110 protein-coding genes and 1 pseudogene (2 of these 111 running past the window's edge) are annotated in these 109,913 nt (G+C 71.9%); 55 read left to right on the plus strand and 56 right to left on the minus strand.

Features of this window, described 5'->3' with window-relative positions; translation table 11 throughout:
• From ACY34K_RS02680 to ACY34K_RS02695, 4 genes are all read right to left on the minus strand, one after another.
• A protein-coding gene (locus ACY34K_RS02680) for a glycosyltransferase (RefSeq protein ID WP_462742930.1) crosses the window boundary here: on the minus strand, window positions 1–342 show its 5' portion. The gene continues 831 nt to the left of window position 1, outside the view; the window shows 342 of its 1,173 coding nt (coding positions 1–342); it begins with the start codon at window positions 340–342; the stop codon falls past the left edge of the window.
• Entirely contained in the window at window positions 339–1,967 is a 1,629-nt protein-coding gene (locus ACY34K_RS02685) for an ArnT family glycosyltransferase (RefSeq protein ID WP_462742933.1), read from the minus strand. The genes ACY34K_RS02680 and ACY34K_RS02685 overlap by 4 nt, the downstream gene beginning before the upstream one ends.
• The gene (locus tag ACY34K_RS02690) at window positions 1,964–3,172 is read right to left on the minus strand and encodes a glycosyltransferase (RefSeq protein WP_462743998.1); all 1,209 of its coding nucleotides are present in this window, start codon (window positions 3,170–3,172) and stop codon (window positions 1,964–1,966) included. The genes ACY34K_RS02685 and ACY34K_RS02690 overlap by 4 nt, the downstream gene beginning before the upstream one ends.
• 305 nt (window positions 3,173–3,477) lie before the next feature.
• On the minus strand, window positions 3,478–5,505 hold the full coding sequence (locus ACY34K_RS02695; protein WP_462742936.1) for a thioredoxin domain-containing protein: 2,028 nt from the start codon (window positions 5,503–5,505) through the stop codon (window positions 3,478–3,480).
• 147 nt (window positions 5,506–5,652) lie between these two features.
• Here ACY34K_RS02695 and ACY34K_RS02700 point away from each other — a divergent pair, with 147 nt between their 5' ends.
• Window positions 5,653–8,862 carry a tetratricopeptide repeat protein gene (locus tag ACY34K_RS02700; RefSeq protein WP_462742939.1) on the plus strand — a complete coding sequence of 1,070 codons (3,210 nt, stop codon included), beginning with the start codon at window positions 5,653–5,655 and terminating at the stop codon, window positions 8,860–8,862.
• Window positions 8,863–8,959: 97 nt separating this feature from the next.
• On the opposite strand, the gene ACY34K_RS02705 is transcribed toward ACY34K_RS02700, so the two are convergent.
• Both ACY34K_RS02705 and mca read right to left on the minus strand, forming a co-directional pair.
• Window positions 8,960–9,208, minus strand: coding sequence for a hypothetical protein (locus ACY34K_RS02705; RefSeq protein ID WP_462742942.1), 249 nt, complete (start codon window positions 9,206–9,208; stop codon window positions 8,960–8,962).
• Complete coding sequence (gene mca / locus ACY34K_RS02710; protein WP_462742945.1) at window positions 9,201–10,082, minus strand: mycothiol conjugate amidase Mca; 882 nt, start codon at window positions 10,080–10,082, stop codon at window positions 9,201–9,203. Before mca ends, ACY34K_RS02705 begins: the two co-directional genes overlap by 8 nt.
• Window positions 10,083–10,191: 109 nt before the next feature.
• Here mca and ACY34K_RS02715 point away from each other — a divergent pair, with 109 nt between their 5' ends.
• Together ACY34K_RS02715 and greA are read left to right on the plus strand one after the other, a co-directional pair.
• Window positions 10,192–10,593 (plus strand): DUF4307 domain-containing protein, encoded by a 402-nt coding sequence (locus ACY34K_RS02715; protein ID WP_462742948.1) that lies wholly within the window; start codon window positions 10,192–10,194, stop codon window positions 10,591–10,593.
• 224 nt (window positions 10,594–10,817) lie between these two features.
• Window positions 10,818–11,315, plus strand: coding sequence for a transcription elongation factor GreA (gene greA / locus ACY34K_RS02720; RefSeq protein WP_462742951.1), 498 nt, complete (start codon window positions 10,818–10,820; stop codon window positions 11,313–11,315).
• Between the two features lie 333 nt (window positions 11,316–11,648).
• On the opposite strand, the gene ACY34K_RS02725 is transcribed toward greA, so the two are convergent.
• From ACY34K_RS02725 to ilvA, 3 genes are all read right to left on the minus strand, one after another.
• Complete coding sequence (locus tag ACY34K_RS02725; RefSeq protein ID WP_462742954.1) at window positions 11,649–12,500, minus strand: ABC transporter permease; 852 nt, start codon at window positions 12,498–12,500, stop codon at window positions 11,649–11,651.
• The gene (locus ACY34K_RS02730; RefSeq protein WP_462742956.1) at window positions 12,497–13,519 is read right to left on the minus strand and encodes an ATP-binding cassette domain-containing protein; all 1,023 of its coding nucleotides are present in this window, start codon (window positions 13,517–13,519) and stop codon (window positions 12,497–12,499) included. The genes ACY34K_RS02725 and ACY34K_RS02730 overlap by 4 nt, the downstream gene beginning before the upstream one ends.
• Window positions 13,520–13,689: 170 nt before the next feature.
• On the minus strand, window positions 13,690–14,919 hold the full coding sequence (gene ilvA, locus ACY34K_RS02735; RefSeq protein ID WP_462742959.1) for a threonine ammonia-lyase: 1,230 nt from the start codon (window positions 14,917–14,919) through the stop codon (window positions 13,690–13,692).
• Between the two features lie 124 nt (window positions 14,920–15,043).
• Between ilvA and ACY34K_RS02740 the strand changes: the two genes are divergently transcribed.
• The 3 genes from ACY34K_RS02740 to ACY34K_RS02750 all read left to right on the plus strand — a co-directional run bounded on the left by ACY34K_RS02740 (window position 15,044) and on the right by ACY34K_RS02750 (window position 16,394).
• Window positions 15,044–15,556, plus strand: a complete 513-nt coding sequence (locus ACY34K_RS02740; protein WP_462742961.1) for a MarR family winged helix-turn-helix transcriptional regulator — start codon at window positions 15,044–15,046, stop codon at window positions 15,554–15,556.
• Window positions 15,557–15,690: 134 nt separating this feature from the next.
• Window positions 15,691–16,146 carry a sigma factor-like helix-turn-helix DNA-binding protein gene (locus ACY34K_RS02745; protein ID WP_462742963.1) on the plus strand — a complete coding sequence of 152 codons (456 nt, stop codon included), beginning with the start codon at window positions 15,691–15,693 and terminating at the stop codon, window positions 16,144–16,146.
• On the plus strand, window positions 16,143–16,394 hold the full coding sequence (locus tag ACY34K_RS02750) for a hypothetical protein (protein WP_462742966.1): 252 nt from the start codon (window positions 16,143–16,145) through the stop codon (window positions 16,392–16,394). The genes ACY34K_RS02745 and ACY34K_RS02750 overlap by 4 nt, the downstream gene beginning before the upstream one ends.
• Before the next feature lie 34 nt (window positions 16,395–16,428).
• Here ACY34K_RS02750 and ACY34K_RS02755 read toward each other — a convergent pair whose 3' ends face one another.
• The gene (locus ACY34K_RS02755; protein ID WP_462742968.1) at window positions 16,429–17,583 is read right to left on the minus strand and encodes a cystathionine gamma-synthase; all 1,155 of its coding nucleotides are present in this window, start codon (window positions 17,581–17,583) and stop codon (window positions 16,429–16,431) included.
• A 56-nt stretch (window positions 17,584–17,639) separates the two neighbouring features.
• On the opposite strand from ACY34K_RS02755, the gene ACY34K_RS02760 reads away from it, so the two are divergent.
• Both ACY34K_RS02760 and msrA read left to right on the plus strand, forming a co-directional pair.
• Window positions 17,640–18,743 (plus strand): hypothetical protein, encoded by a 1,104-nt coding sequence (locus ACY34K_RS02760; protein WP_462742971.1) that lies wholly within the window; start codon window positions 17,640–17,642, stop codon window positions 18,741–18,743.
• 97 nt (window positions 18,744–18,840) lie between these two features.
• Window positions 18,841–19,500, plus strand: a complete 660-nt coding sequence (msrA, locus tag ACY34K_RS02765; RefSeq protein WP_462742974.1) for a peptide-methionine (S)-S-oxide reductase MsrA — start codon at window positions 18,841–18,843, stop codon at window positions 19,498–19,500.
• Window positions 19,501–19,510: 10 nt separating this feature from the next.
• On the opposite strand, the gene ACY34K_RS02770 is transcribed toward msrA, so the two are convergent.
• Window positions 19,511–20,155 carry a response regulator gene (locus ACY34K_RS02770; protein ID WP_462742976.1) on the minus strand — a complete coding sequence of 215 codons (645 nt, stop codon included), beginning with the start codon at window positions 20,153–20,155 and terminating at the stop codon, window positions 19,511–19,513.
• Window positions 20,152–21,309, minus strand: a complete 1,158-nt coding sequence (locus tag ACY34K_RS02775) for a sensor histidine kinase (RefSeq protein ID WP_462742979.1) — start codon at window positions 21,307–21,309, stop codon at window positions 20,152–20,154. The genes ACY34K_RS02770 and ACY34K_RS02775 overlap by 4 nt, the downstream gene beginning before the upstream one ends.
• An 89-nt stretch (window positions 21,310–21,398) precedes the next feature.
• On the opposite strand from ACY34K_RS02775, the gene ACY34K_RS02780 reads away from it, so the two are divergent.
• On the plus strand, window positions 21,399–21,977 hold the full coding sequence (locus ACY34K_RS02780; RefSeq protein WP_462742982.1) for a hypothetical protein: 579 nt from the start codon (window positions 21,399–21,401) through the stop codon (window positions 21,975–21,977).
• Here the strand turns inward: ACY34K_RS02780 and ACY34K_RS02785 are convergent.
• Entirely contained in the window at window positions 21,890–22,276 is a 387-nt protein-coding gene (locus ACY34K_RS02785) for a DUF1330 domain-containing protein (protein ID WP_462742984.1), read from the minus strand. The genes ACY34K_RS02780 and ACY34K_RS02785 overlap by 88 nt on opposite strands.
• A 162-nt stretch (window positions 22,277–22,438) precedes the next feature.
• On the opposite strand from ACY34K_RS02785, the gene ACY34K_RS02790 reads away from it, so the two are divergent.
• Complete coding sequence (locus tag ACY34K_RS02790) at window positions 22,439–23,179, plus strand: RDD family protein (protein ID WP_462742987.1); 741 nt, start codon at window positions 22,439–22,441, stop codon at window positions 23,177–23,179.
• A gap of 108 nt (window positions 23,180–23,287) precedes the next feature.
• Here ACY34K_RS02790 and ACY34K_RS02795 read toward each other — a convergent pair whose 3' ends face one another.
• Entirely contained in the window at window positions 23,288–24,547 is a 1,260-nt protein-coding gene (locus tag ACY34K_RS02795; protein WP_462742989.1) for a L,D-transpeptidase, read from the minus strand.
• Between the two features lie 234 nt (window positions 24,548–24,781).
• Window positions 24,782–25,132, minus strand: coding sequence for a hypothetical protein (locus tag ACY34K_RS02800; protein WP_462742992.1), 351 nt, complete (start codon window positions 25,130–25,132; stop codon window positions 24,782–24,784).
• A gap of 106 nt (window positions 25,133–25,238) precedes the next feature.
• Between ACY34K_RS02800 and ACY34K_RS02805 the strand changes: the two genes are divergently transcribed.
• Window positions 25,239–25,532: a hypothetical protein gene (locus ACY34K_RS02805; RefSeq protein ID WP_462742995.1), complete on the plus strand. Its 294-nt coding sequence runs from the start codon at window positions 25,239–25,241 to the stop codon at window positions 25,530–25,532.
• A 210-nt stretch (window positions 25,533–25,742) separates the two neighbouring features.
• Here ACY34K_RS02805 and hutH read toward each other — a convergent pair whose 3' ends face one another.
• From hutH to ACY34K_RS02830, 5 genes are all read right to left on the minus strand, one after another.
• Window positions 25,743–27,284 (minus strand): histidine ammonia-lyase, encoded by a 1,542-nt coding sequence (gene hutH / locus ACY34K_RS02810; protein WP_462744000.1) that lies wholly within the window; start codon window positions 27,282–27,284, stop codon window positions 25,743–25,745.
• Between the two features lie 88 nt (window positions 27,285–27,372).
• Window positions 27,373–28,545, minus strand: coding sequence for a GGDEF domain-containing protein (locus ACY34K_RS02815; protein ID WP_462742998.1), 1,173 nt, complete (start codon window positions 28,543–28,545; stop codon window positions 27,373–27,375).
• 48 nt (window positions 28,546–28,593) lie between these two features.
• Window positions 28,594–29,382, minus strand: a complete 789-nt coding sequence (locus ACY34K_RS02820) for an enoyl-CoA hydratase/isomerase family protein (RefSeq protein ID WP_462744002.1) — start codon at window positions 29,380–29,382, stop codon at window positions 28,594–28,596.
• Between the two features lie 39 nt (window positions 29,383–29,421).
• Window positions 29,422–30,600 (minus strand): adenylate/guanylate cyclase domain-containing protein, encoded by a 1,179-nt coding sequence (locus ACY34K_RS02825; protein ID WP_462743002.1) that lies wholly within the window; start codon window positions 30,598–30,600, stop codon window positions 29,422–29,424.
• 101 nt (window positions 30,601–30,701) lie between these two features.
• A complete protein-coding gene (locus ACY34K_RS02830) occupies window positions 30,702–31,571 on the minus strand; it encodes a biotin--[acetyl-CoA-carboxylase] ligase (RefSeq protein WP_462743005.1) in 870 nt (289 codons plus the stop codon).
• Between the two features lie 109 nt (window positions 31,572–31,680).
• Between ACY34K_RS02830 and ACY34K_RS02835 the strand changes: the two genes are divergently transcribed.
• The 8 genes from ACY34K_RS02835 to ACY34K_RS02870 all read left to right on the plus strand — a co-directional run bounded on the left by ACY34K_RS02835 (window position 31,681) and on the right by ACY34K_RS02870 (window position 37,270).
• Entirely contained in the window at window positions 31,681–33,279 is a 1,599-nt protein-coding gene (locus ACY34K_RS02835) for an acyl-CoA carboxylase subunit beta (protein WP_462743008.1), read from the plus strand.
• An 11-nt stretch (window positions 33,280–33,290) separates the two neighbouring features.
• Complete coding sequence (locus tag ACY34K_RS02840; RefSeq protein WP_462743011.1) at window positions 33,291–33,500, plus strand: acyl-CoA carboxylase subunit epsilon; 210 nt, start codon at window positions 33,291–33,293, stop codon at window positions 33,498–33,500.
• A 158-nt stretch (window positions 33,501–33,658) separates the two neighbouring features.
• Entirely contained in the window at window positions 33,659–34,285 is a 627-nt protein-coding gene (locus ACY34K_RS02845; protein ID WP_462743014.1) for a histidine phosphatase family protein, read from the plus strand.
• A gap of 106 nt (window positions 34,286–34,391) precedes the next feature.
• Window positions 34,392–34,520, plus strand: a complete 129-nt coding sequence (gene mmpB / locus ACY34K_RS02850) for a morphogenic membrane protein MmpB (RefSeq protein ID WP_462744004.1) — start codon at window positions 34,392–34,394, stop codon at window positions 34,518–34,520.
• Between the two features lie 41 nt (window positions 34,521–34,561).
• Window positions 34,562–35,167: a Maf family protein gene (locus ACY34K_RS02855; RefSeq protein WP_462743017.1), complete on the plus strand. Its 606-nt coding sequence runs from the start codon at window positions 34,562–34,564 to the stop codon at window positions 35,165–35,167.
• Window positions 35,168–35,343: 176 nt separating this feature from the next.
• Complete coding sequence (locus tag ACY34K_RS02860) at window positions 35,344–35,976, plus strand: hypothetical protein (RefSeq protein WP_462743020.1); 633 nt, start codon at window positions 35,344–35,346, stop codon at window positions 35,974–35,976.
• A gap of 2 nt (window positions 35,977–35,978) precedes the next feature.
• Window positions 35,979–36,401 carry a hypothetical protein gene (locus ACY34K_RS02865; protein ID WP_462743023.1) on the plus strand — a complete coding sequence of 141 codons (423 nt, stop codon included), beginning with the start codon at window positions 35,979–35,981 and terminating at the stop codon, window positions 36,399–36,401.
• A 320-nt stretch (window positions 36,402–36,721) separates the two neighbouring features.
• Window positions 36,722–37,270 carry a hypothetical protein gene (locus ACY34K_RS02870; protein ID WP_462743026.1) on the plus strand — a complete coding sequence of 183 codons (549 nt, stop codon included), beginning with the start codon at window positions 36,722–36,724 and terminating at the stop codon, window positions 37,268–37,270.
• A 67-nt stretch (window positions 37,271–37,337) separates the two neighbouring features.
• Here the strand turns inward: ACY34K_RS02870 and ACY34K_RS02875 are convergent, their stop codons facing one another.
• Entirely contained in the window at window positions 37,338–37,733 is a 396-nt protein-coding gene (locus tag ACY34K_RS02875) for a hypothetical protein (RefSeq protein WP_462743029.1), read from the minus strand.
• 383 nt (window positions 37,734–38,116) lie between these two features.
• Here ACY34K_RS02875 and ACY34K_RS02880 point away from each other — a divergent pair, with 383 nt between their 5' ends.
• Together ACY34K_RS02880 and ACY34K_RS02885 are read left to right on the plus strand one after the other, a co-directional pair.
• Window positions 38,117–39,871, plus strand: a complete 1,755-nt coding sequence (locus ACY34K_RS02880) for an acetyl/propionyl/methylcrotonyl-CoA carboxylase subunit alpha (RefSeq protein ID WP_462743032.1) — start codon at window positions 38,117–38,119, stop codon at window positions 39,869–39,871.
• A 108-nt stretch (window positions 39,872–39,979) separates the two neighbouring features.
• Window positions 39,980–40,561 (plus strand): TetR/AcrR family transcriptional regulator, encoded by a 582-nt coding sequence (locus ACY34K_RS02885; protein ID WP_462743035.1) that lies wholly within the window; start codon window positions 39,980–39,982, stop codon window positions 40,559–40,561.
• 33 nt (window positions 40,562–40,594) lie between these two features.
• Here the strand turns inward: ACY34K_RS02885 and ACY34K_RS02890 are convergent, their stop codons facing one another.
• Both ACY34K_RS02890 and ACY34K_RS02895 read right to left on the minus strand, forming a co-directional pair.
• Window positions 40,595–41,542: a DeoR/GlpR family DNA-binding transcription regulator gene (locus tag ACY34K_RS02890; RefSeq protein WP_462743038.1), complete on the minus strand. Its 948-nt coding sequence runs from the start codon at window positions 41,540–41,542 to the stop codon at window positions 40,595–40,597.
• Window positions 41,543–41,719: 177 nt separating this feature from the next.
• Entirely contained in the window at window positions 41,720–43,255 is a 1,536-nt protein-coding gene (locus ACY34K_RS02895; RefSeq protein ID WP_462743041.1) for an NAD(P)H-quinone dehydrogenase, read from the minus strand.
• Window positions 43,256–43,353: 98 nt separating this feature from the next.
• On the opposite strand from ACY34K_RS02895, the gene ACY34K_RS02900 reads away from it, so the two are divergent.
• From ACY34K_RS02900 to ACY34K_RS02915, 4 genes are all read left to right on the plus strand, one after another.
• Complete coding sequence (locus ACY34K_RS02900; protein ID WP_365337899.1) at window positions 43,354–43,791, plus strand: gamma-glutamylcyclotransferase; 438 nt, start codon at window positions 43,354–43,356, stop codon at window positions 43,789–43,791.
• A gap of 202 nt (window positions 43,792–43,993) precedes the next feature.
• Complete coding sequence (locus tag ACY34K_RS02905; RefSeq protein ID WP_462743045.1) at window positions 43,994–44,827, plus strand: purine-nucleoside phosphorylase; 834 nt, start codon at window positions 43,994–43,996, stop codon at window positions 44,825–44,827.
• A 500-nt stretch (window positions 44,828–45,327) separates the two neighbouring features.
• The gene (locus ACY34K_RS02910; protein WP_462743048.1) at window positions 45,328–46,974 is read left to right on the plus strand and encodes a phospho-sugar mutase; all 1,647 of its coding nucleotides are present in this window, start codon (window positions 45,328–45,330) and stop codon (window positions 46,972–46,974) included.
• A gap of 194 nt (window positions 46,975–47,168) precedes the next feature.
• Entirely contained in the window at window positions 47,169–48,359 is a 1,191-nt protein-coding gene (locus ACY34K_RS02915) for a hypothetical protein (RefSeq protein ID WP_462743050.1), read from the plus strand.
• A 52-nt stretch (window positions 48,360–48,411) separates the two neighbouring features.
• Here the strand turns inward: ACY34K_RS02915 and ACY34K_RS02920 are convergent, their stop codons facing one another.
• From ACY34K_RS02920 to ACY34K_RS02930, 3 genes are all read right to left on the minus strand, one after another.
• Window positions 48,412–49,053: a PH domain-containing protein gene (locus ACY34K_RS02920; protein WP_462743053.1), complete on the minus strand. Its 642-nt coding sequence runs from the start codon at window positions 49,051–49,053 to the stop codon at window positions 48,412–48,414.
• Between the two features lie 15 nt (window positions 49,054–49,068).
• Window positions 49,069–49,677 carry a class F sortase gene (locus ACY34K_RS02925; protein WP_462743056.1) on the minus strand — a complete coding sequence of 203 codons (609 nt, stop codon included), beginning with the start codon at window positions 49,675–49,677 and terminating at the stop codon, window positions 49,069–49,071.
• 148 nt (window positions 49,678–49,825) lie between these two features.
• Window positions 49,826–50,965, minus strand: coding sequence for a hypothetical protein (locus tag ACY34K_RS02930; protein ID WP_462743059.1), 1,140 nt, complete (start codon window positions 50,963–50,965; stop codon window positions 49,826–49,828).
• Window positions 50,966–51,257: 292 nt separating this feature from the next.
• Between ACY34K_RS02930 and deoC the strand changes: the two genes are divergently transcribed.
• Genes deoC through ACY34K_RS02945 form a run of 3 tightly spaced genes read left to right on the plus strand, consistent with a single transcriptional unit; the run spans window position 51,258 to window position 54,557 of the window.
• Window positions 51,258–52,205: a deoxyribose-phosphate aldolase gene (gene deoC / locus ACY34K_RS02935; protein ID WP_462744006.1), complete on the plus strand. Its 948-nt coding sequence runs from the start codon at window positions 51,258–51,260 to the stop codon at window positions 52,203–52,205.
• A 5-nt stretch (window positions 52,206–52,210) separates the two neighbouring features.
• Complete coding sequence (locus tag ACY34K_RS02940; RefSeq protein ID WP_462743062.1) at window positions 52,211–53,644, plus strand: aldehyde dehydrogenase family protein; 1,434 nt, start codon at window positions 52,211–52,213, stop codon at window positions 53,642–53,644.
• Window positions 53,637–54,557, plus strand: a complete 921-nt coding sequence (locus ACY34K_RS02945; RefSeq protein WP_462743065.1) for an aldehyde dehydrogenase family protein — start codon at window positions 53,637–53,639, stop codon at window positions 54,555–54,557. The genes ACY34K_RS02940 and ACY34K_RS02945 overlap by 8 nt, the downstream gene beginning before the upstream one ends.
• A 75-nt stretch (window positions 54,558–54,632) precedes the next feature.
• On the opposite strand, the gene ACY34K_RS02950 is transcribed toward ACY34K_RS02945, so the two are convergent.
• Window positions 54,633–54,974 carry a hypothetical protein gene (locus tag ACY34K_RS02950; RefSeq protein ID WP_462743068.1) on the minus strand — a complete coding sequence of 114 codons (342 nt, stop codon included), beginning with the start codon at window positions 54,972–54,974 and terminating at the stop codon, window positions 54,633–54,635.
• A gap of 56 nt (window positions 54,975–55,030) precedes the next feature.
• Between ACY34K_RS02950 and ACY34K_RS02955 the strand changes: the two genes are divergently transcribed.
• Complete coding sequence (locus tag ACY34K_RS02955) at window positions 55,031–55,735, plus strand: uridine kinase (protein ID WP_462743071.1); 705 nt, start codon at window positions 55,031–55,033, stop codon at window positions 55,733–55,735.
• A gap of 154 nt (window positions 55,736–55,889) precedes the next feature.
• On the opposite strand, the gene ACY34K_RS02960 is transcribed toward ACY34K_RS02955, so the two are convergent.
• Window positions 55,890–56,612: a SigE family RNA polymerase sigma factor gene (locus ACY34K_RS02960; protein ID WP_462743075.1), complete on the minus strand. Its 723-nt coding sequence runs from the start codon at window positions 56,610–56,612 to the stop codon at window positions 55,890–55,892.
• 159 nt (window positions 56,613–56,771) lie between these two features.
• On the opposite strand from ACY34K_RS02960, the gene afsQ1 reads away from it, so the two are divergent.
• From afsQ1 to ACY34K_RS02985, 5 genes are all read left to right on the plus strand, one after another.
• The gene (gene afsQ1, locus ACY34K_RS02965; protein ID WP_355105474.1) at window positions 56,772–57,449 is read left to right on the plus strand and encodes a two-component system response regulator AfsQ1; all 678 of its coding nucleotides are present in this window, start codon (window positions 56,772–56,774) and stop codon (window positions 57,447–57,449) included.
• Window positions 57,446–59,020 carry an ATP-binding protein gene (locus tag ACY34K_RS02970; protein WP_462743079.1) on the plus strand — a complete coding sequence of 525 codons (1,575 nt, stop codon included), beginning with the start codon at window positions 57,446–57,448 and terminating at the stop codon, window positions 59,018–59,020. Before afsQ1 ends, ACY34K_RS02970 begins: the two co-directional genes overlap by 4 nt.
• Entirely contained in the window at window positions 59,007–59,621 is a 615-nt protein-coding gene (locus ACY34K_RS02975) for a hypothetical protein (protein ID WP_462743082.1), read from the plus strand. Before ACY34K_RS02970 ends, ACY34K_RS02975 begins: the two co-directional genes overlap by 14 nt.
• A gap of 127 nt (window positions 59,622–59,748) precedes the next feature.
• Window positions 59,749–60,264, plus strand: a complete 516-nt coding sequence (locus ACY34K_RS02980) for a VanZ family protein (RefSeq protein WP_462744008.1) — start codon at window positions 59,749–59,751, stop codon at window positions 60,262–60,264.
• A 92-nt stretch (window positions 60,265–60,356) separates the two neighbouring features.
• Window positions 60,357–60,557, plus strand: coding sequence for a PspC domain-containing protein (locus tag ACY34K_RS02985; RefSeq protein ID WP_462743085.1), 201 nt, complete (start codon window positions 60,357–60,359; stop codon window positions 60,555–60,557).
• Window positions 60,558–60,639: 82 nt separating this feature from the next.
• Here the strand turns inward: ACY34K_RS02985 and ACY34K_RS02990 are convergent, their stop codons facing one another.
• Together ACY34K_RS02990 and ACY34K_RS02995 are read right to left on the minus strand one after the other, a co-directional pair.
• Window positions 60,640–60,981: an ATP-binding protein gene (locus ACY34K_RS02990; protein ID WP_462743088.1), complete on the minus strand. Its 342-nt coding sequence runs from the start codon at window positions 60,979–60,981 to the stop codon at window positions 60,640–60,642.
• A 127-nt stretch (window positions 60,982–61,108) separates the two neighbouring features.
• Window positions 61,109–62,263: an adenosine deaminase gene (locus ACY34K_RS02995; RefSeq protein WP_462743091.1), complete on the minus strand. Its 1,155-nt coding sequence runs from the start codon at window positions 62,261–62,263 to the stop codon at window positions 61,109–61,111.
• Window positions 62,264–62,402: 139 nt separating this feature from the next.
• Between ACY34K_RS02995 and ACY34K_RS03000 the strand changes: the two genes are divergently transcribed.
• A complete protein-coding gene (locus ACY34K_RS03000; RefSeq protein ID WP_462743094.1) occupies window positions 62,403–63,173 on the plus strand; it encodes an alpha/beta hydrolase in 771 nt (256 codons plus the stop codon).
• A gap of 15 nt (window positions 63,174–63,188) precedes the next feature.
• Here ACY34K_RS03000 and ACY34K_RS03005 read toward each other — a convergent pair whose 3' ends face one another.
• Complete coding sequence (locus tag ACY34K_RS03005; protein ID WP_462743097.1) at window positions 63,189–64,148, minus strand: LysR family transcriptional regulator; 960 nt, start codon at window positions 64,146–64,148, stop codon at window positions 63,189–63,191.
• A 63-nt stretch (window positions 64,149–64,211) separates the two neighbouring features.
• Between ACY34K_RS03005 and ACY34K_RS03010 the strand changes: the two genes are divergently transcribed.
• The 3 genes from ACY34K_RS03010 (at window position 64,212) to ACY34K_RS03020 (ending at window position 67,322) form a co-directional block, all read left to right on the plus strand.
• A complete protein-coding gene (locus ACY34K_RS03010; RefSeq protein WP_462743100.1) occupies window positions 64,212–65,477 on the plus strand; it encodes an MFS transporter in 1,266 nt (421 codons plus the stop codon).
• Between the two features lie 101 nt (window positions 65,478–65,578).
• The gene (locus tag ACY34K_RS03015) at window positions 65,579–66,274 is read left to right on the plus strand and encodes a L,D-transpeptidase family protein (protein WP_462743103.1); all 696 of its coding nucleotides are present in this window, start codon (window positions 65,579–65,581) and stop codon (window positions 66,272–66,274) included.
• A gap of 67 nt (window positions 66,275–66,341) precedes the next feature.
• Window positions 66,342–67,322 carry a sigma-70 family RNA polymerase sigma factor gene (locus ACY34K_RS03020; RefSeq protein ID WP_462743107.1) on the plus strand — a complete coding sequence of 327 codons (981 nt, stop codon included), beginning with the start codon at window positions 66,342–66,344 and terminating at the stop codon, window positions 67,320–67,322.
• Here ACY34K_RS03020 and ACY34K_RS03025 read toward each other — a convergent pair.
• The 12 genes from ACY34K_RS03025 to ACY34K_RS03080 form a co-directional block, all read right to left on the minus strand.
• Complete coding sequence (locus tag ACY34K_RS03025; RefSeq protein ID WP_462743110.1) at window positions 67,246–67,638, minus strand: STAS domain-containing protein; 393 nt, start codon at window positions 67,636–67,638, stop codon at window positions 67,246–67,248. The two genes, ACY34K_RS03020 and ACY34K_RS03025, sit on opposite strands and share 77 nt — an antisense overlap.
• A 147-nt stretch (window positions 67,639–67,785) precedes the next feature.
• Window positions 67,786–69,063: a thymidine phosphorylase gene (locus ACY34K_RS03030; RefSeq protein WP_462743113.1), complete on the minus strand. Its 1,278-nt coding sequence runs from the start codon at window positions 69,061–69,063 to the stop codon at window positions 67,786–67,788.
• 121 nt (window positions 69,064–69,184) lie between these two features.
• Window positions 69,185–69,598 (minus strand): cytidine deaminase, encoded by a 414-nt coding sequence (locus tag ACY34K_RS03035; RefSeq protein ID WP_462743116.1) that lies wholly within the window; start codon window positions 69,596–69,598, stop codon window positions 69,185–69,187.
• Complete coding sequence (locus ACY34K_RS03040) at window positions 69,595–70,884, minus strand: ABC transporter permease (protein ID WP_462743119.1); 1,290 nt, start codon at window positions 70,882–70,884, stop codon at window positions 69,595–69,597. The genes ACY34K_RS03035 and ACY34K_RS03040 overlap by 4 nt, the downstream gene beginning before the upstream one ends.
• Window positions 70,881–71,993, minus strand: coding sequence for an ABC transporter permease (locus ACY34K_RS03045; RefSeq protein ID WP_462743122.1), 1,113 nt, complete (start codon window positions 71,991–71,993; stop codon window positions 70,881–70,883). The genes ACY34K_RS03040 and ACY34K_RS03045 overlap by 4 nt, the downstream gene beginning before the upstream one ends.
• Window positions 71,990–73,600, minus strand: a complete 1,611-nt coding sequence (locus tag ACY34K_RS03050) for an ABC transporter ATP-binding protein (protein ID WP_462744010.1) — start codon at window positions 73,598–73,600, stop codon at window positions 71,990–71,992. The genes ACY34K_RS03045 and ACY34K_RS03050 overlap by 4 nt, the downstream gene beginning before the upstream one ends.
• Window positions 73,601–73,781: 181 nt before the next feature.
• Window positions 73,782–74,819 carry a BMP family lipoprotein gene (locus ACY34K_RS03055; RefSeq protein ID WP_462743125.1) on the minus strand — a complete coding sequence of 346 codons (1,038 nt, stop codon included), beginning with the start codon at window positions 74,817–74,819 and terminating at the stop codon, window positions 73,782–73,784.
• 247 nt (window positions 74,820–75,066) lie between these two features.
• A complete protein-coding gene (locus ACY34K_RS03060; RefSeq protein WP_462744012.1) occupies window positions 75,067–76,293 on the minus strand; it encodes an amidohydrolase in 1,227 nt (408 codons plus the stop codon).
• A 226-nt stretch (window positions 76,294–76,519) separates the two neighbouring features.
• Window positions 76,520–77,599, minus strand: coding sequence for a hypothetical protein (locus ACY34K_RS03065; RefSeq protein WP_462743128.1), 1,080 nt, complete (start codon window positions 77,597–77,599; stop codon window positions 76,520–76,522).
• Entirely contained in the window at window positions 77,596–78,483 is an 888-nt protein-coding gene (locus tag ACY34K_RS03070) for an N-acetylneuraminate synthase family protein (RefSeq protein WP_462743131.1), read from the minus strand. Before ACY34K_RS03070 ends, ACY34K_RS03065 begins: the two co-directional genes overlap by 4 nt.
• Before the next feature lie 10 nt (window positions 78,484–78,493).
• Window positions 78,494–79,672 carry a cytidylyltransferase domain-containing protein gene (locus tag ACY34K_RS03075; protein WP_462743134.1) on the minus strand — a complete coding sequence of 393 codons (1,179 nt, stop codon included), beginning with the start codon at window positions 79,670–79,672 and terminating at the stop codon, window positions 78,494–78,496.
• Entirely contained in the window at window positions 79,669–81,003 is a 1,335-nt protein-coding gene (locus tag ACY34K_RS03080; protein ID WP_462743137.1) for a DUF6716 putative glycosyltransferase, read from the minus strand. The genes ACY34K_RS03075 and ACY34K_RS03080 overlap by 4 nt, the downstream gene beginning before the upstream one ends.
• A 166-nt stretch (window positions 81,004–81,169) precedes the next feature.
• Between ACY34K_RS03080 and ACY34K_RS03085 the strand changes: the two genes are divergently transcribed.
• Window positions 81,170–82,159, plus strand: a complete 990-nt coding sequence (locus ACY34K_RS03085; protein WP_462743140.1) for a glycosyltransferase family 2 protein — start codon at window positions 81,170–81,172, stop codon at window positions 82,157–82,159.
• Window positions 82,156–83,559, plus strand: a complete 1,404-nt coding sequence (locus ACY34K_RS03090; RefSeq protein ID WP_462743143.1) for a polysialyltransferase family glycosyltransferase — start codon at window positions 82,156–82,158, stop codon at window positions 83,557–83,559. Before ACY34K_RS03085 ends, ACY34K_RS03090 begins: the two co-directional genes overlap by 4 nt.
• 81 nt (window positions 83,560–83,640) lie before the next feature.
• Here ACY34K_RS03090 and leuE read toward each other — a convergent pair whose 3' ends face one another.
• Window positions 83,641–84,291 carry a leucine efflux protein LeuE gene (leuE, locus tag ACY34K_RS03095; RefSeq protein ID WP_462743146.1) on the minus strand — a complete coding sequence of 217 codons (651 nt, stop codon included), beginning with the start codon at window positions 84,289–84,291 and terminating at the stop codon, window positions 83,641–83,643.
• A gap of 81 nt (window positions 84,292–84,372) precedes the next feature.
• Window positions 84,373–85,953: an acyl-CoA mutase large subunit family protein gene (locus ACY34K_RS03100; protein WP_462743149.1), complete on the minus strand. Its 1,581-nt coding sequence runs from the start codon at window positions 85,951–85,953 to the stop codon at window positions 84,373–84,375.
• A gap of 183 nt (window positions 85,954–86,136) precedes the next feature.
• Here ACY34K_RS03100 and ACY34K_RS03105 point away from each other — a divergent pair, with 183 nt between their 5' ends.
• Window positions 86,137–86,991: a L,D-transpeptidase family protein gene (locus tag ACY34K_RS03105; protein ID WP_462743152.1), complete on the plus strand. Its 855-nt coding sequence runs from the start codon at window positions 86,137–86,139 to the stop codon at window positions 86,989–86,991.
• A 211-nt stretch (window positions 86,992–87,202) separates the two neighbouring features.
• On the opposite strand, the gene ACY34K_RS03110 is transcribed toward ACY34K_RS03105, so the two are convergent.
• The 5 genes from ACY34K_RS03110 to ACY34K_RS03130 all read right to left on the minus strand — a co-directional run bounded on the left by ACY34K_RS03110 (window position 87,203) and on the right by ACY34K_RS03130 (window position 90,874).
• Window positions 87,203–88,183, minus strand: a complete 981-nt coding sequence (locus ACY34K_RS03110; protein ID WP_462743155.1) for a hypothetical protein — start codon at window positions 88,181–88,183, stop codon at window positions 87,203–87,205.
• Window positions 88,183–88,842 (minus strand): RNA polymerase sigma factor, encoded by a 660-nt coding sequence (locus ACY34K_RS03115; protein ID WP_462744014.1) that lies wholly within the window; start codon window positions 88,840–88,842, stop codon window positions 88,183–88,185. Before ACY34K_RS03115 ends, ACY34K_RS03110 begins: the two co-directional genes overlap by 1 nt.
• 271 nt (window positions 88,843–89,113) lie before the next feature.
• Window positions 89,114–89,827: a hypothetical protein gene (locus ACY34K_RS03120; protein ID WP_462743158.1), complete on the minus strand. Its 714-nt coding sequence runs from the start codon at window positions 89,825–89,827 to the stop codon at window positions 89,114–89,116.
• Entirely contained in the window at window positions 89,824–90,381 is a 558-nt protein-coding gene (locus ACY34K_RS03125) for an RNA polymerase sigma factor (RefSeq protein ID WP_462743161.1), read from the minus strand. The genes ACY34K_RS03120 and ACY34K_RS03125 overlap by 4 nt, the downstream gene beginning before the upstream one ends.
• 61 nt (window positions 90,382–90,442) lie before the next feature.
• A complete protein-coding gene (locus ACY34K_RS03130; protein ID WP_462743164.1) occupies window positions 90,443–90,874 on the minus strand; it encodes a hypothetical protein in 432 nt (143 codons plus the stop codon).
• A gap of 386 nt (window positions 90,875–91,260) precedes the next feature.
• On the opposite strand from ACY34K_RS03130, the gene ACY34K_RS03135 reads away from it, so the two are divergent.
• A complete protein-coding gene (locus tag ACY34K_RS03135; protein WP_462743167.1) occupies window positions 91,261–93,972 on the plus strand; it encodes an FG-GAP-like repeat-containing protein in 2,712 nt (903 codons plus the stop codon).
• Between the two features lie 109 nt (window positions 93,973–94,081).
• On the opposite strand, the gene ACY34K_RS03140 is transcribed toward ACY34K_RS03135, so the two are convergent.
• Together ACY34K_RS03140 and ACY34K_RS03145 are read right to left on the minus strand one after the other, a co-directional pair.
• Window positions 94,082–94,612: a hypothetical protein gene (locus ACY34K_RS03140; RefSeq protein WP_462743170.1), complete on the minus strand. Its 531-nt coding sequence runs from the start codon at window positions 94,610–94,612 to the stop codon at window positions 94,082–94,084.
• 80 nt (window positions 94,613–94,692) lie between these two features.
• The gene (locus ACY34K_RS03145; RefSeq protein ID WP_462743173.1) at window positions 94,693–96,339 is read right to left on the minus strand and encodes a beta-N-acetylhexosaminidase; all 1,647 of its coding nucleotides are present in this window, start codon (window positions 96,337–96,339) and stop codon (window positions 94,693–94,695) included.
• 182 nt (window positions 96,340–96,521) lie between these two features.
• Here ACY34K_RS03145 and ACY34K_RS03150 point away from each other — a divergent pair, with 182 nt between their 5' ends.
• The 8 genes from ACY34K_RS03150 to ACY34K_RS03185 all read left to right on the plus strand — a co-directional run bounded on the left by ACY34K_RS03150 (window position 96,522) and on the right by ACY34K_RS03185 (window position 102,828).
• Window positions 96,522–97,115, plus strand: coding sequence for a 2-oxo-4-hydroxy-4-carboxy-5-ureidoimidazoline decarboxylase (locus ACY34K_RS03150; RefSeq protein WP_462744016.1), 594 nt, complete (start codon window positions 96,522–96,524; stop codon window positions 97,113–97,115).
• Window positions 97,116–97,261: 146 nt separating this feature from the next.
• The gene (sdhC, locus tag ACY34K_RS03155) at window positions 97,262–97,642 is read left to right on the plus strand and encodes a succinate dehydrogenase, cytochrome b556 subunit (protein WP_462743176.1); all 381 of its coding nucleotides are present in this window, start codon (window positions 97,262–97,264) and stop codon (window positions 97,640–97,642) included.
• Between the two features lie 8 nt (window positions 97,643–97,650).
• Entirely contained in the window at window positions 97,651–98,130 is a 480-nt protein-coding gene (locus tag ACY34K_RS03160) for a succinate dehydrogenase hydrophobic membrane anchor subunit (RefSeq protein ID WP_462743179.1), read from the plus strand.
• A gap of 24 nt (window positions 98,131–98,154) precedes the next feature.
• The gene (gene sdhA, locus ACY34K_RS03165; protein WP_462743182.1) at window positions 98,155–99,909 is read left to right on the plus strand and encodes a succinate dehydrogenase flavoprotein subunit; all 1,755 of its coding nucleotides are present in this window, start codon (window positions 98,155–98,157) and stop codon (window positions 99,907–99,909) included.
• On the plus strand, window positions 99,909–100,670 hold the full coding sequence (locus ACY34K_RS03170; protein ID WP_462743185.1) for a succinate dehydrogenase iron-sulfur subunit: 762 nt from the start codon (window positions 99,909–99,911) through the stop codon (window positions 100,668–100,670). The genes sdhA and ACY34K_RS03170 overlap by 1 nt, the downstream gene beginning before the upstream one ends.
• Before the next feature lie 97 nt (window positions 100,671–100,767).
• Window positions 100,768–101,280, plus strand: a complete 513-nt coding sequence (locus tag ACY34K_RS03175; protein WP_462743188.1) for a hypothetical protein — start codon at window positions 100,768–100,770, stop codon at window positions 101,278–101,280.
• A 155-nt stretch (window positions 101,281–101,435) separates the two neighbouring features.
• The gene (locus ACY34K_RS03180; RefSeq protein WP_462743191.1) at window positions 101,436–102,626 is read left to right on the plus strand and encodes a cytochrome P450; all 1,191 of its coding nucleotides are present in this window, start codon (window positions 101,436–101,438) and stop codon (window positions 102,624–102,626) included.
• Between the two features lie 10 nt (window positions 102,627–102,636).
• Window positions 102,637–102,828, plus strand: coding sequence for a ferredoxin (locus ACY34K_RS03185; RefSeq protein WP_462743194.1), 192 nt, complete (start codon window positions 102,637–102,639; stop codon window positions 102,826–102,828).
• 36 nt (window positions 102,829–102,864) lie between these two features.
• Here the strand turns inward: ACY34K_RS03185 and ACY34K_RS03190 are convergent, their stop codons facing one another.
• Complete coding sequence (locus tag ACY34K_RS03190; protein WP_462743197.1) at window positions 102,865–103,398, minus strand: MarR family winged helix-turn-helix transcriptional regulator; 534 nt, start codon at window positions 103,396–103,398, stop codon at window positions 102,865–102,867.
• An 84-nt stretch (window positions 103,399–103,482) separates the two neighbouring features.
• On the opposite strand from ACY34K_RS03190, the gene ACY34K_RS03195 reads away from it, so the two are divergent.
• Entirely contained in the window at window positions 103,483–104,733 is a 1,251-nt protein-coding gene (locus ACY34K_RS03195) for an MFS transporter (protein WP_462743200.1), read from the plus strand.
• On the opposite strand, the pseudogene ACY34K_RS03200 reads toward ACY34K_RS03195, so the two are convergent.
• Window positions 104,682–105,116, minus strand: a pseudogene (locus tag ACY34K_RS03200) (Lrp/AsnC family transcriptional regulator); the annotation flags it as partial. The gene ACY34K_RS03195 and the pseudogene ACY34K_RS03200 overlap by 52 nt on opposite strands.
• Before the next feature lie 85 nt (window positions 105,117–105,201).
• Between ACY34K_RS03200 and ACY34K_RS03205 the strand changes: the two are divergent.
• Window positions 105,202–106,113 carry an SMP-30/gluconolactonase/LRE family protein gene (locus ACY34K_RS03205; RefSeq protein ID WP_462743203.1) on the plus strand — a complete coding sequence of 304 codons (912 nt, stop codon included), beginning with the start codon at window positions 105,202–105,204 and terminating at the stop codon, window positions 106,111–106,113.
• Between the two features lie 10 nt (window positions 106,114–106,123).
• Here ACY34K_RS03205 and ACY34K_RS03210 read toward each other — a convergent pair whose 3' ends face one another.
• Complete coding sequence (locus ACY34K_RS03210; RefSeq protein ID WP_462743206.1) at window positions 106,124–106,867, minus strand: alpha/beta fold hydrolase; 744 nt, start codon at window positions 106,865–106,867, stop codon at window positions 106,124–106,126.
• A gap of 121 nt (window positions 106,868–106,988) precedes the next feature.
• On the opposite strand from ACY34K_RS03210, the gene ACY34K_RS03215 reads away from it, so the two are divergent.
• From ACY34K_RS03215 to ACY34K_RS03225, 3 genes are read left to right on the plus strand one after another with little or no spacing between them, the layout of a single operon-like run.
• Window positions 106,989–107,423, plus strand: coding sequence for a hypothetical protein (locus ACY34K_RS03215; protein WP_462743209.1), 435 nt, complete (start codon window positions 106,989–106,991; stop codon window positions 107,421–107,423).
• Window positions 107,424–107,430: 7 nt separating this feature from the next.
• Window positions 107,431–107,865: a thiol-disulfide oxidoreductase DCC family protein gene (locus tag ACY34K_RS03220; RefSeq protein WP_462743212.1), complete on the plus strand. Its 435-nt coding sequence runs from the start codon at window positions 107,431–107,433 to the stop codon at window positions 107,863–107,865.
• 11 nt (window positions 107,866–107,876) lie between these two features.
• Entirely contained in the window at window positions 107,877–108,599 is a 723-nt protein-coding gene (locus ACY34K_RS03225) for a TetR family transcriptional regulator (protein ID WP_462743215.1), read from the plus strand.
• On the opposite strand, the gene ACY34K_RS03230 is transcribed toward ACY34K_RS03225, so the two are convergent.
• A protein-coding gene (locus tag ACY34K_RS03230) for an ABC transporter substrate-binding protein (RefSeq protein ID WP_462743218.1) crosses the window boundary here: on the minus strand, window positions 108,596–109,913 show its 3' portion. It continues 236 nt past the right edge of the window; 1,318 of the gene's 1,554 nt are visible here — the last part of the coding sequence; its start codon lies off the right edge, out of view; the stop codon is at window positions 108,596–108,598. The genes ACY34K_RS03225 and ACY34K_RS03230 overlap by 4 nt on opposite strands.

Genomic DNA, 109,913 nt, shown 5'->3' on the forward strand with positions numbered 1-109,913 from the left:
GGCGTCCATGACGACGATCCAGTCGGAGGCCGCGGCCCGCAGGCCGGCGACGACGGCGCCACCGAGTCCGCCGTCGGGTGTCTCGCGGTGGATGACGGAGACCGGGAAGGGGCAGTCGCGGGCGGCGTCGGCGATCACCTCGGGGGTGTCGTCGGTGGAGTCGTCGACGAAGACGACCTCGCAGGGCAGGCGGGTGGGGACGGATTCCGCGATGCGCCGCAGCAGTTCGCGGACGTTCGCCGACTCGTTGAAGGTGGGGATGACGACGGTGACGGCACCGGGCTCGGCCAGGTCCTCGGTGGCCGGCAGGGCGTGTTCGGCGCCGGCGGGCTGGATGGTCAATGTGCCTCCGCTCCCGTGATCTTCCGGATCTCGATCCGCTCCTCGCCCTCGCCGAAGGTGGCGACCGGGGCCGAATGCTCCAGCGCCGCCCTGACGTTGGGCAGGTCGCGTGCGTCGCGCCGTACCGTCGGGGAGGCGACCACGTAGTCGAGGTCCCGCCAGCCGCGCGGCATCGTCTTCGTCACCGCCGGGTCGAGGTCGGCCTTGTAGAACCAGATGACGCCGAGTCCCGGCTCGTACCCGGCGTGGACCAGGTCGAGCCAGAGCGCGTCGTCGACCAGCACGCGGGCACCGGCCGGGTCGGGGACCTCGCTGTCGAGCCACGAGACCGCCGCGCGGTAGGGCGCGTTGGCGTCGGCGGTCATGGCCGTGCGGTCACCGTCGTACCAGCGCGGGAGGACGTACCCGGCCGCGGCGACGGCCAGCAGCACGGCGGCCGCGCGGCGGGCCGGGACGAGTGCGGGGATCGCGCGGCCCTTGCGCAGTACCGCGTGGGTGACGCTCGCCGCGCCGCCGGCCAGCACCAGGGCCAGGAAGGGCAGTGCCTGGATGACGTACATGGCGGGCAGGTAGCCCGAGGGCCGCATGGCGACGACCGCGAGGATCGCCACGGCGAGCGACGGCCCCGCCAGGGCCCGCGCGGTGACCGACCAGCGGACCGTGAGGAGGAGCAGGGCGGCGCCCGCGAGTCCGCCGAGCGGCAGGACCCGGTCGTAGTAGAGCCAGGACTCCAGGACGCCGTGGGAGCCGGTGCCCTCGGTGAGGAGGAAGCCGGAGCCCGGACGGCTCATCTGGTAGGTGATGCCCTCCCACAGCGACACATGGCCCTCGCCGGGCAGCAGCTCGCCCTTGAGGAGGGCGAAGAGCGGGTACGAGAAGCCGATCAGCGCACAGGCGGTGACGGCCCCGGTGACGGCGAACTTGCGGGTGTCGCGGTGGCTGTGGCGCCACATCGTCACCAGCAGTGCCGGCAGGACGACCAGCATGGTCTCCTTGGTGAGGACGCCCACGGCGGCCGCCAGGCCGGCCCCGAAGTGGTGCCACAGGTGGCGGCTGGGGGACGCGGCCAGGCAGAAGGCCAGCAGGATCCACATCACCGCCAGGTTGTCGAGGAAGATCTCCCGCTGCAGGACGACGGAGAGCGGCGACAGCCCGAACAGCGCCATGGCGAGTCCCGCGGCCCAGCGCGGGAGCCAGAGCCGGCGCGCCAGGACGTAGAGCATCACCGCGGACGCGGCGCTGACGAGCAGCATCGCCAGGCGCATCGAGGCGACGGTCATGGACTCGGGCGCGAACAGGGACGGGATCCAGGTGAGCGCGGCGAGCTGGATCCAGCCGAGCGGCGGGTGGTCGTACCAGTACGTGTAGTGGGCCAGGCCCTCGCCCTGCTGGACGGCCCAGGCCTGCGCGAGGTACGTGCCCTCGTCGTCGCTGAGGGTGGGGTAGTTCTGGATGTTCCAGCCCTGGACCAGCATGATCGCGACGAGCAGCACACCGCAGAGGGCGAGGTCGGGGCGTGAGCTCCGGAATCGGACGACGGGTCTGGTGACGAGCCGTCTCTTGTCGGGGCGCCGTGGGGCGGTGGGTGTCCGCGGTGACGCGGCGGCGGGGAGGGTGGCGGTCATCGGGTGGCCTCCTCACCGGCGAGGTGGGCGCCGACATGGCTGGTCAGCTCCCACTCGTTGCGTCCGCGCTGCTCGCGCCAGACGGCGCGGACGGCGGCGCCGGCCAGCAGCATCTGGTAGAACGGCCCGCCCGCGATGAGCTTGAGGTAGTGGGAGAACCGCACGCGCAGCCCGTACTGCCTGCCGAAGTCGTGGAGTCCGACGATCTCGAAGACGAAGGTCACCAGGGCGGTGATCAGCGGCAGGAAGGTGATGAAGGCGATGCCGACGGGCACGTCGAGGAAGAGCGCGGCGGCGGCGTTGAGCGGGATGATGACGCCGGTGAAGGCCTGCATGAACGGGGTCATGAGGGTGTAGCGGGCGAGCATGCGCTGGCCCAGGGCGGGCAGCTGCTTCCAGTCCTTCTTGCGGTAGACCTGCAGGAAGCCCTGGTTCCAGCGGGTGCGCTGCTTGAGCAGGCTGATGAGGCTGCCGGGGGTCTCCTCGCGGGTGACCATGTCGGCGTCGTAGGCGACGACGACCTTCTTGCCCTTGCTGGACAGCCGGACGCCCAGGTCGCAGTCCTCGGCCAGGCAGTTCTGGTCCCAGCCGCCCGCCTCGCGCAGCACACCGGTGCGGACGAAGACGGTGTTGCCGCCGAGCGGGATGAATCCCTTGGCGGCGTGGAGGTGGAGCCGGCTGCGGAACCAGAAGAAGTACTCCAGGCAGTTGCGCAGGGAGTACCAGCTGGAGTGGAAATTGATCAGCTGGACACCGCCCTGGACGACGTCGGCGCCGGTGGCGGTGAAGGCGTGGTCGACGTGGGCGAGCAGCTCGGGGTGGACCTGGTCCTCGGCGTCGAAGACGCCGACGACGTCGCCCCGGCAGTGGGGCAGGGCGGTGTTGAGCGCCTTGGGTTTGTTCTTGGCCTCGTGGGTGTCGACGACGACCCGGACGCGGCCGGGGTCGCGGGCCGCGGCCCGCTCGGCGACCTCGGCGGTCTCGGGATCGTCGTGCCCGACGATCACGATGATCTCGAAGTCGCGGTGGCTGGACTCCCGCAGCCGCTCGATGGTGTGTTCCAGGACGAGCTGTTCGTGCCGGGCCGGCAGGAGCAGGGAGAACGACAGCCGGTCGGCGCCGTCCGGGCGTGCGAAACGGGTGGAGGCGAGCGTCTCCGGCGTGCGCCAGGCGTGCATCTGCCACCAGAGCGTGAACGCCGCCATCCAGAAGAGCGCCAGTGAAATGGCAGCAATGATCAGCGATACGAGCACGAAAGGTCCCCCCTCGGACCTGGCCACGACGGTGGCAGGTGCGCTTCGTGATGGCGCACCGCCGAGGCGCGGTCGTTACCCAAAGACATGTCAGGGGCGAATCGCGGCAGGACCCCCCTGGCCGTCGACGCCCTCGTTCAACATCCGCACACGGCCTCCCCAGAACGCGCGCGGTGTCTCCACTCCCTCTTCCGCACGAGAATAGAGGGAGTGAGCGACAGTGAAACGCTTATCCGATAAAAACTGTGTTTCCTGCGTCAGTTGGCGAGCTTCCGGGCAAGGTCGGATGCATCCGTGGTAGGGGCGTCACAGGTGAAGTGGCGGCAGACGTAGGCCGCTGGCCGGCCACCGACCAGCGGACGGTCCCGGAGCAGCGGGAACTCCTCGCTGTCCGGCTCCCCGAAGGCCACGACGGCCCCCGGTGCCGTGCCGAGCAGCGCGGTGCGGTGCAGCTCCCGGGCGGCCGGATCGGCCGGGCCGCCCGCGACGGCGATCTCACGAGGCCCGTCGAGGAGCGCCTCGGCCACGGCCAGGCCCCAGCCGATGAAGCGGGGCGCCCGCGGGCCGAGCGCCCTGACGACGCCGAGCGCGCCCTCGGCGGCGGCGCGGTGGCCGTCGGAGCCGGTGTGCGCGGCGTAGGACAGCAGCGCGCCCGCGGCGGCGGACCAGCCCGACGGGGCGGCGTTGTCGGTGGGGTCCTGCGGCCGCCGGATCAGCGGCTCGGCGTCGTGGGCCGTGTCGTACAGCGCACCGCCCTCGCCGGTGAACCGGTCCAGGACGATGTCGAGCAGGAGCCCGGAGAACTCCAGCCACACGCCCTCGCCGGTCACCCCGGCGAGCGCGAGGAAGCCCTCGGCGACATCGGCGTAGTCCTCCAGCACCCCCGCGTTGGCGCCCGCCCGGCCGTCCTTGGAGGTCCGGGTGAGCCGGGCCCCGTCGCCCAGGTGCAGCCGGACCAGCAGATCGGCCGCCTCGGTGGCACGTTCGACCAGGTCGGGACGGTCGAAGTAGGCGCCGGTCTCGGCGAGCGCCGCGATCGCGAGCCCGTTCCAGGCGGCGACGATCTTGTCGTCGCGGCCGGGCCGCGGGCGTTCCTCCCGGGCTTCGAACAGACGCCGGCGGATGCTCTCGACGCGCTTCGCGTCGGCGACGCCGGCGCCCTGCGGGAGCTGCAGGACGGAGGCGCCCTCCTCGAAGGTGCCCTCCTCGGTGACGCGGAAGTACTGGGCGGCGTACGCCGCGTCGTCGTCGCCGAGCACGGTGCGCAGCTGCTCGGGCGTCCACACGTAGAAGGCGCCCTCGACGTGCCTGCCGCTGCCGTCGTCGGAGTCGGCGTCCAGCGCGGAGGCGAAACCGCCCTCGGCGGTGCGCAGTTCGCGCACCATGAAGTCGGCGGTCTCCAGGGCCACCCGGCGGGCCAGGTCGCTTCCGGTGGCGCGCCAGAGGTGCGCGTAGACCCGGCACAGCAGCGCGTTGTCGTAGAGCATCTTCTCGAAGTGCGGCACGACCCACTCGCGGTCGACCGAATAGCGGGCGAACCCGCCGCCGAGCTGGTCGTAGATGCCGCCGCGGGCCATGGCCTCGCAGGTGTCGGCCGCCATCTGCAGCGCGCCCTCGGACCCGGTGCGGGCGTGGTGGCGCAGCAGGAACTCGACCGCCATGGACGGCGGGAACTTGGGCGCCCCGCCGAAGCCGCCGTGCCGGTCGTCGTACTCCCTGGTCAGCCCGAGCAACGCCTGCGCCAGTTCCTCCTGGCCGGGCGCCCCCGACCCGCCGTAGGCGAGGGTACGGCCCGACAGCTCCCGCACGATGTTGCCCGCGACCTCGCCGACCTCGTCGCGCCGGTCGGTCCAGGCGGCCGAGATCCCCTCGAGGACCTGGTGGAAGGACGGCATGCCGTGGCGGGGCGCGGGCGGGAAGTACGTGCCGAAGTAGAACGGCTCCGCGTCGGGGGTGAGGAAGACCGTCATCGGCCAGCCGCCCTGCCCGGTGGCCGCCTGGACGGCCTCCATGTACACCGCGTCGACGTCGGGCCGCTCCTCGCGGTCCACCTTGACGTTGACGAAGTGCTCGTTCATGTAGGTGGCGGTGTCGTCGTCCTCGAAGGATTCGTGCGCCATGACGTGGCACCAGTGACAGGAGCTGTACCCGACGCTGAGCAGGACCGGCACACCACGGCGCCGCGCCTCCTCGAAGGCGTCACCCGACCACGGCCACCAGTCGACCGGGTTGTCGGCGTGCTGGAGGAGGTACGGGGACGTCTCATGAGCCAGTCGGTTCGGCATGGGCCCATCCTGCCGGACCGGCCCGCCGTTGCCGGAAGCGGCACACCACCCTGAGCCCGGGGTTGTCCACAGCCCCTCGCGTCGATCAGCCATACGCACGACACTTGTCGGCGGAAGCGAAGCTCGCGGAAGCGGAGGGGGACGCACATGCGGGACAGCCACCGCGCCGAGGCCGAACGGCTTCTGGCGCGCGCTGTGGAGGAGGAGGTGCGGCGCTCCGGCGGGCGGTCCGAGCCGGGTGTGCTGCTGGCGCGCGGCAGGGGCGCCCTGGAGACGATGGCGGCGGCCGCCGCCGAGGAGTACGCCGCGTATCTGCGGGCCGTCGAAGAGGCGGAGGCCGGGCAGCTGTCGCTGTCCGAGCGGTTCAGCCGACAGGCCGTGGGGACGCCCGCGCTGGTCACGGCGGTGGCCGCGGTGGCCGCCATCGGCGCCGACCTCGCGCTCGGGACCGCCGGGGGCACCGCGCTGGGCGCCGGGGCCGTGGTCGCGGTCGCGGGGGCCGCGGCGACCGTCCTGAAGGTGACCGCGTCGCACTGGCCGGCCGCGCACCGCAGGGCCGGGGCGCTGGGCCAACCGGGCGGGCCCGAGCAGCTGCGGCTGCAGTGGCTGACGGCGCTGGAGGTGCGGGGCATACGCCCGTTCCTGGACCAGCAGCGGATCCTGACCGCGGCCGCCCCGAAGAAGACGGTCCCCGCGCAGACGCCGTCCCTGCGCGGGGCGGACCGCAGCGCGATGGCCCGCCGGCGCAATGTTCTGGAGCAGTCGTTCGGCCATCTGCCGGAGGCGGCCGAGCCGTTCGCGGGCCGGCGCGAGGAGCTGGCGCGGATCGCCCAGTGGGTGCGGGCGGCCCGCGCGGCCGGCGAGACGAAGCCCACGGTCGTGGTGCTGCACGGCGAGCCGGGCTCCGGGCGTACCGCCCTCGCCGTGCGGGCGGCGCACCAGCTGCGCGACCTCTTCCGCGGGGCGTGCCTGGTCGACCTGCGGGGCGCCGGGCGGGACGAGAAGCCGCTGCCGACACGCGAGGCGCTGCTGCACCTGCTGAACCGGCTGGGCGCGCCGCGCGAACAGCTGCTGTTCCGCGACCGCTCCCCCGCCGGCCAACAGGTGCGCAGGCTCGCCGAGTTGTACCACCAGCACCTGACGGGGCTGCCGGTCACGGTGGTGCTGGACGACGCGCACGACGCCGGGCAGGTGCGCACCCTGCTCCCGGAGCGCTCCGACAGCCTGGTGCTGGTCACCTCGCGGGACCCGCTGGAGCTGGGGGACGACGTGCCGGCGTGGGTGCACCGGCTGCCGGTGGAACCCCTGGACGAGGCGGGCGCCGAGGAGCTGCTGCGGGAGGTGGCCGAGAAGCCCGAGCAGGGTCCGTACGACGCGGAGGCGAGCGAGCGGCTGCGGGAGCTGTGCGGCGGGCTTCCGCTGGCGCTGCGGGTGGCCGGTGCCGCGATCGGCAGGCACACGGCACCGGCCGTCGTCGCCGAGCTGGAGCGCCGGGAACCGGGCCTCACGGCGGTCGAACGGGCCGTGGCCGCCCGGTACTTCACGGATCTGGACGAGGACCAGCGGCGTCTGCTGCGCCGGCTGGCGCTGGCGGGGCGGGCGTCGCTGGGAGCTGCGGCCGCGGCCGCGCTGCTGGCGGCCGGCGAGCAGGAGGCGCAGACCCGGCTTCGGGAGCTGGCCGGGGCCGGTCTGCTGGATCCGGTGCGGGGCGACCGGTTCCGGCTGCACGACGCCGTCCGCGCGTTCGCCGCCGCGCGGCTGCGCGAGGAGGAGGAACCGGCCGACGTCACGGCCGCTCAGGAGCGGCTGATCAAGAACTACGCGGAGCTCGCCGACGCGGTGATCCGCATGGTGGACGGCAAGATGTCGACGCGCGCCGGCCGGTTCGGCGGCCACGGCTTCGGCTCGCTGGAGGCGGCGCTGCGCTGGCTGGACGACGAGTCGAGCTTCATCACCGCGGCACTGCGGTATGCGGAGGGCGTCAACCAGCAGGCGGTCCTCGGTCTGCTGGGCGCGCTGTGCGACTACTGCCTGCTGCGCGGCGATCTGTACCGGCTGGGTGAGATCCAGGAACTGGCCGAGGCCGTCGACCAGGGGCTGCTGGTCCGCTCGGTGCGGTGGCGGACGGGTATCGCGGCCCGCCAGCTCGGTGAGCTGGACACCGCGCGGACCACCCTGACGTCCGTGGTCTCCCTCTACCAGGAGGCCCACCAGGACGCGGGGGCCGCGCTGGCGCTGTGCTCGCTGGGCATCACGCTGCAGCACCAGGGCAATCTGCCGGAGGCGTCCGCGCGGCTGCGCGAGGCGCTGGAGCTGCAGGCGCCGCCCGAGCTGGCGGCGGACCGGGCCTGGACGCTGCACGCGCTGGCGGCGGTGGAACGGGACCGGGCGAACATCGCGGAGGCGCTGACCCTGCTGGACACGGCGCTCGCCCTGCACCGGGAGAACGAGTCCCTGCACGGCGAGGCCTGGTCGCACTTCCAGCTGGGGCAGGTGCGGCTGCGCCTGGGGGACGTGCCGCGCGCCGACGAGGAGCTGCGCGCCGCGCTCGATCTGTACGGCCGCACCCACGACAGCCGGGGTGAGGCGTGGGCGCTGACCCAGCTGGGGCGGGGAAGGCTGGTGGACGGCGACCCCGCGCCGGCGGTGGACCAGCTGCGCCAGGCGCTGTCCCGGCACCGGGACAACGAGGACGCGCGCGGCGAGGCGTGGACGCTGTACTACCTGGGCCAGGCGCTGGAGGAGCGCGGCGACACCGACCAGGCGGTGCGGGAGCTGGAGCGGGCCCGCACGATGTTCTCCCGGATGCGGGACGTGTACGGCCTGGCCTGCGCCCGCCATCACTCGGGCCGGCTCACCCGGGACCAGCGCGCGGCCCAGACGGGGAACCTGCGCAATTCGGGGTTCGCCCGGCAGCTGCTGATGGACGCCCGCGCGGACTTCCGCCGCATCGGGGTGGCGCACGGCGAGGCCTGGACGTGCCTGGAGCTGGCGATCGTCGACGCCGGAAACGACCGGGCTCCGCAGGCGCTGGCCCTGTGCGACGAGGCGACCGCGCTGTTCGAGTCGTACCGGGATCTGCGCGGCGCGGACTGGGCGCGGTTCCTGCGCTGCACCGTGCTGCCGTACGCCTCGCCGGGTGGGGTGGAGATCGGGACGGTCGTCGCCCAGGAGGAGCTGTCCGGGCTCAGGGACGCCGGGCACCCGGCCCGCGACGGCAAGCTGCGGGAGAGCGCGGAGGCATGGGCGCTGGTCCTGGAGCGGGGCATACGCCTGGAGGCGCCGTGGCAGCCCTGGCCCCTGGGCCTGACGCCGAACCGTCACGCCCGGGAGGTGATGGGGGTGCCGGCGCGATAGCCGCCGGCACCCGGGTACGCCTCGACTCCATGACCGCCCGGTGGGCCGTCATGGAGTCGTCGGCGGCGGTCCGTGCGGACCTGGTCGCGGGGGGGGGCTAGCCGTCGGTGGCCCTGCCACCGGCGGGCGCCGCGGGGGCCGCGCCGGCCTTCGCCGGTTCCGGGGCCTCCTCGAAGTCGACCTTGCCCATGTGGCGGTTCATCGACTTCATCAGCAGCCATACGGCCACGGCCATGACCGCGAAGACCACGAAACCGAGGACGCCGGGGGTCACCTTGTTCTCGTCGAGCTCCTTGGCGAGCGGGACGAGCTGGGTCAGTGCCTGGTGTGCGCTCATGTCAGGCATTGTCGCGGATGCCCGCGAAGAGGTCGCTCTCGGGGAGGGAGGTGTCGACGAGGGACTTGGCGAGCTCGTAGTCCTCGGTCGGCCAGACCTCCTTCTGGATCTCCATCGGGACGCGGAACCAGCCGCCGTCCGGGTCGATCTGCGTGGCGTGTGCGATCAGCGCCTTGTCGCGCACCTCGAAGAAGTCGGCGCACGGAACGTGCGTGGTCAGGGTCCGCTCGGCGCGCTCGAACTCCTTCCAGCGCTCCAGCCACTCGCCGTAGGGGGACTCCAGGCCACGGGCGAGGAGCGCCTCGTGCAGGGCGACGGTCCGGGGGCGGTTGAAGCCCTGGTTGTAGTACACCTTCTGCGGCTGGTAGGCCGGGCCGAACTCGGACTCCGGGTACTTCTCGGCGTCGGCCGCGCCCTCGAAGGCCACCATCGTGATCTTGTGGGTCATGATGTGGTCGGGGTGCGGGTACCCGCCGTTCTCGTCGTAGGTCGTGATGACCTGCGGGCGGAAGGTGCGGATGGACTTCACCAGGCGGCCGGCCGCCTTGTCGACGTCCTCCAGGGCGAAGCATCCCTGGGGCAGCGGGGGCAGCGGGTCGCCCTCGGGCAGGCCGGAGTCGACGAAGCCCAGCCACTCCTGGCGGACGCCGAGGATCTCGCGGGCCTCGTCCATCTCCTTGCGGCGGACCTCGTGGATGTTCTCCTCGATGTAAGGGTCACCCTGGAGCTTGGGATTGAGGATGGAGCCGCGCTCGCCTCCCGTGCAGGTGACGACCAGCACGTCCACCCCCTCGGACACGTACTTGGCCATCGTGGCTGCGCCCTTGCTCGACTCGTCGTCGGGGTGGGCGTGAACGGCCATCAGTCGCAGCTGCTCAGTCAAGACTCGATCCTCAGTGATTGGTCGCATCGCACGGCTTCTATAGTGACGGAATCGGCGGCCGGAAAATTCCGTCGTCCGGAGCAGGAACCCGACGAGCGAGGTAACGATCATGAGCACGGTCCGGGAGCAGCTTCCCGAAGGCCGTTACGGCCGCTCCGCGGACGAGCGCGCCGACCGCAGGCTCAAGGCCGTCGGCGCCGTACTGGGCGTCGCCCTGCTCGCGATGGTCGTTTGGTTCGGATACGACTACATCGCCGGTCAGAAGCTCAGCGCCGAGGTCATCAAGTTCGACGTCTCCGCCGAGGAGCAGGTGGCCGTGCACCTGGAGGTCCGCAAGGACAAGGCCGCCCGGGGGTACTGCACGCTGCGCGCCCTGGCCGAGAACGGCGCCGAGGTGGGCCGCAAGGACGTCCGCTTCGACCAGGCCTCCGAGCGGATCGACGAGGTCGTCACCGTGCGGACGACCGCGAAGGCGACCAGCGCCGAGCTGCTGGGCTGCACGGCCGGGTAGCAGGCCGCCGGCCGAGTGCGGTGAACCGGTGGTCGGACCGTCGTTCAAGTAACCGGAACGGCCGCCTCGGATTCCGCACTGACCTGCGGTGATGTAAATTCCGTGACTTTCGTCCTCCCCCTTCGCGTCCGAAATTGTTAGGCTCGTGGTTTCGCCCATCCAGGAAGGCACATCCTTCTGGGTAGGGCGATGCTTTGTATTCCCAGTACCGACGAGGAGCACCTGTGACCCAGACCAGCGAGAACGTCACCTGGCTCACCCAGGAGGCGTACAACCAGCTCAAGGCCGAGCTGGAGTACCTGTCTGGTCCCGCGCGAACCGAGATCGCCGCCAAGATCGCGGCGGCGCGCGAGGAGGGCGACCTGCGCGAGAACGGCGGGTACCACGCGGCCAAGGAGGAGCAGGGCAAGCAGGAGCTGCGCGTACGCCAGCTGACCCAGCTCCTGGAGCAGGCGAAGGTGGGCGAGGCTCCCACGGAGAGCGGTGTGGTGGCGCCCGGCATGGTCGTCACGATCGCCTTCGACGGCGACGAGGACGACACGCTGACGTTCCTCCTCGCCTCGCGCGAGTACGCGAGCTCGGACATCGAGACGTACTCGCCGCAGTCGCCGCTCGGCTCCGGTGTCAACGGCAAGAAGGTCGGCGAGGACGCCGCCTACGAGCTGCCGAACGGCAAGACGGCGTCGGTGAAGATCCTCGACGCCAAGCCCTACTCGGGCTGAGCACGCACCCCGGCCGAGGCCGGGCCGAGGTGTTCGAAGGGCCGGGCCGCCCTGTGCGGCCCGGCCCTTCCGCATGCCGTCCGGGCGGCCCGGTGACCGCCGGGCGCCGGTGACCGCCACGCGCCCGGTGACCGCCGGGCGGCCCGGTATCCGCCGCGCACGCGGTGACCGCCGGCCACCCGGCGGCGCGGCTCCCGCTTCGGAGGCGGTTCCCTCTCCGGCCGTGCGGCCCGAGAGGGCCTGTCCTCCCCGGCCGTGCGGCCTGCCGGACCGCCGGGGGGGGGCGCCGGACGGCCGTCGGGCACCGGACGGCCGTCGGGCGGTGGCCGACTGTCAGACGGCGGCCGACCGGTACTTGCGCACAGCCAGGGTCCGGAAGACAGCGATGATCAGCAGCGACCAGAGGAGCGACGCCCAGACGGGATGCTGCATGGGCCAGGCGTCGGACTGCGAGACGCCCGGGTTGCCGAAGAGTTCACGGCAGGCCTGCACGGTGGCGCTGAACGGGTTCCACTCGGCGATGGGCTGCAGCCAGTCCGGCATCCGGCTGGAGTCCACGAACGCGTTCGAGATGAACGTGACCGGGAACAGCCAGATCAGACCGCCCGAGGTGGCGGCTTCCGGGGTGCGGACCGAGAGGCCGATCAGCGCACCGATCCAGGAGAACGCGTACCCGAGGAGGAGCAGCAGCGCGAAGGCGCCGAGCGCCTTGGGGACGCCCTCGTGGATGCGCCAGCCGACGAGCAGGGCGACGATCGCGAGGACGACGACGGTGAGCGCGGTCTGGACGAGGTCGGCGAGGGTGCGTCCGGTGAGGACCGCGCCCCGGGCCATGGGCAGCGACCGGAACCGGTCGATGAGGCCCTTGTGCATGTCGTCGGCGATGCCCGCGCCGGCGCCGGCCGTGGCGAAGGTGACGGTCTGGGCGAAGATGCCGGCCATCAGGAACTCGCGGTAGACGTTCGGATCCGTCGAACCGCCGATCTGCATGGAGCCGCCGAAGACGTAGCTGAACAGCACCACGAACATGATCGGCTGGATCAGCCCGAAGATCACCATCTCGGGGATCCGGGACATGCGGATCAGATTGCGCCTGGCGACCACCAGGGAGTCGCCGATGGACTGGCGGATGCCGCCACGCGGCTTGGGGGCGCCCAGCGGGGCGGCGTCGGAGATGCCGCTCACTTGGCGGCCTCCTTCCGGGGCTTGCGGCGCCGCGCGTCGTGCGGCGTGGCGTCGGTCGTGCCGTTCTCCTCGTCGGTGGTCTCCACGGCGTGGCCGGTCAGCGAGATGAACACGTCGTCGAGGGTGGGGCGGCGCAGCCCGATGTCGTCGATCTCCACACCCCTGGTGTCGAGCTCACGGATGACCTCGGCGAGCAGTTTGGCGCCGCCGGTGACCGGGACGGTGAGCTTGCGGGTGTGCTGCTCGACGGTGACCTCGCCCTTGCCGAAGCCCGTCAGGACGGCGCGTGCCGGGTCGATCTGCTCGGCCTCGTGGACGACGACCTCGACGCGCTCACCGCCGGTGCGGGCCTTCAGCTGGTCGGAGGTGCCGCGCGCGATGACCTTGCCGTGGTCGACGACGCAGATGTCGTGCGCGAGGTGGTCGGCCTCTTCCAGGTACTGGGTGGTGAGCAGCAGGGTCGTACCGCCCGCGACCAGCTCCTGGATGACCTCCCACAGCTGCTGGCGGTTGCGCGGGTCGAGGCCGGTGGTCGGCTCGTCCATGAACATCACGGGCGGCGAGACGACGAGCGCGGCGGCGAGGTCGAGGCGGCGGCGCATGCCCCCGGAGTAGGTCTTGGCGGGGCGGTCGGCGGCGTCGGCGAGGTTGAAGCGGTCCAGCAGCTCCACGGCCCGGACCTTCGCCGCCTTGGCGGACATCTGGTAGAGCTGGCCCACCATCTGCAGGTTCTCGCGGCCGGTGAGGTACTCGTCGACGGCGGCGAACTGGCCGGACAGGCCGATGACCCGGCGGACTTCGTTGGGATGCCTGAGGACGTCGATGCCCGCCACGGTCGCCCGGCCGCTGTCCGGCCGCAGGAGGGTGGTCAGCACGCGGACGGTGGTGGTCTTTCCGGCGCCGTTGGGGCCGAGGAGCCCCAGGACCGTACCCTCGGGGACATCGAGGTCCACGCCGTCCAGAGCCCTTACGTCGCCGAAGGTCTTCACCAGGCCTTCGGCATGGATTGCGCCTGGCATATGGGTTTCTCCCACGGATTCGGCCGGGTGGCCACGCGATTCGCCACCCCAGCTCGGGGACACCGGGCGGAAAGGCCGCCCGGTCAAGTGTGTGACTGGCAGCACACAGTATCGCGATACATCGCGAGCATCAAGAGGGTGCGGCTCCGCCCGGAACCGCTCCCCCGGCCTCAGCCGAGGATCGTGTACCCCGCCTCCCGCAGCACCGAGGCCACCTCCGCGCAGTGCTCGGTCCCCTTGGTCTCCAGATGCAGCTCGACCTCGACGTCCGAGAGCCCCAGCCGCGGATCGGTCCGCACATGCCCGACGTCGAGGACGTTGACGTCCGTCACCGACAACACGGACAGCAGCGTCGCCAGCGCCCCCGGCCGGTCCGTCAGCCGCAGCCGCAGGCTCAGATAGCGGCCTCCCGCCGCCATGCCGTGCCGCAGGATGCGCTGTATCACCAGCGGGTCCACATTGCCGCCCGACAGCACGGCCACCACCGGCCCCCGGAACGCCTCCGGCTCGCTGAGCAGCGCCGCCACGGGACTCGCCCCGGCCGGCTCCACCATCAGCTTCGCCCGCTCCAGGCACAGCAGCAGCGCGGAGGACAGGGCGTCCTCGGACACCGTCCGCACCTCGTCGACCAGCTCCTCGACGATCCCGAACGTCACATCGCCGGGGCGGCCCACCTTGATCCCGTCCGCCATCGTCGGCGCGCACTCCACCCACATCGGGCGGCCGGCGCGCAGCGACGGCGGGAACGCGGCCGCCGCCTCCGCCTGCACCCCGACGATCCGTACATCGGGCCGCAACGCCTTCACCGCCACCGCGATGCCCGCGGCGAGCCCGCCGCCGCCCACCCCGACGACGATCGTCCGCACCTCCGGGCACTGTTCGAGGATCTCCAGGCCCACCGTGCCCTGCCCGGCGATGATGTCCGGGTGGTCGAAGGGGTGGATGAACACCGCGCCCGTGTCGAGCGCGTACTGCTCCGCCGCCGCCAGCGTCTCGTCCACCACGTGCCCGTGCAGCCGCACGTCCGCGCCGTAGTCGCGGGTCGCCGCCACCTTCGGCAGCGGGGCTCCGACCGGCATGAAGACCGTGGAACGCACCCCCTGCAAGGAGGACGCCAGCGCGACACCCTGCGCGTGGTTTCCGGCGGACGCGGCGACCACCCCCGCCGCCTTCTCCTCCGGACGCAGCCCGGAGATCCGCACGTACGCACCGCGCAGCTTGAACGAGCCCGTCCGCTGCAGGTTCTCGCACTTGAAGTGCACCGGCGCTCCGACCAGCTGCGACAGGTGCCGGCTGCCCTCCATCGGCGTCGTCCGCACGACGCCGGAGAGCATCTTCTGCGCCCCGCGGACGTCGTCGAGGATGAGCGGGTGCAAGGGGTGATGCGTACGGAAGCTCATGACCGCCAGTCTCGCAGCTCAGAGACCGCTCCATCACGTTTGTGCAGCGCCGGTACGGACCCGCGCGGGTCCGCGTACTCTGTCCCCCACCAACCGACCGCCACGCACGAGAGAGCCCCCAGCCATGCCCACATCCCAGGACATGACGACTGATCTTGACCAAGGTCTCCTCGATGCCCTCCAGCACCAGGTGGCCGTCTTCGCCCGGCGGGCCGAGCAGACCCGGCTCGGCGGCACGGGCCAGCTGCGCAACTCGATGGACCGGGCCGCGTACCTGCTGCTCAACCGGCTCGACCAGGAAGGCCCGATGGGCGTCAAGGCGCTGGCGGCCGGCATGGGCATCGACTCGTCCACCGTCACCCGCCAGGTCGCGCCGCTCGTCGACACCGGCCTGGTGAAGCGGACCTCGCACCCCGAGGACGGCCGCGCCGTCGTGCTCCAGCTGTCGCCGCGGGGCCAGGCCCGGCTCGAGGAGGTCCGCTCCTCCCGCCGCCAGCTGATGGCCCAGGTGACCGACGGCTGGACGGAGACCGAGCGCGAGTCGTTCTGCACCTTGCTCACCCGCTTCAACACCGCGCTGTCCGCCCGGCAGGCGGGGCTGCCGCCCGCCGACACGGAGGCCGCGCCGACCTCTTGACCCGGGCGGGGCACCCGGTCTCATATGAGGACGTGCGGGAACCACGAGCGCACCACCCAGCGGACGGCGGCCGCGAGCCCCCGGCACGGGCCGCCCACGGCGCACCTCGCCCGCGGGAGCCCTCGGCACGCCGTGTGCGCCACCGCGCCCGCGGCTTCGAGGCGTTCGTGGCGGGCGCGGCGGGCAGACTGCTCCAGGCCGCGACCCTGCTCACCACCGAGCCCCCGCACCGCAACCCCCGCGCGCAGGAACTGCTGACGGCCGCGCTGGCCGCCACGTACGCCCGCTGGGACCGGCTGCGCGGCGAGGACCCCTACGACCTCGCCCGCCAGGAGCTGGCCGCCCGTTTCGCCCGCTCGGCCTGGCGCTTCCACCGCGGCCGGGGCGGACCGCTGTCCGGCCTCACCCCGCAGGAACGTCTCGTCGTGGTGCTGAGGCTGTACGAGGGGGTCGCCGAGGAGCAGACGGCGGCCCTGCTCGGACTGCCGGCGATGCGGGTGCGCGCGATCTGCTCCCGCGCGGTCCGCACCCTGCGCGGCTCGGCGTCGGCACCCCGTCGCGGACCGGCGGCCCGGGCGGGGACACCGTGAGCGGCCACGACCGCAAGGAGGACGAGGTCCGGCGCATGCTGGACGCGTCGCGGCCCCAGGTCCCCGCCGACCTGCTGCCCCGGGTGATCGGCCGGGGCACCCGCAGCCTCCGGCGGGCGCGCGTCCGGCGGAGGCTGCTGTGGCTGCTGCTGACCGCGGCGGCGATCGCGTTCACCGTCTGGGCTTCGCTCGCGGAGCCCTGGACGGCCCCGCCGTCGGACGTCACACCGCCCTTCGAGGGCTGGTGACGGACGCCCGACGGCCCGCCGCCGGCCGAGCGTCCTAGCCGAGCGCCTGGCGCAGGTCCGCCAGCAGGTCGTCGACGTTCTCGATACCGACCGACAGACGCACCAGGTCCGCCGGCACCTCCAGCAGCGAACCGGCGACACTGGCGTGCGTCATCAGGCCCGGGTGCTCGATCAGCGACTCGACACCGCCGAGGGACTCGCCGAGCGTGAACAGCTTCGCCCGGTTGCAGACCTCGACCGCCGCCTCCTGGCCGCCCGTGACGCGGAACGAGACCATGCCGCCGAAGTCCTTCATCTGCTTGGCCGCGACCTCGTGGCCCGGGTGCTCCGGCAGACCCGGGTAGAGCACGTGCGTCACCTTCGGGTGCTGGGTCAGCATCTCCGCCACCCGCGCGGCGTTCGCGCTGTGCCGGTCCATGCGCACCGCGAGCGTCTTGATGCCGCGCAGCACGATCCACGAGTCGAACGGGCCGGCCACCGCGCCCATCGCGTTCTGGTGGTACGCCAGTTCCTCGCCCAGCGCCTCGTCCGCGGTCACCAGCGCACCGCCGACGACGTCCGAGTGACCGCCCATGTACTTGGTCAGCGAGTGCACGACGACATCCGCGCCCAGCGCCAGCGGCTGCTGGAGGTAGGGGCTGGCGAAGGTGTTGTCGACGACCAGCTTCGCACCGGCCGACCGCGCCACCTCCGCGAGCGCCGCGATGTCCGTGATCCCGAGGAGGGGGTTGGACGGCGTCTCGACCCAGATCGCCTTCGTGCGGTCGGTCACCGCCGCGCGTACCGCCGCCGGGTCGGAGGTGTCGGCCACCGACCACTCCACGCCCCACCGCGCGACGACCTTCGCGAACAGCCGGAACGTGCCGCCGTACGCGTCGTTCGGGATGATCACGTGGTCACCGGGCGCCAGCAGCGTCCGCAACAGGCAGTCCTCGGCGGCCAGTCCCGACGCGAAGGCCAGACCGCGCCGGCCGCCCTCCAGCGCCGCCAGGTTCTCCTCCAGCGCCGTACGGGTCGGGTTGGCGCTGCGGCTGTACTCGTAACCCCCGCGCAGACCGCCCACGCCGTCCTGCTTGTAGGTGGACACCTGGTAGATGGGGGGGACGACCGCGCCGGTCAGCGGGTCGGCGGTGTTGCCCGCGTGGATGGCGCGGGTCTCGAAGCTCTGGTGGGTGTGCTCGTCGCTCATGCGCACGAGCGTAGTCCGGCCGCCGGGGTACCACCGCCGTCCGGGACAATGACGGTATGGAGATTCTCTGGTTCCTGTTCACGGTCGGTCTGATCGGCGTGATCGTCGTGCCGTGGCTGATGCGCCGCCGCGGCGGCATCCGCCTGGTCGAGCCCGGGGCGCCGGACGCGGCCGACCCCGGCGCGTACGGCTTCGTCCGGCAGGAGCTGCTCGACGTCCGCATGCCCGGCCCGGACCAGGACCTCCTCGACGTGCTGGACGTCGTCCAGCGCACACAGGACTGGCGGGCCGCCTCCCAGCTGCTGGCGGGCACCGAGAAGGAGGGCGAGGTGCGCTGGCAGCGCGTCCAGGCCTTCGCGGGCGCCGCGTCGCTGGAGCTCCAGCAGCAGCCCGGCACCGGAGGCGCGTGGCTGCGCGCCTGGCGGGCCGAGAAGCCCAAGGACCCGGGCGGGGCCGCGGTGCACGCCGAGTTCCTCGTGCAGCAGGCGTGGCGTTCCTCGGCCGCCGGCAGCGACGACTTCCGGATCATCCTCGAAGAGGCCCGTGAGATGTGCGGCGAGGCGGCGCTGCTGGCGCCGGGCGACCCGGTGCCGTACATCGTCGAGCTGGCCGTCGCCCGCGGCCTCGGCTACTCCCACGAAGAGTTCGACCAGGTGTGGGCGAAGATCATCGACCGTGCCCCGCAGCACATGGGCGCCCACCTCGCGGCCCTGCACTACTGGTGCGAGAAGTGGCACGGCTCGCGCGCCGACGCCGACCGGTTCGCCACCTCGGCCGCCGCCCGCGCCCCGCAGGGCTCACTGCTCGCCGCGCTCCCGCTGTTCGCGGTCTGGGAGCACCTGCCCGACGTGGCGCTGGTACGGGACTTCTACGGCACCGCGGTCGTGTCGAAGGCCATGGAGGGGGCGCTGTACGCGGTCAACGCCGCCCGCGCCGACGACCCGATGCTCGCGCACGTGCGCCACCTGCTGATCCACTTCCTCGTGGGCGCCCAGCGCTGGACCGAGGCCATGCACCAGCTGGTGCACGTGGACGGCCACGTCGGTGCCCTGCCCTGGACGCTCAGCGAGGACCCGGCGGCGGCGTACGCCCTCCACCGGGCCCTGGCGGTCGCCGGCTACGAGGCCAACGGCGGCAGCCCGGCGACACTGCCGCACTGAGCCCGCGCGGCGGGCGCCCCGCCGGAACGGGGCGCCCGGAATGCGCGGCGGCACCGGAGCGTTGTTCCGTTGCCGCGACCGAGAAGGAGACCGAGTCATGCTGTTCGGCCGAACCCCTGTGCTCCCGACCCCCGAGCAGGCCCTGCGCGGCCGCCCGGAGCCGGAATTCGCCGTGCCCGCCCGCCACACGGTCCTCGGCAACCCCCTCGTGGGCCCGTACCCGGAGGGGCTGGAGGTGGCCGACTTCGCGCTGGGCTGCTTCTGGGGCGCCGAGCGGAAGTTCTGGCAGACGCCCGGTGTGTGGACGACCCTCGTCGGCTACCAGGGCGGCTACACGCGCAACCCCTCGTACGAAGAGGTCTGCTCCGGCCTGACCGGTCACACCGAGGCGGTCCGGGTGGTCTTCGACCCGTCGGTCGTCCCGTACGAGACGCTGCTGAAGCTGTTCTGGGAGTCCCACGACCCGACCCAGGGCTTCCGTCAGGGCAACGACGTGGGCACCCAGTACCGCTCGGCGATCTACACCCACTCCCCCGCCCAGGCCGCCGCGGCGGACTCCTCCCGCGACGCCTACCAGCAGGTCCTCAAGGGCTCGGGGTACGGCGAGATCACCACGGAGATCCTCCCGGCGGACGGCCGCCCGTTCTACCCGGCCGAGGCGTACCACCAGCAGTACCTGGACAAGAATCCGGGCGGCTACTGCGGTATCGGCGGCACGGGCGTGTCGTGCCCGATCGGGGTGGCGCCGGCGTCGTAGTCCGTCGTGGTCAGGGGGCGGCGAGGCCCTTCTCCCAGGCCCAGGCCGCTATGCCGACGCGGTTGCGGACGCCGAGCTTGGCCTGGATGTTGGCGAGGTGGGTCTTGGCCGTGCCCGGGGTGACGTAGAGCTCGGCGGCTATCTCCGCGTTCGTCAGCCCACGGGCCACCAGGCGGGTGATGTCTCGTTCGCGGGGCGTGAGCGGGTCCGGGGCGGCGGGTTCGCGCGGGGGCGGGGTCAGCCGGCGCAGGAGGCGGACCGTCACCTGGGGGCTGATGAGGGTGTCGCCGGCCATCGCCGCCCGTACCGCCTCGATGAGCAGCGCGGGGCCCGAGCGTTTCAGCAGGAAGCCGCAGGCGCCGTGGCGGAGCGCGGTGTGCACGTAATCGTCGAGGTCGAAAGTGGTGACGACCACGACCCGGGTGTCGGGCGCGAGAAGGCGGGTGACTTCCAGGCCGTCGAGGTGCGGCATCCGGATGTCGGCGAGAACGACGTCGGGGCGTACGGTGCGGGCGAGTTCGACGGCTCTGCGGCCGTCCGCGGCCTCGGCGACGACCGTCATGTCCGGCTGTGAGTCGAGGACAAGCCGGAAGCCGCTGCGGATGTCGTCCTGGTCGTCGGCGAGGAGGATGCGGGTGGTGGGGGTGGTCGTCACGGTGTGCCTCCGGCGGCGGTAACGGCGGGAAGGGTGACGGCCAGGCGCCAGGCGCCGTCGTCGGTGGTCGTGGTGGCGAGCGTGCCGCCGAGGGCGCGGACGCGTTCGGTGAGCGCGAGGAGCCCGCTGCCGCCGCGCTCCCGGGGGCGGCCGCGCGGCGCGGTGCGGTGGGCGTCGTTGGTGACGGTCAGCAGGACGTTCCCGCTCTCGACGCGGAGGCGTATGTCGACGCGGGTGGCGGCGGGGGCGTGGCGGCGTACGTTGGTGAGGGCTTCGGTCACGACGCGGTGGGCGGTGGCGGCGGCCTCGCGCGACAGCGCGGAGTCGACACCGGGTGCGATGTCGAGCCGGGCGGGAATGGCGCCCGTGTCGGTGAAGCGTGCGACGAGGGCGGTGAGCCGGGCGAGGTCGGGGAGCGGTTCGCGGGCCTCGCCCGTGGCCGTGTCGTGGTCGCGGAGCATGCGCACCGTGCGGTCGATGGAGGTGAGGGCGGCGAGGCCGGCCCGTTCGATGCGCTCCAGTGCGGCGGTGGCGGCGCCGGGATCGTGGTCGGCGACGAAACGCGCCGCCTGGGCCTGGGCCACGATGCCGCTGACGTCGTGGGCGACGAAGTCGTGCAGGTCGTGGGCGAGTTCCAGCTGCTGGGCGCGGCGGGCATCGAGGACGGCCAGGCGGCGGCGGCGCTCCATGAGGCGCGGGTAGCCGCCGACGACGGCTGCCGCGAGGGTGGGCAGGGTCCAGAAGACGCCCATGCCGATGCGCTCGTAGAGCGAGGCCTCCGGCACGAACGGCTGGGTCCACAGCGCGAGCGCCGCCGTGGACACGCCGACGCCCGCGGCGGCCCGGCGGGGCGGCGCCCACCGGAAGGCCGCGGTCTGCAGCACGACGAGCGCGAGGGCCGCCGCGAACAGCCAGCCGGAGTCCTCGTACGTACCGCTTCCCGCCCCGCCGAAGGTCACCGCGAGCAGCAGGGCCCCGGCCGCGGCCGCCACGGGGCCGGCGCAGACGCGCGAGCGCGGCAGGCACGCGGCACCGGCGACGACGGCGCCCACCGAGGCGCAGGCGGGCACCGCCGCGCGGGTGCCGGCCACGCCAACAGCGGCGCAGACCAGGGCGCTTGAGGCGGCCACCACCGCCAGGTCTCGTCGTCTCATCGCCGGCCAGCCTACGCAGCGGGGCGAGCCGCCCACATCTGCCGATCGGCAGATGGCCGTCAACACCCCGGCCGGACAAGGCTGAGGGCATGGAAACGGATGTCACGGCGCCGCCCCGCTGGGTGGTGCGCACCGCACACATCGCCGCGCTCGCACCGCTGCCCACCGGGCTGTGGCGGATCGCCGGAGCCTTGGGCGTGCCGCTCGGCTTCACGGGCGCGGACCAACTGGCCGACGTGCGCCCGGGCAGCTGGTTCTCGGTCTACCTGGTCGCCCTGAGCGTCTTCGCGGAGGCGCTGGGGCTGTTGACGCTGGGGCTGGTGCGGCGGTGGGGCGAGATCTTCCCGGCGTGGTTCCCGGTGGTGGGCGGCCGGCGTGTGCCGACGGCCTTCGCGGTGGGCCTCGCCGGCGCGGGCGCGCTGGCGCTCACCGCGCTGGGCGCGCTCGGGGCCGCCGGCTGGAACGACCCGGACAACATGGGCGCCCCCGAGGCGCCGACAGGCCCGGCCTACTGGGTCATGACGGCCTGCTATCTGCCTCTGGTGGCGTGGGGGCCGCTGCTCGGGGTGGTCGCATGGCACTACTGGCTGCGCCGCCGCCGTGCGGCGGCCCGGGACCCTCGTTCCCGGGCCCCGCGCAGGGCGGCCGCCGTCGCCTCCGGCCGGTAGCCGTCCGGCACCCCGTCGATGAGCAGGACGTCACCACTGAGGTGCCGGGCGCGCAGCGGGACGAGTTCCTGGTACGCGGCGGAGTCGTACCATCCTCGCGCGGCGTCCATCGACGGGAAGCCGATGATCACCAGGTCGCTCTCCCAGCTCCCTTCCCGCACCTCCCGCTCGGGCGCCCCGTGCACCAGATACCGACCCCCGAAGGGGTCGAGGGTCGCCTGGATGCGCTCGATGTACAGGAGGACCTCGTCGTGGATCTCGGCCGACGGCCGCAAGCAGGCTATGGCGTACGCGGTCATGCATTCCTCCTCGTGATCGCTCCCGCCCCGGCGGTGCCCCCTGATCCTGCCGGGCCGCGGGGCGGGTCGCGATGACCGCGGAGGTAATGCCCGGGCGGGAGGCCTCCGGGGCGAGCATAGGCTGATTGTGTACCTGTCAGCGGCGTGCGCGATGATGCCGACATGAACGCGCCACGGGGGCCCCAGAACCAGACGCCACACCCTTACGCCCACCCTCCGTACGAGCAGCAGCCGTACGCCGCGCCGCAGTACGGGCAGCCGCCACAGGCGCCGTACGCGCAGCCGGCCGCCGGGCAGGCACCGTACGGGCAGGCGCCGTACGGGCAGGCACCGCACAGCCAGAGTCCGTACCAGGCGCCGTACGGGCAGGCGCCCCACGGCCAGGCACCGTACGGTGCGCCGCCCGGTGCGGCACCGCGCCGGGTGCCCGGACGGGCCGGGGAGGCCCGCCGGGTGCTCGCCGTCGCGGTGGACTGCGCCCTCGCCTTCTGGGTGCCGTACGTCCTGGTGGGACTGAACGACCCGGCGGACGGGACGGCGGCCGACGTGTCCAAGCCGGTGCTCTACGTCTCGGCCGTGACCGCCTTCTCGTTCCTGAACCACGTCGTCCTGACGGTGCTGTGCCGGGCCAGTGTCGGCAAGCTGATCACCGGCATCCGCGTGATCCGCGCGGCCGACGGCGGCAGGCCGGGCTTCTGGCGGTCGCTGCGCCGCTGGCTGTCCGGTCTGTGCTGGCTGCCGCTCCAGCCCTGGTACTGGCTGCGGTCGCTGTACCGGGAGGTCTTCGGGCGCAACGCCGCGCGCGGCACGGTCGTGGACAACGACGACGGCGAGCTGTACGACGCCGATCTGGCGGGCCTGCGCTGCGCCCGCCGCAAGGACCTCGTGGCCCGGGGCCGGTAGGAGCCCGTCGGGCCGTGAGTCCGTACGACGAAGGCGGCGGCACCCACCAGGGGTGCCGCCGCCTCGTCCGTTCGCGGTCCGCCGCGCTTCGGCGGCGGGGCCGGTGCGTCAGACCGCCGAACCGGCCTTCCACTCCGCCCAGCTCATGTTCCAGCCGTTCAGGCCGTTGTCCGGCTTGATGGTGGTGTCCTTGGAGTTCTTGACGACGACCACGTCACCGATGATCGAGTTGTCGTAGAACCAGGCACCGGGCTGGCTCGGGTCGTTCGCGCCCTTGGCGTCGTTGAGGCCCACGCAACCGTGGCTGGTGTTGACGCTGCCGAAGATCGAGTCGGCGCCCCAGTAGTTGCCGTGGATGAACGTGCCGGACGTGGACAGCCGCATGGCGTGCGGCACGTCCTTGATGTCGTACTCGCCCTTGCCGTCGTCGTCCGTGAAGCCGACGGTGGCACCGTTCATCCGGGTCTCCTTGAACTTCTCGGAGATCACCATCTGACCGTTGTAGGTCGGGTTCTCCGGGGAGCCGGCGGAGATCGGGATGGTCTTGACCGTCTTGCCGTCCTGGGTGACCGTCATGGTCTTGGTCTCGGCATCGACGGTGGAGACCTGGTTGCGGCCGATCTTGAAGGTGACCGTCTTCTGCTGGACGCCGAAGACGCCCTCCGCGCCCTCGACGCCGTCGAGGTCGAGCTTCATGGTGACCGTGGAGCCCTCGGCCCAGTACTGCTCGGGGCGGAAGTCCAGGCGCTGCCCGTTGAACCAGTGGCCGACGACCTCCTGGCCACTGCTGGACGTGACCTTGATGCCGGCCTGGACGGCCTTGCGGTCGGTGATCGCCTTGTTGAAGTTGATCGAGACCGGCATCCCGACGCCGACGGTGGAGCCGTCCTCGGGGGTGAAGTTCCCGATGAAGCTGTTGGCCTGCGACACCGTGGTGAACGACGAGTTCTCGTGGGCCTCGCGGCCCTCGGAGTCCTTGGCCGTCGCCGTGATCTTGTAGATGGTGGCGCGCTCGAGCTGCTCGGAGGGCTGCCAGCTCTTGTTGTCGGCGGCCATCTCGCCCTTGACGCTCTTGCCGTCCTGGGTGGTCATGGTGACCTGCGTGAGGGTGCCGTCGCTGACGGTGACCTTGGCGTCGTTGATCGACGCGTTCTGGGCGCCGTTCTTGGGCGTGATGACTATTCGGGCCTGGGAGGCGTCCTTCGCCGCCGCCTCGTCGACCTGCGCCTGTGACTTGTTCGGGCTTTCGGCCGCGGCCTTGTCGTCCCCGCCGTTGCAGGCGGTGAGCACCAGCACGCCACCGAGCAGTGCGGACGCGGCCACCAGGCCCCTGCGCCGCTTGCTGTCCGTCATCACACGCTTCTCCATCGTCGCCGATTCCCTGCCAACTGTTTCAACAACACCCATAACACCCCGTCCGGTTCCGGATCGGACCCGGATGTGGGCAAGACCACTGCCGCATGTGGGCAACGCCACTGATCGACACGCACAAGCGGCGGATCCGGTTCCCGGACTCGCGAACCGGGCCCGGGCGGCCGCCCCGCACGCACGGACCCCGGACACACGCGCGGCTGCGGTGTCCGGGGCCCGAGGCGCGTTCGTCTACAGGCGTCCCCCCTCGCCGCCGAGGTACACCTCATCATCCTCCTCGTCCATGTCCCACTCCTCCGCGCCGGGGTCGTAGTCCTCGAGCTGCTCGCAGCTCCAAGAGGCCTGGACGACCTCGATCCCGGGCACCTCGTCGATCAGGTCCGCGGGCTCCACGAGGTACGCGAGCGCTTCCGCTTCGTCCTCGCGGACGGCCGAGCGGGCGTGCGTGCGCTCCTCCTCCGGCATGAACTCATCGGCTTCGATACGTTCCAGAGCGGCGTCGGTAAGCTCTTCGGCGTCGCTCACCTCCAGCACCAATTCGACCCGAAGTCGAACAAACCGTGATGTCTCAGCAGGGCTCATATGACGGAGCGTAAGCCGCGGGGGCCCGCGACTTTCCTGCGACCCGCTGTGTTCATTAGCATCGGCGCACCCACCAATTCTCGGTTCCGCAAGGGGATCTGAATCTGTGTCCGTCGCACGCCGACCGCTGCTGACCGCCACCGCCGCCGGTACCCTGCTCTGTGCGCTGTGGTTCGTCCCTTCGGCCAACGCCACCGATGAGCAGGTGCGGGTGGAGCAGCGGTCCAGAGCGTCCGCCACGAGCGCCGACGCCGCACCGCAGCAGGGCCGGGACCTGGTCCTGGCCGACACCGGTGGTGTGGACACCACCCCCTATCTGTTCGGTGGCGCGGCGTTCCTGGGGCTGGGCGTGGGCCTGGTGACCTTCGCGGTGCGCCGGAGTTCGTACACCGCGCTCTGAGCCGCCCGCGCGGTCGGGCGGCCGGCACGGCCGAGGGCGTCGTCGCCGGTCGCGGCCGCACGCCGCCGCCCGTCACCGCCAGGAGCCACACGTATCCGGTCCCGGCCAGGAGCCGCGCGTATCCGGTCACGGCCAGGAGCCGCGCGTATCCGGTCACGACCGAGGGCCGCCCCCGGCGGGGACGGCCCTCGCATTCGGTTCCGCGGAAGGTCAGGCCAGCGGCCCGGTGATCCGCTCGACGGCGGTGACCAGGGCGCCTTCCCGGACGAAGACGTCGGCGGCCTCCAGGTCGGGGGCGAGGAAGCGGTCCGGGCCGGGGCCCTGGACGCCGGCCGCGCGCAGCGCCTTGATGGCGGCCTGCGAGGCGGGTGCCGGAGTGAGGCCGGTGCGGAGCTCGATGGCGCGGGTCGCGGCGTACAGCTCGACGGCGATGATCCGGTTGAGGTTGCCGATGGCGGTACGGAGCTTGCGTGCCGCGGACCAGCCCATGGAGACGTGGTCCTCCTGCATGGCCGAGGACGGGATGGAGTCGGCCGAGGCCGGGACGGCCAGCCGCTTCATCTCGCTGACCAGCGCGGCCTGCGTGTACTGGGCGATCATCAGGCCGGAGTCGACGCCGGCGTCGTCGGCAAGGAACGGCGGCAGACCGTGGCTGCGGTTCTTGTCGAGGAGCCGGTCGGTGCGGCGCTCGGCGATGGAGCCGAGGTCGGCGGCGGCGACGGCGAGGAAGTCCAGGACGTATGCCACGGGGGCGCCGTGGAAGTTGCCGTTGGACTCCACCCGCCCGTCGGGCAGCACGACCGGGTTGTCGACGGCGGACGCCAGTTCGCGTTCGGCGACGAGAAGGGCGTGGGCCATGGTGTCGCGTCCGGCGCCGGCGACCTGCGGGGCGCAGCGGACCGAGTAGGCGTCCTGGACGCGGGGGGCCTCGTCCTCCTGGAAGTGGCCGGTGAGGCCGGAGCCCTTGAGGACGGCGAGCATGTTCGCGGCGGCGGCGCCCTGGCCGGGGTGCGGCCGGATGGCGTGCAGCTCGGGGGCGAGCACCCGCTCCGTGCCGAGCAGCGCCTCCAGCGAGAGGGCGGCGGTGATGTCGGCCGACTTGTAGAGCCGGTCGAGGTCGTCGAGGGCCATGATCAGCATGCCGAGCATGCCGTCGGTGCCGTTGAGGAGGGCGAGGCCCTCCTTCTCGCGGAGCTCGACGGGCTCGATGCCGTGGGCGGCGAGCAGCTCGCCGGCGGGGCGGACGACGCCGTCGGGGCCCTCCGCGTCACCCTCGCCCATGAGCGCGAGCGCGCAGTGGCTGAGGGGGGCGAGGTCGCCGGAGCAGCCCAGCGAGCCGTACTCGTGCACGACCGGGGTGATTCCGGCGTTGAGCAGGTCGGCCATGGTCTGGGCGACGTGCGGGCGGACACCGGTGTGACCGGAGGCGACGGTCTTGAGCCGCAGGAACATCAGCGCGCGGACGACCTCGCGCTCGACGCGGGGACCCATGCCCGCGGCGTGCGAGCGCACGATGTTGCGCTGCAGCTGGGCACGGAGGTCGTGACTGATGTGCCGGGTGGCGAGGGCGCCGAACCCGGTCGACACGCCGTAGACGGGCTCGGGCTTGGCGGCGAGGGCGTCGACGATCTCACGGGCCCGGGCGAGCGCGGAGACGGCCTCCTGCGAGAGCTCGACACGCGCGTTGCCCCGGGCCACGGCGATGACGTCCTGTGCGGTGGTGCCGGACGTCCCCACCACGACTGTGTGCATATCCATATTCAGCAGCGTACGGATTGAATCCCAACGTGTCACTACCCCTTCCGAAGGCGGCTCCTTACCGGCGGCACGGCTCGATCCGTCAGGATTCGGGGTGGGCGTCGCGGAAGCGCCGGCGGTCGCGCGAGGCCGTCGGCGGGGCGTCCGCGAGCCGGATGACAGTGCCGTCGCGGCCCGCCACCACGGGCTTGGGCGAGCGGGCGGCCTTCGCCCGGTACTGGGCCGCGTCGGCCAGCCGGAACAGCCGGCGGGCCGAGCGCACGGGCCCGATCGGGTCGCCGGTCGAGGCGATCCCGCAGGCCACGCCCTCGCCGAGCTCCAGCTCATGGGCGCGTGCGCACAGCTCGTCGGCGGCGGCCACGACCTCGTCCGCCTCGGGGCCGACCGTCACCAGGCAGAACTCGTCGCCGCCCAGCCGCGCGGCCAGCGCGCCCGGGAGCATCGCCCCACAGTAGGAGAGCACCGAGCCGAACCGCTCCAGCAGCCGGTCGCCCACGGCGTGACCGTGGGTGTCGTTGACCCGTTTGAGGCCGTTGAGGTCACAGACGACGAGGCTGACCACGGAGCCGTCGGCCCGGAATCGCTCGACCGCCTCGTCCAGCCTCATGTCGACCGCCCGGCGGTTGGCCAGTCCGGTCAGCGGGTCGGTGAAGGCCAGCTTGCGGACCTCCTCCAGTCGTTCGGTCTGGGCGATCCCGGCCGCCACCACCGACGCCAGCACGGTCGCGAAGTCGGCGTCGGCGGGGTCGAAGACGGGCGCGCCGGCCGGCCGGGCCACATAGAGCTCGCCCCACGCGCGGCCGTGCAGCACGATCGGCGCGACGACGCAGCAGCCGCGCCCGCGCCGCCGCAGCATGGCGACCCTCCCCCGTAGCACTCCGTGCACGGGGGAGGACCCCAGCTGATAGTGGCCGTGGGCGCCGGGGACCCGGCCGTCCGCCGTCTCGACCCAGGCGTTCGGCTCACCGCCGCCCGCCCACCGCTCGTGGAGGAATTCGGTGATTTCCGAGAACTGGTGCACGGGGTAGGTCTCGGCGTCCGGGAACTCCTCCTCCCCCGGCGCCCGGTCCCCCGCGTTGACCAGCACTTTCAGCCGGCCCAGGTCCCGCTCCCAGGTCGAGAGGGCGGCGAACGTCCCGCCCAGCGCGTCCGCCGCGCCGAGCGCGGCAGCCCGCCAGGACTCGCGCGGTGTGTGCGCGGACGCCATGGCCTGCGCCAGCGCCACTACAGCCCGTAGCCGGACATCCTCACCCATTCCTCAAGCTTAGGGAGGTTTCCCGACTTCTTACCCGCCGGGCACTCCTCATTCCCCGGGCCACTGCGGCTTCCGCTTCTCGTTGAACGCGGCGACGCCCTCCGCGCGGTCTCCGGAGAAGGCCACCGAGCGCCATGCCGCGTCCTCGACCTCCAGGCCGGCGCGCAGGTCGAGCCCCTGACCGAGCCGCATGGCCCGCTTCGCGGCACGCAGTCCGACGGGCGAGTGGGCGGCGATCCGGGCCGCCAGCTCCAGCGCGCCCGTCCGGGCGTCCTCCGCGATCCGGTCGACGAGCCCCAGCCGCTCCGCCTCGTCGCACCGCAGGCGCTCGGCGGTGAACACCAGCTGCGCCGCCCGCGCCGCTCCGACCCGGCGCGGCAGCAGCTGCGTACCGCCGCCGCCCGGGATCACACCGACGGACACCTCGGGCAGCCCGACGACCGCCGTCGAGTCGGCGACGATGAGGTCGCAGGCGAGCGCCAGCTCGAAGCCACCGCCGAGGGCGAAGCCGTGCACGGCGGCGATGGCCGGCATGGGCAGTTCCAGGACACCGGTGTAGGCGCCGCGCGCGACCGGCCGCTGGCGCACGAGCTCGGCGTCGGTGAAGGAGTTGCGCTCCTTGAGGTCGGCGCCCACGCAGAAGGCCTTGTCGTTGGAGGAGGTCAGCACGGTCACCCGGACCGAGGGATCGGCGCCCAGCGCGTCGCACGCGGCGCCGATCGAACGGGCCATCTCGGTGGAGACGGCGTTCATGGCCTTGGGGCGGTCGAGCACCAGCTCCGCCACGTGCTCATGACGGCGTACCGCGACGAACTCCCCGAAGCGCTGCTCCGGCATCTGCTCGGACATGAACTGAACCCTCCCGGTTAACGAGCGTTATCCGGGGATCTTAGGCTCCCGCCGCGTCAGCAGCCAGGGTTCGATGACACCGAGGCCTCGCACCGGTCGCTGCCACATCGGCTGGAGCGCGAAGCGGTACTTCGACAGATCGGCCGGGGCCTCGCCCTCCTTCTCCGCGCGCGCCTCCTCCTCGGCCACCTGCGCCTCCGACACGGGCGCCTCCCCCGTGCGGACCAGCTCCTCGGCGAACGCCCCGTCCACCAGGACGGCGTCCTTGGGCGCTATCGACGTCAGCCGGCTCGCGAGGTTCACCGTCGTACCGAAGACATCGCCCATCCGGGTGGTGACGGTGCCGAACGCGATGCCCACGCGCAGCGCCGGCATCGTCTCGTCGTGGGTGAGGGTCTCGATCAGGCGCAGCGCTATCTCGGCGGCCGTACCGGCGTCGTCCGCCGCGAAGAGCACCTCGTCACCGAGGGTCTTGATGAGCCGGCCGCCGTGGGCGGCGACCAGGTCCGCGGAGGTGGTCTCGAACGCCTCGACCAGCTCGCCGAGCTCCTCCTCCTCCAGCCGGCGGGTCAGCCGGGTGAAGCCGACCAGGTCCGCGAAACCGACCGCCAGCCTGCGGTCCACCATCTCCTCGTCGTCGGCGGCCTGCACGACGCGACCGGTCGCGGCGGCGAGCTGGCGCCGCCACACGTACACCAGGAATTCCTGGAGCTCCGGCAGCAGCAGCTCGACCAGCGGATAGGTGACCTCGGTACGGGTCATTCCGGGCTCGGGCGGCTCGGTCAGGCCCTCCAGGAAGGAATCGATCTGCCATTCGGCCAGCCGGGCGGTGGTCTGGCCGGTCGAGCGGGCCACCTGCACGGCCATCGGCTCGCTCAGCAGCCCGGCCTCGACCAGACCGGCGAGCCGGCGCAGGGCCAGGACGTCCGCCTCGGTCAGCGCCTTGGCCTGGCCGATGTCGGCGAACCCCATGGCCCGCCAGAAGCGGGAGGCGAGATCCATGGAGACACCGGCGGTGCGGGCCGCCTGAAAGGGGGTGTACCGGCGCTCGGCACCGAGGATCAGCTGTTCGAGCCGGATGGCGAGGGGGTCGTCGGTCGGCTCCGCCGTATGGTCGACGACATGGTGGGGGGTGGGGTGCTCCGAAGAGGGCTGCTCCGAGGTGCGGTGTCCCGACCCGTCCGAATTCGCGTCGTCGACGGTCACCGGCCGCCTCCTGCCCGTTCCCTGCGCACTGTCTGCCGATCTCTTGGTCCTGGATCGCCTCAACGATACGGCAGGTGTGCCCTGGCTCACGTCCCCGTGCGTCAGCGCGTTCGGTCGACCGGGCGCAGATGGACGATGTCGCCCGCGCCGACGGCCTCGCGGCGGCCCTGCGCGTCGGCCACCACGAGCCGCCCGTCGCTGTCGATCGCGACCGCCTCGCCGGTCAGGAAGCGGTCTCCGGGGAGCTCGGCGCGGACGGTGCGGCCGAGCGTGGCGCAGCCCGCCGCGTACGCCTCCTGGAGTCCGGACGCGACCGGGTCGCCGCCGGCCGCCGTCCACTCGCCGTACCAGTGCTCCAGCGAGCGCAGCACCGCGCGCAGCAGTGGGTCGCGGTCGGTGGAGATCGAGTCGGCGAGGGCGAGCGAGCCGGCGGTCGGCACGGGAAGCTCGTCCTTGCGGAGGGTGACGTTGACGCCCAGGCCGACGACGACGCCGTCGCCGGCCCGCTCGGCGAGGATGCCGCCGGTCTTGCGCTCCTCGCCCGCGACGGTCACCAGCAGGTCGTTCGGCCACTTCAGCGCCATGTCGACGCCCGCGGCCCGGGCCAGTCCGGTGGCGGCGGCGACGCCGGTGAGCAGCGGCAGCCACGCCAGCCGCCCGGCCGGGACGTCCGGCTTGAGCAGGACGGAGAAGAAGAGGCCGGAGCGGGCGGGCGCGGTCCAGGCGCGGTCGAGCCGGCCGCGCCCCGCGGTCTGCTCCTCGGCGACGAGGACCGCCCCCTCGGGCACGGCGGCGGCGCGGGACGCCAGGTCGGAGTTGGTGGAGCCGGTCTCCGCCACGACGTCGAGGGAGCTCCACAGGGAGCCGGGGCGGACCAGCGCCCGGCGCAGGGCCGAGGCGTTCAGCGGGGGCCGGTCGAGGTCGCTCCAGCGGCTTGCGGAACCGGGCGATGGACCATGTGAGGGCGTCATGCAAGCCAGCCTAGGTGTGGCAAACACCGCACTGCCGAACGGTATCCCCGCCGATACGCTACGGGTCAGTAGCCACCGAACCCGTGACCAGGCAGGGAGCCGCATCCCGATGTCCGAGCCGGCAGAGTCCCAAAAGATCGACATTCACACCACCGCGGGAAAGATCGCGGATCTGCAGCGCCGAATCGACGAGGCGACACACGCCGGCTCCGCGCGTGCCGTCGAGAAGCAGCACGCCAAAGGCAAGTTGACCGCCCGCGAGCGGATCGGCCTGCTGCTGGACGAGGGGTCGTTCGTCGAGCTCGACGAGTTCGCCCGGCACCGCTCGACCAACTTCGGCCTGGAGAAGAACCGCCCGTACGGAGACGGCGTCGTCACCGGGTACGGCACGGTCGACGGCCGCCCGGTCGCCGTGTTCTCCCAGGACTTCACGGTCTTCGGCGGGGCGCTGGGCGAGACCTTCGGCCAGAAGATCATCAAGGTGATGGACTTCGCCCTGAAGACGGGCTGTCCGGTCATCGGCATCAACGACTCCGGCGGCGCGCGTATCCAGGAGGGTGTCAGCGCGCTCGGCATGTACGGCGAGATCTTCCGCCGCAACACCCATGCCTCCGGTGTGATTCCGCAGATCAGCCTGATCGTCGGCCCGTGCGCGGGGGGTGCCGTCTACTCCCCCGCGATCACCGACTTCACGGTGATGGTCGACCAGACCTCGCACATGTTCATCACAGGTCCCGACGTCATCAAGACCGTGACGGGCGAGGACGTCGGCTTCGAGGAGCTGGGCGGCGCCCGGACGCACAACACCACCTCCGGTGTGGCGCACCACATGGCGGGTGACGAGAAGGACGCCATCGAGTACGTCAAGTCCCTCCTGTCGTACCTGCCTTCGAACAACCTGTCCGAGGCGCCCGCCTTCCCCGAGGAGGCGGACCTGGAGCCGAACGAGGAGGACCGGGAGCTGGACGTCCTCATCCCGGACTCCGCGAACCAGCCGTACGACATGCACACCGTCATCGAGCACGTGCTGGACGACGGCGAGTTCCTGGAGACGCAGGGGATGTTCGCACCGAACATCCTGACCGGCTTCGGGCGCGTCGAGGGCTACCCGGTCGGCATCGTCGCCAACCAGCCGATGCAGTTCGCCGGCTGCCTGGACATCAACGCCTCGGAGAAGGCCGCGCGTTTCGTGCGGACCTGCGACGCGTTCAACATCCCGGTGGTGACCTTCGTCGACGTGCCCGGCTTCCTGCCGGGAGTCGACCAGGAGTACGGCGGCATCATCCGGCGCGGCGCGAAGCTGATCTACGCGTACGCGGAGGCCACCGTCCCGCTGATCACGGTGATCACGCGCAAGGCGTTCGGCGGCGCGTACGACGTCATGGGCTCCAAGCACCTGGGCGCCGACCTCAACCTGGCGTGGCCGACCGCGCAGATCGCGGTGATGGGCGCGCAGGGCGCGGTGAACATCCTGCACCGCCGGGCCATCGCGGCGGCTCCCGAGGAGGAGCAGGAGGGGCTGCGGGCGCAGCTCATCCAGGAGTACGAGGACGCCCTGCTCAACCCGTACACGGCGGCCGAGCGCGGCTACATCGACGCGGTCGTCATGCCGTCGGACACGCGGGCGCAGATCGTGAAGGGCCTGCGTTCGCTGCGGACGAAGCGGGAAAACCTGCCTCCGAAGAAGCACGGCAACATCCCCCTCTAAGGAGCCCCTGGATGATCAAGGTCGTACGGGGCAACCCGACCCCGGAGGAGCTGGCCGCCGCACTGGCGGTGGTTCAGGCGCGCGCCGCGGCCACGGCGGCGGCCGTGAACGGCGGCGCTCCCCGGATGCCCGAGGACTGGTCGGATCCGGCGCGGATCGCGCGCAGCACCCGGCCCCGCCCCGGCCCACGGGCCTGGGCGCGGTCCTACTGGCCGGTCTGATCGCGCCCGCGGGTACGGCGGCGGTCTCGTACCGCCGCCGTGCCCGTGCGGCACCCGGAGCCGCGCGAAAGCCCGTGCCGGGCGCGACCACGCGGAACCGGTCCTGCGGGCGGCCCCGTCATTCCCCATGATCGCGAATCGACCGAGGGGAACACCGCATGACAGCCACCGCCGCCCGCTATCTGTATCTCGTCCGGCACGGCGAGGCGCTGCCCGACGAAAGCGGCCTGAGCGAGAACGGCATCCGCCAGGCGATCCTGCTCGGGCGCCGTCTGCGTGACGTTCCCCTGTCGGTCGTCCACCACGGCCCGCCGGCCCGTGCGGCCCGCACCGCCGCACTCGTCGGGCAGCAGCTCGACGGCGTCCCCCTCGAACGGTCCGAACTCGCGGGTGACTACGTGCCGTACGTCCCCGAGCGGGACGAGCTCCCCGCCGACTGCGCCGACCACCTGCTCGCGTTCCTCGAACCGTGCACCGAGGAGGAGCGCGTCCGGGGTGCGGCCCTCGCCCGCAAGGCCCTGGAACAGTTCACCGGCCCCGTCCCGGGCGACGAGGAACGACATGAGCTCGTGGTCACCCACAACTTCCTCATCGGCTGGCTGCTGCGGCACGCCCTGGCCGCCCCGCCCTGGCGCTGGCTCGGCCTCAACCACGCCCACGCCGCCCTCACGGTGATCCGGTACGCCCCCGGCCGCCCCACCGCCGTACTCGTCGTCAACGACATGCGCCATCTGCCGGCGGACCTGCGCTGGACCGGCTTCCCGGCCGGACTGCCACACGTGTGAGGGGGCGCGGCCCGCTGCCACCTCCCTGTGATTAGTCCGTCGGCACCGGGGCGCCTGAGTACGCGTACTCAGGCGCCGCGCCTCCGTGAGCAGCAGGATCGACAGCATGCTGTGGTCCGACCCCGAGAACGAGCCCCCGAAGGAAATGCGGGACGTGCAGGCCATGCTGCGCCGCGCGGGGGTCCTGCTCGCGCTGGCGATGCTGCTCGCGATGTTCGTGGTCGGCGCACGCTGACACGCGGTCCGCGACGGCCCGTCTTCCGTACGATGTCGACCATGACTGCTCAGCGCCGCCGCCTGGTCCTCGCCTCCGCGTCCCCCGCCCGCCTGAACCTGCTGCGCCAGGCCGGACTCACCCCCGAGGTGATCGTCAGCGGAGTCGACGAGGACAAGTTCACCGCCCCGACACCGGCCGAGCTCGCCCTCGCCCTCGCCGAGGCGAAGGCCTCTCATGTGGCGGCGAAGCCCGAGGCGTCCGGCGCGCTGGTCATCGGCTGCGACTCGGTTCTCGAACTGGACAAGCAGGCCCTCGGCAAGCCGGCCGACGCCGAGGAGGCCACGGCCCGCTGGAAGGCCATGCGCGGTCGTGCGGGCATCCTCCAGACCGGCCACTGCGTCTACGACACGGCGGCCAAGCGGTACGCCTCCGCGACGGCCTCCACCCTGGTGCGCTTCGGCGACCCCACGGACGAGGAGATCGCCGCGTACGTCGCCAGCGGCGAACCGCTCCATGTGGCGGGCGCCTTCACCCTCGACGGCCGCTCGGCCCCGTTCGTCGACGGCATCGACGGCGACCCGGGCAACGTCATCGGGCTCTCGCTGCCCCTGCTGCGGCGACTGCTGCGCGAGCTCGGCATCGAGATCACGGACCTGTGGGCCTGACACCCCGGACGGCCGGACCCCGCCCTTGGCGGGTCGGCCCGAAGTCGTCGCGGTGACACGGTTCTCCCAGCTCAGTCGGGTGCGATTCGACGTCTGAGCCATGCCGTTCACGCGTGAGTAGCGTGGTTGTGGTGGCCAGTTCACCACCCCTTACGCACTCAGCGCGGGAGGCGCACGTGTCGCAGGACACCTCCATCCCCAACCCGATCCTGGCATGGCAGATCCTGGCGCTGAAGCGGGAGATCTATCTCCAGACGCCGCCCCTGTGGAACATCGGCGCCTGGCTCACGGAGCTCGCCGCCCATCACGTCGCGGCCGAGCGCCGGCGGTATCTGCGCGCCGACTGGCTCAGGTTCAAGAGGCGGGTGCTGCGGGCTGCCACCAAGCGGCGGGAGGCTCTGATGGCGCCGGGCGCGCTTCCCGCGGCCGAGCTTCACCTGGAGCCCCTGGTGCCGCTGCTGATCGGGCCGGTCGAGGATCAGCTCCGGGAGGAGGAACTCGAACGCGGCTGGGATCCCGTCGAGAAGAAGAAGACCATCCTCGCCGGTCTGGACTACGTGGACACGGAGCTCTCGCACCGCCATCGGGAGCTCTTCCACCTGGAGTCGGTCATCGGTCTGCACCGTCAGGACAGCTCGGCGGTCCTGGGCATCAGCCGCAAGGCGTGCGGCGCCCACATGAGCACCGCCTGGAAGGAGATGGAGAAGAACGCGGTCGACGTCGAGGCGCTCGAATGGTTCCTGACCCGCGCGACCGAAGGAAACCGGCGCAAGAAGAAGACCACCAACGACGCGAGCGAAGGAGAGTAGTGATGACCAGCACCACGTGCACCACCAGCAAGGTCGCGGACGACGGAGGCCCGGCGGGCGAGTTCCGTACGCACTCGGGTTGGGAAGCGGACCCCGAGGTCCACCAACGGACCCACGCCGAGTCGGTCGTGCGGTCGTGCCGGCGGGAGCGGCGCGAGCGGCGGGCGCGCACCCATCAGGCGATCGCCCGGGTGCCCGACCGCGCCATGCCGATCAGCGCCGCGTGCGTCGGCCTCATGATGACGGTCGGCCTCCTGATCACATCGGGCGTGTCGTCGGCGCTCGCCCTGCAGTTGGGGGCCTGGATGGCCGCCGTGTACACGGCCACCAACGATGTACGGCTGTCGGTGCTGCGCAAGGACCCCGTGTGGCGCGAACGCCACAAGATCATTTCGTGGCTGGTCCGTCGGCACCCGCTCGACTGACCCGTTGGACCGGCCCAGCGCTCTCCGGGAATGCGACCCCGCGGACAGCGCTGAGCGGCCCCGGCCATCCCTGCCACCTTTGCTCCGCCGACGAAGGACGAACCGATGACCGAAGGTCCCACGCGCCCGGCACCCCGCACTCCGGATGACCGAAACATCGCGCATGTCGTTGGCACATGCCCAAGTCGTGCACCGCACCTGATCGAGCCGACCGCATAGCCGTCCGCATGGCCGTCAGAGCCTTTCGACCACCAGCCGCATCGGCCGACGTCTCCCCGCATGTGCCCCCTGGACCCCGGTTCCGACAAGGACGACCCACCATGCCCTGTCCCGCTTCCCTCCCGGCGCCACAGCTGCGACACACCCTCGTCCGCCTGGCGCACGCCGAAGGCCCGTCGGGCACCGGCGGCTTCGGCGACACCTGGACCTGGGCCGCGCTGATCAGCCTGGTCGCCTGCCTGGCCGGCGTGTACTTCGCCCTGGTCAAACTGCGCAAGCGCACGTGCGACAACGAGGCCAAGGCCCTGCGGCCGGACTACGCGGTGCTGGCCGACACCCTCGTCCTGGTGGACAAGCTGGAGTCGACCGCCGCGACCAAGGCGGACCTCGAAGACCTGAGCGAGAAGTGCAGCCGGATCAGGCAGGCCGGGAAGCGCTGGCCCAAGCTGGCGTTCGAGGAGATCGTCGCCCGCATCAAGGACTACGAGAAGACGATGCTGCCCGACGACTGCGCCAGGACGCTCGCGAGAAGGAAGGTCACTCTCGACGACCTTCTCACGCTCTCCCGCCGGCAGGGCGCGGCGCTCGCGGCCCTGCGCACATCGATCGACGGTGTGATGCGCCAGATCGAGAAGCGGGGGCGACGCTGACCGGGACACGGGTGGCCGAGGGCCGCCAGGGCGTGTGCCGAAAGTCCCGTCCGGCCCGGAACACGCCCTAGGCCGCCGCCGGCCCCTCCGGGACGGCCGCGCTCTCCGGCTCCGGCGCGTACAGCATCAGCACCCCCACCAGCAGGCCCAGCACCACCATCATCCAGCCGAAGGCCACCCACCCCACCAGTCCCACCGTCAGCGCACCCAGCACGCCGTGGGTGATCGCACAGGTGATCAGCAGAATGCGCACGACACGCCCGGGCGTGCGGTCGCGGACCGCAAGGGTCACGGCAAGGGCGCCGCACAGGGCGAGATAGGCGCCAAAGACGCCGCCCATTACCCAGGTGCCGGTGATCATCAGGTCGGGGTCGAGGCCCGCCAGGGACATGCGCTGATTGCCGACAACCTTGGCCAGCACGGTATGCAGGAGCACGATGCCCACCGCTTCGGCGAGCAGCACGATCCCGGTCGCTGCGGCTGTCGGTCTCCGGGCCACCACGGGTCCCCCCTGCCAGTTACCTGCAGTACGGATGCGACGCGAAGGCTACTAACGAGTAAACCCTGGGACAAGGGTTCTGGCAGCGCCGCAAAGAATCATTCGGCCATTCGTAGGGACTCCACAAAGAAACAGGACGGGGCACTGGCCCGGCAGACAGAGACCTTGACCACATCCCGGGGTTACTGTGCCGTGAAGAAGCCCTGCGTAACGTGGTGCGACAAGGGATTTCGCGACCCGCCTCCGCCTCGAATCACGCTCCGTGTGGGCAAGCTCACCACTGGGGACGGGTCGAAAGGCCGTGTCGGCAGTCCCTAAACTCAGCTTGTTTCAAGGAGGGAGCCATCGTGCGCAAGGTGCTCATCGCCAACCGTGGCGAAATCGCTGTCCGTGTCGCCCGTGCCTGCCGGGATGCCGGGATCGCAAGCGTAGCCGTCTACGCCGATCCGGACCGGGACGCCCTGCACGTCCGCGCGGCCGACGAGGCGTTCGCCCTGGGCGGTGACACCCCGGCCGCCAGTTACCTGGACATGGCCAAGGTGCTCCAGGCCGCCAAGGATTCCGGCGCAGACGCCATCCACCCCGGCTACGGATTCCTCTCCGAGAACGCCGAATTCGCCCAGGCCGTCATCGACGCCGGGCTCACCTGGATCGGCCCGCCGCCGCAGGCCATCCGCGACCTGGGTGACAAGGTGGCCGCCCGCCACATCGCCCAGCGCGCCGGGGCCCCGCTGGTCGCCGGTACGCCGGACCCGGTGTCGGGTGCCGACGAGGTGGTGGCGTTCGCCGAGGAGCATGGTCTGCCGATCGCCATCAAGGCCGCCTTCGGCGGTGGCGGGCGCGGCCTGAAGGTCGCCCGCACCCTGGAGGAGGTGCCCGAGCTGTACGACTCGGCGGTCCGCGAGGCCGTCGCCGCGTTCGGCCGGGGCGAGTGCTTCGTCGAGCGGTACCTGGACAAGCCGCGGCACGTCGAGACCCAGTGCCTGGCCGACAAGCACGGCAACGTGGTCGTCGTCTCCACCCGTGACTGCTCCCTGCAGCGCCGCCACCAGAAGCTGGTCGAGGAGGCCCCGGCGCCGTTCCTGTCCGCCGAGCAGAACGCCGAGCTGTACCGCGCGTCCAAGGCCATCCTCAAGGAGGCCGGGTACGTCGGTGCCGGCACCGTCGAGTTCCTGGTGGGCCTGGACGGCACGATCTCCTTCCTGGAGGTCAACACCCGTCTCCAGGTCGAGCACCCGGTCACCGAAGAGGTCACCGGCATCGACCTCGTCCGCGAGATGTTCCGCATCGCCGACGGCGAGGAGCTCGGATACGACGACCCGGCCGTCCGGGGTCACTCCTTCGAGTTCCGTATCAACGGCGAGGACCCGGGCCGCAACTTCCTTCCGGCACCGGGCACGGTCACCACGTTCGCCCCGCCGACGGGCCCCGGCGTCCGTCTGGACGCGGGCGTGGAGTCCGGCAGTGTCATCGGCCCCGCCTGGGACTCGCTGCTCGCCAAGCTGATCATCACCGGTGCGACCCGTGAGCAGGCGCTGCAGCGTGCCGCGCGTGCGCTGGCGGAGTTCAACGTGGAGGGCATGGCCACCGCCATCCCGTTCCACCGCGCCGTGGTCACCGACCCCGCGTTCACCAGCGCCCCGTTCCGGGTCCACACCCGCTGGATCGAGACCGAGTTCGTCAACGAGATCAAGCCCTTCGCCGCCCCGGCGGAGGCCGACGCCGAGGACGAGCCGGGCCGCGAGACGGTCGTCGTCGAGGTCGGCGGCAAGCGCCTGGAGGTCTCGCTGCCCTCCTCGCTCGGTATGAGCCTGGCCCGTACGGGTCTGGCCGCCGGCGCCAAGCCGAAGCGCCGCGCCGCCAAGAAGGCCGGCTCGGCCGCGTCCGGCGACACCCTCGCCTCCCCGATGCAGGGCACCATCGTCAAGGTGGCCGTCGAGGAGGGCCAGGAGGTCAAGGAGGGCGACCTGATCGTCGTCCTCGAGGCGATGAAGATGGAGCAGCCGCTGAACGCGCACCGCGCGGGCACGGTCAAGGGCCTGTCCGCCGAGGTCGGCGCGTCGGTCACGTCCGGTGCCGCGATCTGCGAGATCAAGGACTGACGCCTCCCAGCGTGCGAAGGGCCCGCCGGTGCCGACCGGCGGGCCCTTTGCGTCGCCCGGCCCAATGGCATTCTGGAGGCACGAGGCGGAGCAGGGAGGACCGGCGCCATGACGACCAGCGCGGCAACGGGCACGGTGCGGCCGATGCGGGCCGACGCGCGCCGCAATTACGAGCGGCTGCTGAGCGAGGCCCGTACCGCCTTCGCGGAGCACGGCACCGACGCGTCCCTGGAGGACATCGCCCGCCGCGCGGGGGTGGGGATCGGCACGCTGTACCGGCACTTCCCCAACCGGCACGCGCTGATGAACGCGGTGTTCAAGGACGCGCTGGCGTCGCTCCTGGAGCACTCGCGCCAACTGGCCGACGCGCCCCAGCCGTGCGAGGCGCTGGTGCGGTGGCTGCGTGCGGTCATCACTCATGCGGGTGAGTACCGCGGGCTCGCCAGCGCGCTGATGTCGGCGTCGCACGACACGACTTCGGCGCTGTCGGAGTGCAACGTACCGATGCGCGAGGCGGGCGCCCGGTTGCTGCGGCGGGCCGTGGACGGCGGTACCGTCCGGCCGGACGTGTCGATCGACGATCTGCTCCAGCTGACCAACGCGATCGCCCTGGCAGCCGAACAGTCCCCGGGCGACCCCGAGTTGGCCGATCGGCTGCTGACCCTGACGCTGCGTGGCCTCAAGGCCTGAGGCCCCGTCGGTCCGACCGGCCGTCCGGACCGGTCAGCGACGGCGCAGATCCGCCACCCTCGCCCGCTCCGGGGCCGCCTCGCCCGCCAGGGACGCGCTACGGAGCTGGGCGCCGGGGTGGCGGGCGGCGCGCTGGCCCGGCAGCGGAACGTCCCGGCGCGGCTGCCGTCCCGGGGGGACGGCGTCACCGCCCGAGGTGCCCGCGCCGGCCACCGTGATCTGGACGCCCTGGTCCGCGAGTGCCTGGAGCTCGGTGGCCGCCCGGTCGTCGTGCAGCGGCGGCTCGTCGGTGACCAGCCGGGTGATCACGTCCGTCGGCACGGTCTGGAACATGGTGTCGGTGCCGAGCTTGGTGTGATCGGCGAGGACCACGACCTCCGCGGCCGCCTGGACCAGCGCCCGGTCGACGCTCGCCGACAGCATGTTGGACGTCGACAGCCCCCGCTCGGCGGTCAGGCCGCTCCCGGAGAGGAACGCCCGGGACACCCTGAGCCCCTGAAGCGACTGCTCCGCCCCGCTGCCCACCAGCGCGTAGTTGGAGCCGCGCAGGGTGCCGCCGGTCATCACCACCTCGACACGGTTGGCGTGCGCCAGCGCCTGTGCGACCAGCAGGGAGTTGGTCACCACGGTCAGGCCCGGCACACGCGCGAGCCGGCGTGCCAGCTCCTGCGTGGTCGTTCCCGCGCCGACCACGATGGCCTCGCCTTCTTCGACCAGCCCCGCGGCGACATCGGCGATGGCCGTCTTCTCCGCGGTCGCGAGATGGGATTTCTGCGGGAAGCCGGACTCTCGCGTAAAACCGCCCGGCAGCACCGCACCGCCGTGCCGGCGGTCGAGGAGTCCTTCTGCCTCCAGGGCCCGCACGTCACGCCGTACGGTCACTTCGGAGGTCTGGACGACGCGGGCGAGCTCGCGGAGCGATACTGCCCCGTTGGCGCGCACCATTTCGAGGATCAACTGACGACGTTCTGCAGCGAACACGAAACTGACAGTAACCCCAGGTGCCGATTCTGTGCAGCCGTATACGCCGAATACGAGAAGTTCCGAACAAACGGGACCGCCCAGTGGTATAGGCGGTCCCGTTCCTCTGCGGTCCCCGACCGGATGATGTCCCGACTTGCCGGGGGTTGCCGGGGGTTGTCCCTCGCCGGAGGGGGCCTACGCTTCGGCGGAGGCCTTCCGCGTGTGCAACTGCCGCGCCACCTCGGCGATCGACCCCGAAAGCGAGGGGTACACGGTGAATGCGTTCGCGATCTGCTCGACCGTCAGATTGTTGTCGACCGCGATCGAGATCGGATGGATCAGTTCGGAGGCGCGCGGCGAGACCACCACGCCGCCCACCACGATCCCCGTGCCCGGACGGCAGAAGATCTTGACGAAACCGTCGCGGATGCCCTGCATCTTCGCGCGCGGGTTGCGCAGGAGGGGCAGCTTCACGACCCGGGCGTCGATCTTGCCCCCGTCGACATCGGCCTGGGTGTAACCCACAGTGGCGATCTCGGGGTCGGTGAAGACGTTGGCGGAGACGGTCTTCAGGTTCAGCGGGGTGACCGCGTCGCCCAGGAAGTGGTACATCGCGATACGGCCCTGCATCGCGGCGACCGAGGCCAGCGCGAAGACACCGGTGACGTCACCGGCCGCGTAGACACCGGGCGCGGACGTCCGTGAGACCTTGTCGGTCCAGATGTGGCCCGACTCCTTCAGCCGGACACCGGCCTCCTCCAGCCCCATCCCGGCGGTGTTCGGGATGGCGCCGACCGCCATCAGGCAGTGCGTGCCGGAGATGACCCGCCCGTCGGCGAGCGTGACCTCGACCCGGTCCCCGACCCGCTTGGCGGACTGGGCGCGCGAGCGGGCCATGACGTTCATGCCGCGGCGGCGGAAGACGTCCTCCAGGACGGCGGCCGCGTCCGGGTCCTCGCCCGGCAGCACGCGGTCGCGCGAGGAGACGAGCGTGACCCGCGACCCCAGCGCCTGGTAGGCACCGGCGAACTCGGCACCGGTCACACCGGAACCGACCACGATGAGCTCCTCGGGGAGCTCGTTCAGGTCGTACACCTGCGTCCAGTTGAGGATGCGCTCGCCGTCGGGCTGGGCGTCGGGGATCTCGCGCGGGTGGCCGCCCGTCGCGATGAGCACCGCGTCCGCCGTGAGCGTCTCCTCGGTACCGTCGGCCGCCGTCACGATCACCTGGCGGGAGCCGTCCAGCGACTGGCGGCCGTCGAGCCGGCCGCGACCGCGCATCACCCGGGCGCCCGCGCGGGTCACCGAAGCGGTGATGTCGTGGGACTGGGCGAGCGCGAGCCGCTTCACCCGCCGGTTGACCTTGCCGAGGTCCACCCCGACGATCCGGGCGGCCTGCTCGATGTGCGGCGTGTCGTCGGCGACGATGATGCCGAGCTCCTCGTGCGAGGAGTCGAAGTTCGTCATCACCTCGGCGGTCGCGATGAGGGTTTTCGAGGGCACGCAGTCGGTCAGGACGGACGCTCCGCCGAGGCCGTCGCAGTCGACGACGGTCACCTCCGCGCCGAGCTGGGCGCCCACGAGGGCCGCCTCGTATCCGCCGGGTCCGCCACCGATGATCACGATCCGGGTCACAGGGGTTACGCCTCGCGCTCTCGTCACGGCAACCCCGCGGACTGGGTGGGCCGGGGGTTCGGGGGTGGTCCCCGATGGATGGAGTACGTACTCCATTGTCCCGCACGACTCCGGGAGCTTCGCTCCGGGGCCCCGCATGATGGGGACTACCACGAAACAGCACCCACCCGCATCGCTCCCGTACCCTCGATCCCATGTCGCTCTACGCCGCGTACGCCGGCAACCTCGACGCGCGGCTGATGACCCGCCGCGCTCCGCACTCCCCGCTGCGTGGCACGGGCTGGCTCAACGGCTGGCGGCTGACGTTCGGCGGAGAACAGATGGGCTGGGAGGGCGCGCTCGCCACGATCGTCGAGGCGCCGCGCTCACAGGTCTTCGTCGCGCTGTACGACATCGCGCCGATGGACGAGGACTCCATGGACCGCTGGGAGGGTGTCGGACTCGACATCTACCGCCGTATGCGCGTGCGGGTCCACACCCTCGACGGCGAGGAGCCGGCGTGGGTGTACGTGCTCAACGCGTACGAGGGCGGCCTGCCGTCGGCCCGCTACCTGGGCGAGGTCGCGGACGCGGCGGAGTCGGCCGGGGCACCCCACGACTATGTGATGGAACTCCGCAAGCGCCCCTGCTGAAGAGCGGAGGAGCGGGCCTGACACCATCTTTGTCGGAAACGACAAGACAACGATCGCAGCTCCGTGGGCATCGTCATCTACGCGCGTAGGCAATCTCGGGCTACGCTCTTGGGCGTACTGCTTTTTTCCGGGGCACCCCCCGGACCCCCGGCCGCCCGAGGGCGGGCCGGGGCGACTGTTCCTTCGCGAGGCGAGAGACTCTGTGAACGCAACTGCCACCCCGGACCACTCCCAGGGCGCCCCTCTTGACCCGATGGTCGCCGCCGACGCCGCCGCCGCGCGCCTGCGCGAGCTGACCGGCGCCGAGACCCACGACGTCGCCCTCGTCATGGGCTCCGGCTGGGCTCCGGCCGTCGACGCGCTCGGCGCTCCCGACGCCGAGTTCCCGGTCACGGAGCTCCCCGGCTTCCCGCCGCCGGCCGTCGAGGGCCACGGCGGCAAGATCCGCTCGTACAAGATCGGCGAGAAGCGCGCCCTGGTCTTCCTGGGCCGTACGCACTTCTACGAGGGCCGTGGCGTCGCCGCCGTGGCCCACGGTGTGCGCACCGCCGTCGCCGCCGGCTGCAAGACCGTCGTGCTGACCAACGGCTGCGGCGGCCTGCGCGAGGGCATGCGCCCCGGTCAGCCGGTGCTGATCAGCGACCACATCAACCTGACGGCGGCCTCCCCCATCATCGGCGCGAACTTCGTCGACCTGACCGACCTGTACTCGCCGCGGCTGCGCGCGCTGTGCAAGGAAGTCGACGAGACCCTCGAAGAGGGCGTGTACGTGCAGTTCCCCGGCCCGCACTACGAGACCCCGGCCGAGATCAACATGGTCCGCGTCCTCGGCGGCGACCTGGTCGGCATGTCCACCGTCCTGGAGGCCATCGCGGCCCGTGAGGCGGGCGCGGAGGTCCTCGGCATCTCCCTCGTCACCAACCTGGCCGCGGGCCTTTCGGGTGAGCCGCTGAACCACGAGGAGGTCCTCCAGGCGGGTCGTGACTCGGCGGCGCGGATGGGTGAGCTGCTCACTCGCGTGCTCAACCGAATCTGACCCGGGGGCTCCCCGCCCCCGGGCCCCTCGGGTCACCGCACCCCTGCGGTGCGGCCCACCACCCGGGGCTCCGCCCCGGACCCCTGTTCGTCCGCGGACCGGTGGTCCGGCCGGCCACACCCGTTCCGCCCCGGCGGAACGCATGCCGACAACAGGGCGCACCCGGCACACGGCCCCGGGGCGGGGCCGTGCAGGGTCGTCCCCGCAGGGGTTGGCGGCGCTGAAACGGCTCCCTCGCAGGAGCCCCGGGCCGCCGGCCCCGAGGAGTCCAGCCCGGAGGGGCCACACCCCGCCACCCGCCGGCAGGCACCCGCACCCGCACCCGGAGACAGCGGGCACCACCCGCCGGCAGGCGCCGCACCCGCAGGGCGCCCCAGCCGCAGGTGCCGCGCCCACGGGGCACCGACCCGGGACGGGGTAGGCGTAAGCGAGCAGCAGCAGAACGAGCCGCAGCAGCTCATCCACACGAGACGAGACCAGACCAGAGAGGCACATTCACCGTGCAGCAGATCATCGCGCAGGCGGAGGCGTGGCTGGCCGAGGACCCGGACGCCGAGACCCGCGACGAGCTCGCCAAGCTCATCGAGGCCGGGGCCACCGAGGAGCTCGCGGCCCGGTTCAGCGGGACGCTCCAGTTCGGTACGGCCGGGCTGCGCGGCGAGCTGGGCGCGGGGCCGATGCGGATGAACCGCTCGGTGGTCATCCGGGCCGCCGCCGGGCTCGCGGCGTACCTGAAGGGCAAGGGCCAGGGCCACGGGCTCGTCGTGATCGGCTACGACGCCCGCTACAAGTCGGCGGACTTCGCCCGGGACACGGCCGCGGTGATGGTCGGCGCGGGCCTGCGCGCCGCCGTTCTGCCGCGCCCGCTCCCGACCCCTGTCCTGGCGTACGCCATAAGGCACCTGGGCGCCGTCGCGGGCGTCGAGGTGACCGCCAGCCACAACCCGCCGCGCGACAACGGCTACAAGGTCTACCTGGGGGACGGCTCGCAGATCGTGCCGCCCGCCGACGCGGAGATCGCCGCCGAGATCGCCGCGGTCGCGAGCCTGAACGACGTCCCGCGGCCGGAGGACGGCTGGGAGACGCTCGGCGACGAGGTCCTGGACGCCTACCTGACGCGTACGGACGCCGTGCTGAGCCCCGGCTCGCCGCGGACGGCGAACGTCGTCTACACGGCGATGCACGGCGTCGGCAAGGACGTCGTGCTCGCCGCCTTCGCCCGGGCCGGTTTCCCCGCGCCCGCGCTCGTGGCGGCGCAGGCGGAGCCGGACCCGGCCTTCCCGACCGTGGCGTTCCCGAACCCGGAGGAGCCCGGCGCCATGGACCTGGCCTTCGCCACGGCCCGTGAGGTCCGGCCGGACATCGTCATCGCGAACGACCCTGACGCCGACCGCTGCGCCGTCGCCGTGCCGGACGACTCCGTGGAGGGCGGCTGGCGGATGCTGCGCGGCGACGAGGTCGGCGCGCTGCTCGGCGCGCATCTGGTGCGCAAGGGGGCGACCGGCACGTTCGCGGAGTCGATCGTGTCGTCCTCCCTCCTGGGCCGGATCGCGGAGGCGGCCGGGCTCGGCTACGAGGAGACGCTGACCGGCTTCAAGTGGATCGCGCGGGTCGACGGCCTGCGGTACGGGTACGAGGAGGCGCTGGGCTACTGCGTCGACCCCGGCGGCGTCCGCGACAAGGACGGCATCACGGCGGCGCTGCTGGTGGCCGAGCTGGCCTCGGAGCTCAAGGAGCAGGGACGTACCCTGTCCGACCTGCTGGACGACCTGGCCGTCGAGCACGGTCTGCATGCCACGGACCAGCTCTCGGTGCGGGTGGAGGACCTGACCGTCATCGCGAACGCGATGCGCAGGCTGCGGGAGCGGCCGCCGTCGGCACTGGCGGGGCTGCGGGTCGCGTCGGCGGAGGACCTGACCCTCGGCACCGACCGGCTGCCCCCGACGGACGGCCTGCGCTACTACCTCGAAGGCGCCTTCAAGGCGCGGGTGATCGTCCGCCCGAGCGGCACGGAGCCGAAGCTCAAGTGCTACCTGGAGGTCGTGGTCCCGGTCGGCGAGGCCGGCGAGCTGGCGGGCGCACGCGCCCGAGGCGCCGACGTCCTCGCCGCGATCAAGCGGGACCTGGCGGCGGCCGCCGGCATCTGAGGCCCCCACGCGCTCCGCGACGCGCGGCACTTGTGCGTGCCCGTACGGACTTCTCCGTACGGGCACGCGCCGTTTCCGGCGGGTGTTCCCGTGCGGGTGAATCTCGTACGGCACTTGCCGGACGGTTCGGGTAGCCGCCCGGCCCCGCCGAGGAAGGTCACCCCGGTATCCCCGTCGAGCCCTGGAGGGTCGCCGTGCCGCCGTCGGTGATCACCGTCCGCCCGAGCGTCCCCGCGTCCCGGCGGCCGCCGTCCCGGGAGGACGGCGGTGTGCGGGGCAGGGCCGTCCGCTCGCTGGCGTACGCCGCGCCGGCGCTGCTGGGCTATCTGATGGTGCGGCTCTCGGGGTTGCTGGTGCTGGCCCGGTGGGCGCATCTGAAGGGCCACGGGGTGTGGCCGACGCTGGCCACGTCGTGGGACTCCGACTGGTACCTGGGCATCGCCGACCACGGCTACCAGGACCGTCTCGGCACCGCCATGGACTCCAACAACCTGGCGTTCTTCCCGCTCTACCCGGTGCTGATCAAGGCGGTCGCGGGGGTGACGCCCGGGTCGCGCGCCTCGGTCGGCCTGGTGCTGGCGATGGTGTTCTCGCTGGTGGCGGCCTGGGGGGTGTTCGCGGTCGGCGACCGGCTGTGCGGGCAGCGGACGGGGGCGGTGCTGGCCGTGCTGTGGGGCGCGCTGCCGGTGGGGATCGTGCAGTGGATGGGCTACACGGAGTCGCTGTTCACGGCGCTCGCCGCGTGGGCGCTGTTCGCGGTGCTGTCCGGCCACTGGTACGTGGCGGCCGCGCTCGCCTGTGCGGCCGGGCTGACGCGGCCCACCGGTGTGGCGGTGGCCGCTGCTGTGGTGGTGCCGGGGCTGCTCGCGGCGGTCCGCGGGCGCCGGAGGGCGCCGCTCGTGGCGGCGCTCGCCGCTCCGCTGGGCTGGCTGGGGTACGTCGCCTGGGTGGGTGTCCGGGTGGGCCGCTGGGACGGGTACTTCGCGGTGCAGCGGCTGTGGCGCAACGAGTGGGACGGTGGCGTGGTGACGCTGCGGGAGATGCGCGAGCTGCTGGCGTACGACCGGACTCCGCAGCTGTTCCTGGTGGTGGTGTCGGTGGTGTTGGTGGTGTCGGCGGGGCTGTTCGTGCTGTGCGTGGCCGACCGGCAGCCGCTGCCGCTGCTGGTCTTCTCCGGGGTGCTGCTGCTGGTGGTGCTGGGCAGCGGCGGGGTGTACTTCCCGCGGGCCCGCTTCCTGCTGCCCGCCTTCCCGCTGCTGCTGCCGCTCGCGGAGGCGGTCTCCCGGGCCAGGCTGCCGGCGGCGGGACTGGCCCTGTGCGCGGCCGCGCTGTCGTCGGCGTGGCTGGGCGCGTACATGCTGCTGGTGTGGCCGGGCCCGCCGTGAGCCCGTCCACGGGCCGGGGGCGGTGGCGCGGCGCGCCCCTGCCCCCGCCGCCTCAGCCGGTCGCCAGCAGGACGACCAGGACGAGGAGGCCCGCCACGGCCGGGGCGAGGATCTCGTACGCCCAGCGGATGGCCGGCTCGCCCTGGGCGGTGGGCCGGGACGCGCCGCGCTCGGCGAGTTCGCGCAGATCCGCGACGGCCTGGTCGGCGGCGGCGAGCCGGGCCTCGGAGTCGGTGACGCCGGGCTGCACGGGCGTGTGGCCGTGCGGGTCGTCCTGGGCGGCCCGGGCCTGCCTGCGGGCGGCACGCTTGCGGTCGCGCAGCGACACGGGCATGGACCAGAGCTGGTACCTGGTGCCGTCGTTGGTGATGACCTCGCTGGAGTAGCCGGCGCGTACGTCCGCGACGGCCGACCACGGCAGCACGACGGTGCGGAACGGGTTGCGCACCCGCATCCGGTCCTCGTTGGCGTACACGGCGGGCCGGATGGTGAAGGCGACGATGAGCGGCACGACCAGCAGCAGCGCGGCGAGGGCGATCCAGGGTGAGCGGCCGTCGCCCCGGACCAGTGCGTCACCGCCGATCCAGGCCGTGAGGGCGAGCATCAGCACGCCGCCCGCGATCCCGAGGGGTGACCGGAAGACCCGGTCCGCGTAGGCCGGCTCGGGGGGCTGCTCAGGGGTCGGGCTCGTCATGGGGCCGATTCTGCCTCACCGTCCCGGGACGGTGAGATCGGCGTACAGGATGATGTTGTCGGGCCGGTGCCCGTCGACGAGGTCGCCGCCGCAGGTGATCAGGCGCAGCTCGGGCCGCGCGGTGTCGCCGTACACCTTGGCGGTGGGGAAGGCGTCCTTGGCCACCTGCTCCAGGGCGCGGACGCGGAAGACGGCGGTGGTGCCGTCGGCGCGCGTGACGATGATGTCGTCCCCGGCGCCCACCTTCGCGATGTCCTTGAGGACGGCTGGGCCGTTCGTGGTGTCGAAGTGCCCGATGAGGACGGCGGGGCCGGTCTCGCCGGGCGTGACGCCCTTGTCGTACCAGCCGATCCGGTCCGCCTGTGCGACGGACGGGACCTCGACCGTGCCGTCGGCGGCGAGGCCGAGTTCCAGTACGGGGCCGGTGTCGACCCCGGCGGCGGGAACCCGGACCCGGACCGGCCGGGAGGCGGGCATCGGGGTCGCGGCCGGGGTGGCGGCCTCGGGGGGCGCGGACGTCTCGGTGATGTGTGCGGGCGGCGCCGGGGCGGCGGTGCCGCAGCCGGTCAGAGCGGCCGCGGGCGCGGCGACGAGGAGCAGCGCGGTGACGAGCCGGTGCTTCATGAAGGCTCCTGGCGGGGTCCTGACGGGGGTTTGGGGCGCGGGTCCTGAACGTGGGCGGCGGGCCGCCGCTGGGGTGTGTGCGGCGGCCCGCCAGGGGGAGGGGGATGGCCTGCTCGGGTCAAGGGACAGGCGTTCGGGCGGGGGTGGTTCAGCCGCGGCCGGTGGTCCGGCGGCGCAGGACGACGAAGCCGAGGCCGGCCGCGGCGACGGCGGCGGCTCCGGTGCCGGAGGCGATCAGTGCGGTGCGGTTGTCCTGTTCGACCGACTCGGCGCCGGCGGCCACGCCGCCCCGGGGCACGACGGACGTCTGGACGGTGCCGCCCTGCGGGGCGGTACCGGCGGACGTGCCGGTGGCGGTGGACGGCGTGGCGGAGGGCGACGGCGTGGCGGAGGGCTTGTCCCCGCCGGTCTTGCCCTCGCCCTTCCCCTCGCCCTTGTCGCCGTCCTTGTCGCCGGTGGGCCTGGCGGCCGGGGCGTCGGCGCCCAGGTACACGGCCGCGGCCTGGCTGCCGGTGCCGAGGATGTAGTGCGAGAAGGTGCCGTCGCGGTCGAGCACGATGACGGCGGAGCCCTCGCGGAAGACCAGGCGGCCGCTGTCGCCGACGAAGACGACGCCCTTCGGCCAGCCGTTGTTGTACGCGGAGATCGCGTACCGCCCGTCCGCCTTCGTGATCTTGATGAGCAGGCCGTTGGGGAGCTTGTAGACACCGGGCTCGGCGCCCGTCACGACGTTGACGGTGCCCAGCCAGCTGTGGGTGGAGCCGTCGGCGTTCAGGACGAAGTACTGGACGTCGTTCTGGCCCGCGACGGAGCCGCCGTCGGCGTCGAGGACGCCGATCGAGGAGCCGCCGACGAAGGAGTCGGCGCGGTGGTGACGGGCCCCGCTCTTGTAGATCTTGACGTACGTGCCGTTGGCCAGGGTCTCGGTGCGGACGAGCGGCCCCCAGTCCTTGTGGACCTCGTCGGCGGTGACGGTTCCCTCGACGCGGAGGGTGATCCAGAGCGCGTTGTACGACCTGCTCTCACCGGACTTGAGCGTGAACAGCACCCGCTCGCCCTTGAGCACGTCCGCCGTGAAGTCGTCGGTGCCGGCCCGGTGGACCTTGGCGGTCATGCCCTCGGGCAGAGTCTGGGTCCTGAGGAGCTGCCGCTCGGCGTCAGTGGTGTGGGGCTGCGCCGGGCCGGCCGGGGTGGGGGCGGCCTCGGCCGCGATGGCCGTGGCGACGGGGGTGAGGGCGACACCGGCGAGGACGGCGGTGGCGATGGCGGTGCGAAGGGCGAAACGCATGACGACTCCGTGAAGCTGAGCGAGGTGGAAGAAGACGGAAGAGCCGCATGCCGCCTGCTCCGGGGGCACCTCCCGGCCGATGTCGGTCGGTGAGGGTGGGGCCTGTGAGTTCTGGCGGGCTGCACGAACAAAGTTATGGATCTTGTGTGCGGGAGCCGTCCGCTCCCTGTCACGGGCGCGTGACAGACCTCACCGCCCTCTCGTGTCCCGGCGCTCACCAGGGCTTTTCCACAGGGTCCGGATGCGGGGCTGTACAGGCCGCTACGCGCGTAGATATGCTCGAGTGGTGACCATGCCCTCCACCCTCAACGCATTCGCTGACGTGACGGCGTCCGACAGCACACTGCGCCGCTTCCTCCACGGGCTGCCCGGCGTGGACGCCGTCGGCCTGGAAGCGCGCGCCGCGTCTCTCGGTACGCGCTCGATCAAGACCACGGCGAAGGCCTACGCCATCGACCTGGCCATCTCGATGATCGACCTGACGACGCTCGAAGGCGCGGACACCCCGGGCAAGGTCCGGGCGCTCGCCGCCAAGGCCGTCAACCCCGACCCGACCGACCGCACCACCCCGCACACCGCCGCGGTCTGCGTCTACCCCGACATGGTGGCCACCGCGAAGGCCGCCCTGACGGGCTCGGACGTGAAGGTGGCCTCCGTCGCCACGGCCTTCCCGGCCGGCCGCGCCGCCCTCGACGTCAAGCTCGCCGACACCCGTGACGCCGTCGCGGCCGGGGCGGACGAGATCGACATGGTGATCGACCGCGGGGCGTTCCTCGCGGGCGACTACCTGAAGGTGTACGACGAGATCCGCGCCGTGAAGGAGGCCTCGGGCGAGGCCCGTCTGAAGGTCATCTTCGAGACCGGCGAGCTCTCCACGTACGACAACATCCGCCGCGCCTCCTGGCTCGGCATGATCGCCGGGGCGGACTTCATCAAGACCTCCACCGGCAAGGTCGGCGTCAACGCCACCCCCGCGAACACGCTCCTGATGCTGGAGGCCGTGCGCGACTTCCGCGCCCAGACAGGGGTACAGGTCGGAGTGAAGCCCGCGGGCGGAATCCGCACCACGAAGGACGCCATCAAGTTCCTGGTCCTGGTCAATGAGACCGTCGGCGAGGACTGGCTGGACAACCACTGGTTCCGGTTCGGCGCGTCGAGCCTGCTGAACGACCTGCTCATGCAGCGTCAGAAGCTGGCCACCGGACGTTACTCCGGTCCCGACTACGTGACGGTGGACTGATCACGATGACTAAGTTCGATTACGCACCCGCCCCCGAGTCCCGCTCGGTCGTCGACATCGCGCCGTCCTACGGCCTCTTCATCGACGGTGAGTTCACCGAGGCCGCGGACGGCCGGGTCTTCAAGACGATCTCCCCCGCCACGGAGGAGGTGCTGTCCGAGGTCGCCCAGGCCGGTGCCGAGGACGTGGACCGGGCCGTGCGGGCGGCCCGCAAGGCGTTCGGGAAGTGGTCGGCGCTGCCGGGCGCCGAGCGCGCCAAGTACCTCTTCCGCATCGCCCGGATCATCCAGGAGCGCAGCCGCGAGCTGGCCGTCCTGGAGACCCTGGACAACGGCAAGCCGATCAAGGAGACGCGCGACGCGGATCTCCCCCTGGTCGCGGCGCACTTCTTCTACTACGCGGGCTGGGCCGACAAGCTCGACCACGCCGGTTACGGCGCGAACCCGCGCCCGCTGGGCGTGGCCGGCCAGGTCATCCCGTGGAACTTCCCGCTGCTGATGCTCGCGTGGAAGATCGCCCCGGCGCTCGCCACCGGTAACACGGTGGTGCTGAAGCCGGCCGAGACGACCCCGCTGTCCGCGCTGTTCTTCGCCGACATCTGCCGGCAGGCGGGGCTGCCGAAGGGCGTCGTCAACATCCTCCCCGGGTACGGGGACACCGGTGCGGCGCTCGTGGAGCACCCGGACGTCGACAAGGTCGCCTTCACCGGCTCGACCGCCGTCGGCAAGGCCATCGCGCGCCAGGTCGCGGGGACGAAGAAGAAGGTCACCCTGGAGCTGGGCGGCAAGGGCGCCAACATCGTCTTCGACGACGCCCCGATCGACCAGGCCGTCGAGGGCATCGTCAACGGCATCTTCTTCAACCAGGGCCAGGTCTGCTGCGCGGGCTCCCGCCTGCTGGTCCAGGAGTCGGTCCAGGACGAGCTGCTGGAGGCGCTGAAGCGCCGGCTGTCCACGCTGCGCCTGGGCGACCCGCTGGACAAGAACACCGACATCGGCGCGATCAACTCGGCCGAGCAGCTGGCGCGGATCACCGCGCTCGCGGAGACCGGCGAGGCGGAGGGCGCCGAGCGCTGGTCGCCGGCCTGCGAGCTGCCGTCGGCGGGGTACTGGTTCGCCCCCACGCTCTTCACCAACGTCACGCAGGCGCACACCGTGGCGCGTGACGAGATCTTCGGCCCGGTCCTGTCGGTGCTGACGTTCCGTACGCCGGACGAGGCCGTCGCCAAGGCCAACAACAGCCAGTACGGCCTGTCCGCGGGCATCTGGACCGAGAAGGGCTCCCGCATCCTCGCGGTGGCGAACAAGCTCCGCGCGGGCGTCGTCTGGGCCAACACGTTCAACAAGTTCGACCCGACCTCGCCGTTCGGCGGCTACAAGGAGTCGGGCTTCGGCCGCGAGGGCGGCCGTCACGGCCTGGAGGCTTACCTCGATGTCTGACAAGTCCGAGCAGCGGCTGAGCGTTTTCAAGACCTACAAGCTGTTTATCGGGGGCAAGTTCCCCCGCTCCGAGAGCGGCCGGGTGTACGAGGTGACGGCGAAGACATCGGCCGCTGACGCGGCGGGCAAGGGCAAGTGGCTGGCCAACGCCCCGCTCTCCTCCCGCAAGGACGCGCGTGACGCGGTCGTCGCGGCCCGCAAGGCCTTCGGCGGCTGGTCGGGTGCGACGGCGTACAACCGCGGGCAGATCCTCTACCGCATCGCCGAGATGCTGGAGGGCCGCCGGGGCCAGTTCGTGCACGAGGTGGCGGCGGCGGAGGGCCTGTCGAAGTCCAGGGCGGCGGAGGTCGTGGACGCCGCGATCGACCGCTGGGTCTGGTACGCGGGCTGGACGGACAAGATCGGCCAGGTCGTGGGCGGGGCCAACCCCGTCGCGGGGCCCTTCTTCAACCTGTCCACTCCGGAGCCGACCGGTGTCGTCACGATCGTGGCCCCGCAGGAGTCGTCGTTCCTGGGCCTGGTCTCGGTGATCGCCCCGGTGATCGCCACGGGCAACACGGCCGTGGTGATCGCGTCCGAGAAGGCGCCCCTGCCGGCGCTGTCCCTGGGCGAGGTGCTGGCCACCTCCGACCTGCCGGGCGGTGTCGTCAACATCCTGTCCGGCAAGGCGTCGGAGATGGGCCCGCACCTGGCGGCCCACCAGGACGTCAACGCGATCGACCTGACGGGCGCGGACGACGAGCTGGCCCGTGAGCTGGAGATCGCTGCCGCGGACAACCTCAAGCGGGTTCTTCGTCCACAGCCTGTGGATTTCTCGGCCGATCCCGGCACGCACCGCATGACGGCGTTCCTGGAGACCAAGACGGTCTGGCACCCGACGGGTTCCCTGGGCGCCTCGGGCTCGGCGTACTGAGCCGGCGCGCCCCCACGACCAGGCGGCCCCGCCACCCCTCCGTCCGGGGGTGGCGGGGCCGCCTTCCCACAGGACTCAGCCCGGGATGACACCTCCGAGCAGGGGCCCGGCCCCGGGCAGCTCGGGGGCGGTGGTGAGTGAGCCGGTGAGCGCCGTGGAGTCGAACGGCCGGAAGTCGGCGACCTGGGCGCCCACGCCGTTGTCGAGCGGGTCGACGCCCGTCCCGGCCAGCGGGTTGATCTTCAGGTTCTTGGCCACGCCCGTCACGGCCGGGACCGCCGCGTCCACGCCCTTCATCGCCGAGGCCGGGTCCAGGTTCACCGGCGGTGCGGCGTGCGCCGTTCCGCCGGCGGCGCCGAGCGCGGCGCCGACCGCCGTAAGGGCCAGCCCGGCCTTCAGGAAGGGACGACGTGCCATGGTGATCTCCTGCCGCGAACGGTAATCAGTCGAGCACGCAGCGTATTTGAGATGTGATGCTGGATACCAACGGGTGCGGCGAGGGGTCCCCCGCCCGGCTCAATGCCTCACACTGGTGTCCCGTGAGTTCCCAACCCATTCCGACCCGCGTCGTGCTGCTCGCGGGCCCCTCCGGTTCCGGAAAGTCCTCGCTCGCCGCCCGCTCGGGACTGCCCGTGCTGCGCCTCGACGATTTCTACAAGGAGGGCGACGACCCGACGCTGCCCCTGGTCGCCGGGAGCGCGGACATCGACTGGGACTCACCGCTGTCCTGGGACGCGGACGCCGCGCTGGCCGCCATCGCGGAACTGTGCGAGACGGGGCGCACCACCGTCCCGGTGTACGACATCGCCACCAGCTCGCGCGTCGACCGGGAGACGTTCGACATCGAACGCACCCCGCTGTTCGTCGCCGAGGGCATCTTCGCCGCGGACATCGTCACGCGCTGCCAGGAGCTGGGGGTCCTCGCGGACGCGCTCTGTCTGCGCGGCCGCCCCTCGACCACCTTCCGCCGCCGGCTGCTGCGCGATCTGCGCGAGGGCCGCAAGTCGGTGCTGTTCCTGCTGCGCAGGGGCTGGCGGCTGATGCGTGCCGAGCGTTCGATCGTCGCCCGCCAGACGGCGCTGGGCGCGCACCCGTGCGGCAGGGACGAGGCGCTGGGCCGGCTGGCGGCGGCCGCCGCGGGCCGCTGCCGGCCGCCCGCCGTGCGCGAGGCCGCGTAGGACCGGTCCGCGTGCACGCATGGGCGCGGGGCCGGACAAGACCCCCCGTCCTGTCCGGCCCCGCGCCGTTTCCCCCGTGCTCCCCCGTGTTCCCCGTTGTCCCCCCGTTGCGGGGCCGCGGTATCCCCCGAGACCGCGGCCTCCCCCGTTGCCTTCAGGCCACCAACTGACCGAAGGACTCCTCTTCGTCACGGCCGAAGCTGAGGACCTCGTCCTCGCGCAGCCGGCGGAGCGACCGCCAGATGCTCGACTTCACCGTGCCGACGCTGATGTCCAGGATCTCCGCGATCTCCGGATCGGTGCGGCCCTCGTAGTAGCGCAGGACCAGCATGGTGCGCTGCAGCTCGGGCAGCCGGGCGAGCGCCTGCCAGAGCACCGCGCGCAGCTCGGTGCCGCGCATCGCGTCGGTGTCGCCCGCCGTCTCCGGCAGCTCCTCCGTCGGGTACTCGTTGAGCTTGCGCCGCCGCCACGCGCTGATGTGCAGGTTCGTCATGGTGCGGCGGAGGTAGCCCCCGACCGCGGCCTTGTCGCTGATGCGGTCCCACGCCCGGTACGTCGAGAACAGCGCGCTCTGCAGCAGGTCCTCGGCCTCGAACCGGTCACCGGTCAGGTGGTAGGCGGTGGCGTACAGGGAGGCCCGGCGCTCCTGAACGTAGGCGGTGAACTCCGCCTCCGACAGGTTCCCCCGTTCCGCCCCGGCCTCCCCGTACGCCGCTCCCCCGTCAGTCACGGCCACCATGTAGGGCGCCTTGTGCTGACGCCCGGCGCTGCGAACGCACCCCCGCCCGTTCACCGCGCCGGACTTCTCGGTGCTCCGCGTGACGTCGTGGAGACGCGTGACAACTGCGCTTGAGGTGGTGCTGTGCAGTGCGTTCATCTCGCGCCCCCCGTCGGTTGGAGTCTGCTTCGGTCCGTGTGCCAATGAGCTTGCCCGGGTCACTTCATAGCGGTGTCCGCCGACTGTCACAGGCCTGTCACAGGGCCCGTCGGTGTACGACGGTCGAACTCCCCCTCCCCCATGGGACAGAATGTCGCCGTGCCTTTCCTGTTGCTGATCGAGGACGACGACGCCATCCGCACGGCCCTCGAACTCTCCCTGTCACGCCAGGGCCACCGTGTGGCCACCGCGGCGACGGGCGAGGACGGCCTGAAACTGCTGCGGGAGCAGCGGCCGGACCTGATCGTGCTGGATGTGATGCTGCCCGGCATCGACGGGTTCGAGGTGTGCCGGCGCATCCGGCGCACGGACCAGCTGCCGATCATCCTGCTGACCGCGCGCAGCGACGACATCGACGTGGTGGTCGGGCTGGAGTCCGGCGCGGACGACTATGTCGTCAAACCGGTGCAGGGGCGGGTTCTGGACGCGCGCATCCGGGCGGTGCTGCGGCGCGGCGAGCGCGAGTCGACGGACTCGGCGACGTTCGGGTCGCTGGTCATCGACCGTTCGGCGATGACCGTCACGAAGAACGGCGAGGACCTGCAGCTCACGCCGACCGAGCTGCGCCTGCTGCTGGAGCTGAGCCGCAGGCCGGGCCAGGCCCTGTCGCGCCAGCAACTGCTGCGACTGGTGTGGGAGCACGACTACCTGGGCGACTCGCGCCTGGTGGACGCGTGCGTGCAGCGCCTGCGGGCGAAGGTCGAGGACGTCCCGTCCTCACCGACCCTGATCCGTACGGTCCGGGGTGTGGGCTACCGGCTGGACGTGCCTGCGTGAGCGACGCGCGCGCGACCGGTGTCGCCGGCAAGGCGAAGAAGGGGCTCCTGGCGGTGGTTCGGCTGACCAGTCTGCGGCTTCGGCTCGTCCTCGTGTTCGCCGCCGTCGCGCTGACCGCGGCCGTCTCGGCCTCCGGGATCGCGTACTGGCTCAACCGTGAGGCGGTGCTGACGCGTACGCAGGACGCGGCGCTGAACGACTTCCGGCAGGAGATGCAGAACCGGGCGGCCACGCTGCCGCTGCGGCCGACGCAGGAGGAGCTGCGGCGCACCGCGGAACAGATGTCGGCCGGCAACGCCGGGTACTGCGTGCTGCTGCTGGGTGAGCGGGACGAGGGCAAGCCGATCGTCGGGGCGTCCGATCCGGACCGGTTCACGCTGGACGACGTGCCGAAGGAGCTCCAGGTCGCGGTGAACGAGCGGCAGGAGGTCACGGAGGGCAACGCGTACCCGTACCACCTGTTCTGGCTGCGGACGACGCGCGGCAACACGCCGTACCTGGTGGGCGGCACGCGGATCACCGGTGGTGGTCCGACGGGGTACGTGTTCAAGTCGCTGGAGGCGGAGCGGCAGGACCTCAATTCGCTGGCCTGGTCGCTGGGCATCGCGACGTTCCTGGCGCTGCTGGGTTCGGCGCTGCTCGCGCAGGCCGCGGCGACGACCGTGCTCCGGCCGGTGCACCGGCTCGGGGAGGCGGCGCGGCGGCTCGGTGAGGGCGAGCTCGACACCCGGTTGCGGGTGTCGGGGACGGACGAACTGGCGGAGCTGTCCCGTACGTTCAACAGCGCCGCGGAGAACCTGCAGAAGAAGGTCGCGGACATGAGCGCGCGGGAGGAGTCGAGCCGGCGTTTCGTCGCGGACATGTCCCATGAGCTGCGTACGCCGCTGACCGCGCTGACGGCCGTGACGGAGGTGCTGGAGGAGGAAGAGGAGAGCCTCGATCCGATGATCGCGCCGGCCGTCGCGCTGGTGGTCAGCGAGACGAGGCGGCTCAACACGCTCGTCGAGAACCTGATGGAGGTCACGCGTTTCGACGCGGGCACGGCCCGGCTGGTCCTGGACGACGTGGACGTCGCGGATCAGGTCACGGCGTGTGTGGACGCGCGGGCCTGGCTGGACGCGGTGGAGCTGGACGCCGAGCGCGGGATCATGGCGCGGCTCGATCCGCGCCGGCTGGACGTGATCCTGGCGAACCTCATCGGCAACGCGCTGAAGCACGGCGGTTCGCCGGTGCGGGTCGCGGTGCGCACCGCGGACGACGATCTGATCATCGAGGTGCGGGACCACGGGCCGGGCATTCCCGAGGACGTCCTGCCGCACGTCTTCGACCGGTTCTACAAGGCGAGCGCGTCACGGCCGCGTTCGGAGGGCTCGGGGCTCGGGCTGTCGATCGCGATGGAGAACGCGCACATCCACGGCGGCGACATCACGGCGGCGAACTCGCCGGACGGCGACGGCGCGGTCTTCGTGCTGCGGCTGCCCCGTGATGCCTCGGGCATCGCCCGCGGGGTGCGGACGAGCAGCGACCAGGGTGCGGAGAACGGGGAGGGCGCGGGGCATGAGGGTGCGTGAGCGGCTGGCGCGGCGGCGGGCCGCCGCGCTCGCGGGGGTCGTCATAGCCTCCGCGCTCGCCTCCGGGTGCGGCATCCGTACGACGTCGGTGCCGGTGGACGCGGGCGCGGCACCTTCGCGGCTGCCCTGCAGCCTGTCCGGTGAGGACGTGGCGACGCAGTCCCAGCAGACGGTGCCGGTGAGGATCCATCTGGTCTGCGCTTCCGGGCTGCAGGCGGTGGACCGTTCGGCCCCGGTGACGGGCGAGAAGGGCCGCCGGACCCGGGTCGAGACGGCCCAGGCGCTGCTGAACCAATTGCAGGCGGAGCCGTCGGAGACGGAGCGCGAGGCGGGTTTCAGCACGGCCGTCCCGGCGCCGATGACGGTGTCGGCCGGGCGCGCGGGTGATCCGGCGGGGGCGCTGCGGCTGAGCCGGCAGCCCGAGGACCTGCCGGCCACGGCGCTGGCGCAGATCGTGTGCACGTTCGCCGAGAACGCGACGGCCGCCAGTGGCGGGGCGGCGGTGCTGGGCGGCCCGGGCGACTATCCGGTGCGCCGCTACGTCTGCACTCCGGAACTGAAGGAGCGGCCCGAGTCGGCCGCTCCGACACCATCGAGCTGAGACACCAGTCGGTTTCCGGACAGTCCTGGGTTGTCGCGGAACCGATCCTGCCGGTGACCGCGTCTTGGGTGGCGTGCAGCGTCAAGGTTCGGGCGGCAGTGCCGCCATCCGCTTTCGCGTGGCGGGGATGGTCCTCCTCCTCGCACATCTGGTGCTCGTGGCGTGGCTGACCCTCCGGCCGCTGGATGTGCTGTGGGTGACGGCGGCCAATCTGGAGCCGTTCGCGGCGATCAAGGCGGATCTGGCGCTGGGGCCGGTGGAGGCCGCGCGGCGGATCGGCGAGGGCCTGTTGCTGCTGGCACCGCTCGGTGTGCTGCTGCCGATGGCGGGCGGGCGGCTGGATGTCTCCCCGTGGGCCTCGATGGCGCGGACGGTCGCGGCCGGGGCGCTGCTGTCGCTGGGCATCGAGCTGGCGCAGACGGTGGTGCCGGGCCGGGTCGTCGACGTCGACGCGCTGCTGCTGAACACCTCGGGTGTGGCCCTCGCGCATCTTCTGGTCGTTCCGGCCGGCCGGTCGCGGCTCCGCCGCAAGCGGGAGGGCTCCGCCCCGCGACGGACCCGGCCGCGCGGGACGACCCTGCTGCGGGAGGAGGGCTCTCAGGGTCCGACCCCGACGATTCCCAGGGTCGGGATCGCCCCGTAGTCCGACGCTTTGTCCCCTGCTCCGGGCGAGCATGGAGTCATCGGGAGGCCGAAGGAACGGCTCCCGGACGACGACTCGCGAAGGAGCCCACCATGGCCGCACTTGCCCGCCCTCGTGACGGACGCATGATCGGCGGAGTGTGCGCAGCGCTGGCACGGCGCTTCGGCACCTCCGCGACGACGATGCGCGTGATCTTCCTGGCCTCGTGCCTGCTGCCGGGCCCGCAGTTCGTGCTGTACCTGGCGCTGTGGGCGCTGCTGCCGTCGGAGAAGGCCGCGACGCCGGCCTGGTAGGCACGCGGGACTCCGGGACGGACGAACGGTGGGGCGCACACCCTTCAGGGTGTGCGCCCCACCGCTGTGACTACGGGAGTGCTCACACCCCGGTCTGGACACCCGGTCCGGCGACGCCGACGGGGAGACCGCCCATGAGGGCGCCGACCATGGCCGGTTCGACGGGAGCGGCGGCCGGGTTCGCGGCCTCGGTGACGGCGCCGAGCAGGAGCTGGGCGGTGGTCGCGGCGTCGGCCAGCCCGCCCGGAGCCTGCTGGACGGTCTCCTGGAGCGGGACGGCGCTGCTGGTCCTCTCCATCACGCTACCGACGGCGGGGCCGACGGCCGGACCGACGGGAACCGCGGCGGCGCTTCCGGCTGCGGTGGCGGCGAAAGCGGCACCGAGGGCGGCGACACCGAGGGTCTTGGCGGCAGACTGCTTCATCGAATTTCGTCCTTGGGGGAACTCGGGGGAGATGAGCGGCTCAGCAACTTAGTCAGCGCGCTCCGGGCCCCGCAAACGCCGGAAACGGCCAGGTCATGGAATTCCCGGCCGTTTCCTGGAGGGTTGTTCAGCCTTCCGGGAGGGAGGAATCGCTGGTCGTGGCGGTCTGCTTGAACAGCCATTCGGACTTCAGCTCCGCGTACCCGGGCTTGATCACGTCATTGATCATCGCGAGCCGTTCGTCGAAAGGAATGAATGCTGATTTCATCGCATTGACTGTGAACCACTGCATGTCATCGAGCGTGTAACCGAATGTCTCGGTCAGCAGCTCGAATTCGCGGCTCATGCTGGTGCCGGACATCAGGCGGTTGTCGGTGTTGACCGTGGCCCTGAAGTGCAGGGTGCGCAGGAGCCCGATGGGGTGCTCGGCGTAGGACGCGGCGGCGCCGGTCTGGAGGTTGGACGTGGGGCAGAGCTCCAGCGGGATGCGCTTGTCGCGTACGTACGCGGCGAGGCGGCCGAGCCGCACGCCGCCGTCGTCGGCGACCTCGATGTCGTCGATGATGCGGACGCCGTGGCCGAGGCGGTCGGCGCCGCACCACTGGAGCGCCTGCCAGATGGAGGGGAGGCCGAAGGCCTCGCCCGCGTGGATGGTGAAGTGGTTGTTCTCCCGCTTGAGGTACTCGAAGGCGTCGAGGTGACGGGTGGGCGGATAGCCGGCCTCGGCTCCGGCGATGTCGAAGCCGACGACTCCCTGGTCGCGGTAGCGGTTGGCGAGTTCGGCGATCTCCAGGGCGCGCGCGGCGTGCCGCATGGCGGTGAGCAGCGCGCCGACGCGGATGCGGTGGCCGCTCTCGCGGGCGCGCCGCTCGCCCTCGCGGAAGCCCTGGTTGACGGCTTCGACGACCTGTTCGAGGGTGAGGCCGGCTTCCAGGTGCTGTTCGGGGGCGTAGCGCACCTCGGCGTAGACGACGCCGTCCTCGGCGAGGTCCTCCGCGCACTCGGCGGCGACGCGGACGAGGGCCTCGCGGGTCTGCATGACGGCGCAGGTGTGCGCGAAGGTTTCCAGGTAGCGCTCCAGCGAGCCGGAGTCGGCGGCTTCGCGGAACCAGATGCCGAGCTTGTCGGGCTCGTTCTCGGGGAGCGAGTCGTATCCGCTGTCGCGGGCGAGTTCGATGATCGTGCCGGGGCGCAGTCCGCCGTCGAGGTGGTCGTGGAGCAGGACCTTCGGGGCGCGGCGGATCTGGTCCGCGGTGGGGACGTTGGGGGTCTGGCTCGTCATTTTCCAACCGTAGTCCCTACGCGCGTAGAAGGCTCCCTTTGCTCACGAGTCTCCTGACGTATCTCCGCCGGGTCGTCGATACGCAACGGTGACCCCCCGTACGAACCGCGTACACCTCCTCTTCTGAGACTGTTCTGCCATGGCACACCACGCACTCGTAGGGACGGGCGGCGCGCGGGCGCCCCGGCTGGGCCGGGCGCTGGGGACGGCCAGGAGGGCCGTCGCGGGGGCGGTGCTGCTCCTTCCCGACGGCTCGCCGGAGTCGGTGCGCGGCCCGTCGGCCGTCGCGCACGCGGCGGCGCTGCCGCTGGCCCGCGTGCTGGTGCGGGCGGGTCGCTCCGAGGGTCTCGTGGCGCACGTGGTCCGCTATCGGGGCCGCGGCTGGAACGGCACGGACGCACGGCTCGCCGCGGACGCCCGGTGGGCGGTGTCGGAGGTGGTACGCCGCTACGGCGACGTCCCGGTCTGTCTGGCCGGGCACGGCATGGGCGGCCGCGCGGCTCTGCGGGCCGCGGGCCACACGGCCGTCAATTCGGTGCTCGCGCTCGCCCCTTGGCTGCCGGAGGACGACGTGGCGGCGGCACCCGAACCGGTGAAGCAGCTCGCCGGCCGCCACGTGCTGATCGCGCACGGCACCAACGACGCGAGGAGCGACCCGGAGCTGTCCTACCGGCTCGCGGAACGCGCGAAGAAGGTCAATCGCCACACCTGCCGCTTCGAGGTCCACTCGGACGGTCACGGGCTGCGCGAGCACCGCGGCGAAGTGATGGCGCTGGCCGCGGACTTCGTGCTGGGCGCGCTCTTCACCCGGCCGTTCTCCCGCCCGGTGGCCGACGCGCTGGCCGCCCCTCCGCCACTGGGCCTGCGGATGCCGCTGGCGGCGGGCTTCGGCCGTTCCCTGCGGCCGTAGGATCGCGCCCCTCGGCTACTCGGGTTCGGAGAGCAACTTGCCCCGGCGGGACAGCAGGAACCTCTTGAAGGCCGCCACCGGCGGCGTGTCCGGGTGGCCGTCCAGCCAGGCCACACCGATCTCCCGCACGGCACGCGGGGCCGTCACGGTCAGTTCGACAACTCCGGGGCGCGGGACGGCCGGCGGGGGCAGCAGGGCGACCCCCAGCCCGGCGGCGACCAGGCCGCGCAGGGTCTCGGCCTCCTCGCCCTCGAACGCCACGCGGGGCGTGAAGCCGGCCTCCGTGCACAGGTCGTCGGTGATGCGGCGCAGCCCGTAGCCCGGTTCGAGGGTGACGAACGTTTCCTCTGCGGCCTCGGCGAGGCGGACGCGCTTGCGGACCGCCAGCCGGTGGTCGTCCGGTACGACGAGCCGCAGCCGCTGCTCGTCCAGGCGCCGGGCCACCAGATCGGGGGCGTCCGGGACCGGGGAGGTCAGGCACAGGTCGAGGTCCCCGGCGCGCAGGCGCTCGATCATCGCCTCGCCGTAGTTCTGCACGAGCGTGAAGCGGACCTTGGGGTGGTCGGCGCGGAAGGCCCGGATGAGGCCGGGCACGGTCTCGGAACCCATGGTGTGCAGGAAACCGAAGGCGACTCGCCCGGCCGACGGGTCGGCGTCGGCCCGGACGGATTCGGCGGCCCGCTCGACCTCGGCGAGGGCGCGTTCCGCGGAGCCCAGGAAGGTGCGGCCCGCCGGGGTGAGCGAGACGGTGCGGCCCCTGCGGGCGAAGAGCGCGACACCGAGGTCCTCCTCGAGGCGGACGACCGCCCGCGACAGCGTGGACTGCGGCACCCCGAGCTCCTGCGCGGCGCGGGTCACATGCTCGTGGCGGGCGACCGCGGCGAAGTACGCGAGCCGCGGCGCAAGCAGCAGCCGCATGTCTTCTTCGTTACTGTTCAGTGACAGCCGACCCTGTGAGCTGTACTCATGCACCATGGGAACGATTAAAGCCGTTCCGTGCATTGGACGCATCTAGCGGGTGCTGCCTACCTTCGACATATGCCTCCCGCCAGTACCAAGGCGGCCGCCACCGACGCGGTCGCCGACTCCCGCCTTTCCCCCGGCCGCCCCGGCTACCGTCGGATGAGCTTCGCGCTCTTCGCCGCCGGAGTGGCCACCTTCGCCCTCCTCTACTCGACCCAGGCCCTGCTGCCCGCCGTCTCCGCCGACTTCGGCGTGAGCGCCTCCGCGGCCAGCTGGACCGTCTCCGCCGCGACCGGCGCGCTCGCCCTGTGCGTCCTGCCGCTGAGCGCCCTGTCCGAGCGGTTCGGCCGCGGGACGCTGATGACCTGGTCGCTCGTGGTCGCGGTGGTCGTGGGCCTCCTCGTGCCGTTCGCCCCGAGCCTGGAGTGGCTGGTGGCGCTGCGCGCCGTGCAGGGCGCCGCCCTCGCCGGCCTGCCGGCGTCGGCGATGGCGTACCTGGCGGAGGAGGTACGCCCCAAGGCGCTGGTCGCCGCGATCGGCCTGTTCGTCGCGGGCAACAGCATCGGCGGCATGAGCGGCCGGATCGTCACCGGCTGGGCGGCCCAGCTGTGGGGCTGGCGGGCGGCGCTCGCCGCGGTCGGCCTGATGGCGCTGGTGTGCGCGGTGGTCTTCCGGCTGATGCTGCCGCGTGCCCGGCACTTCTCCCCCGGCTCGCTGAACCCGAGGGCGCTGGCGAGGACCGTCCGCACGCACCTGTCCGATCCGCTGCTGATGCGGCTGTACGCGATCGGCGCGCTGTTCATGACGGTGTTCGGCGCGGTCTACACGGTCATCGGCTACCGGCTCGTCGAGGCGCCGTTCTCGCTCCCGCAGGGCGTCATCGGCTCGATCTTCCTGATCTACCTGGTCGGTACGGTCTCGTCGGCGGCGGCCGGCAAGCTGGTCGGCCGGACGGGGCGGCGCGGCGCGCTGTACCTCGCGGTGACGACGACCGCGGCCGGGCTGCTGCTCTCCCTGTCGGACGGGCTCGCGGCGGTGCTCCTCGGGCTGGTCCTGATCACGGCCGGCTTCTTCGCCGGGCACGCGGTCGCCTCGTCCTCGGTGAGCCGGACGGCGAAGACGGGCCGCGCCCAGGCGTCGGCGCTCTACCAGTCGGCGTACTACCTCGGCAGCAGCGCGGGCGGCACGCTCGGCGCGATCGCCTTCCACTCCGGCGGCTGGGCGGGCACGGTCCTGCTGGGCCTGGTCGCGGTCCTCGGCGTCGTGTCGATCACGCTGTACGGGACGCACAGTGCCCGGGTGCGGGAGCGGCGGCCGATGGTCGCCGCCGCCCGGCACTGATCGCCGGGAACCCGGGTGCGGAACCGTTACAACCACCAGGCTCCCCCGAGCGTCCAATGGGGCATAACAACCGCAGCGGGTGCGAGGGGGAGTAGGCCGGTATGGGTGGGATACGCAGACGGGGCGGGGCCGCGCTGGGCATCGCCGGACTGGTGGTGCCGCTGACGGTGGCGCTGGGCGCCTCACCGGCGCAGGCGGCGTCGTGCACGACACAGACGGGGCCGTACCAGAGGCAGGTCGAGAAGTTCATGGGCCGGCCGGTGGACGGCAGGCAGTCGCCGGCGGACTGCAAGGCGATACAGACCTTCCAGCGCTGGCACGGGATAACCCCAACCATCGGGTACGCCGGTGAGGTCACCTGGCGGACGATGAACACGATCCTTCAGCAGCGGGCCGCGGGGAAGAACCCCAACGCGGCCGGCAAGTGCCCCACCAACCGGGGCCGTATCGCGTGCGTGGACCTGACCAGGCAGCTCACCTGGATCCAGGACGGGGCGAAGCTGACGTACGGGCCGGTGCCGGTGCGCACGGGCCGGGACGGGGCGGAGACCCGCACCGGCTCGACGAAGATCTACCACCGCAACATCAAGCACTGGTCGACGCTGTACAAGGTCTGGATGCCCTACGCGCAGTTCTTCGACGGCGGCCAGGCGTTCCACTCCGTGTCGAAGTCCATGTACAACCCGCCCGGTTCGCGCGGGTGCGTGAACATGCGGGAGGCCGACGCGAAGGCGTACTGGAACATGCTGAGGAACGGCGACGACGTGTTCGTGTACGGGCGCAAGCCGGGAACCTGAGCCCGGTTGTCAGTCCCCTCCTGTAGCTTCCGTCGTGAAGGAGACGTGCGCGACAGGGGTGGACGCGATGAGCGACGTGGCCGTACCGCAGGACCTGGACTCCCGGCTGGAGGAGTACCGGACGGAGCTGACCGGTTACTGCTACCGCATGCTGGGTTCCGCCTTCGAGGCGGAGGACGCCGTGCAGGACACGATGGTCCGGGCCTGGCGCAGCCTCGACAAGTTCGAGGGCCGCTCGTCGCTGCGCTCCTGGCTGTACCGGATCGCGACGAACGTCTGTCTGGACGCGCTGAACGCGGGCAACCGCCGGGCGCGTCCGATGGACCTGACGGAGGCCACACCGGTGGCCCAGGCACAGCTGAACGCCCGTCCGGAGATCACCTGGCTGGAGCCGGTGCCGGACGGGCGGGTGCTGCCGTCGGTGGCCGACCCGGCGGAGACGGCGGTGTCCCGGGAGTCGGTGCGGCTGGCGTTCGTGGCGGCCCTGCAGCACCTGCCGCCGAAGCAGCGGGCGGTGCTGATCCTGCGCGAGGTGCTGGCCTGGAAGGCCGGCGAGGTGGCGGAGCTGCTGTCGACGTCGGTGGCGTCGGTCAACAGCGCGTTGCAGCGGGCGCGGGCCACGCTCGCCGCGTCGCGGCCGGCGGAGTCGGACGCCGCCGACCCTCTCGACGAGGAGCAGCAGGAGCTGCTGAAGCGCTATGTCGCGGCCTTCGAGGGGTACGACATGAAGGCGCTCACGGCGTTGCTGCACGAGGACGCGACGATGTCCATGCCGCCGTACGACCTGTGGCTGCGCGGCCACGACGACATCGTGGGCTGGATGCTGGGCGTCGGCGAGGTCTGCCGCGGCTCGAAGCTGGTCCCGACCGTGGCGAACGGCTCCCCGGCCTTCGCCCAGTACCACCCGGCGGAGGACGGTGAGGGGTACACCCCGTGGGCGCTGATCGTCCTGGAGCTCTCCGGCGGCGCGGTCAGGGGGATGGACTTCTTCCTGGATGTGAAGCGCTGGTTCCCCCTGTTCGGTCTTCCGGACCGTCTCCCGGCGTGAGCCCCTCACCGGATAGTCCGGCCAGTCCAATCAGCATCCGCAGCTCGGGCCCGGCCCGGCGGACGGTGAACGGGCAGCCGGCCCGCCGGGCGGTCAGCAGCAGCCGGGCCAGCGCGTCGACCACGGCGAGGGACGGCGGCCCGACCCCGCCGACGTCCACCACCACTTCCCGACCCCGGTCCCCGGCCAGCCGCGCGCCGAACTCCGCGCACAAGCGGGGCACGTCGGTGGGCTCGACGGGCCCGGTGAGGCGGACGACGAGGGGCTCCTTCTTGGCATTCACATGGAAAGGACCGGCGTCGCACCGAGAACTCATCGGTAGCGGCGAGTGACCGGTCCCGGCGCGTGACCGTGCACGGCCGGCGCGTCACCCGTGGGTCACCGTGCTCGGCGGGGCTCAACGGTCCCGGGACGACGAACGGGACCGGTGGAAGTCCACCGGTCCCGTTCAGCCGCGGGTGTGTCAGGCGATGCGGTCCAGCACGATCGGGTTCGGCGTGAACGGCGTGCCCGCCGCGGAGACGTCGAAGGAGCCCTCCAGGGACGTGAGGGCGTAGTCGAACTTCTCCGGGGTGTCCGTGTGGAGGGTCAGCAGGGGCTGGCCCGCCGTGACCGTGTCGCCCGGCTTGGCGTGGAGTTCGACACCGGCACCCGCCTGCACGGGGTCCTCCTTGCGGGCGCGGCCGGCGCCCAGGCGCCAGGCGGCGACGCCGATGTCGTAGGCGTCGAGGCGGGTCAGGACGCCGGAGGACGGGGCCGTCACGACGTGCTGCTCGCGGGCGACGGGGAGTTCGGCGTCCGGGTCACCGCCCTGGGCGGCGATCATGCGGCGCCAGACGTCCATCGCGGAGCCGTCCGCGAGGGCCTTCGCCGGGTCGGCGTCCTTGATCCCGGCAGCGTCGAGCATCTCGCGGGCGAGCGCGACGGTCAGCTCGACGACATCGGCCGGGCCGCCGCCGGCCAGCACCTCGACGGACTCGCGGACCTCCAGGGCGTTGCCCGCGGTGAGGCCGAGCGGGGTCGACATGTCGGTGAGGAGGGCGACGGTCTTCACACCGTGGTCGGTGCCGAGGCCGACCATCGTGGAGGCGAGCTCGCGGGCGTCGTCGATGTTCTTCATGAACGCGCCGGTGCCGACCTTCACGTCCAGGACCAGGGAGCCGGTGCCCTCGGCGATCTTCTTGGACATGATCGAGGAGGCGATCAGCGGGATGGCCTCGACGGTGCCGGTGACGTCGCGCAGGGCGTACAGCTTCTTGTCCGCGGGTGCCAGGCCGTCGCCCGCCGCGCAGATGACCGCGCCGGTGGTGTCGAGGACGTGCAGCATCTCCTCGTTGGAGAGCAGGGCGCGCCAGCCGGGGATGGACTCCAGCTTGTCCAGGGTGCCGCCGGTGTGGCCGAGGCCGCGACCGGACAGCTGGGGCACGGCGGCGCCGCAGGCGGCGACCAGCGGGGCCAGCGGCAGGGTGATCTTGTCGCCGACGCCGCCGGTGGAGTGCTTGTCGGCGGTCGGGCGGGACAGCGCCGAGAAGTCCATGCGCTCGCCGGACGCGATCATCGCGGCGGTCCAGCGGGCGATCTCCGTGCGGTTCATGCCGTTCAGCAGGATCGCCATCGCCAGCGCGGACATCTGCTCGTCGGCGACCTCGCCGCGGGTGTACGCGTCGATGACCCAGTCGATCTGCTCGGGGCTGAGCTCGCCCCGGTCCCGCTTGGTGCGGATGACGGAAATCGCGTCCATGGCCAGGTGTTCCTTCCAGCGGGTGGAATCGGTCGTACGCGCGCGACTCTACGCGCATAGAGACGGGGAAAGTGAGACGACCCTTCCGCGGGCAGCGCGGAAGGGTCGCCTCGTTCGGGTGTTACGTGAGGTGCTTCGGCCCGAAGGCCTGCGGAAGCATCTCGGCGAGGGTGAGCACGCCCTCGGGGGTTTCGAGCAGCAGCTCGTCGCCGCCGAACTCGAACAGCAGTTGCCGGCAGCGCCCGCACGGCACCAGGACCTGACCGCGGCCGTCCACGCACACGAAGTGCGTCAGCCGGCCGCCGCCGGTGACCTGCAGCTGGGAGACCAGCCCACACTCGGCGCACAGGCCGATGCCGTACGAGGCGTTCTCCACATTGCAGCCGGTGACCATGCGGCCGTCGTGGACGAGGGCCGCCGCGCCGACCGGGTAGCCCGAGTACGGCGCGTAGGCACGGGACATGGCGTCCCGGGCGGCCGCCCGCAGGGCCTCCCAGTCGAACTCGGCCGCGCCGGCCGCCGGACGGACCGTCACTTGCCCTGGCCCTTCCGGTACCGCATACCGTCCGCCTTGGGCATCCGCAGCCGCTGCGCCGACAGGGACAGCACCAGCAGCGTCACCACGTACGGCGTGGCGCTCACGAACTCGGTCGGGACGGTGTCCGTGCCCAGGTACCAGATCAGCACGCCGATGCCGATGACGGCGCTGATCGCGGCGGTGATCCAGCGCTTCTGGTACGCCTTCCACAGCGCGATGCCGACCAGGACCACGAACAGCAGCAGGAGCAGCGCGTGCACCGACTCGCCGCCGGCACGCAGCTGGAGGGCGTCGGCGAAGCCGAACAGACCCGCGCCCATGGCCAGGCCGCCCGGCCGCCAGTTGCCGAAGATCATCGCCGCGAGGCCGATGTAGCCGCGGCCGCCCGTCTGGCCCTCGTTGTAGATGTGCGAGGTGACCAGCGAGAGGAACGCGCCGCCGAGACCGGCCAGACCGCCGGAGACGATCACGGCGATGTACTTGTACTTGTAGACGTTGACGCCGAGCGACTCCGAGGCGATCGGGTTCTCGCCGCAGGAGCGCAGGCGCAGACCGAACGCGGTCTTCCACAGCACGAAGAAGGTGGCGACGAAGAGCAGCACGGCGACGATCGTCAGCAGCGACAGGTTGGTGACCAGGCCGCCGAGGATGCCCGCGATGTCCGAGATCAGGAACCAGTGGTGCTGCTCGACGGACTGCAGCCAGTCCGAGAGGCCGGGGATCGTGATCGAGGTGATGTCCTCGGACGGCGGGGACTGCTTGGGGCTGCCGCCCTTGGCGGCCGCCTCGCCGGTGTTGAACCACAGCTTGGCGAAGTAGGTGGTGATGCCCACCGCCAGGATGTTGATCGCGATACCGGAGATGATGTGGTCGACGCCGAAGGAGACGGTGGCGACCGCGTGCAGCAGACCGCCGAGCATGCCGCCCAGCACACCGGCGAGGACGCCCAGCCACGGGTCGGACTGCCAGCCGGCCCAGGCACCGAAGAAGGTGCCGAGGATCATCATGCCTTCGAGGCCGATGTTGACCACACCGGCGCGCTCGGCCCACAGACCGCCGAGACCGGCGAGACCGATCGGCACGGCCATGGAGAGCGCGGCGCTGATCTGGCCCGCCGAGGTGAGGTCCTGCGCGCCGGTGATGGCGCGGACCGCGGAGAGCGCGACGAGCGCGCCCGCGATGATCAGCAGGACGATGGGGAGGGAGAGGCGGGTGCGGCCGCCCTTGCCGCCGGAGACCTTGGGGGCCGCGGGCGGCGGGGTGGAAGTCGCCGTGGCGGTCACGCCGACACCTCCTGCGTGTCGTTGGAACGGGCCTGGGCGGCCAGCTTCTCGCCGACCTGCCGCTGCTGGCGCTTGAGGCCGTAGCGGCGTACGACTTCGTAGGCGATGACGACGCAGAGGACGATGACGCCCTGAATGACGCCGACGATCTCCTTGTCGTAGCCCTCGAATTCGAGCTTGCCGGTGCCGCGCTCCAGGAAGCCCCAGAGGATGGCGCTGAGCGCGATGCCGATGGGGTGGTTGCGGCCGAGCAGGGCGATGGCGATGCCGGTGAAGCCGATGCCCACCGGGAAGTCGCCGCTGTACTCGTAGGAGTCGTTGAGCAGGGTCGGCATACCGATCAGACCGGCCATGCCGCCGGAGATCAGCATGGACGTGACGACCATCTTCTTGACGTCCACACCGCTGGCCTCGGCGGCCGAGCCGGACTGGCCGACCGTGCGCAGGTCGAAGCCGAAGCGGGTGCGGGACAGCACGAACCAGTAGCCGATGCCCGCGATCACGGCGACGACCAGGAAGCCCCAGATCGGGTCCGGCTGGGTCGGGAAGTCGAAGAAGCGCGAGGACTCCGGCAGCGGGGTGGTGGACACCTTCGTGCCGGCCACGTCCAGGTGGCCGAGACGGCCCGGCTGGAGCAGGTAGCCGATGATCGCGGTCGCGATGAAGTTGAGCATGATCGTGGAGACGACCTCGCTCACGCCCCGGGTGGTCTTCAGGACACCCGCGATGCCGGCCCACATCGCGCCGACGATCATCGCGGTGATGATGATCAGCGGGATCTGGACGATGCCCGGCAGGGTCAGCGCACCGCCGACGGCGGCGGCGAAGAAGGCGGCGAGACGGTACTGGCCGTCGACGCCGATGTTGAACAGGTTCATGCGGAAGCCGATGGCCACCGCGAGACCCGCCAGGTAGTAGGTCGTCGCCTTGTTGATGATGTAGACCTGGCTGTCCGACTTGATGCCGTAGTCGAACATGATGCCGAAGGCGCTGAACGGCTCCTTGCCGGTGGCGACCAGCACCAGTGCGGTGACCAGGAACGCGGCGACGACCGCGAGCAGCGGCGCCGCGATCCCGAGGAGCACCCGCTCCTTGTCGATCTTCTTCATCGCGTCTCGTCCTCCGGGGCGCTGTCCTCGGCCTCGCCGGGCTCTTCGGAATGCTCGAGGTGGCCGGTGGCGGCACCGGTCATGGCCGAGCCCAGCTCCTCGGGGGTGATCGTGGCCGGGTCGGCGTCCGCGACCAGGCGGCCGCGGTACATCACCCGCAGGGTGTCGGAGAGCCCGATGAGCTCGTCCAGGTCGGCGGAGATGAGCAGCACCGCAAGGCCGTCGCGGCGGGCCTCGCGGATCTGGTCCCAGATCTGCGCCTGGGCGCCGACGTCCACGCCCCGGGTGGGGTGCGCGGCGATCAGCAGCTTGGGGTCGTGGCTCATCTCCCGGCCGACGATCAGCTTCTGCTGGTTGCCGCCGGAGAGGGAGGCCGCGGTGACGTCGATACCGGGCGTACGGACGTCGTACTCGCGCACGATCCGCTCGGTGTCGGCGCGGGCCGCCTTCAGGTTGAGGATGGCGCCCTTGGAGTTGGGCTTCTCGGTGACGTGACCGAGGATGCGGTTCTCCCAGAGCGGGGCCTCCAGCAGCAGGCCGTGCCGGTGACGGTCCTCGGGGATGCAGCCGATGCCGTCCTCGCGCCGCTTGCGGGTGGGCGCGAGCGAGATGTCGGCGCCGTCGAGCTCGACCAGACCCGTGTCGGGACGGCGCATGCCCATGACGGCGTCGACCAGCTCGGACTGGCCGTTGCCCTCGACGCCGGCGATGCCGAGCACCTCACCCTTGTGGATGGTGAAGGTGATGCCGTCCAGAACGGCCCTGACCACGCCGTCCGGGTCGGTGGCGCTCAGCGACAGGTTCTCGACCCGCAGCATCGGCACGTCGGTGACGGTGGACTCGCGGGTCTCCGGCGACGGCAGTTCGCTGCCGACCATGAGCTCGGCGAGCTGCTTGGTCGTGGTGCTCTTCGGGTCGGCGGTGCCGACGGTCGTACCGCGCCGGATGACCGTGATGTCGTCCGCGACGGACAGCACCTCGCCCAGCTTGTGCGAGATGAAGATGACGGTGAGGCCCTCGGCCTTGAGCTCGCGCAGGTTGTCGAAGAGCGCGTCGACCTCCTGCGGGACGAGCACGGCGGTCGGCTCGTCGAGGATGAGGGTGCGGGCGCCGCGGTAGAGGACCTTGAGGATCTCCACGCGCTGGCGGTCGGCGACGCCGAGGTCCTCGACGAGGACGTCGGGGCGGACGTTCAGGCCGTAGGCGTCGGAGATCTCGCGGATCTTCGCGCGGGCCTTGTCCCCGATGCCGTACAGCTGCTCGGAGCCGAGGACGACGTTCTCCAGGACGGTGAGGTAGTCGGCCAGCATGAAGTGCTGATGGACCATACCGATCCCGCGGGCGATGGCGTCACCGGGGTTGTGGAATGCGACCTGCTCGCCGTCCACCGCGATGGTGCCCTCGTCCGGCTTCTGCATGCCGTAGAGGATCTTCATGAGGGTGGACTTGCCGGCGCCGTTCTCACCGACGAGCGCGTGGACGGTGCCGCGGCGCACGGTGATGTCGATGTCGTGGTTGGCGACGACGCCGGGGAAGCGCTTGGTGATGCCGCGGATCTCTACGGCGGGGGTACTGCTGGGACTGCTGGTGCTGCTGGAGGCTTTGATGGCGCACTCTCCTAGGCAGGGAGCGGAGGAGGCAGAGGCGGTATGTGGTGGCGAAAATTACCGCGTGAGCGGCGCGCTACGCGCGTAGCGTCGCCAAATTGTTCAACTGACCGCCGGTGTACGTGAGTCGGGGCCCGGTGAGTCGGCCGAAGCCGCTCGCCGGGCCCCGCGACACGGCGTGTCAGAGGGTGGTCTGGACCTTGATCGTGCCGTCGACGATCTTCTTCTTGGCCTCGTCCAGCTTGGCCTGGATGTCCTTGAGGTGGCCACCCGTGGTGGTGAGGGAGACACCGTTCTCGGCGAGCGAGTAGGTGTGCGTGCCCGTCAGCGGCTTGCCGTCCTTGACGGACTTGGCCAGCTCGAAGACACCGGTGTCGACGTTCTTGACGACCGAGGTCATGATCGTGGCGGCGTACTTGGACAGGGCCGGGTCCTTGGCCTGGTCCGAGTCGACGCCGATCGACCACGCGCCCGGCTTGCCCGCGACGGCCTCGATGGAGCCGGCGCCGGAGCCGCCCGCGGCGGCGAAGATGACGTCGATGCCCTTGTCGAGCATGCCCTTGGCGGCGGCCTTGCCCTTGTCCGGGGCGCCGAAGCCGGAGAGGTCCGTACCCGTGGTCAGGTACTGGATCTGCACCGAGGCCTTGGGGTTGGTCTCCTTGACGCCCTGCTGGAAGCCGGCGGCGAACTTCTTGATCAGCGGGAGGTCGACACCACCGATGAAGCCGATCTTGCCGTCCTTGGACTTCAGGGCGGCGGCGACACCGGCGAGGTAGGAGCCCTGCTCCTCGGTGAAGACGATGGAGTCGACGTTCTTCTGCTCGGAGACCGAGTCGATGAGGCCGAAGTTGACCTTCGGGTACTTGGCGGCGACCTTGTCGATCGCGTCCTTGTAGGCGAAGCCGACACCGATGACGGGGTTGTAGCCGCCCTCGGCCAGCGAGGCGAGGCGCTGCTCACGGTCGGCGGGGGTCTCGCCGGTCTTGGCGGTGAGCTCCTTGGCCTCGGCGCCGAGCTCGGCCTTGGCCTTGTCCAGGCCGCGGGCCGCGGAGTCGTTGAACGAGTTGTCGCCACGGCCACCGACGTCGTAGGCCATGCCGATCTTGAGCGTGCCGTCGGACGAGGACGACTCGGTGGACGACTCGCCGCAGGCAGTGGCAGTGAGAGCGAGGGCCGCGGTCGCGACGGACGCGGCGGCGATCTTGGATACCCGGCGCAAGAGGAGGGTCCCTTCGAGACTGACCGAAAGCGCCTCTTCCGGCGCTGGTTTCGCGGCGATCGTAACGCGCGTAGATGTCAGTTAAAGCCCTGTTCATCAGTCGTTATCGGATCGTCGCGTACGGGCGCGCCCCGTACACACGGGGGTGCCGTGCGTGCACGAGAGGGCGGATATCGGCCGTGTCGTGCACGGCCCGCCCACACGGTGGGTAACACCGCAGGTGAGCGGGCCTGCAGGGGGAAACGGGCTACGCGGGACCGGCGCCGTCGATCAGCGCGGCGGCGGTGAACAGCTCGACGCCGACCTTGATGGCCCGTTCGTCGACGTCGAAATCGCCCCGGTGCAGGTCGTGCCGGGAGGTGTCGCCGGGGGTGCGCACGCCGAGGCGGGCCATGGCGCCCGGAACGTGCTCCAGGTACCAGGAGAAGTCCTCGCCGCCCAGGCTCTGTTCGGTGTCCTCGATGGCGTACGCGCCGAAGCGCTCGGTCATGGAGTCACGGAGCAGCTCGGTGACGACCGGGTCGTTGACGACCGGCGGGACCCCGCGGACGTACTCGATCTGGGACTTGGCGCCGTGCAGGGCCGCGACCTCGTCGATCGCCGCGTACACCTGGTCGGGGGCCTCGCGCCAGGCCGCCAGGTCCAGGCAGCGGACCGTGCCGCCGAGCTCGGCGTGTTGCGGGATGACGTTCGGGGCGTGACCGGCCTCGATACGGCCCCAGGTCAGGACGAGCCCGGCACGGGCGTCGACGCGGCGGGACAGCAGGGCGGGGACGTCCGCGGCGACCCGGGCGACGGCGGTGACCAGGTCGGTGGTCAGGTGCGGGCGGGCCGTGTGACCGCCGGCGCCGTCGAGGTGGACCTCCAGGCGGTCGCAGGCCGAGGTGATCGCGCCGGTGCGCAGCCCGATGCGGCCCGCGTCGACCCTGGGGTCGCAGTGGACCGCGATGATCTTGCCGACGCCTTCGAGTACACCGGCGTCCACGACGGTGATGGCGCCGCCCGGCATCACTTCCTCGGCGGGCTGGAAGAGCAGCCGTACGGCGTTGGGGAGCAGGCCCTGGCGGTCCAGCTCCGCGAGCACCAGACCGGCGCCGAGGGCGACGGTGGTGTGGACGTCGTGACCGCACGCGTGGGCGCGGTCGGGCACCGTGGAGCGGTAGGGGACGTCCGTCTTGGTGTCGGGGATGGGCAGGGCGTCGATGTCCGCGCGGATGGCGAGCATGGGGCGCACGCCGTCCCAGGTGCCGATGTCACACGTGAGGCCCGTGCCGCCCGGGAGAACCTGCGGACGCAGACCGGCGGCTTCGAGCCGGGCCTTGATCGCCGCGGTGGTGCGGAACTCCTGGAATCCCAGCTCGGGGTGCATGTGCAAATCCCGGCGGAAAGCGATCAGCTCGGCACGCAGGGACTCGGGCAGCGTGCCGAGGAGCGGCGTATCGCCGGGAACGTCGGCTTCAGGGTCGCGGGACATCAACTTGTTCACCCATGAAAGGGTAGGCGTGTTTCCCCCTTAACTAACGTGTGATCTCCAAAACTTCAGCCCGATAGGGGAAAGAAACCCTGGACGGCGGGCTTGGGACCAGGGCGAAGTGGGTAAGCTCACTCGATTTCGGGCTCGGCATCGATCTTGACTGTCTCAGGTAGTGGACAAATCGCGGGCTTGTTCGCATGGGCGAGCGGGCCGGAGCGGCCCGCCCTCACGCTCCGGTGAGCGACAGGCCGTGCGCCGAGCGTGCCGATTCCGCCACGCCGGCCAGGAAACGCCGGGCCCGGGGCGACGCGGTCTCGCGGAGCCACTCCGGCGCGATCGGGCAGACCGTGATCGTCACTCCGGTGCCCGCCAGGGCCGGCGGCAGGGTGTGCACCACCGTGGAGGGAAAACTCAGCACGGTACGGCCGATCGGGCCACGCCGGGCGATGACCTCCAGCGGCAGGTCGGGGCGGACGATCTCCAGTCCGGTGTCGACGGCGACGCGGTGCAGCTTCCCGGCGCTCTCCCGCCGGTGCGCGAAGTACCGGGTGGCCCCGTGGGCCGCGGCGAGACGGGCGACCGCCCGGACGTAGCGGTCGGGATCGACCACGCCCGTCTCCACCAGTGAGGTGCCCACCAGGTCGGCGCCGCGGGTGAGCCGCGGCGGCCCGAAGCGGGATCTGGTCCAGGCGAAGCCGTTCGGCGTGAGGACGGTGCCCTCGGGCGCCCGCACCGGCAGGGCGGTGAACAGCTCCACGGTGCGGTGGCGTGAGGGTGCGAGCCGGCGGCGGGCCAGGGCCGTGACCGGGGCCAGGGCCAGCTCCCGCGGGCTCCTGCCGCCGCTGTGGTGCCAGCGCACCAGGCGTTCGCCGCGGGCGAGGAGGGCGGCGAACTCCATCGTGGCGGTGCCGTCGTCGACGATCGTGAGGTGGCGCGCCCCGAAGAGCGTGAGCAGCAGCTGGACGTAGCGCGAGAACGGATCTCCGATGATCACCCGTTCGGCCGCGCGCAACAGGGGGGTGAGGTCGCGCAGGGTGCGGGCGAGGGCGCCGCGGCCGCCGCGGGCCTCCTGCCAGCGGACCGTGACGCCCTCGTCGCGCGCCAGCCCGGCCATGCGGCGCAGCTGGCCGCGTGACATGGGGTCGGTGGGCGAGAGGACGATCAGAGTGAGGGCGCTCGGGGGTACGGCGGAGGCATGGGCCCACTCCAGGACGTTCAGGAGCTGCACCGGGCTCTCCACGAAGGCCGGCAGGGGGCCCGCGGGCGCCGTCGGGGGCGTCGTGCGCGACGCCGGGTGGGCGGTCATACCGTGGCCGGGACCCGGCGGAGCTTCTTCATGGGGCCGAGCTCCGACTCGTACACCTTCTTGATGCCGTCGCCGAGCGCGGTCTCGATGGTGCGGATGTCGCGGACGAGGCGGACGAGGCCCTGCGGTTCGACCGAGGCGGCCTGGTCGGACCCCCACAGCGCCCGGTCCAGGGTGATGTGGCGCTCGACGAAGCAGGCGCCGAGGGCGACGGCGGCGAGAGTGGTCTGCAGGCCCGTCTCGTGGCCGCTGTAGCCGATGGGGATGTTCGGGTAGTCGCGCTGGAGCGACTCGATCACCCGCAGGTTGAGCTCGGTGGCCCGCGCCGGGTAGGTCGAGGTGGCGTGGCACATCAGGATGTTGTCGCTGCCCAGCACCTCGACGGCATGGCGGATCTGCTTGGGCGTCGACATGCCGGTGGACAGGACGACGGTGCGGCCGGTGGCGCGCAGGGTGCGCAGCAGCTCGTCGTCGGTGAGGGAGGCGGAGGCGACCTTGTGGGCGGGCGGGTCGAACTTCTCCAGGAACGCCACGGCCTCGGTGTCCCACGGGGAGGCGAACCAGTCGATGCCGCGGGCCCGGCAGTGCTCGTCGATGGCCCGGTACTCGCTCTCGCCGAACTCGACGCGGTGCCGGTAGTCGATGTAGGCCATCCGGCCCCACGGGGTGTCGCGCTCGACGTCCCACTGATCGCGCGGGGTGCAGATCTCGGGGGTGCGCTTCTGGAACTTGACGGCGTCGCAGCCGGCGTCGGCGGCCGCGTCGATCAGCGCGAGCGCCTTGTCGAGGTCGCCGTTGTGGTTGATGCCGATCTCGCCGGTGATGTAGACGGGCTCTCCGGGTCCGGCGAGCTTGCGTCCGAGGGTGCGCGGGCGGGGGTTCATGGTGCGGTTCCTAACTGCGGTCGAGGGTCGGGCCGAGGAGCCAGGACGCGATCTCCCTGACGGCCCCGGCTCCGCCCGGGGTGGCGGTGACGGCACGGGCCGCGGCCCGCACGGAGTCGTGGGCGTCGGCGACGGCCACGGGCCAGCCGACGAGCCCGAAGCAGGGCAGATCGTTGACGTCGTTGCCGGCGTAGAGCACCCGCTGGGGGTCGATGGCGTGGTCGTCGCACCACTGCTTGAGGGCCGCGTCCTTGCGGTCGACGCCGTGCAGGACGGGGATGCCGAGCTTGCGGCCGCGGGCGGCGACGACGGGGTTGCGTTCGGTGGAGAGGATCAGCAGTTGTACGCCGGCGCGGCGCAGGGCGGCGACGCCGAGTCCGTCCCCGCGGTGCACGGCGACGAGCTCGCGCCCTTCGGAGTCGATGAGCACCCGGTCGTCGGTCTGGGTGCCGTCGAAGTCGAGGACGACGGCGTCGATGTCGTCGGGGTGCGGGGTGACGCGCTCGTCGAGCAGCGGCGCGAGCGCGCGGGCCCGGGCGAGGTCGTGCGGGTCGTCGATCTCCAGGGCGCGGGCGGGGTCGGTGGGGACGAGTGCGGTGCGGCCGAAGAACCGGTGCCGGTGCTCCCGGAAGCCGCGCGCGTCCATGGCGTAGGCGGCGCCGGTCTCCAGGTACTCGGGGTCGCGCTCCTGCCGCCGCGAGCGGTGGGCCTTGTCGTGGTTGACGCCGTGCCCGCCGGTGTCCTCCCGCCACAGGAAGCCGTGGGAGCGGGCCACCGTGAGGGCGGTGGCGGCGCCCGCGCGGAGGACCTCCGAGGCGACGCCGTCGAGGTCCGGGCCGGTGAGGAAGGGGCTGGTGCACTGGACCAGCAGCACGACGTCGACGGGGCGCCCGTGGAGGGACTCGAAGGCGTCCATCGCGTGGAGCACCGCCGACTCGCTGGTGGCGGTGTCGCCGGCCAGGGCGGCGGGCCGCCACACGGCCTCGGCACCGGCCGCGCGGGCCGCCTCGGCGATCGCCGGGTCGTCCGTCGAGACGACGACATCGGTCACGAGCCGGGCCGCGAGGCAGGCGCGGACGGCACGGGCGACCAGCGGGACGCCGCCGACGTCGGCGAGGTTCTTCCCCGGGACGCCCCGGGAGCCGCCCCGGGCGGGGACGACGGCGAGGACGGTGGATCGTTCGGTCACAGCTCCCCCAGGCGGCGGACGACCGGGGCGACGCGCTGCACCCCGTGGCGGTAGAGGCCCCGCGCCGCGTCGCGCAGGACGCGCCGCAGGACCGTGGGTGGGGCGCCGGCGGGACCGGCCGCGGCGTCCAGTCGGTGGCGGGCCAGCACACCGGGCAGGTAGCCGGGGGCCGTGGTGCGGGTGTAGTAGGGGCTCAGCGGCGGCAGGGCGGGCCCGGCGAGCAGGCCGAGCACGCGTGCGCGGGCCGCGGCGAAGGCGGAGTCGTACGATCCGTCACTGGCCACGCCCTGGCAGGCCAGCCACTCCTCGTCCGGCACCGGGCGGTGCCCGCGGTCCAGCCGTTCCCAGGAGGTGAGCAGCCCCGACCCGATGAAGTGGTGGTTGCCGAGCGCCTCGCGCACGCCGAGGTCGGTGAGGACCGCGGTGGGCACACGCCGGTGCAGGGCCTCCAGGGCGGCCGTGGAGGAGACGGTGACCAGCAGGTCGGTGCGGTCGAGGAGGTCGCCCATGTGGCCGTGGACGAGCCGGAGGTTGGGTGGCGGGGACATGCCCCGGATCAGCTTCTGGTACGGGAGTTCCTCGATGTGCGTGGTGTGCTCGCCCGGCAGGGAGCGGAGCTTCAGCAGGACCTCGCGCTCCGGGCGCAGCCGCGCGTGCTCGACGAGCCTCCGCAGCAGATAGGTGCGGTCGGCCCGGGAGGCGGGGACGGACGGCTGGGCGGCGAAGACGAGCGTGTCCCGGCCCTCCTGCGGCGCGTACGGCGCGCCACCGAGGAAGGGCAGGGCCGCTTCGACGACGGCCGAGGCGTCGGCGCCCACGCCCTCGTACACGGCGCGGAAGCGCTCCGCGTCGTGGCGGGAGTTGGCGAGCACGACGTCGGCGCCGTGCCGCAGCAGCAGCCCGTCCGCGAGCTTCTCGTAGACCACTCCGACGTAGCCGGTCACGACGACCGGGCGGCGCGGGAGCGCCAGACCCGCCAGGCCGTGCAGCATCGCCTGGACGGTGCCGCCGACCAGCGCGAGGACGACGACGTCGTACGCCTCGTCCCGCACCGCCCGGAGGAACTCCGCGCCGGTCACCTCGCGCGGCGGCCGCGCGTGGGCGCCGACCTCGGCGAGCTGTCGCGCGGTCGGGGTGGCCCGGCCGCGCAGCAGGAAGCCGGCAGGTTCCGCGCCGGGCGGTTCGGCACCGGGGCGTTCCGCCGGTTCGGCACCGGGCGGTTCCGCGCCGGGCGGGGCGATGCGACGCGCGGTGAGCGCGCCCCATTTCCATCGGGTGTCGGAATCGGCGAGTACCGCGATCCGCACCTCTGCAGTGGTCCTCGAAGGCACGCCGAGGACGTTAGGAAGGCGCTTCGCTTTTCGGCCCAACTCGACCGCAACAAACGGTGAACAGCGGCCGGCCGCAATCCGGTTAAGGAGCGCGCCGCTCAGTGTTCACCGGGCATCCCTTCCTCGGTCAGAGCGAATGTCCGGGGCACCGCATAGCGTCTCGCGGGTGGTCAAGCTCTCTGTCGTCGTGCCGTTCTACAACGTGCAGACATATGCCCCCGACGCCCTGAACAGCCTGCGTGCGAACGCCCGCGAGGACTTCGAATTCCTGCTCGTCGACGACTGCTCGACCGACGGGACCGGGGAGATCCTGCGGCGGGCCGTGCGCGAGGTGCCGGGAGCGGTCCTGCTCCGGCACGCGCGCAACAGCGGGCTGGCGACCGCCCGCAACACCGGCATCGACGCGGCCCGGGGCGAATATCTCGCGTTCCTCGACGGCGACGACTGGGTCGCGCCCGGCCACTTCGCCCGGCTGCTCGCGTCCGTGGAGGGGTTGGGCTGCGATTTCGTGCGCACGGACCATGTGCGCTGCGTGGGCAGGGAGCGCACCGTGCACCGGGTTCCGGTGGGCCGGAGGGGCGAGGTGCTGCGGCCGCGCGACGCGATCCTGCCGGCCGACCGGTCCACGTCGGTCGACTACCCCTACGCCTGGGCCGGGATGTACCACCGGAGGCTGGCGGACCGGGGTCTGCTGCGCTTCACGGACGGGCTGCGCACCGCCGAGGACCGGCCCTGGATATGGCGGCTGCACCGCGAGGCGGAATCCTTCGCGGCGGTGAGCACACTCGGATTCTTTTACCGGCGCGGTGTCTCCTCGTCACTCACACAAATCGGCGACATTCGTCAGCTCGATTTCATTCGGGCTTTCGATCAGGTTCTCGCGGAAACGGCGAAGGATCCGGATTCCGACCGGCTGCTGCCGAAAGCGGTGCGCACCTACTGTGCGATCATCGCGCACCATCTGGGTTCCGCCGGGCGCTTCGAACCGCCCGTCGCCCGTACATTGCGGGCCTGGAGCGGGGCCGCGCTGGGCCGTATGCCGCGGCACCTACTCGAAGACGCCCTCGACACGATGGACGCCGAGCGCGCGTCCCGGCTGCGCCGGCTGCACCGGGCGCGCAGGCGGTCCGTCCGCACGACGGGGGCCGTGGCATGAGCACCCCCCGGACGCCCGGTACGGCCACCCGGACGGACCGCACGACCGCCCGCGCGGCCCGCACCACGCAGATCCTCTACGCCTCGACGCTCTACGGCGCGGTGACGCTGGCCGCCGCGGTGGACAGCGGCTGCTTCGCGCCCGCCGGCCGGCGGCTGCTGCTGGTCGCCAACAACGCGGCCGTCCCCGAGACGGCGGTCCCGCTGGACCGGACGCCCGGCTTCGAGCGGCTGCGCGACCGCTTCGACGGGGTGCTGTCCTGGAACGACGCCGTGGCGCCTTTCCACCCGGCCGGCTGGTCGCCCCGCCCGGACGACGTGCCCCTGTGGGAGCGTCATCTGCGGCTGCTCTGGGGGCTCGGTGACGACCGGATCGAGCTGGCGGTCGAGTCCCTGCAGGTCGCGCCCGCGCTGTCGGTGGCCCAGCTGTTCCCCGACGCGCCGGTCGATGTGTACGCGGACGGGCTGATGAGCTACGGCCCCACCCGCAACAGGCTCGACCCGCTGGTCGGCGAGCGGGTGCGGCGGCTGCTGCACCTGGATCTCGTGCCGGGGCTGCGGCCGCTGCTGCTGGCGGAGTTCGGCGCGGTGCCGGAGGTCGTGCCGACCGAGGCGTTCCTGAAGGTCGTCGACGAGCTGGCCGGGTCCGGCGCAGGGCCCGCGGGGACGGCGGAAGGGGCGGCGGAGGCGGAGGGCGGCGCTCTGCTGCTGGGGCAGTACCTGTCCGCGCTGGACATCCTCACCCCCGCCGAGGAGGAGGCGCTGCACCTGCGGATGGTGCGCGGCGCGATCGCGCGCGGGCACCGCAGGATCGTGTTCAAGCCGCACCCGGTGGCGCCCGCGTCCTGGTCGCGCGCCCTGGAGGAGGAGGCCCGGACCGCCGGCGCCGCATTGACGGTGCTCGAAGGGCCGGTGCTCGCCGAGGTGCTGTTCCGGCGGATGCGTCCGGCTCTGGTGGCCGGGTGCTTCTCGACCGGGCTGTTCACCGCGAGCGCGTTCTACGGCATCCCGGCCGCCCGGCTCGGCACCGGTCCGCTGCTGGACCGGCTGACGCCGTACCAGAACAGCAACCGGGTGCCGGTGACCCTCGCGGACGCGCTGCTGCCTGACCTGGAGGGCGGTGCGGAGCCCCCCGCGGAGACGGATCTGGCGGGGCTGCTCGCCGCGGTCGGCTTCGCCATGCAGCCGCGGACGCGGGCGGATCTGCGCCCGGCGGCAGAGCGGTATCTGGCCGCCCGGACGGGCACGGCGGGCCGGCGGTACTTCAAGCGGCGCCGGCTCACCGCGCTGGGGCTGCCCGGCGGCCTCCCGGCGACCCGCAACGCCGCGGTGCGCCGCCTCGCCCGGCGCGTGGTCCGCCGGGCCCGAAGGAGCCTCGGGCGGACGGCGCTCGGCGGGTGACTTCCGGGGACGGCCCCGGGAAGGACGGGCACGTGCCCCGCCTCGGCTGTACCGGCCTGGCGTGCCGCCCCGGACGAAGGGTCAGGCGCTGGTGAGCGACAGCTTCAGGGCGAAGCCGAGGAAGAGGGCCCCGGCCGCGGACGTGGCGGTGGCGGACAGGCGCCTGCGGCGGCGGAAGGCGGCCGCGAGATGCGTCCCGGCGAAGATCAGCACGGTCAGGTAGAGCACGCTCGCCACCTGGGCGAGGGCGCCGAGCACGACGAAGGAGAGCGCCGGGTACTGGTAGGCCGGATCGACGAACTGCACGAAGAACGCGACGAAGAAGAGGATCGCCTTCGGGTTGAACAGGCTGATGACCAGGGCCCGGCGGAACGGCCGCTCGGCGGCGCCGCCCGCGGGGGCGGCCTCGTCGGCCGTCTCGTCGCGCCGGGCGCGCCACATCGACAGGGCGGCCCTCAGCATGCCGATCGCCATCCAGGTCAGATAGCCGGCGCCCGCGTACTTGACGATGCCGAAGAGCAGCGCGTTGCCCTGGAGCAGGGAGGCGACGCCGGCCGCGGAGAGCGTCATCAGGACCGTGTCGCCGCACCAGACACCGGACGCGGCGACATAGCCCGTCCGTATGCCGCGGCGGGCGGCGACGGAGAGCACGTACAGCGAGTTGGGTCCCGGCAGCAGAATGATCAGGACGAGACCGACGAGGTAGGTCGGCAGATCGGTGACACCCAGCATGGGGCGGAGTGTCGCACACGGGTACGACACTCCGCCTCGGGGTTTCACGGGGCGGAACGGGTCGGAACGCGTCCGCCGGCGTCAGAACGCGTCCGTCGGCGTGTGCGTCCCCCACACCTCGCGCAGCGCGTTGCAGACCTCGCCGACCGTGGCCCGGGCCCTGAGGGCTTCCTTCATCGGATAGAGGACGTTGTCGGTACCGCGGGCGGCGTCCCGCAGGGCGGCGAGGGCCGTGTCGACCGCCTCCTGGTCGCGCTCGGCGCGCAGGGCCGCGAGGCGTGCGGCCTGCTGGGCCTCGATCGCCGGGTCGACGCGCAGGGGCTCGTAGGGCTCCTCCTCGTCCAGGGTGTAGCGGTTGACGCCGACGACGACCCGCTCGCCGGAGTCGGTCTCCTGGGCGATCCGGTACGCGTTGTGCTCGATCTCGTTCTTCTGGAAACCGCGCTCGATGGCGCTGACGGCGCCGCCGAGGTCCTCGACGCGTGCCATGAGGGCCAGCGCCGCCTCCTCCACCTCGTCGGTCATCTTCTCTATGACGTAGGAGCCGGCGAACGGGTCGACGGTGGCGGTGACGTCGGTCTCGTACGCGAGGACCTGCTGGGTGCGCAGGGCGAGGCGGGCGCTCTTGTCGGTGGGCAGCGCGATGGCCTCGTCGAAGGAGTTGGTGTGCAGCGACTGCGTGCCGCCGAGGACCGCGGCCAGACCCTGGACCGCCACCCGGACGAGGTTGACCTCGGGCTGCTGGGCGGTGAGCTGCACACCGGCGGTCTGGGTGTGGAAGCGGAGCATCTGGGACTTCGGGTTCTTCGCCCCGAACTCCTCGCGCATGACGCGCGCCCAGATCCGGCGGGCGGCGCGGAACTTGGCGACCTCTTCGAGGATCGTGGTGCGGGCGACGAAGAAAAAGGAGAGCCGGGGCGCGAAGTCGTCGACGTCCATGCCGGCGGCTACGGCGGTGCGGACGTACTCGATGCCGTCGGCCAGGGTGAAGGCGATCTCCTGCGCGGGTGAGGCCCCGGCCTCCGCCATGTGGTAGCCGGAGATGGAGATGGTGTTCCACTTCGGGATCTCGGCCCGGCAGTACTTGAAGATGTCGGCGATGAGCCGGAGGGAGGGCTTCGGCGGGAAGATGTAGGTGCCCCGCGCGATGTACTCCTTCAGCACGTCGTTCTGGATGGTGCCGGTCAGCTTGTCCGCGGGGACGCCCTGCTCCTCGCCGACGAGCTGGTAGAGCAGCAGCAGGATCGCGGCGGGCGCGTTGATGGTCATCGACGTGGAGACCTTGTCCAGCGGGATGCCGTCGAAGAGCACCCGCATGTCGTCGATCGAGTCGATCGCCACGCCCACCTTGCCGACCTCGCCGTGGGCGATGGGGGCGTCGCTGTCGTGGCCCATCTGGGTCGGCAGGTCGAAGGCGACCGAGAGGCCCATGGTGCCGTTCGCGATCAGCTGCTGGTAGCGGGCGTTGGACTCGGTGGCGGTGCCGAAGCCGGCGTACTGGCGCATCGTCCAGGGGCGGCCGGTGTACATGGTCGGGTAGACGCCGCGGGTGAAGGGGTAGGAGCCCGGTTCGCCCAGCTTGCCGCCGGCGTCCCAGCCGCTCAGGGCGTCCGGTCCGTACACCGGCTCGATGGGCAGACCCGACTCGGACTCGCGCGCCATGTGCTGTGCCTCCCAAAGGCCCTACTGGCTGGTAACCATCCTCGCCACGGACTGTAGCGGCGGCCGTGCGGCACGGTGGAGGGCCGCGCGGTGGGACCTTCCTCACAGCATGCTCCGGGCAGCGCAACCAAGCACGCCCGAGAAGCATCCCTTAGGTACATACGTTCACCCCGGGGGGCTCACATGAACCGCACGTCCGTCATACGCAGAGCACTGCTGGCCGCTGCCGCCGTGGCTGTCGCCACCGGTTGTACGGCCCAGGCCGTGGGGAGTCCCGGGGCGTCCCCCACGGGCTCCCCCTCCTCCGCCGCGTCACCGGCGGCCGAGTCGCCGGCCGGCGGCGCCCAGGACGGGGCCGAGCCGTCCGGCACCCCCTCGTCCGCGAAGCCGTCGGTGAGCGGCAAGGACGAGGTGCTGATGGCGGAGGGGACGGAGAACGAGCAGGTCCGCGAGTTGCAGGCGCGGCTGCGCCAGCTCGACCACTTCCACCGCAGTCCCACCGCGTTCTACGGCTCGATGACCGCCGAGGCGGTGTCGGCCTTCCAGAAGAAGAGCGGGCTGCCGAAGACCGGCAAGGTCGACGAGACCACCTGGCAGCGGCTGCTGGCGACGACGCGCAAGCCGACCGCGGACGAGCTGCGCCCGCAGACCAGCAACGAGCTCGACACGCCGGACCAGCGCTGCATGACCGGCCGGGTGCTCTGCATCAGCAAGGAGAGCCGCACCCTCGCCTGGATGATCGACGGCAAGGTCGTCGCGGCGATGGACGTCCGTTTCGGCTCGGTCAACACACCGACCCGTGAGGGCACGTTCAAGGTGGACCGCAAGGAAGTCGAGTGGAAGTCGACGCTCTACCACTCCGACATGCCGTACTCGATGTTCTTCAGCCGCGGCCAGGCGGTGCACTACTCCTCGGACTTCGCGGCCCGCGGTTACAACGGCGCCTCGCACGGCTGCGTCAACGTCCGCGACAAGCAGCGGCTCGCGCAGGTCTTCAAGCAGGTGAAGGTCGGCGACAAGGTCGTCGTCCACTGGTAGGAGAGGCCCCGGGCGTTTCGCCGGAAGGGGGGAGCGGAGAGGGCGCGGGCGGGACCGGGGGAACGTGTCCCGCCCGCGCCATGTGCGCTGAGCCGTAGGTACGGGGGGAACCCCGGCTCTTCGCGCGGCCGATGACCAGTCGGCTCACTCATTACTGCGTCACGGGGTCGAAAAACGTCACACCCTGCCGAAGATTTTTTGAAACCGCAGGTCAGAAGGCCAGTTCGGTCACCGGCAGAGAAGCCGGCGGCACGGGGCGCCAGGTGACGGAGGGGACACCGCCCGCCTCGCCGGAGTCGCCGTCCTCACCGCCGGTCTTGCCGCCGCTGTTCTTGCCGCCGTCGTCGCCGCTGCCGGCGGTCTCGCCCTCGCGGTCGCCGTCCAGCAGCCAGTCGCAGAACTTCTTGACGTTGTGGCCGCCCTGGGCGGCCAGCGCGAGCTGCTTCTCACGGTCGCCGTCGAGGTCGCCCTCGCGGTAGGCGCGGCACTCCTTCGTCATCTTGGCGTACCAGGTGCGGTCCCGGATCTTCTCCCGGTCCGGGATGTGGTCCCCGGTGCTGCCGGAATCCTCTCCGCCGGTACGGCTGGGCTCCGGCCCGGGCTCGTGCGGACGGTCCGGTCCGGGTCCGGCCCCGGGGCCGGACGGCGACGGGGACGACGGTGTGCCGCCGGGCTCGGCGGGCGTCTCGGGCGTACGGGAGTCACGGCCGCCGGCCGGCTCCTCGGACACCAGCGGTCCGGGGGTGGCGGGGGCCGACACGGAGGAGGCGGGCAACGGCTCGCGGTCGCCGCCGAGGGCGGCCAGCACGCCGCTGCCCGCGGCGACGGCCACGCCGCCGACCGCGAGTCCGGCGACCGAGGCGGCGAGTCCCCAGCGCAGGGGCCGGCCCCAGCGGAGGGACCGGGGCGCCGGCTTGACCCGTACCGGGCCGAGGTCCGCGCCGGGCGCCGTCGCGGCGGGCCGCGCACCGGCCCTCCCGGCCGCGCGGGCCTGCCGGAAGGCCGCGAGCGCCGCCGCCTCGCCGGGCAGTTCGGCGCCGTCGGCGGGGTGCGGCGCACGTACGGAGTCCAGTGCCTCCGCGAGGAGGCGGGCCCGCGCCCGTGCCTGATCGTCGGCCGGGTCGACCGGCTCACCACGCAGCAGTCGCTCCGCCGCTTCCTGGTCGAGCCATTCATTCCGCTCGTCGGCCATCACATGTCCTTCTGCGTCCGCGAGCGCCAATGCGTCACACCGGTGCGGGCGACGGAGCCCGAGCGCGGCCCCGGTTGCGGCGGTACGGCGCCGAGCGCGGGGCCCGCCCCTTCCGTGCCGAGCAGTTCGCCGAGCCGCTTCAGCCCGCGGTGGGCGGCGGTCCGTACGGCGCCGGGGCGCTTGCCGAGCGTCTTGGCGGCGCTCTTGGCGTCCAGGCCGACGACGACGCGCAGGATGACGGCCTCGGCCTGGTCCTGCGGCAGCTGGGCGATCAGATTCATGGTGTGGCCGGTGGCCAGCGCTTCCATGGCCTCGTCCGCGGTGTCGGACTCGGCCGGCTTGTCGGTGAGTTCGGCTTCGTCACCGCCGATGGCGGGACGCCTGCCGCGCATGCGCAGATGGTCGAGGGCGCGGTTGCGGGCGATCCGTGCCGCCCAGCCCCGGAACCGGTCCGCGTCCCCGCTGAACCGGTCGAGGTCGCGGGCTATCTGCAGCCAGGACTCCGATGCGACGTCCTCGGCGTCCACGTCGCCGACCAGCGTGCGTATGTAGCCGATGAGCCGCGGATGCACGGCGCGGTACACAGCACGGAAGGCGTTCTCGTCCCCGTCCTGTGCCGCGAGCACCGCGGCGGTCAGCTCCGCGTCGTCCCCCAGCACTCCCACAACCCTGTTCGTCATCGCGGCTGGTCACATTGCCCATCGGCCAGCGCGCAGCAGCACGCTACGTCCTTTCCCCGCGTCACGTCCATGTCTAGTACAACGTGCAACATCTCTCTGACGCAGCGCGGTGTGACAGAAAACGCACGCACGGCGCTGATAGGAGTACGGGGCCGTGAAGCGGACCCGCGGAAGACGACCGGGGCCTCTCCTGTGGGGGGTGGCGGCCCCGGTCGTCCTCCAGTGACACGCGAGGCGGCTCACGCGCCGCTCAGGACGGGGCGCGCGTTCCCCCGCCGCCGCCCTCTTCCCGCCCCTGGCTTCCGGTGCCCTTCTGCTTCGCCGGCCGTGTCGGCCGGCGCGGCTGCGTCGTCCGGACGGACGTCCGCGTGCCGTTCGTCGCGGTGGGGCCGGGCTTCCCGGTCTTCGGCGGCTTCCGGGGTTTCGTGGGCGGCTTCTGCGGGTTCGCCGGTTCGTCCACCAGGCCCTTGCCCCGCTGTTCCCGCTTCCCGCCGTCGTCCTCCGCCCGGGTGTCGTCCGGGACGCGGGCCGAGCGGGTGGGACGCACGCCCTGCTCCGGGTCCCGCTCGACGAGCGGCGACGCGGGGACGCCCCGGGTCGGCGCGCCCGACGGGCCGGGCCCCGGCGCCGTCGCGCCGCCGAACGGGGAGGGGATCGCGCCCGTCCCGGCCGCCACGGCGACCCCGCCCAGCAGCACGGTCGCCGCCAGGCCCAGTGCGGCGGCCCGCAGTGACCGCTGTCGGGCACGGCGCTCCCGCACCGGCCGCCAGTCGTCCCGCCGCCGGTTGCTCACCACGGCGTGCGCGCCCGCGTCGCGCGCCGCCCGGAAGGCCGCCAGTGCCTTCCGCTCGCCCACCGGGTCGGCGGGCTCGTCGCCGCGCACGGCGGCGCCGAGCAGCTCCGCCGTCTCCCGCAGCTCCGCCGGCTCCGCCTGCGTGCGCGGCTCGTCCGGTTCGCGTTTCATCCTTCTCCGCCCTGCGCCAGTCGCCCGGCGAGTTTTCTCAGCCCTCGGTACGCGGCGGTGCGTACCGCTCCCGGGCGCTTGCCCAGGACCCGCGCGGTCGCGGGTCCGTCCAGTCCCACGACCACCCGCAGCAGGACGGCCTCGGCCTGATCGCGCGGCAGTCCGCGGATCAGTGCGAGCGCCTCCTCGGTGGAGAGGGACTCCAGTGCCGCGGCGGCGGTGTCCTGTCCGCCCGGCAGTTCCAGTACGTCGTGTTCGATCAGCGAGGTGAGCGGGGCGCGCCTCTGCTTGCGCAGATGATCGAGAGCCCGGTGGCGGGCGATGGTCGCCGTCCACCCCCGGAAGCCCGCGCCGTCCCCGCGGAACCGTCCCAGGTCGCGCGCGATCTCCAGCCACGCCTCGGCGGCGACGTCCTCGGCGTCGTCTCCCACGAGCCCCCGGACATAGCCGAGCAGGCCCGGCTGCACCAGCCGGTAGGCCTGCGCGAACGCGTCCTCGTCCCCCTGCTGGGCGCGCGCGACGGCAGCTCCCAGGTCCGCGTCGTACGCCCCCACACCGTCCTCTTCGCGCCGTCCTGATCCCCCTGAATGCTCTGCGCCGCGGCGCCCGGAAATGTCACAGCAGCGCCTTGTCCCCGGTGCGGCCGTGCAGGAGCAGGTAGAAACGCTGGACGGATTCCTCCGGGCCGGTCTCGAAGCGGTTGGCGACCTTGCCGAGCGGGTTCCAGGCCCGGCCGTCGGGCATCCGGATGCCGACCGGCTGGCCGAAGTACGCGCGCTGGTCCTCGTCGAAGTCCACCCACTGCCCGCCGGCGCGGCGCACGATCACCTCGCCGGTGTACGCGCCGAGGCCCCTCAGGACCGGCTCGACCCGCTCCCGTGCGGGCTGGTCGCGCCGCAGCCCGTCCACGACGAGGTCGACGAGGCGCAGGCTGGCGGCGCTGTAGTCGAGCGGCAGCCGGTTCCGCTCGGTCAGCCGGGTCACGAACCGGGCGACGTGCGCACGGATGTCCCGGGCGGCGGGCAGTGTGCTGAAGTCCCCATCCATGCCTGACCCAGCGACGGCGGGCACGGGACCGTCACACGAACCGGAATGTGTCACTTCTCATAGCCGGAGCCCGGCCCGCTCGTACAACCATTCGTACAACTCGGGTGTCCGCGCTCACTTCCCCCCTGCCGACCGGCACGTATGCACCACTCCGTCCGCTTGGTCCGATCGCTCGCGCCGAGTTGATCGGCTGGGGTATAACCGCCCGGTTCCCGCACGGAAACCCAGTCACGTGTTCGCCGATCCCCCACCCGGCGCCGCATCGGCATGCCCTCGGGCAGGCCGGCCGCGCGGCCGGAAGCAGGCCGCTACCGGGTCCGCCGTAGGTCGATTCTTCTGGAGGGTGGGGCACTGTGAGCCCGCGCAGAGCGCATGCGTACCAACCGTTGAGCACGAAGCGCAGAGCCTGGCTGACGCTGGGCGCGGTCGTCCTGGGCGGCGCCGGAATGGTGACCGTGGCCGTGGCCGGCCCCGGCGACAACCCCGGAAAGGGCCCGGCCGAACGCCCGGCGAAGCTGCGCACGCTCGGGCTCGGCGGCGGCACCACCGCGGTCTCCCTGCCCAGCACCGAAACCGAGGAGTTCTCCCTGCTCGGCATCGGATGGGGCGACGCCCGCACCAGGGTGGCGGGAGACGCCAGGATCCGCACCCGCGACGCCGTCAGCGGCAGATGGAGCCCCTGGCGGACGCTGGACCTGGACGCCCACCTGCCCGACGGCGAGGAGACCCCCGAACGCGGGGCGTCGGAGCCGCTGTGGGTCGGCCCGTCCACCGCCGTGCAGGTCAAGGTCACCTCCGGGAAGGCGCTGCCCAAGGACCTCCGGCTGCACATGGTCGACCCGGGCGTCACCGCCACCGAGTCGGCGAACGGAGCCGCCCTGCCGCCCGCCGACGACGCGGCGATGACCGGCGCCGCGTACGCCCTGGAGGAGACCCCGTCCCCCGGCGCGAGCGACACCACCGCACCGGCACCCTCGGAGCCGGTCCCCAGCGACCCGCCGGCGCCCACCGTGACGGAGACCGCGACCTCTCCCGCGCCGTCGGAGACCCGCTCCGACACGCCGTCCCCGACCGGTTCCTCCCCCGCCCCGACACCGACCGCGACCGTGCCGGTCGCGCCGCCGTCCACGGTCAACCGGCCACCGATCATCACGCGCGCCCAGTGGGGCGCGGACGAGACGCTGGTCGACGACCCGCCGGAGTACCTCGGCAAGGTGCAGGCGGTCTTCGTCCACCACACCGTCGACACCAACGACTACAGCTGCGCCCAGAGCCCGGCGATGGTCCGCGCGATCCTGACGTACCACGTCGAGAGCGAGGGCTGGAACGACCTCGGCTACAACTTCCTCGTCGACAAGTGCGGCCGGATCTTCGAGGGCCGCGGCGGCGGAGTCGACCTGCCGGTCAAGGGTGCGCACACCTACGGCTTCAACAGCTATTCCGCCGGCATCGCCTTCATGGGCGACTTCGAGGGCGACGCCGCCGCGGGCAAGCCCGCCGGCCGGCCGACCCGGGCCGCGCTGGAGTCGGCGGCCCGCCTCGCCGCCTGGAAGCTCGGGCAGTACGGCGGCAACCCGCTGGGCAAGGTCACGCTGACCGCCCAGGGCGACACCGGCGTGTGGAACGAGGGTGAGCAGGCCACCGTGAACGTCGTCTCCGGCCACCGGGACGCCTTCGCCACCGTCTGCCCCGGCAAGAACCTCTACGCGAAGCTCTCCGGCATCCGCTCCTTCGCGGCGAGCGCCGGCCGCAACTCCGCGATCCCCACCGAGGACGTCGACCGGGACGGCATCACCGACCTGGTCGCCGCCCTGCCGAAGGCCTCGGGCGGCGCCGGGCAGGTGAAGGTCCTGCGCGGCACCACCGACGGGCCGAGCCTCACCGGCCGCTGGACCATCGACCAGAACAGCACCGGCGTGCCCGGCGACAACGAGGCGTCCGACTCCTTCGGCACCGCGAGCGCCTACGGCGACTTCAACGGTGACGGGTACGCGGACCTGGTGGTCGGCGCCCCCGGCGAGGACGACACCTCCGGCCACACCGACACCGGCTCGGTCACCGTCCTGAACGGCCCGCACCTCACCTCCGGCACCTCGTACATGACCTCGCCCGCCTACCGGGTCAACGGCGACAAGCTCGGCACCGCCGTCGCCACGGGCGACTTCAACGCCGACGGCAAGTCCGACGTACTCTCGGTCGCGCCCGGCATCCCCGGCCGCTGGTGGGTGTTCGAGTCGAGGAACACCACCCACCCGACGAAGGCCGGCTACCTCAGCGACAAGGCCAACACCTCGGTCGTCTCCTTCGCGTCCGCCGCGAGCGGGGACTTCAACAAGGACGGGTACGCCGACGCCGCCGTCACCTACCGCGACTCCTCCGGTGTCGGCCGGATCGTCGCCCTCAAGGGCACCGCGAACGGCCTGGAGCGGATCGGCGTCCTCTACCCGCGCGGCGGCCGCTCCCTCGACGTGGGCGACCTCAACGGCGACGGGTACGACGACCTGGCGATCGGCCAGCCGAACGCCACCGAGTCCGGCCACACCGCCAGCGGCGGCGCGGTCGCCACGGTCTTCGGATCCGCCACCGGCCTGACCGCCACCGGCCGCGCGACGTTCCAGCAGAACTCCACCGGCGTGCCCGACACCGACGAGGCCGGCGACACGATGGGCGCGTCCGTCTCCGTCGGCGACGTCGACCTCGACGGCTACGCCGACGTCCTGACCGGCCTGCCGGGCGAGGACCTCGTCCGCGGCGGCGCGGCCCAGGCCAACGCGGGCCAGGCGATCCTGCTGCGCGGCTCGTCCACCGGCCTGACCGCCACCGGCTCGGTCGCCCACTCGCAGGACACCACCGGAGTGCCCGGGGACTCCGCCCCGAACGAACGGCTCGGCGCGGCCGTGACACTGTCCGACCTCTCCGGCTACGGCCGGGCGGACCTGGCACTGGGCGCCGACGGGGAGGACGCGAACAACGGCGTGATCCTGCAGCTGGACAACAGCGGCGCGAACGGCGTGGTCCCGTCGTCGGGCATCTACTACGGCGTGTCGTCCCTGGGAGCACCCACCGGCCTCAACATCGGCCGGCTGCTGTTCCCCTGACCGTGCGCGCGGTTCTCCCCCTGGCCTCGGGCCGGGGGGACCCCCACCGGGGCGCCCCTTCGGCTCACTCGCGTGATCCGGCGCTCGTCTCGCGCCGGGCCCGGCCCGCTCACGCTCCCCGGGCCCGGCGCGAGACGACGGCGCGCACCACACGCTGGCCCTCGGCGGATATGTCCACCACCTGACGCAGGCCCGCGGGCGTGTCGTCGGTGAGGACCTCCAGGATGCGGACCTGACGGCGAAGCTCGCCGCTGACGAGCGGACCGGAGTCGTCGCCGGAGGGCAGGACCTCCAGTGCCCGGTGCGCGGCGAGCGCGTGCTGCGAGCAGGTCTCGGCCCACTCCCGCAGCGCCTCCGCCTCCCAGACGACGGGTGCGGCGCCCAGCATCTTGCGGACCGGACCCGCCCCCTCGCCCGCGGGGTCGCCGGCCGTGTCGCCGGCGGCCTCCAGCGCGGCGCGGGCCCGGTCGAGGCGCTCCGCCCAGCCGGCGCCCTTCCTGGCCACGGCACCCCACAGCGGGCGCAGGTCGTCCCCGCTGCCGTCGAGCAGGGGCAGGCAGCGGTCGAGGCAGGCCAGGGCCGAGGCGGCCAGCCCTCGCTCATCGGCCTGCGCGATCAGTTCCTGCAGGCTCGGACTCATGGCGGTCTCCTGTCGCGGACGCAGTACTTCCCCTTACTGCGCCGCCTGCCGCGTTTCCGTCACGCCCGGTGGTGCCCGACCTACGGAGCGCTGTCCAGCCGGTCGGCGAGGGACCGGAAGTTCTCCCAGGTCAACGGTGGCTTGCCGGCGTCCCACAGTTTCTGGGCCGTGGCGCGGAGCGGCATGCGGATGCCGGTCGCCACCTGCTCCTGGGTCTGCCGGTTCGCGAGGTCGCACCAGACGGCGAAGCTGCCGCCCAGGATCTGCGCGTCGTAGCGGGCGGGGACGGCCGTGCTGCCGCGCAGGACCCGTGGCGTCCACTCCTGGTAGATGCGGCGGCCGGTGGGATAGACGAACTGGTTCGGCTCGCCGAGCACGTAGTAGAGGTACTCGTCGTTGTAGTTGACCACCTTGCGGCCCTCGGCCAGGTACCGCGCCGGTACGCGCGCGCCGATCTCCTTGCCCGTCCAGTAGGCGACTTCGATGTCCTTGCGGGCGCTCACCGCCCCGCCGGGGAAGAACCCGTCGTTCCAGGCCTTCGCGGTCTTTCCGGCGGCGCGGACGGTCGCGGCCCGGTCGTTGAGCCAGCCGGTGGCGAGATCCTCGACGTCCGCGCCGGGCCCGTACTTCTCGGCCGCGGCCCGTGCCAGCTGCGGGTAGGAGGCCTCGGGGTCGCTCACCGTCAGGGCCTGGTACTCGTCGGCGCCCACGTGGAACCAGGCGCCGGGGAAGAGCGCGGCGTACTCGCGCAGCAGGTCGTCCACGATCCGCGCGGACCCGGGCTTCGAGATGTCGATGGCGCCGCGACGCGGGGTGCCCTGGACATTGCGCAGCTGGAGGTCCGGGTGGGCCCGCATGACCGCACCCAGGTGCCCGGGCGAGTCGATCTCGGGGACGACGGTGATGTGCAGGCTGCGGGCGAGCGCGAGGATCCGGCGGACCTCCGCCTTGGTCAGGTGCTGTGCCGAGACCACCTCGGGGTGGCTGTCGGACTGGATACGGAAGCCCTGGTCGTCGGAGAAGTGCAGCCCGAGCTGGTTGAGCTTGAGGTCCGCCATGTCGCGCAGCCGGTCCTCGATCCACGCGGCGGTGAAGTGCTTGCGGGCGATGTCGACCATCAGACCGCGCTGCGGCTTGGCCGGCGCGTCGCGCACGACCCCTTCGGGTGCGGCGCCGCCGGAGCGCAGCGACTGTTTCAGGGTGCGGGTGCCGTAGAAGACCCCGGCCTCGCCGGGGCCGCTGATCCGCACCCGGCCGTTACGCACGGTGAGCCGGTACGACTCGGAGCCGCCCTGCTGGGACGCGTCAAGCGCGAGCTCGACGTCACCCGGGCCCGCGGGCGTCTCGCCGGCGTAGCCGGTCCCCAGCTCGCGGGCCAGCAGCCGGCCCTCGTCGGCCAGGGCCCCGCTGCCCTTGGCGAGGACGACGGCGCTGCCGCCGCCGGGCCGCCAGCCCGGCCCGCGGGCGGGCTCGTGGTCGCGCACGGCCGGGATGGTGCGCGGCGCGGTGGACAGCGGATACGTCCTGGTCGGAGTGGGGGTGGGGGTCGGCGCGGGCGTCGGTGCCCGGGAGCCCGCGGCCGGGGCGGAGGGGGCTTGTGCGCTGGTGGGCGGTGCGGTTCCGGCGCCGTCGGCGCAGCCGGCGGCCAGGGTGGCGACGAGCGCCACCAGGGCCGCCGGCCCGCGTATCAGGTCCGTGGTGCGCTGCCGGTTCGGATGCCGTTCCATAGCGACCTTTCGTCCATCACCTGTATTGAAACTCTCCCTTCCGGGTGAAGTTCCCGCATCTCTCGTACAGCTCGCGCTCACCCTGGGTAATCTTGTGCCTCCTCCCTCACAGAATTCCCACATCTGAGCCGTCCCGTCACGTCCGCTGTCCCGACTCCCGCTGTCCCGTCGAGGAGCCCACGCTGTCCAGCGAATCCCACGCCGGCACCCCGAAGCGACCGACGGCTTTCGCCGTCCGGCCCGGCGCCACGCCGATACCGTCCCAGACACGCGGGTCCCGCTCGCCGGCGGGGCTGATCCGGTTCAACGCCGCGCCCGAGGCCGCGACCGAGGCCGCCCTCCTGGCCTGCTGCGGCAGCCGCCGCTGGGCCCAGCGGGTCGCCGCCCACCGCCCCTACCCCACGCTGGAGGCGCTGCTGGCGGCCGCGGACGAGGCGAGCTACGACCTGTCCGGCGCCGATCTGGACGAGGCCCTCGCCGACGAGACGTCCGCCGGTCTGCCGCCCGGCACGCCGCAAGCGGCGCGCACGGCGCTGAGCGCCGCGAGCGCGGCGTACGAGAGCCGCTTCGGCCACGCGTTCGTGATCTGTCCGGGTGAGCGGGGCGGCGTGGACCACCTGGACCGGGTCCTGGGCGGCATCCACGCCCGTCTGGGGCACCAGCCGGACGAGGAGCGGGCTGTCGCGGCGGACGAACTGAGGCGCCTGGCCCGTGCCCGTTTGTTGCGACTTGTCACGGATGCAGGACTGACCGATAGCCCGTCCGTGCTCGTTTGATTGCCTGTTTGATCACACTGGCGGACCCCGGGCGAGCGAACCGACATCTCGTCGCTACGATGACCGGGGCCGGTGGACCGTACCCGGCCGGGCCAGACCGACAGAGAAGCCGGCCGGCCCCAATCCCGCTCCCGGAGGGTTTTTCCGTGCCGGCTGGAACGCTGTACCGCGGCCGGGAAGGAATGTGGTCCTGGGTGGCTCATCGAGTCACCGGCGTCCTCATCTTCTTCTTCCTGTTCGTACATGTGCTGGACACTGCTCTCGTCCGCGTCTCCCCCGAGGCCTACGACGAGGTCGTCGCCACGTACAAGACGCCCATCGTCGCGCTGCTCGAGTACGGCCTGGTGGCCGCCATCCTCTTCCACGCGCTCAACGGCCTTCGCGTGATCGCCGTGGACTTCTGGTCCAAGGGCCCCCGCTACCAGAAGGCGATGTTCTGGTGGGTGATGGTCATCTGGATCGTGCTGATGGCGGGTGCCGTCTACCCCGTCCTCGGCCACGCCGCACGTGAATGGTTCGGGAGCTGACGCCAGACATGTCCACTGACCTCACCAAGTCCGCTGTCGGTCCCGTCGAGGGCGTGAGCCTCTACGACGTGGACAACCCCGCCCCGGTCATCGAGCCGCCGCGCAAGCGGACCAAGAAGACCCCGAAGTCGACCCGCGGCAACTTCGAGATGGCCGCATGGCTCTTCATGCGCCTCTCGGGCATCGTCCTGGTCGTCCTCGTCATCGGCCACCTGCTGATCCAGCTCGTGCTCGACGGCGGCGTCTCCAAGATCGGCTTCGCCTTCGTGGCCGGCCGCTGGGCGTCCCCGTTCTGGCAGGTCTGGGATCTGCTGATGCTGTGGCTGGCGATGCTGCACGGCGCCAACGGCCTGCGTACCGTCATCAACGACTACGCCGAGCGCCCGAACACGCGCCTGTGGCTCAAGGGCCTGCTGTACACCGCCACGGTGTTCACCATCCTTCTGGGCACGCTGGTGATCTTCACCTTCGACCCGAACATCCGCTAGGCACGGGGCTGAGGTAACCACGTCATGAAGTTCCACAAGTACGACACCGTCATCGTCGGCGCCGGCGGCGCCGGCATGCGCGCCGCCATCGAGGCGACGAAGCGCAGCCGTACCGCCGTGCTGACGAAGCTGTACCCGACCCGCTCCCACACGGGCGCCGCGCAGGGCGGCATGGCCGCCGCGCTGGCGAACGTGGAGGAGGACAACTGGGAGTGGCACACCTTCGACACGGTCAAGGGCGGTGACTACCTGGTCGACCAGGACGCCGCCGAGATCCTGGCGAAGGAGGCCATCGACGCCGTCCTCGACCTGGAGAAGATGGGCCTGCCGTTCAACCGGACCCCGGACGGCACCATCGACCAGCGCCGCTTCGGCGGTCACTCCCGCAACCACGGCGAGGCCCCGGTCCGCCGGTCCTGCTACGCCGCGGACCGCACCGGTCACATGATCCTCCAGACGCTGTACCAGAACTGCGTCAAGGAGGGCGTGGAGTTCTTCAACGAGTTCTACGTCCTGGACCAGCTGATCACCGAGGTCGACGGCGTCAAGACGTCCGCCGGTGTGATCGCCTACGAGCTGGCCACCGGCGAGATCCACGTCTTCCAGGCGAAGGCCGTGATCTACGCGTCCGGCGGCACCGGCAAGTTCTTCAAGGTGACCTCCAACGCGCACACCCTGACCGGTGACGGCCAGGCCGCCTGCTACCGGCGCGGTCTGCCGCTGGAGGACATGGAGTTCTTCCAGTTCCACCCGACGGGCATCTGGCGCATGGGCATCCTGCTGACGGAGGGCGCCCGTGGTGAGGGCGGCATCCTCCGCAACAAGGACGGCGAGCGCTTCATGGAGAAGTACGCGCCGGTCATGAAGGACCTCGCGTCCCGTGACGTCGTGTCCCGCTCCATCTACACGGAGATCCGTGAGGGCCGCGGCTGCGGTCCCGAGGGCGACCACGTCTACCTGGACCTGACGCACCTCCCGCCGGAGCAGCTGGACGCCAAGCTCCCGGACATCACCGAGTTCGCGCGTACGTACCTCGGCATCGAGCCCTACACGGACCCGATCCCGATCCAGCCGACCGCGCACTACGCCATGGGCGGCATCCCGACGAACGTCGAGGGTGAGGTCCTGAGCGACAACACGACGGTCGTCCCGGGTCTGTACGCCGCCGGTGAGGTCGCCTGTGTCTCCGTGCACGGCGCCAACCGTCTCGGCACCAACTCGCTGCTGGACATCAACGTCTTCGGTCGCCGCGCCGGCATCGCCGCCGCGGAGTACTCGGTCAAGGCCGACTACGTCGATCTGCCGGAGAACCCGGCCTCCTTCGTGGAGGAGCAGGTCGAGCGGCTGCGCAACTCCACCGGCTCGGAGCGGGTCGCGGACCTGCGCCGCGAGCTGCAGGAGACGATGGACGCCAACGTGATGGTGTTCCGCACCGAGCAGACGATCAAGACCGCGGTCGAGAAGATCGCGGAGCTGCGCGAGCGGTACAAGAACGTGGCCATCCAGGACAAGGGCAAGCGGTTCAACACCGACCTGCTGGAGGCCATCGAGCTGGGCAACCTGCTGGAGCTGGCCGAGGTCATGGCCGTCTCCGCGCTGGCCCGCAAGGAGTCCCGCGGCGGTCACTACCGCGAGGACTACCCGAACCGCGACGACGTCAACTTCATGCGCCACACCATGGCGTACCGCGAGGTCGGCGACGACGGCTCCGAGACCGTCCGTCTCGACTACAAGCCGGTCGTCCAGACCCGCTACCAGCCGATGGAGCGTAAGTACTGATGGCTACCCCCGTACTGGACAAGGTCGAGGCGGACTCCGCCGCCTCTCCCTACATCACGGTCACCTTCCGGATCCGCCGCTTCAACCCCGAGGTCTCCGACGAGGCCCAGTGGCAGGACTTCCAGATCGAGATCGACCCGAAGGAGCGTGTGCTCGACGGTCTCCACAAGATCAAGTGGGACGTCGACGGCTCGCTCACCTTCCGGCGCTCCTGCGCGCACGGCATCTGCGGCTCCGACGCGATGCGGATCAACGGCAAGAACAGGCTCGCCTGCAAGACGCTGATCAAGGACATCAACCCGGACAAGCCGATCACGGTCGAGCCCATCAAGGGCCTGACGGTCCTGAAGGACCTGGTCGTGGACATGGAGCCGTTCTTCCAGGCGTACCGCGACGTGATGCCCTTCCTCATCACGAAGGACACCAACGAGCCGACGCGTGAGCGGCTGCAGTCCGCCGAGGACCGCGAGCGGTTCGACGACACCACCAAGTGCATCCTGTGCGCGGCGTGCACGTCGTCCTGCCCGGTGTTCTGGAACGACGGCCAGTACTTCGGTCCGGCGGCCATCGTGAACGCCCACCGGTTCATCTTCGACTCGCGCGACGAGGCCGGCGAGCAGCGTCTGGAGATCCTCAACGACAAGGACGGCGTGTGGCGTTGCCGCACCACGTTCAACTGCACGGACGCCTGCCCGCGCGGTATCGAGGTCACCAAGGCGATCCAGGAAGTCAAGCGTGCCCTGATCACGCGCCGCTTCTGACGAGTCGACGCGACTGACGCACCGTCCGGAGGCCCGCTTCTGTACGCTCACCCGTACAGAGGCGGGCCTTCGCCGACTTTGCAGAGGACGGGGAGAGATGAGCGAGCCGAATCCGTACGCGGACGGGGAGTACAAGTGGGGCCCGGCACAGCCGCCGGGCGCGCCGGGGTACGGCTACCCGAATCCTGCCGAGGGCTATGGCTATCCGCAGCAGCCGACGCTCCCGGGTCTGCCGATGACGCCCGCGCCGGGGCCGGCGTTCGCGGGCGCGCCGCTGGTGTCGATCGGTGACATCACGGTGCTGCAGGACTCCATCGTGACGCCGGCCGGCACGATGCCGCTCAAGGGCGCGGTGTGGAACGCGACCGACATGTCGCGCACCGAGGAGAAGATGCCGACGCACGCGATCGTCCTCGCGGTGGTCTTCTTCGTGTTCTGCTTCCTGGGTCTGCTGTTCCTCCTGATGAAGGAGAGGACGACGACCGGCTTCATCCAGGTCACGGTCACCAGTGGCGGACGGCACCACTCGACGATGATCCCGGCGACCGGCCCGGACACCTTCCACATGGTGATGGGCCAGCTCAACTACGCCCGTTCGCTCAGCGTCTAGGGGGCTCGGCGGGCTGTTCGGCGGGCTGTTCGGGCGCTCCTGGAGCGGGTTGCGAACCGTATCGATGGTTTGGCTGATCTACGCGTAGACCAATTGTGTGCCCTGGGCATGTAGTGGAGATCGGCAACGTCCGATTCTTCGCTTGCGAGGCCACCATGACGGAAGCCGTTGCGTTCCCTCAGGACCGCACTTGTCCCTACCACCCGCCGTCCGCCTACGAGCCGCTCCGGGAGGGCCGACCGCTGTCCCGCGTCAGTCTGTGGGACGGCCGCTCGGTGTGGATCGTCACCGGGCACGCCGCGGCGCGTGACCTGCTCTCCGACCAGCGACTGTCCTCGGACACCACAGACGACGCGTTCCCCGTCCCCACGGAACGCTTCGCGCAGCTGCGCAACCGCCGCCGCGCCGCCCTGCTGGGCGTCGACGACCCCGAGCACAACGTCCAGCGGCGGATGCTCATCCCCAGCTTCACGCTGAAGCGCATCGCCGAACTGCGGCCGCGGATCCGCCGGACCGTGGACGAGCTGCTGGACGCGATGGTCGAACAGGGCCCGCCCGCCGAGCTGGTGAGCGCGTACGCCCTGCCGGTGCCGTCGATCGTCATCTGCGACCTGCTCGGGGTCCCCTATGCCGACCACGACTTCTTCGAGGGACAGTCGCGCCGGCTGCTGCGGGGGCCGAGCGCACAGGACGCGGAGGACGCCCGCGACCAGTTGGAGGGCTACCTCGGCGATCTGGTTGAGCGGAAACGCGTCAAGCCCGGGGACGGTCTGCTCGACGAACTGATTACCGATCAGCTGATTCCGGGTCATATCGACCGCCAGGAGCTGGTCGAGCTGGCCACGATCCTGCTCGTCGCGGGTCATGAGACCACCGCCAACATGATCTCGCTGGGCACGTTCACCCTGCTCCAGCACCCGGAGCAGCTCGCCGAACTGCGGGCGGAGCCCTCCTTGATGCCGAAGGCAGTGGAGGAGCTGCTGCGGTTCCTGTCGATCGCGGACGGGATGCTGCGGTTCGCCAAGGAGGACATCGACGTGGCGGGGACGGTGATCGGGGCCGGCGAGGGGGTCGTCTTCTCGACGTCGGTCATCAACCGGGACACGACGGCCTACGCCGATCCCGACACGCTCGACTGGCACCGTTCGGCCCGGCACCACGTCGCGTTCGGCTTCGGCATCCACCAGTGCCTGGGGCAGAACCTGGCGCGGGCGGAGATGGAGATCGCCCTGGAGGCGCTCTTCGCGCGCCTGCCCGGACTGCGACTCGCCGTATCCGCGGACGAGGTTTCCTTCAAGCCCGGGGATACGATCCAGGGCATGATCGAACTGCCCGTCTCCTGGTGAGGAACACACGATGAGAATCACGATCGACCGGGACGTCTGCATCGGTGCGGGGCAGTGCGCACTGACGGCACCGGACGTCTTCACCCAGGACGACGACGGGTTCGGCACCGTGCTGCCCGGCAAGGAGGACGGCGGCGGCGCGCTGACCCGGGAGGCGGGCCGCGCCTGCCCGGTGGGGGCGATCACCGTCACGGACGACTGAGCGGGGACAACCGCCGGCGGAGCGGTTCGGGAGGGATCACGCCTCCCGGACCGCTCCTGCTTCGCGTCCGGCCCCCTGCTCGGCGGCCAGCGCCAGGCGCCGCAGCATGGAGTTGAGCTGCGCGCGCTCGTCCCGGCCGAGGACGCCGAGCAGCCGGTACTCCTCGTGTCCGACGACGTCCATCGCGTTCAGCCAGCGTGCCCGGCCCTCCTCGGTGAGTTCGACGACGACCCGCCGGCGATCGGTCGTGGAGGGTGTACGGCGGACCAGGCCGCGCCGCTCCAGCCCGTCGAGGCGGCCGGTCACGGAGGCGGGGGCGAGGTCGAGGTCGGCGGCCAGGTCGGAGGGGGCCGCGCTGCCCCCGCGGCCGGCGAGCTTGTGGAGGGTGTCGAACTCCTGCCGTTCCAGGTCCAGATCCACGAGCGACTGTTCGCGGACGCGCCGGAGATGGACCGTCAGCCTGCTCATCCGGGTCACCGCGCCCTCGATCTCGGGATCGAGGTTCGGCAGGACGGGCTGCCAGCGCGCCACGTGCTCGTCGGTCCAGTCGCGGTTCGTCGGCTCCACCATGCGGTCGATCGTACGGCTCCACGCGGCCGGACCCGCATGGGTATTTCGTTGACGAATTATTCGGTACCGAAATAAGTTGGCGGCATGCCTCACCCCCTGCGCTCGCCCGCCTTCCGGCTGCTCTTCACCGCCCGGGTCCTCTCGCTCACCGGCGACGCCGTCATCCCCGCGGCCCTCGCCCTCGCCGTTCTGGAGGCCACCGGGTCGACCTCCACCCTGGCGCTCGTCCTCGCGTGCGCGATGGTGCCGAAGCTGCTCCTGCTGCCGCTCGGCGGAGTGGTCGCCGACCGCTTCTCGGCCCGCGGCGTCGCACTCGCCACCGATGCCGTGCGCTGCGTGACCCAGCTCGTCGTGGGCGCCCAACTCCTCGGAGGCGCGCCCGCGCTGTGGCTCGTCGCGGTCGCCTCGGCGGCCGGGGGAACCGCCGGCGCCTTCGCGATGCCCACCACCTCCCCACTGATCACCGGCACCGTGCCGGCGGACGCGCTGCAACGGGCCAACGCCGCCCTGGGGGTCGCCGCGAGCGCCACCCGGCTGGGCGGACCGGCCCTCGCCGGCGCCTTGATCCTGACGGTCGGGCCCGGCTGGGCGTTCGTCCTGGACGGCGCGAGCTTCGCGGTGAGCGCCGTGCTCCTCACCCGTGTACGGGTGAGGCCGGTGCCCGTTCCCCGGCGTTCCCTGCGGGCCGATCTGAAAGAGGGGTGGACCGAGGTCCGCGGCCGCGACTGGTACTGGACGAGCCTGATCGCGCACTGCGCCTGGAACGGCGCGGCCGCCGTGCTCGCGACGCTCGGCCCGGCGATCGTGGTGGCCGGGCCGGCCGGCCGGGGCACGTGGGTGGCACTGCTGCAGGCCGGGGCGGTCGGACTGCTGCTGGGGTCGCTGCTGGCCGGCCGCGCCAGGCCCCGGCGGCCGGTCCTGACGGCGAACCTCGGCCTCGCCGCCTACGCCCTGCCACTGGTCCTGCTGGCCGTCCACGCGCCCCCGTGGCTGACCGTCCCCGCGTACGGCGTCGCGCTGGCCGGACTCGGGTTCCTCTCCCCCGTATGGGACACCGCGGTGCAGCGGGCGATACCGCCGCACGCGCTGGCGCGTGTCACGTCGTACGACTGGCTGCTCTCCCTGGCCGCGACACCCCTCGGCTACGCGCTCGCGCCGTCGGCAGCCGCCGCGTGGGGAGCCGAAGTCCCGCTTCTCGCGGCCGCGTCGATCGTCGGCGGCACGTCCCTGGCCACGGCGCTGGTGCCGGGCGTGCGCCGGTTCGGCGCCGGATCCGGGTCGGAGCCCGCGGGCACGGACCGCTCGAAGAAGGTCTCCAGCGAGACCGTCGCCTGAGTGCCGCTGACTCCCTCGATCGCGTACAGCCGCCGCAGGACGTCCTGCAGTTGTCCGGTGGTGGCCGTCCGCACCTTGACCAGCACCGAGGCGCTGCCCGCGATGATGTGGGCCTCCTGGATCTCGGGGATGGCGGCGAAGGCCTCCGCCGATTCCCCCATCCAGGACGCGGACTCGACCATCACGAAGGCGAGGACGCCCTGCCCGAGCGCGGCAGGGTCCACGTCCACCGTCGTACGGCGGATGACGCCCCGCTCGCGGAGCTTGCGCACGCGCTCGTGCGCCGCGCCCGCCGACAGGCCGACCGCCCTGCCGAGCGCGGCATAGGCCTGAGTGGCGTCCCGCTGGAGCTCGGTGATCAGCGCCCGGTCGATCTCATCCACTGTTCCCATGTCGGAACCATACCGCGTTCTGGCATAGTGCTCCTCAACCGAACACCATTCGGGACAGCGAGCAACGGGGGGAACGATGTCAGGCGAGATCGTGGGCGGCCGGTACGAGATTCTGGACGACCGCTTCCGTACCGGGCGCTGCGCCAACGGCGACATCCGGATCGAGCAGCTGCACGGCGACTGCCGGTGGGCGGAGGGCCCGGTCTACGTGCCGGCCTGGCGCCAGCTGATCTGGAGCGACATCCCCAACGACCGGCTGCTGCGGTGGGACGAGGCCACCGGCACGGTCGGCGTCTTCCGCTCCCCCGCCGGGCACGTCAACGGCAACACGCTCGACCGCGAGGGCCGGCTGATCAGCTGCGAGCAGGGCAACCGCCGGGTGACGCGCACCGAGCACAACGGCACGGTGACCGTCCTCGCCGACCGCTTCGAGGGCAGGCGGTTCAACAGCCCGAACGACGCGGTGGTCCGCTCCGACGGCTCCGTCTGGTTCTCGGACCCCGACTTCGGCATCACCAGCGACTACGAGGGCCACCGCGCCGAGAGCGAGATCGGTGCCAGGAACGTCTACCGGATCGACCCGTCGACGGGCGGGGTCCGCCTGGCCGCCGACGGCTTCACGGGCCCCAACGGGCTGGTCTTCTCCCTCGACGAGAAGCAGCTGTACGTCGCCGACACCGTGGCCCGCCACATCCGGGTCTTCGACGTCCACGACGACGGCACCCTCTCGGACGGCGAGGTCTTCGCCGAGTGCCCCGGCGGCGTCGACAACATCCGTTTCGACGACGAGGGCCGCCTGTGGGCGGCGGCCTTCGACGACGGCGTCCACTGCTACGACCCGGACGGCACCCTGCTGGGCCGGCTGCTGGTGCCCGAGGCGGTCTCCAACATCACCTTCGGCGGCCCGAAGGGCAACGTCCTGTTCATCACCGCCACGCATTCCCTGTACGCGCTGATGGTCTCGGTGACCGGGGCTCCGCGCGTCTGAGGGGCCCGGCTCACAGAGGGCGCGTGAGCAGGGTGGCGATCTCGGCGGGCCGCTCCAGGGCGGGGAGGTGCCCGGCCCAGTCCAGTTCGAGGTGGGAGGCCGCGGGCAGCAGGCCGGCCAGCCGGACGGCGATCTCGCGGAAGTCGGGGAGGTCGTGCGCGCCCGAGACGACGAGGGCGGGTGCCTCGATCGTGGTGAAGTCCAGGTCGTTCCGGCGGACCGGCCGGGCGTCCGGGGCCTTCAGCTGCAGCTCGAACGCCTGCCGCTGCATCTCGTGGACGCGCCGCCGGGTCGGCTCGTCCGCCTCCGGGCCGAGCCAGGTGGAGACGTTCAGCTCGACGGCGCCGTCGAGGTCGCCCGCCTCGACGAGTTCGTCCTCGCGGGCCCCGAACGCCTGGAGCGCGGGCCCCGGTTCATGCCCGGGCATCGCGGCGCACAGCAGCGTCAGCGCGTCCACCAGATCGGGCCGCCGCGCGGCGATCTCCAGCGCGACGCGACCGCCGTAGGACGCGCCGACCACCTTCGCGCGCTCGATGCCGAGTGAGGCCAGCAGTTCCGACACGTCGTCGGCGTCGCTGTACTCACCGTCGGAGAGCGGGGTTTGCCCGAAGCCGCGGAAGTCGCAGCGCACCACGCGGTGTCCCGCGTCGGCGAGTGGCTGCCACTGTCCGTCCCACATGCGCCGGTCGCAGACGGAGGAGTGCAGGAGGAGGACGGCGGGGCCGTCACCGTTCACATCATAGGAAAGAGTCATTGGTCAGACCGTAGAGGGCGGATGATCACGCCGCCGCCCAATTCAGCGACTTGAACACGTTCAACAACGGGTCTAGAGTCGTCATCACCAGCTTTTGAACGCGTTCAAGGGAGGGTGGGGCATGGACCTCACTGTCATCGCGTATGCCGTCTACCTGCTGATCAGCGTGGCGCTCACCGTCTGGGTGGCCCGCACGCTCAGCCGGAACGGACGGGTTTTCCTCGCCGATGTGCTGAAGGGGAACGAGAAGCTCGCCGACGCGGTCAACCACCTGCTGGTGGTCGGCTTCTACCTGGTCAACTTCGGCTTCGTGGCGCTCTATCTCAGCCAGGACGACGCCGTGGTGGACATCCGGCAGCTCTTCGAGGCGCTGTCCGTCAAGCTCGGGGTCGTTCTGCTGGTGCTCGGGATCATGCACCTGGCCAACGTCTACGTGCTCAACAAGATCCGGCGCCGTGGGGCGATGGACCGGGAGCAGATCCCGCCGGTGCCGCCGCAGGGATGGACCGGCCGGCCCGCCCAGGGCCCCTGGGCCCCGCCCGTGAGCGGTTCCTGAGGCCGCCGTGCTCACGCGAGCCACTCCGGTGAAACGGCTGACCGTCCTGTACGACGCGCAGTGCTCGCTCTGTGTCCACCTGCGCCACTGGCTGCTCCGCCAGCCCCGGCTCGTCCCGCTCGACCTGGTGCCCGCGGCCTCCCAGGAGGCCCGGCGCCGCTTCCCCGGGCTGGACCACGAGGCCACGCTCCGGGAGATCACGGTCATCGGTGACGCCGGGCAGGTCTATCGCTCCACCGCCGCCTGGATCGTCTGCCTGTGGGCGCTGGCCGAGCACCGGCCCAAGGCCCACTGGCTGGCCACTCCCGCCGGGATGCCCTTCGCCCGGGCGGCGGTGCTCGCCGCCGCGAAGTGGCGCGAGGCCCTCGGCCCGCCCGGCGTCGCCGTCGGCGGCCCGGCCTGCGCGGACGGCAGGTGCGGTGTCCCGGGCACGCCCGGTTAGGCTCGGTCACCGTGAAGGACGTGAAGCCGAAGGCTCCCAAGAGCGAGCAGACCCGCACTCTCATCCTCGAAACCGCGCTCCGGCTCTTCCAGGAGCGCGGCTTCGACAAGACGACCATGCGGGCCATCGCCCAGGAGGCCGGTGTCTCCGTCGGCAACGCGTACTACTACTTCGCTTCCAAGGAACACCTGGTCCAGGGTTTCTACGACCGGCTGGCCGCCGAGCACGAAGCGGCGGTCCAGCCGGTCCTCGCGGGCGACACCGACCTGGCCGTACGGATCCGGGACAACCTGTTGACCTGGCTGGACGTGGCGGAGCCGTACCACCGGTTCGCGACCCAGTTCTTCAAGAACGCCGCCGACCCGGAAAGCCCGCTCAGCCCCTTCTCGGAGGACTCCGTCGCCGCGCGCGAAGCCGCGATCTCCATCCACGAGCGGGTGCTCTTCGGCTCCGACACCAAGACCGCGCCCGAACTGGCCCCCCTGCTCCCGCATTTGATGTGGCTGATGCAGATGGGCCTGGTGCTGTTCTGGGTCTACGACCGGACCGAGGGCACCGAGCGCAGCCGCCGCCTCGTCGTGCGCACCGCGCCGATCGCCGCCCGGGCGATCGCTCTCTCCCGCTTCCGGATCCTGCGACCGATGGTGCGCCAGGTCCACGAGGTGCTGGAGGAGTTCATGCCGGGTGAGATCGCCCGCTCGCGCGCGAACCGGGCCCCGGAGGAGACCTCCTAGATCCAGCCCAGCTGCCAGAGACGCCAGATCCCGGTGCCGTCCGAGAGGTACTGCGAACCGGCGACGTCCTCGGTGGCCAGCACGTAGTCCTTCTTCTGCCACAGCGGGACGAGCGGCACGTCAGTGGCCACCTGCTGCTGGATCGACTTGAAGTCCTGGGCCGCCCGGCCCCGGTCGCTGTACTGCTGGGTGGAGGCGATCAACCGGTCGACGCGGTTGCTGGCGTACCCGTTGTGCAGGGTGTTGCCGCGGCCGACGAGCGGCTGGGTGAAGCTGTCGGAGTCGGGGAAGTCGGGGAGCCAGCCCAGGCCGTACGCGTCGTACGTACCGGCCGCGTACCCCTTCTGGAAGTCCTGCCAGTCCACCTCGACGACCGTCATCTCGAACAGGCCGTCGGCCTGCAACTGCCGGCGCAACTCGGCGGCCTCGGCGGCGTAGGTGCTGTCCGTGCGGTGGGCGTAGGTGAAGCGGACCGGCGTCTCGACGCCCGCGTCCCGAAGCAGGCTGCGGGCCGCCTTCGCGCTGGGCTCGGGATAGGCGTCGTAGAAGGCCGTGCTGTGCCCGGTGAAACCCTGCGGGATCACCGAGTAGAGCGGCTGGACGGTGGACCGGTACGAGCCGGTGACGATCTTCGGCCGGTCGACCAGGGCGGCGATCGCCCGGCGTACCGCCCTGTTCGCCATGGGCGAGCCCTTGCGCACGTTGAAGACGAGGTTGCGGGTCTCCGCGCTGGCGGCCTCCGTCATGTGGACGCCGTCCTGACTCGGGTCCAGGGAGGACAGCAACTGCGGGGGCAGCTGGCGGTGGGTGACCTCCAGTCGGCCGTCCTTCCAGGCCGCGGCGAGGTCCCGCGACTCCTTGAAGTACCGGACCTCCACCGGCCCGCCGATCCTGGCGACGGCGCCCCGGTACGCCGGGTTGGGTTCGAGACGGGCGCTGGCGCCGGGCCGGTACTCCGTGAGCACGTACGGGCCGGAGCCGTCCACGGCGTTGCCCTCGCGGAGCCGGTCCTTCGGGTACTGGGTGCGGTCCACGATCGACCCGGCTCCGGTGGCGACCTTCTGCGGGAACGTCGCGTCACGGGCGCTGAGGTTGAAGGTGACGGACAGGCCGTCGGCGACGACGCTGCGCAGGGTCGGGAAGAGGGCCCGCGGACCGACGTCCGACTTTATTCCGATCATCCGGTCGAAGGAGTACTTGACGTCTTCCGCGGTGACCTTCCGGCCGTTGGCGAACGTGAGGTCGTCGCGGAGTGCGCACCGGTAGGTCTTGAGGTTCATGTCGGTGAACTTGCAGTCGGTCGCCGCGTCCGGG

It is taken from the genome of Streptomyces sp. STAM6, assembly GCF_054963715.1.

Bases quoted from the DNA above. Each gene is read 5' to 3' on its own strand.
- ACY34K_RS02685 (WP_462742933.1), bottom strand. From the start codon at position 1,967: ATGACCGCCACCCTCCCCGCCGCCGCGTCACCGCGGACACCCACCGCC.
- ACY34K_RS02690 (WP_462743998.1), bottom strand. From the start codon at position 3,172: ATGGCGGCGTTCACGCTCTGGTGGCAGATGCACGCCTGGCGCACGCCG.
- ACY34K_RS02695 (WP_462742936.1), bottom strand. From the start codon at position 5,505: ATGCCGAACCGACTGGCTCATGAGACGTCCCCGTACCTCCTCCAGCAC.
- ACY34K_RS02700 (WP_462742939.1), top strand. From the start codon at position 5,653: ATGCGGGACAGCCACCGCGCCGAGGCCGAACGGCTTCTGGCGCGCGCT.
- ACY34K_RS02705 (WP_462742942.1), bottom strand. From the start codon at position 9,208: ATGCCTGACATGAGCGCACACCAGGCACTGACCCAGCTCGTCCCGCTC.
- ACY34K_RS02715 (WP_462742948.1), top strand. From the start codon at position 10,192: ATGAGCACGGTCCGGGAGCAGCTTCCCGAAGGCCGTTACGGCCGCTCC.
- ACY34K_RS02730 (WP_462742956.1), bottom strand. From the start codon at position 13,519: ATGCCAGGCGCAATCCATGCCGAAGGCCTGGTGAAGACCTTCGGCGAC.
- ilvA (WP_462742959.1), bottom strand. From the start codon at position 14,919: ATGAGCTTCCGTACGCATCACCCCTTGCACCCGCTCATCCTCGACGAC.
- ACY34K_RS02740 (WP_462742961.1), top strand. From the start codon at position 15,044: ATGCCCACATCCCAGGACATGACGACTGATCTTGACCAAGGTCTCCTC.
- ACY34K_RS02755 (WP_462742968.1), bottom strand. From the start codon at position 17,583: ATGAGCGACGAGCACACCCACCAGAGCTTCGAGACCCGCGCCATCCAC.
- ACY34K_RS02760 (WP_462742971.1), top strand. From the start codon at position 17,640: ATGGAGATTCTCTGGTTCCTGTTCACGGTCGGTCTGATCGGCGTGATC.
- msrA (WP_462742974.1), top strand. From the start codon at position 18,841: ATGCTGTTCGGCCGAACCCCTGTGCTCCCGACCCCCGAGCAGGCCCTG.
- ACY34K_RS02775 (WP_462742979.1), bottom strand. From the start codon at position 21,309: ATGAGACGACGAGACCTGGCGGTGGTGGCCGCCTCAAGCGCCCTGGTC.
- ACY34K_RS02780 (WP_462742982.1), top strand. From the start codon at position 21,399: ATGGAAACGGATGTCACGGCGCCGCCCCGCTGGGTGGTGCGCACCGCA.
- ACY34K_RS02785 (WP_462742984.1), bottom strand. From the start codon at position 22,276: ATGACCGCGTACGCCATAGCCTGCTTGCGGCCGTCGGCCGAGATCCAC.
- ACY34K_RS02790 (WP_462742987.1), top strand. From the start codon at position 22,439: ATGAACGCGCCACGGGGGCCCCAGAACCAGACGCCACACCCTTACGCC.
- ACY34K_RS02795 (WP_462742989.1), bottom strand. From the start codon at position 24,547: ATGGAGAAGCGTGTGATGACGGACAGCAAGCGGCGCAGGGGCCTGGTG.
- ACY34K_RS02800 (WP_462742992.1), bottom strand. From the start codon at position 25,132: ATGAGCCCTGCTGAGACATCACGGTTTGTTCGACTTCGGGTCGAATTG.
- hutH (WP_462744000.1), bottom strand. From the start codon at position 27,284: ATGCACACAGTCGTGGTGGGGACGTCCGGCACCACCGCACAGGACGTC.
- ACY34K_RS02815 (WP_462742998.1), bottom strand. From the start codon at position 28,545: ATGGGTGAGGATGTCCGGCTACGGGCTGTAGTGGCGCTGGCGCAGGCC.
- ACY34K_RS02820 (WP_462744002.1), bottom strand. From the start codon at position 29,382: ATGCCGGAGCAGCGCTTCGGGGAGTTCGTCGCGGTACGCCGTCATGAG.
- ACY34K_RS02830 (WP_462743005.1), bottom strand. From the start codon at position 31,571: ATGACGCCCTCACATGGTCCATCGCCCGGTTCCGCAAGCCGCTGGAGC.
- ACY34K_RS02835 (WP_462743008.1), top strand. From the start codon at position 31,681: ATGTCCGAGCCGGCAGAGTCCCAAAAGATCGACATTCACACCACCGCG.
- ACY34K_RS02840 (WP_462743011.1), top strand. From the start codon at position 33,291: ATGATCAAGGTCGTACGGGGCAACCCGACCCCGGAGGAGCTGGCCGCC.
- ACY34K_RS02845 (WP_462743014.1), top strand. From the start codon at position 33,659: ATGACAGCCACCGCCGCCCGCTATCTGTATCTCGTCCGGCACGGCGAG.
- mmpB (WP_462744004.1), top strand. From the start codon at position 34,392: ATGCTGTGGTCCGACCCCGAGAACGAGCCCCCGAAGGAAATGCGGGAC.
- ACY34K_RS02855 (WP_462743017.1), top strand. From the start codon at position 34,562: ATGACTGCTCAGCGCCGCCGCCTGGTCCTCGCCTCCGCGTCCCCCGCC.
- ACY34K_RS02865 (WP_462743023.1), top strand. From the start codon at position 35,979: ATGACCAGCACCACGTGCACCACCAGCAAGGTCGCGGACGACGGAGGC.
- ACY34K_RS02870 (WP_462743026.1), top strand. From the start codon at position 36,722: ATGCCCTGTCCCGCTTCCCTCCCGGCGCCACAGCTGCGACACACCCTC.
- ACY34K_RS02885 (WP_462743035.1), top strand. From the start codon at position 39,980: ATGACGACCAGCGCGGCAACGGGCACGGTGCGGCCGATGCGGGCCGAC.
- ACY34K_RS02895 (WP_462743041.1), bottom strand. From the start codon at position 43,255: ATGGAGTACGTACTCCATCCATCGGGGACCACCCCCGAACCCCCGGCC.
- ACY34K_RS02900 (WP_365337899.1), top strand. From the start codon at position 43,354: ATGTCGCTCTACGCCGCGTACGCCGGCAACCTCGACGCGCGGCTGATG.
- ACY34K_RS02920 (WP_462743053.1), bottom strand. From the start codon at position 49,053: ATGACGAGCCCGACCCCTGAGCAGCCCCCCGAGCCGGCCTACGCGGAC.
- ACY34K_RS02925 (WP_462743056.1), bottom strand. From the start codon at position 49,677: ATGAAGCACCGGCTCGTCACCGCGCTGCTCCTCGTCGCCGCGCCCGCG.
- ACY34K_RS02930 (WP_462743059.1), bottom strand. From the start codon at position 50,965: ATGCGTTTCGCCCTTCGCACCGCCATCGCCACCGCCGTCCTCGCCGGT.
- deoC (WP_462744006.1), top strand. From the start codon at position 51,258: ATGCCCTCCACCCTCAACGCATTCGCTGACGTGACGGCGTCCGACAGC.
- ACY34K_RS02940 (WP_462743062.1), top strand. From the start codon at position 52,211: ATGACTAAGTTCGATTACGCACCCGCCCCCGAGTCCCGCTCGGTCGTC.
- ACY34K_RS02945 (WP_462743065.1), top strand. From the start codon at position 53,637: ATGTCTGACAAGTCCGAGCAGCGGCTGAGCGTTTTCAAGACCTACAAG.
- ACY34K_RS02950 (WP_462743068.1), bottom strand. From the start codon at position 54,974: ATGGCACGTCGTCCCTTCCTGAAGGCCGGGCTGGCCCTTACGGCGGTC.
- ACY34K_RS02955 (WP_462743071.1), top strand. From the start codon at position 55,031: ATGCTGGATACCAACGGGTGCGGCGAGGGGTCCCCCGCCCGGCTCAAT.
- ACY34K_RS02960 (WP_462743075.1), bottom strand. From the start codon at position 56,612: ATGAACGCACTGCACAGCACCACCTCAAGCGCAGTTGTCACGCGTCTC.
- ACY34K_RS02975 (WP_462743082.1), top strand. From the start codon at position 59,007: ATGAGGGTGCGTGAGCGGCTGGCGCGGCGGCGGGCCGCCGCGCTCGCG.
- ACY34K_RS02980 (WP_462744008.1), top strand. From the start codon at position 59,749: ATGGTCCTCCTCCTCGCACATCTGGTGCTCGTGGCGTGGCTGACCCTC.
- ACY34K_RS02985 (WP_462743085.1), top strand. From the start codon at position 60,357: ATGGCCGCACTTGCCCGCCCTCGTGACGGACGCATGATCGGCGGAGTG.
- ACY34K_RS02990 (WP_462743088.1), bottom strand. From the start codon at position 60,981: ATGAAGCAGTCTGCCGCCAAGACCCTCGGTGTCGCCGCCCTCGGTGCC.
- ACY34K_RS02995 (WP_462743091.1), bottom strand. From the start codon at position 62,263: ATGACGAGCCAGACCCCCAACGTCCCCACCGCGGACCAGATCCGCCGC.
- ACY34K_RS03000 (WP_462743094.1), top strand. From the start codon at position 62,403: ATGGCACACCACGCACTCGTAGGGACGGGCGGCGCGCGGGCGCCCCGG.
- ACY34K_RS03005 (WP_462743097.1), bottom strand. From the start codon at position 64,148: ATGGTGCATGAGTACAGCTCACAGGGTCGGCTGTCACTGAACAGTAAC.
- ACY34K_RS03010 (WP_462743100.1), top strand. From the start codon at position 64,212: ATGCCTCCCGCCAGTACCAAGGCGGCCGCCACCGACGCGGTCGCCGAC.
- ACY34K_RS03015 (WP_462743103.1), top strand. From the start codon at position 65,579: ATGGGTGGGATACGCAGACGGGGCGGGGCCGCGCTGGGCATCGCCGGA.
- ACY34K_RS03020 (WP_462743107.1), top strand. From the start codon at position 66,342: ATGAGCGACGTGGCCGTACCGCAGGACCTGGACTCCCGGCTGGAGGAG.
- ACY34K_RS03025 (WP_462743110.1), bottom strand. From the start codon at position 67,638: ATGAGTTCTCGGTGCGACGCCGGTCCTTTCCATGTGAATGCCAAGAAG.
- ACY34K_RS03030 (WP_462743113.1), bottom strand. From the start codon at position 69,063: ATGGACGCGATTTCCGTCATCCGCACCAAGCGGGACCGGGGCGAGCTC.
- ACY34K_RS03045 (WP_462743122.1), bottom strand. From the start codon at position 71,993: ATGAAGAAGATCGACAAGGAGCGGGTGCTCCTCGGGATCGCGGCGCCG.
- ACY34K_RS03060 (WP_462744012.1), bottom strand. From the start codon at position 76,293: ATGTCCCGCGACCCTGAAGCCGACGTTCCCGGCGATACGCCGCTCCTC.
- ACY34K_RS03065 (WP_462743128.1), bottom strand. From the start codon at position 77,599: ATGACCGCCCACCCGGCGTCGCGCACGACGCCCCCGACGGCGCCCGCG.
- ACY34K_RS03070 (WP_462743131.1), bottom strand. From the start codon at position 78,483: ATGAACCCCCGCCCGCGCACCCTCGGACGCAAGCTCGCCGGACCCGGA.
- ACY34K_RS03090 (WP_462743143.1), top strand. From the start codon at position 82,156: ATGAGCACCCCCCGGACGCCCGGTACGGCCACCCGGACGGACCGCACG.
- leuE (WP_462743146.1), bottom strand. From the start codon at position 84,291: ATGCTGGGTGTCACCGATCTGCCGACCTACCTCGTCGGTCTCGTCCTG.
- ACY34K_RS03100 (WP_462743149.1), bottom strand. From the start codon at position 85,953: ATGGCGCGCGAGTCCGAGTCGGGTCTGCCCATCGAGCCGGTGTACGGA.
- ACY34K_RS03105 (WP_462743152.1), top strand. From the start codon at position 86,137: ATGAACCGCACGTCCGTCATACGCAGAGCACTGCTGGCCGCTGCCGCC.
- ACY34K_RS03110 (WP_462743155.1), bottom strand. From the start codon at position 88,183: ATGGCCGACGAGCGGAATGAATGGCTCGACCAGGAAGCGGCGGAGCGA.
- ACY34K_RS03120 (WP_462743158.1), bottom strand. From the start codon at position 89,827: ATGAAACGCGAACCGGACGAGCCGCGCACGCAGGCGGAGCCGGCGGAG.
- ACY34K_RS03130 (WP_462743164.1), bottom strand. From the start codon at position 90,874: ATGGATGGGGACTTCAGCACACTGCCCGCCGCCCGGGACATCCGTGCG.
- ACY34K_RS03140 (WP_462743170.1), bottom strand. From the start codon at position 94,612: ATGAGTCCGAGCCTGCAGGAACTGATCGCGCAGGCCGATGAGCGAGGG.
- ACY34K_RS03145 (WP_462743173.1), bottom strand. From the start codon at position 96,339: ATGGAACGGCATCCGAACCGGCAGCGCACCACGGACCTGATACGCGGG.
- ACY34K_RS03160 (WP_462743179.1), top strand. From the start codon at position 97,651: ATGTCCACTGACCTCACCAAGTCCGCTGTCGGTCCCGTCGAGGGCGTG.
- sdhA (WP_462743182.1), top strand. From the start codon at position 98,155: ATGAAGTTCCACAAGTACGACACCGTCATCGTCGGCGCCGGCGGCGCC.
- ACY34K_RS03170 (WP_462743185.1), top strand. From the start codon at position 99,909: ATGGCTACCCCCGTACTGGACAAGGTCGAGGCGGACTCCGCCGCCTCT.
- ACY34K_RS03175 (WP_462743188.1), top strand. From the start codon at position 100,768: ATGAGCGAGCCGAATCCGTACGCGGACGGGGAGTACAAGTGGGGCCCG.
- ACY34K_RS03180 (WP_462743191.1), top strand. From the start codon at position 101,436: ATGACGGAAGCCGTTGCGTTCCCTCAGGACCGCACTTGTCCCTACCAC.
- ACY34K_RS03185 (WP_462743194.1), top strand. From the start codon at position 102,637: ATGAGAATCACGATCGACCGGGACGTCTGCATCGGTGCGGGGCAGTGC.
- ACY34K_RS03190 (WP_462743197.1), bottom strand. From the start codon at position 103,398: ATGGTGGAGCCGACGAACCGCGACTGGACCGACGAGCACGTGGCGCGC.
- ACY34K_RS03195 (WP_462743200.1), top strand. From the start codon at position 103,483: ATGCCTCACCCCCTGCGCTCGCCCGCCTTCCGGCTGCTCTTCACCGCC.
- ACY34K_RS03205 (WP_462743203.1), top strand. From the start codon at position 105,202: ATGTCAGGCGAGATCGTGGGCGGCCGGTACGAGATTCTGGACGACCGC.
- ACY34K_RS03210 (WP_462743206.1), bottom strand. From the start codon at position 106,867: ATGACTCTTTCCTATGATGTGAACGGTGACGGCCCCGCCGTCCTCCTC.
- ACY34K_RS03215 (WP_462743209.1), top strand. From the start codon at position 106,989: ATGGACCTCACTGTCATCGCGTATGCCGTCTACCTGCTGATCAGCGTG.